Raw genomic sequence first — 115,343 nt, forward strand, 5'->3', positions numbered from 1 at the left:
CTCCTTAAAGAGTACAAATTCTGTACTAAATACAGTTTTAATTTCTAACTTCAGCAATTTTTCGCGATAACTTGTCTTATTGAAAAGTACAAAAATCGCATTTCATGTAAGCAACAACTTATAATAAACAACAATTACTTTTAATAAGTAACTTCTATAATCATTATACAATAGATTTTGCAAGAAATATACAGTAAATTTCCTGCTAGTTGAGAAAACTCTTCCGTGCATTTCACTGCTATGTAACATGATTACGCTCACTTCAGCTGTACTTTAACAATAACTTTCAATCCTTTTACTACTCACTTCTCATAGATTTTTCATATAATATATAGTTATTTATCTATAATCTTCCCTATGAAAAAGAGAACGTTTTCTTACTTTTTCTTGATAAATCAATTAAGAAATGTAAGACTATACAAATGAGAATAAAAAGGAACGTTTGTTCTCATTTTAACAAATATCCTCCCTCCTGTCTACACGATTTCTAAAGTAAATTAAATATTTTTCTGACATTTCTTTCTTTTTCATTTTTTATCTCATACAATAAACATACAGACAGGCAAAGGGGGAGTTTTCAAATGATTGCTTTTTTTATTGATTTTATTACGGTTGCTGCCCTCATCATCGGAATAACAGCATTGATTGGTGTCATTACAAATAGCATCGGCGAAAAGCTCTTTGGTGGAAAAGAAAAAATGAAGTTTGTTAACAAAAGTTTGGATGTACAATCTGGCTGGAACCAAGTTGGCGGAAAAGGCATTTATAAGAAACGAACGTATTAAAAAAAAAGCAGGCGATCACCTGCTTTTTTTTATTTCTCTACTGACGCCCATTTAAAGCTTAAATCGCCGCCATATTTATGGTTATACATATTTTTAATTGAATCTCTTTGTAAATATGCTCTACCACGTTGATATACTGGAACGATCGCAGCATCATCAAGTAACATTTTTTCTGCTTCTAATAAGTTCTTCCAACGAGCATTTACATCGCTTCCATCTTTTTTCGCCTTCATAATGATTTCATCGTATTTTGGATTAGAGTACTTCATCTTATTTTGTGACCCATCTGTTACAAACATATCAAGATATGTAATTGGATCTGGGAAGTCCGCACTCCATCCAGAGAATGACATGACATAATCGCCCGCATCTTCTAATTTTAGTTTTTGTGCGAATGGTTGTTGTTTAATTTTTACTGTTAAACCTGGTAAATTCTTTTCTAATTCACCTTTTAAATATTCACCAGTTTTCTTTGATAACTCTACATCTTCATTTAATAATTCTAATTCGATTTCATTTTTACCAAGTTCTTTTTTACCAGCTTCCCAATATTTCTTCGCTTCTTTCACGTTTGGTTTTACAATATCCCCGTTTACAGCACGGAAATCTTTTTTATCTGGTCCTTTAATGAAGTTATCAGGAATTAATCCTGTTGCTGGCTTAGAACCGTTATTTAATAATGTATCCACGAATGGCTTACGGTCAAAAGCAAGTGAAATTGCTTTACGAATATTTTTATTTGCTAAAGCTGGATCTTTTTGATTTAAACGAAGGAAGAATACAGATGTATCTTCTACTGTTTGGAAATCTGGTTTTCCTTTATATTTATCAATAAACTCCGCTAATAACGACGCTCGATCAATTGCATTTGTTTCATATAAGTTAATTGGCGTAGATGTATCTTTTACAATATTAAAGTTTACTTCTTCAATCTTCACTTCTTTATTGTCCCAATATGACGCGCTCTTTGTCATTTTAAAGCTACGTTCATGTTGCCAATCACTTAATGTAAATGGTCCGTTATAAAGCGTTGTATTCGCTTCCAAACCAAACTTCGTACCTTGCTCTTTCACAAACTTTTCATTCACAGGATAGAAGATTGGATATACCATTAAATCTACAAGGTATGGAATTGAATTATCTAATTCCACTTCTAATGTATAATCATCAATCGCCTTTACCCCTAATTGATCCGGACTCATCTCTTTTTTATTAATTTTCTCTGCATTTTTTATATCATACATAATGTACGCTGATTTCGCAGCTGTATCTGGGTTAATCGCTCTTTGCCATGCGTATACGAAATCTTTTGCCGTCACAGGATCACCATTTGACCATTTTGCGTCTTCACGTAATTTAAATGTATATTTTTTACCATCTTCTGATTTTTGGAATTCCTTCGCTACACCAGGAACTAGCTTATCATCTTTTCCTAAACTGTATAAGCCTTCCATCGTATTACCCATTACTCTTGAAGAAACTGCATCAGCTGATAACGCTGGATCCATCGTTGGAATTTCTTGCGTTTCAATTAAGTTAATAACTTGCTTCGCACCGCTTTTCCCGCTATCCCCTTTTGCGTTCGCTTGCGGTTCATCTTTTTGGTAGCTACATGCCCCTAACATCATGCTCATTGCTACTGTTGATACTACAAAAACTGGCATCTTTTTTTTCATACTTCCACCCTCCATAAAAATGTTAGCCCTTTCATTTTCAAACAGAAAGAAATATATATATGTTCTAATAATTCATATTATACACACAAATATATTTTTTGTATATTTATATTTCTATTTCATTAAAATTTCCTGTTAAAAAATAAATCTTTGTAAACGTTTCATATTGCTGATTATTCTTACTAAAGTGTTAAAAACAATATTTTTTATACTTTTCTAAATTATCAGAGAAAAATGAATTTTATATCTCATAATACTTTATGTATAATTATCCTTTTGTTTTTATCATAAAATAGCACTCTCTTCATAATAAAAATATGTAGGCTAAAATGAGTGCAAAGGTTAAGAAAGTATGTTACGATACATTTTGCTAAAAATAGATATCGGTAAAGAGGGGACGGACATGGCAGCAATTCAGGCAAAAAACGGGCCTACTGAGAAATTAAGTTTATTCTTATTAACATGGCCTATTTTTCTAGAAGTTTTTCTTTTTATGTTAATGGGGATCGCTGATACTTTCATGTTAAGTGCATTATCAGACGATGCTGTATCTGGGGTTGGTGCAGCGAATCAATACCTCCATATCGCTATTTTGGTACTAGAAGTCATCGGGAACGGCGCAGCTATCGTCGTATCTCAATACCTCGGTTCCAAACGCTTTATGGAAGCATCTAAAATATCAGCATTAGCCGTCACATTAAATTTAATAGTTGGGCTCGTTATAAGCACTGGTTTTCTTTTATTTTCGAAACATATGATGCTCGCAATGAACTTACAAGGCGATGTACTAACGTATGCGCAAAACTACTTATCTATCGTCGGAGGAGCCATCTTCCTACAAGCTATTATTAACTCATTAGCCGCAATTATCCGTGTACACGGTTTTACAAAGCAAGCGATGTTTATTTCACTCGGAATGAATATGATTCATATCGCTGGAAACTACGTACTCATTTTCGGGAAATTTGGTTTTCCTGAGCTCGGTGTACAAGGGGCTGCCATTTCTTCTGCTGTCAGCCGACTTATAGCGCTTATTGTTTTCTTCTGGTTACTATACCGCGTTATGGAATATCGTGTGAAATTACAATATTATTTCACCTTATCAAAAGAATATATCGGAAAAATTTTAAAAATCGGGATTCCATCTGCTTTTGAGCAAGTTATGTATCAAGCTTGTCAAATTGTCTTCTTATACTATGCAACATATTTAGGAACGGAATCGTTAGCGGCTAGACAATACGCTACGAACATTTCTATGTTCACTTATTTATTCGCTATTGCAATTGGTATGGGAACAGCCATTATTATTGGCCGCCTCGTTGGTGGTGGCGAAAAAGATGAAGCATACGAACGCTTGTGGAAAAGTGTAAAATGGGCGATTGGTGTAACTTTATGTATGGTCGCTCTCGTTATTACATTCCGTACACAATTAATGGGACTGTTTACAGATAATCCGTACATTATCGGGTTAGGCGCAAGTGTTCTTTTACTAAGTGTACTACTTGAAACGGGACGTACGATGAATATCGTCATCATTAATTCGCTTCGTGCAGCTGGTGATGCAAAATATCCTGTTTTAATCGGTGCATTCTCTATGGTGTTAATGAGTTTACCACTAGGTTACTTTTTCGCCTTTCATTTAGATATGGGGCTCGTTGGTATTTGGCTAGCAATCGCCATCGACGAATGGACACGTGCCATTATTATGTTCTTCCGCTGGAAAAGTAGAGCATGGGAGCGTTATGCACTTGTTAAACCTGAAGAACAAGAGGAGAATGTTTCTGTTCAAGTTCAGTAATTTTGCATATGGATATCACTAATGATACATGAGATTTATATCGGCGATTCTTTAAATATATCGACTGACCGACAAATGTATACAATTCTTTTATATAGTAGAAAAAGAGCCATCCTTCCATAACAGAAGAATGGCTCTTTTTCTTATTGATAAATCTCTTTATATTTCTTGTACTCCGCTTCCGAACATAGTACGAAATGTCCCGGGCGAATTTCACGCATTGTTGGTGCTTCACTACCATAATTATGCTGTGATGGATCATATACGATACGTTTACGATTGCGCTCATAATCTGGATCTGGAAGTGGAATCGCTGATAATAGTGATTTCGTATATGGATGAATTGGATTCGCATATAATTCATCACTTGTTGTTAACTCAACGATTTGGCCACGGTACATTACACCAATACGATCACTAATGTATTTTACCATTGATAAATCATGGGCGATGAATAAGTATGTTAAACCTTTTTCTTTTTGTAACTTTTTCAGTAAGTTTACAACTTGCGCCTGAATCGATACGTCAAGTGCTGAGATCGGCTCATCGGCAATGATAAATTCTGGGTCTACAGCAAGCGCTCGAGCGATACCGATACGCTGACGTTGTCCACCTGAGAATTCGTGTGGGAAACGGTTTGCGTGCTCTTTATTTAAACCAACTGTGTTTAATAGTTCATGAACACGGTCCATGCGCTCTTTTTTACTTTTCGCTAATCCGTGAATATCAATACCTTCTGCGATAATATCCCCTACTGTCATACGAGGATTTAATGATGCGTATGGATCTTGGAAAATCATTTGCATTTTACGGTTGAATTTCTTCAGTTCTGCGCGTGATTTCTTACCATGTACGTTTTCACCATCGAACAATACTTCACCAGCAGTTGCATCATATAAACGAATAATCGTTCTTCCAGTTGTCGATTTACCACAACCTGATTCTCCTACAAGACCAAATGTTTCTCCGCGGTAAATATCAAATGAAATATCATTAACCGCTTTGACAACACCACCACTCACGTCGAAGTGCTGCTTTACATTTTTTACTTCAATTAATTTCTCACGTTGTTTAGTCATGTTGTTCACCTGCTTTCATTTGAAGAATGCGTTTTTCAACGACTGCTGGCGGTTTTACTTCTGGAGCTTGCTCGTGAAGTAACCAAGTTGCCGCATAGTGCGTATCACTTACTTTAAATAAAGGTGGGTCCATTTCAAAATCAATTTTCAGTGCCTGTGGGTTACGTGGTGCAAAAGCATCTCCCTTTGGCGGCTTCAATAAATCTGGAGGCGTTCCAGGGATTGCATATAACTCTTCTTCTGAACCATCTAAACTTGGCATAGATGCGATTAAACCCCAAGTATATGGATGTTTCGGATTGTAGAAAATTTCATCTACAGTTCCAATTTCAACAACTTTACCAGCGTACATAACTGCCACTCGGTCCGCAACGTTTGCTACTACACCTAAGTCATGCGTAATGAAAATGATTGCTGCTTCTGTTTTTTGCTGAATGTCTTTCATAAGTTCTAAAATTTGCGCCTGAATCGTAACGTCTAGCGCTGTTGTCGGCTCATCGGCAATTAATAATTTCGGGTTACAAGCTAACGCCATCGCAATAACTACACGCTGTCTCATACCACCTGAGAATTGGTGAGGATATTGTTTTAAACGAGCTTCTGGATTTGGAATACCTACAAGGTCAATTAATTCTAAAGCAACTTTACGTGCATCTGCTTTACTCATCCCTTGGTGTTTAATTAGACCTTCCATAATTTGATTTCCAATTGTCATCGTTGGGTTTAATGATGTCATTGGATCTTGGAAAATCATCGCGATATCTTTACCGCGTACTTGCTGCATTTCTTTTTCTGTTAATTTCGTTAAGTCACGACCTTCAAATACGATTTCACCATTTTTAATGCGTCCAGGAGGATTCGGAATTAATCCCATTAACGCTTTAGAAGTAACTGATTTCCCTGAACCAGATTCTCCTACAATCGCCAATGTTTCTCCTTTTTTCAAATCAAAAGTAACGCCGCGTACAGCTTGTACTTCACCTGCATGTGTATCAAAGGAGACTTGTAAATCTTTTACCTCTAACAATGTTTTCATCTTTGCCTCTCCCCTCTTTTACTTACGCATTTTTGGATCTAACGCGTCGCGTAATCCGTCTGCCATTAAGTTAAACGCTAAAATTAATATACTGATGACAACCGCAGGGATGAACATCATATGCGGATACGTTTGAATAGATTTATAACCATCATTTACAAGAGAACCTAGTGACGCAAATGGCGGCTGAATTCCTAAACCGATGAAACTTAAGAACGCTTCACCAAACACCGCTGATGGAATTGTAAACATTGTCATTACGATAATAGGTCCCATTACGTTTGGAATTAAATGTTTCACAATTAATTGTGTATTTGTTGCACCTAATGTACGAGATGCTAATACATATTCTTGGTTTTTTAACTTTAAGATTTGTCCACGAACAATACGCGACATCCCTATCCAACCTGTAATCGCCATCGCGAGTGTAATTGACCAAATACCAGATCCCATAATGATTACCATTAAAATAACGATGATTAAGTATGGAATACCGTTAATAATCTCCATAATACGTTGCATAATGTTATCTACTCTACCGCCGTAGAATGCTGAAATACCTCCGTATGCAACCCCAATTACTAAGTCAATTGCTGCTGCTAAAAGAGCGATATATAATGATACGCGTGTACCTTCCCATGTTCTTGTCCATAAGTCACGGCCAAGATCATCTGTACCAAACCAGAAGTACTCTTTAATATCACGTTTTTCATATTGGTCAACACCATATTGATCTGTACCGTCAAATGGTAACCAATGAACATTTTCAATAACTGGAATTTTTGGTGGTAATTTCGCTCGACCTAAATCTTGCTCTTTATACGAGTGTTTACTTACCATCGGTCCAAAAATCGCTAATAGTGCAATGATAACTAATAATACAAGGCCAAGCATCGCACCTTTATGTTGGAATAAACGTCTTCTTACATCTTGCCAAAACGTTAGGCTTGGACGGGCAATGACTTCATTATCAACATTATTTTGATTGGCTTGTTGAAATAAATCTGGAGATAATTTTTGTACATCTTTCATCATTTTTTCCCTCCCGCTAAACGAATACGAGGATCAATAATTCCGTATAAAATATCGACAATGAAAATAACTAAAATGAAGATTGCACTATAGAAAATCGTAGTTCCCATAATAACTGTATAGTCATTTAAAGTAATCGATTTAACGAATTGTTCCCCAAGTCCTGGTACAGCATAAATTTGCTCGATAACAAGTGTTCCTGTAATTAATGCCGCAACCATTGGTCCTAAAATTGTTACAACTGGAATTAACGCATTACGAAGTGCATGTTTGACAATAATAACGCCTTGGCTAATTCCTTTCGCTTTCGCTGTTAAAATGTAATCGGCTTGCATAACTTCAATTAATTCTGCACGAGAGAAACGTGCGATTGTTGCGATAACTCCCATCGATAATGCAATTGTAGGCATTACAGTAAACTCTGGTCCTTTCCAGAATGCTACTGGGAACCAGCCAAGTTTTACCCCTACGAAATATTGCAGTAATGCGGCGAATACGAATGATGGTACCGACATTCCGAGTACCGAAATAACTGTTGCACTATAATCTACCCACGTATTATTACGAAGTGCGGCAACAATACCTAAAATTAAACCGATAAATGTTCCTAATATAATCGCTTGTAAACCTAATTGGGCTGATGGTCCAATACGATCCACAATCATGTCTGTTACTGGGCGGTTATCATATTGGAATGATACCCCTAAATCACCTTTTGCTAGGTTACCTAAGTAACGTGCGTATTGAACTGGTACCGGATCATTCAATCCGTATTTTTCAAGAATGATTTCTTTTTGTGCCGGTGATAGCTTCTCCTGGTTTTTAAGCGGAGAACCCGGAAGTAATTTCATCAAAAAGAAAGTCAGTGTAGTAATTAAAAATAATGTCAAAGCCATGTACACGAAACGTTTTAATACATAACGTCCCATATCAAGCACCTCCCCGTTTTTCTCAAAAGCAATAAGATAGTTTAAAATATTCTTACTTTTATTTTTTTAAAATAAGAGCATATGCCCATCATAGGCATATACCCTTGTAAACGATGGAAAAAAAGATTATTTTTGTTCAACAGATGCCCATTTGTAAGTTAATTTACCACCATAGTTAATTGGGATAATATCTTTTACGGCACCTTTTACTACATACGCTGAACCTTTTTGGAAGATTGGAGTGATAACTGCATCCTCTTTAATTAACATCTTCTCTACTTCTAGAAGGTTGTCCCAGCGAGCTTGTAAATCTTTTGTATCTGTTTTAGCTTTTAGGATTAACTCATCATATTTCTGATTAGAATACCCTGTTTTATTTTGAGAACCATTCGTAACAAACATATCTAAATATGAGATTGGATCTGGGAAATCTGGTCCCCAAATACCAAACGCAATATCATATTGCTGAGAATCTTCTAATTTATTTTTTTGTGCGAATGGTTGCTGTTTAATTTTAATTGATAAACCTGGTAAGTTCTTTTCCATCTCACCTTTTAAGAATTCCCCAACTTTTTTAGCATCTTCATTATCAAAGTTTAAGAATTCTAGTTCGATTTTATCAGTTCCAAGCTCTTTCTTCGCTGTTTCCCAAAGTTTTTTCGCTTCTTTTGGATTTGTTTCAACTAGCTTTCCATTTTCAGCTCGGAAATCTTTTTTATTCGGACCTTCAGCGAAATCTTTTCCAACAAATCCGTAAGCTCCAATTGCACCGTTATTTAAAATAACTTTTGCAATGTTATCACGGTCAAAGGACATTGAAATTGCTTTTCTTAAGTTTTTATTACTTAAGTACTGATTACTTTGGTTAAATCTTAAGTAAGCAACCCCTGCTTCTTTTCTTGTTTGGAACTCTGGGCTTTTTCTAAACTTATCAACAAATTCAGACGTTAAAGCCGCTCGATCAATCGCGTTTGTCTCATATAAATTTACATCAGTTGCTGTATTTTTTACAATATTAAAGTTGATTTCTTCGATTTTAACCGTTTTATTATCCCAATATGAAGGGTTCTTCTTGAATTGGAAACTTTGTTCATGTTTCCAATCACTCATAACGAATGGACCGTTATATAATGTTGTATTTGCCTCTAAACCAAATTTATCCCCTTGTGCTTTTACAAAGTTTTCATTTAGTGGGTAAAATACTGGATAAACTGTTAAATCGATAAAGTAAGGAACGGGATTGTCTAATTCTACTTCTAATGTATAATCATCAATCGCTTTTACACCTAATTGGTCAGCAGGTAATTCTTTTTTATGAATTTTCTCTGCATTTTTAATATCGAACATAATGTACGAATACGTTGCTTTTGTATCTGGATTTACTGCTCTTTTCCATGAATACACAAAATCTTTAGCTGTTACAGGTTCCCCATTCGACCATTTCGCATCTTTTCTTAATTTAAATATGTATTTCTTCCCATCATCTAGCTTTTCGACATCTTCTGCAACTCCAGGCATTCTCTTTTGATCTTTGCCAATACGATATAAACCTTCCATCGTATTATTTAATGCTGTAGAAGATGAAGAATCAGATGCCAATGATGCATCCATTGACGGAATTTCAGATAACTCTGTTAAATTAAGAATCTGTTTTCCGTTACTACTACTCGTAGCGTTCTCTTTCCCTTTTGCTTTTGCGTCATCTTTTTGGTAGCTACACGCGCTAAGCAACATACTTGCAGTTAAAGTTGATGCAAGTAATAACGGTATCTTTTTCTTCATGTTGTGTTGCCTCCCCTAATTGCACTTCCTGTACCCTCACTTGTTAAAAAGTAGAATTGAAAGAATAATCTCCAAGTTTCTACAATTTTCATTATACATATAATATAACAATTGTGAATATAGTTTTTTGTTTTTTTGTTAAAATTTTTAATAAAATATTTATATTTTTAATTTTTCGTAAAGGGATACATTAACATTGCTACCATCATCTTAAAATCAGACCTTTAATTGCGTATAATTTTCAAAAAATTAATCCTAGTACTTATTATAGCTTTTATAGTATAATAATTCTAGTAATATTTTGACGGAGGGGAATATTTTGAATAAAGTTTTTTTTCATACTTGTATACTAATTTTTATAGCGATGATTGCTTCTAGTATTGGTGCATTCCTCATTTCATCTCAATTTTTGTTGAACTTTGTCAACATTTTGTTTTATATTGCACTGTTTTTTATTCTTATCGGCGGTTTTTTATACATATTTCAAAATGGTTTTTTCAATGTAACCATTTACGCATTCCAAAGAGTATTTGGTACGAACAAAAAGATTGACTCTTTAATTGAAGAAGTCGAGGAACCTACAGATAAGAAAGAACGTATTTATAAAACATATTCATTCAAATGGACATATCCAATTTGTATTACAGGTATCTTCCTTGGGTTGTTCTCGACACTCATTAGCTTTACTATTTTGATGTAGTTTGCAAACACTATCCCATATGATATAATAATCAGCAAAACATTTTGTTATAAAACTTTAGTTCTTTCATATTAAAAGAGCTCAAGTAACAATAAATAAATTTATATGTATGCGATGATAAAGAAGAGTACATATTGAGGCAATTTCAGAGAGCTTGTGGTTGGTGTGAACAAGTAATTGTACAGTATGGAATGGGCTTTTGAGCACCAAACCGAACCGAAAGTAGTAGGCTTTGGCGTTATATCCAAACGTTATTATGGATTAGAGAGATTTCACAGTAGTGAAATAATTAGGGTGGTACCACGGTCCATTCGTCCCTATAGTTTTTGGGATGAATGGGCTTTTTTGTTTGCCTTCTCTTCCCCACATCACGCATTCTATTTTAGGAGGAATTACTTATGTCAGTTATCTTTTCTGGTATTCAACCAAGTGGAACGATTACACTTGGAAACTATTTAGGAGCAATGAAGCAGTTTACAGAGCTTCAAAATGAACACGACTGTTATTTCTGTATTGTAAACCAACATGCGATTACAGTACCTCAAGATCCCGTCGGGCTTCGTAAAAACATCCGCAGTCTTGCTGCACTTTATGTAGCATGCGGCATCGATCCTGAAAAAGCTACTTTATTTGTACAATCAGAAGTACCAGCACACGCTCAACTAGGATGGATCATGCAATCTGTTGCTTACGTTGGAGAATTAGAACGTATGACGCAATATAAAGATAAAGCTTCTGGTAGAGATTCAGTTCCAGCTGGATTACTTACGTATCCACCATTAATGGCTGCTGATATTTTACTTTACAACACTGAAATCGTGCCGGTTGGTGATGACCAAAAGCAACATATCGAATTAACACGTGACTTAGCAGAGCGTTTCAACAAACGTTACCGCGAAATCTTCACAATGCCTGAAATTCGCATTCCAAAAGTAGGAGCTCGCGTTATGTCATTAACAGAGCCTACGAAAAAAATGAGTAAATCTGATCCGAATCCAAAATCAATGATTAGTATGCTTGATGAGCCAAAAACAATTGAAAAGAAAATTAAGAGTGCTGTAACTGACTCTGAAGGTATTGTGAAATTTGATAAGGAAAACAAACCTGGTATCTCTAATTTATTAACAATCTACTCTTCATTCTCTGGAAAAACAGTTGAAGAAATCGAAGCAATGTACAAAGGAAAAGGATACGGCGACTTCAAAGGCGACCTAGCGCAAGTAGTCGTAGAAGCTATTCGTCCAATCCAAGACAAATATAACGAACTAATCAACTCACCAGAACTAGACGAAATCCTAGACAAAGGTGCAGAAAAAGCAAACCGCGTTGCATTCAAACAACTACGCAAAGTAGAAAACGCAATGGGACTAAGCAGAAAACGTAGGTAACATATAAAGCGGAGGCAGCTCGTTCAGCTCTGACTGGATAAGGTTCTTTCGCATAGAAGACGCTTTTTGTCTTCTTATGCGGAAGGTTCTTAGACACGAAGAGCTCGCTGCCGGAGCTGGATTTCTACAAAAAGCGGAGGCGGCTCGTTTAGAATGTGAAGGCGCGAAGCCACCGAACATTCTTGCCGCTGGAACTAGATTTCTACAAAATTAAAAAACCGCCAATTGGCGGTTTTTTAATTTACCTTTTGCTCATTTTCCATTTCCCATAACTTTTCAAAAAATGGCTGTCCTTTTACGAGACGCTCGCATAATTGTTCGTGCTTATCAGACCAGCCTGTTTTCGCTTCATCATACAGCTTAGCCCAAATATCTTCAAATTCCATATGTTGAACCATTCCATATGCTGATGGATCCCACTCTGTGAACCAATAGCGAATTTCTGCTGTGTTTTTCGTTGTATGTAATTGATCTAACGCCATAAATAATAATTGTTTTAGCTGTCTTTCTTTACGAGTCAAGCCATTCATAATGAAAGGCGATGGTGATAAAATATGATGTTCTTTTTCTGTTTCTTCTACTTGGAACTCATACTTTTCTGCTTGTACGTTTTCTACCATCTCATATACCATCTGCTCTTGGCGTGGTATAAGTCTACTTTTGCGAATTGGTACATTGTAACCAATTGTGTCAATGGCAATAATGCCTTTCCCATCTGTAACAACAAAGCAATACTCTTGCTGCAAACGTTCATGATTTTTACGAATATAAGCCTTATGATGTACGTCTTCCAGCATTTTTTGCGGAAGCTCTAACAATTCGTTCTCGATGTAATGATATAATGTGGCATCTACTTTTAATAATGGCACTTGATCTAATAGCTCAATCGTATCATCTTTCCGCCATTCGTAAAAATGACAAACGTTATACCCATTTTCTTCACCTTCAAACCAATTTACCCATACATCATGTAGATATAACATTCACTACCCCTCACTTCACTACTGTTTGTACCAATCATTATGTTCATTTTTGCTTAACTTTATTCCACTTGAGGAAATATATTCTAATTATTATTTTTTCTTCTATTAATACTAAAAAAACAGGAAATAGAATTCCTGTTTTTTTATATATGAAATGTATTTGCTTTATTCAATATTTCTTTTGCATCTATAGATAATAAAGAAAGTGTATCTTCTCCTTCCAAAGTTACACAATCTTTGACAATATGAAATCCAAGCGCATAGCCAAGCATCTTCGGATAAGAGTGAAAGCCATTTAATAAGATGTCATGTTCCCTTGTTCCTCGTTTTATACTTATTCTTTCATGTACAACATTTTTCCAATAATAAACAGCCTCTTCTTTTGAAAGATACGCCGTCCACGGTGCATTGTTTTTTTCTGTATACCTTTCTGTTACTGCTTGTTCCGCTAGCCCTTCCATAATCATCGTATCAAGTAATGTATATTCTGTTTCTTTCGTCTCAATTTGATGTAACCTGCATATGTGATGATATTCATGCGCCAATAACACTTTTAATTCTTCTACCGAATTCCGCCCACATACGAATAAGAAAATAACATGACGCATAGATAATCCAGCCCTACCGTTATACTCTTCTTGTACAGTTTGATTATAGGAATCTGATAATAAAATAAAGACAGGGACATCTGGACCTTTTAACCAATTTTTCAGTTTATCATACTCCAGGCTCAATTCTTTCCAAATTTCCTTTTCTTCTAATTCTTTAATTTCCTTTTCTCCGCGCATGATCGGGCGATACATCCCTTTTGAAATTAAAAAGCGATACAACCTTTCTTTTGGCAACGGAATATACTTCGTAAATTTCTCACAAAGTTTTTCTGGCCGTCCATAATATAAATGTAACCATTCAGCTGTTTCAACAATCCCCATCTTTATCCCTCCTTTTTCTTATGTATATGCTACAGGAGAAAAAGGCGTAAAAATAAATAAGGAGTTTTTTCGCAATCTATTGCGAAAAAACTCCTTATTTCATCGATTATTTATACGATTTAAATACTAACACTGCGTTATGACCACCAAATCCTAATGAGTTACTTAATACTGCATTTACTTCTTGGTGTCTCGCTTGATTTGGGACGTAATCTAAGTCACATTCTGGATCTGGTGTCTCATAGTTAATTGTTGGAGGAATTACTCCGTCTGTAATTGATTTAATAGAGAAAATCGCTTCAACAGCACCAGCTGCTCCTAATAAGTGACCTGTCATTGATTTCGTTGAGCTAATTGCTACTTTATACGCGTGCTCACCGAAAGTTTCTTTAATTGCCATCGTTTCATATTTTTCATTCGCATCAGTACTTGTACCGTGCGCATTAATGTAATCAATATCTTCTGGCTGTAGGCCTGCATCAGCTAAAGCTTGACGCATTGCACGCACTCCGCCTTCCCCACCAGGAGCAGGCATTGTAATATGGAATGCATCTCCAGTTGCACCATAACCCGCAATTTCCGCGTAAATGTGAGCACCGCGTGCTAATGCGTGCTCTAATTCTTCAAGAATTAGAATACCTGAGCCTTCACCCATTACGAAACCGCTACGGTTTTTATCAAATGGACGGCAAGCCGTTGCTGGGTCTTCATTAAATGTTAATGCTTTCGCTGAGCTAAATCCTGCGAATGCCATACTTGTTAGCGGCGCTTCTGCTCCGCCTGTAATCATTGCATCAGCATCACCACGCTGAATTGCTTTAAATGCATCACCAATTGAGTTTGCACCAGATGCACAAGCCGTTACAGAACAAGTGTTAATTCCTTTTGCTCCTGTTGCGATTGATACTTGACCTGCTGCCATATCTGGAATCATCATCGGCACGAAGAATGGGCTCACGCGGCGTGGGCCTTTCTCAGTAAAAATCTTAAATTGTTCTTCGTATGTTTCCATACCGCCAATACCAGATCCAATCCATACACCAATTCGAGGTCCGTTTTCTTCTGTAATTTCAAGTTTTGCATCTGCAACTGCCATTTTCGCTGCTGCTACTGCATATTGTGTAAAGCGATCCATACGGCGCGCTTCTTTTTTATCAATATATTTCTCGACTTCAAAGTCGTTAATTTCCGCTGCTACTTTTGCTGGAAATAGTTCTGGATCAATTCTTGTAAGTCGCCCGATTCCAGATACACCCTTTTTAATGTTTTCCCACGCTGTTTCAACATCTGTTCCGACCGGTGTAACAGCTCCTAGTCCTGTAATTACGACCCTCTTTTTTTCCATACAAAATACACTCCTTTTTTTCTCTCAGTCCTTATTTACCCCAACGAAGAGCGACTGCTCCCCATGTTAATCCGCCGCCAAAACCAACAAGTATAATTAAATCACCGTCTTGAATACGTCCGTTTTGCAATTCCTCTACCATTGCAATCGGAATTGAAGAAGCTGATGTATTACCGAACTTCTCAATCGTCATACTCATTTTTTCTTGTGGTAAATTTAACCTCTCTCTTGCAGATTCCATAATACGAATGTTTGCTTGATGCGGTACTAAGAAATCCACATCTTCTTTCGTAAGACCAGCTTTATCTAAAACGCGAAGACAAGAATCACCAAGTTGACGAACGGCAAATTTAAACACTTCTCTGCCATTCATCATAACATACTCGTCTTGATAAAGGTGCTTGCCGCCACTTCCGTCTGCTCCTAATTCAAAAGATAGAACGCCTTTACCTTCTGAAACAGCTCCCATTACGACAGCACCGGCTCCGTCTCCAAATAGTACTGCTGTATTTCGATCGTTCCAGTCTACAATTTTAGATAGTTTATCACTACCAACTACTAATACATTTTTATACGTTCCTGTTTGAATAAATTGCTGCGCTGTAATCATTCCGTACATAAAACCAGCACATGCTGCACTTAAATCCATTGCAGCTGCATGTTTCGCTCCTATTGCTTCTTGAATTACACAAGCAACTGCTGGAAAAGCACGATCTGGTGTTACTGTTGCTACTAAAATAAGATCGATATCCTCTCCGCTAATTCCTGCATCTTCAAGTGCTTTTTTAGAAGCCTCTACGGCCATATATGAAGTATCTATTGTATCATCGGCAATGCGTCTTTCTGCAATTCCCGTTCTCGTACGAATCCATTCATCGGATGTTTCCATTATTTTCTCTAAATCGTGATTTGTGACTACTTTTTCTGGCACATATCTTCCGATCCCTAAAATGCCCACGTTCACATCGCAGCCCTCCGTTTTATATCAATTATTATGACTTGGTACTAATTTTAAAACATAAATGTATTTTTGTCTAGAATATATTTCGCATAAAACAGAAAGCTAACGCATTATTCACGTTATTTTTCATTAAAAGAAACGGAAACATACCTCTCAAATATAAAAAGACTCAAACCGCTTCTATTTACAGTTCGATCCTCTCTTTCATCTAAAAAGATGCTTTTTTATTCTTTATCTGCTTTCCTTCTAAACTAGAGAGTTCTCCTCACTACTTTTCCTTTATCCTCTTCATATCTCTGGTTTTCCACCAGGCAAGAATAAAAAAGGCCCTGACCGCTTCTATCCACGGTTCGGGCCTCTCTTCCATCTTAAAAAGATGCTTTTTATTCTTTATCTGCTTTCCTTCTAAACTAGAGAGTTCTCCTCACTACTTTTCCTTTATCCTCTTCATATCTCTGGTTTTCCCCCAGGCGAGAATAAAAAAGGCCCTGACCGCTTCTATCCACGGTTCGGGCCTCTCTTCCATCTAAAAAGATGCTTTTTATTCTTCATCTGCTTTCCTTCTAAACTAGAGAGTTCTCCTCACTACTTTTCCTTTATCCTCTTCATATCTCTGGTTTTCCCCCAGGCGAGAATAAAAAAGGCCCTGACCGCTTCTATCCACGGTTCGGGCCTCTCTTCCATCTTAAAAAGATGCTTTTTATTCTTTTTATTCTTTTTATTCTTTTTATTCTTTTTATTCTTTATCTGCTTTCCCGAGCTCATAGGCCTCGTTCATAACTTTCATTAACAACTCTAACACCGGCTGTGCCTTCTCCATATCAAGTGCAATTCCATTATCATCTAAAATTGCCTTTGCTTCCGGTAAATGCTTCATTGCGATTTGTAAAAACTGCATGCTTTTTTCGTTCATATTATGCTCTTCCTCTCCATTAAAACTTTCACATACAATAGTGTAACACGCGTACTACCCTTCGTATAACTCTTTATATTTTTTCATGTGTGCCAGTTGCTTATTTAAACCGTATTCTAACGGAGTATTTCTTTTTATTGAAATTACCTCGATAGCCTCATCTCTTACTTCGTTATTATTTTTATTTACTTTATCATCCGCGCGTAAAAGATTCATACCTTTTTCCCATAATGACTGTTTACCACTAAGTAAATTGTATATACCAAGATGCGCCCCGTTCGTTCCATTTTCCCATAAGTATTCACATACATCTTCAACGTAAAGTAAATCATTCCCCTTTTCCTCAATCGTACAACGGCACTCTTTTTCACCTAATTCTGATAAAATAAGCTGATGAAACATCATAAAGGACGGTTGCCACGGTCCATATAATGTTGGAACTCGAAATACACTATATTGTAAATTCCCTTTTTTCAATCCTTCTTCTACTTTCAAAAATAGTCGCTTATTTTCGGATTCATCTGTACTGCCTACTTCAATAGAAGAAATTAAATTTAACTTCACTTTTTGTTCTTCACACATTCTTATAATTCGCTTTAAATATTGTAATATGACTCTTTCATTCCGAAATCCACTTTGCTGATTTGGCTCATATAAGCAAAAGTAAACAGTATCGAATCTCTCTTCCTCAACCGATCTCCATCCATCTTCATCTCTTATCGAATAATACGTAAATAATGCATTTCGCCCAATTAATAATAACTTCTCTTCATTAATTTTCGTCATACTATCGAATTCATCAAAATCAAGACCATATACTTCCACTTCTTCTGCAATCATTTTATTTACAAGGTGATAACCTACAAACGTAAGTGCACCTACAATTAGCACGCGTTCCATACCACCAACCCTTTCCCTCTGAAACAAATAGCTCCTCATTTATGTATATGGGAGCTTCATAATTCTTCTTCATATTTTTTAAAGAAATCGGTCGTTTGCCTAACCATTTTATATTTCACATCTTGCAGATGGAACAAGACAGAAGTATCACATTGATTTAGTTGCCTCATTTTCTCATATCTACGCAACTGCTGTTTTCTTCCTCTTTTTTCTTGTGTTGATACGAAAATTTTAACAGGTACACAAGATGGAAGAAGCGTAAATGATTTCTTATTTATTTTTGATTCTAATTCTTCTTCTTTGGCATCATACGCCAAACTTAATTCCTTCACGAGTCTCTTGTAAAAAAACTTATGCTCTTTCTCAAACTCCACATATTCTGGTAAATCTAAACACGGATTTAACATAATGACAGAGCGTATACACTCAGGGTATTTGTTCATCATTTCGAGTGCTACAAGTGCTCCCATACCATCTGCCATAATGTGCATTTTCGCATTCAATGTCTCTTTTCTCAACACAACGTCATATAAACGTTTCGCTAGACGAACAGATTGGTCGTTTCCCCAATGTCTTCCGTATAAATTAGAAGAAAAGACTGTGTAGCCTTGCTCAATAAGGCCATGTAAAAAATAAGATCTACCCGCATGCTGTGTCCATAAACTTGTACCATTCTCAATAAAGTAGTTATAATCACCGAGGAGCATAACAGAAAATCCATTTGGCTTCTCCGGTAAATAAATGACACATGGTTCTTTTTCTAAGTAAAAAAAACGTTCCGTAATACTCATTTTTCCCCCGCCTTATTTTCTAAACATATAAAACCACTCTTTTATAATGTATGAACGGAATGCAAATTTGCGTTGAAAAATCTACAAATATTTTTCTATATTCTTTTTTCAATTGTGTTACAATAAGGACAGATTGAACGAATAGAGGTGTAAAATATGCGTTTCATTTGGGCATTAATTTGGTCGTTCTTACTTGTACATATGATGAGCTATGTAATCGGCTCTATGACTGGCGGTACATACGACTTTAACCAAGCGTCTATTTTCTCAGTTGTTCTTGCTGTGTTAGTACTAGCAATTTCAGCTGCAATTCCAAACGAGCCAGTAGAACAACACTAAAAAAAGAGTCCGGATTTTATCCGAACTCTTTTTTATTTTTATTTCACATGAACGACTAACTCGTTATTTTCTACATCAACAACTACGTGACTATTATCAGTAATTGTTCCTGCAATTAATTCTCGTGCTAATTTCGTTTCCACTTGACGCTGTACGTATCGTTTTAATGGACGAGCTCCGTACATTGGGTCGAAACCTGCTTCCACAACAAATTCTTTTGCTGCATCTGTTAATTCTACTGTAATGTGACGGTCAGCTAGACGACCTTGTAGTTCTTTTACAATTTTATCAACAATGCCTTTAATTTCATTCGTTGTAAGAGGTTTGAATAAAATAATTTCATCCACACGGTTTAAAAATTCAGGGCGGAAATGTCCTCTTAATTGCCCCATTACAAGGTCTCTTGATTCCTCTTTAATGGAACCATCTTCTTCTAATCCATCTAGTAAATGAGCAGATCCAATATTTGAAGTCATAATAATAACTGTATTTTTAAAGTCCACTGTACGGCCCTGTGAATCTGTAATGCGTCCATCATCTAACATTTGTAATAAAATGTTGAATACTTCTGGATGTGCTTTTTCAATTTCATCTAATAAAACAACGGAATATGGTTTACGTCTTACCGCTTCTGTTAATTGACCGCCTTCTTCATATCCTACATATCCAGGAGGTGCACCAATTAAGCGAGACACGGCGTGTTTTTCCATATACTCAGACATGTCAATGCGAATCATTTGCTCTTCACTATCGAATAAAGACTGGGCTAACGTTTTTGCAAGTTCTGTTTTACCAACACCTGTTGGTCCTAAGAAGATGAAAGAACCAATCGGGCGGTTCGGATCTTTAATACCAGCGCGAGCACGAAGAACTGCGTCTGACACTAAGCTTACTGCTTCCTCTTGTCCGATGACACGCTCTGATAAGATTTGCTCTAAGCGTAATAATTTCTCGCGTTCACCTTCCACGAGTTTCGCAACAGGAATACCAGTCCAGCGTGAAACAATATCTGCAATTTCTTCTTCACTTACTTCCTCACGTAATAAACGATTTTCTTGTTTATTATGCGCGCCCATTTCTTCCGCTTCTTTTAACTCTTTTTCAATTGCGGGAATTTTCCCGTGACGAAGTTCCGCTGCTTTATTTAAATCGTAATTGCCTTCTGCTTCTTCTAATTCACGACGCAAACGTTCTAAATGTTCACGTAAGTCACGAACTTTGTGAATGTCTTCTTTTTCTTTCTCCCATTTCGCTCTCATGCCACTTGCAACTTCTTTTAAATCCGATAATTCACGTTGCAATGTTTTTAGACGCTCTTGGCTACCACGATCCGTTTCTTTCCCAAGAGCCGCTTCTTCAATTTCCAGCTGCATAATGCGGCGCGTTACTTCATCTAATTCTGTTGGCATAGAATCAATTTCTGTACGAATTGTTGCACACGCTTCATCAACAAGGTCAATTGCTTTATCAGGTAAGAAGCGATCTGAAATATATCGATCTGATAAAACTGACGCTGCTACAATCGCACGGTCATGAATATTTACACCGTGATAAATTTCAAAGCGTTCTTTTAATCCACGTAAAATTGAAATTGTATCTTCAACAGTTGGTTCTTCTGCTAATACTTGTTGGAAACGTCTTTCTAGCGCTGGATCTTTCTCAATATATTTGCGATATTCATCGAGCGTCGTCGCCCCGATACAATGCAGTTCACCGCGCGCAAGCATCGGTTTTAACATATTTCCTGCATCCATGGCTCCCTCTGTTTTACCAGCTCCAACTATTGTATGAAGTTCATCAATGAATAATAAAATGCGTCCTTCACTCTTTTTAATTTCATTTAATACAGCTTGCAGACGCTCTTCGAACTCACCACGGAATTTCGCACCAGCTACGAGTGCACTCATATCTAACGCAAAAATCGTTCTATCTTTCAATCCTTCAGGTACATCCTTTTTCACGATACGCTGTGCTAGCCCTTCAACGATTGCTGTTTTACCAACACCTGGCTCCCCAATTAAAACAGGATTGTTTTTCGTTTTACGTGAAAGAATACGAATTACACGTCGTATTTCACTATCACGGCCGATTACAGGATCAATTTTCCCTGCTCTCACTTCCGCCACTAAATCACGGCCATATTTTTCTAACGCTTCATAAGTTGCTTCTGGATTTTGACTCGTCACTCTTTGATTCCCCCGAACTGTCATTAAAGACTGTAATAAGTTATCTTTCGTAATATGCAATCTTGTAAATAATTGATTTATATCGCCTTTTTCTTCAGAAAAAGCAAGCAATACATGTTCTACTGAAATGTAATCATCCTGCAGTTTTTCTGCTTCTTTTCCTGCTCTTACAAGAAGTTGTTGCAGAGCGCTCGTTACATACAATTTTCCAACTTCTGCACCGCTCCCCGTTACAGAAGGTTTCTTTTTAATTAAACTTTCAGCACCTTGCTTTAATGCTTCTATATCAACATTCATTTTTTGAAATATACGTACTGCTAATCCATCTTGCTCTTCTAATAATGCAAGTAATAGATGAACAGTATCCACCTCTTGGTGATGATGAGATACCGCTAAAGATTGGGCACTCATAATCGCCTCTTGTGTTTTTGTTGTCATTTGATTTAAGTCCATCTTTACAGCCCTCCAAAAGTTTGACTTTCTTTGACCTTTGATTTGATTATACGCCAACTGACTTTTTTATACAATAATTTTGCCTATGTATTTTCAAACTTATTATTTGAAAAAGAAAAAGAGAGCATTCATTATACTGCTAAAAAATACGGTAAATGAAATTACAATGTGTAACGACAAAAAAGCCGCAATAATGATTGCGGCTTCTGTTACGGTTTTCTTTTATATGTCCACTGGCGGTTATGATTCGTGTTATCCGGAAACTTTTCACCGGCAGTTAATTTCACCATTTGCGGATCTTTCACCATACTTCCCGTTTCACCAATTTCTACGTAAATGCCATCATTCGGCGCTTTTTGTCCAGAACGAAACCTGCGATTTTGTCCCATCTTCATTCTCCTTCCATGACGTCTTGCCTCATTAGTATATCCATTTTAAAAGAAAGCTTTTCTGTCATGTTTAGGAAACAGTACTACATCTCATTCTTGTACATATATATGAATGACACAAGCGTAAGCAGGGATTTCTTTCCTACCTGTAGAAAAAAAAAGAAACCAACCTACTCTAGGCTAGTTTCAAAGGAGAGTCAAACATATACGAGAAGATTACATGTTCATTATATGCCTCATCACACGAGCAATGTAACCCTTTTCACAATTTGTACATAATGAAAGAAACATTGTTTGAACTTTCTAAAAAGATGTTGACTTTTCTTAATTTCCAACGATAAATAGTAGACACCACAGCACTTTGAGACGTAAGATGGATATATAGTGAAATTTCCATCTATGGTGATTTCACCGAGTCTAACCTCTTATTTCTGCATATTAAAAACGGAAATACAGATAGATACAAAAAAATTATTATAAGAGGTGAAATTATGAACAAACAACATTTAATCGCATTAGACTTAGACGGCACTTTATTAACAGACAACAAAATAATTTCCACTCGAACGAAACATACAATTGCAAAAGCAAAGGAACAGGGACATATTGTCGTTATTTCAACAGGACGTCCATTCCGTGCTAGTTATGATTACTATAAAGAACTTGATCTTAACACACCTATCGTAAACTTTAACGGCGCTTACGTACATCATCCTCTTGATTCAAACTGGGGAACACATCACTCTCCTCTTGAGCTAGCAACAGCGCAAGAAATTGTCCGAGCTTGCTTTGATTTTGGCGTAAAAAATATATACGCGGAAGTAATGGACGATGTGTATGTTCGTGAAATTGATGAAGATAAAAAACATATTTTCGAATTCGGCTCTCCTAAGATTTTTACGGGAGACTTATTAAATATTTTAAACGATCATCCAACTTGCTTATTAATTGACGCACATGACGAGCATTCTACTGCAATTCGTCAACATTTAACCGATATGCATGCGGAAGTAATCGACCATAGAAAATGGGGCGCACCTTGGCCGATTATTGAAATTGTGAAAAGCGGATTAAATAAAGCAGTTGGATTACAAAAAATTTCTAGTCATTACAACATTCCACAAGAGCGCATTATCGCTTTCGGTGATGAAGATAATGATTTTGAAATGATTGAATTTGCTGGTCACGGCATCGCAATGGGAAATGCCATCCCTGAATTAAAATCACTCGCAAACCATACGACGTTAACGAACGAAGAAGATGGTATTGCTTTATATTTAGAAGAGGTTCTTGGGTTGTAATCTAAAAATTCCCTACTTATAGTTTCCTGCCAAATGTCCATACTATAAGTAGACGCATGAGACATCGCGTCGATTGTTTTCAGCTAAATAAAGGGGGTTTTTCGAATGGGTAAAAAGAACAAATCAAAACGTTTTATCCAACAAGGAGCCGATGCTGTTATGAAGCATGATGCAAGATTCCCGTACAGAGGTACATTAGCTGAGGCAGAAAAAGCAAGAAGTAACTCTTCTTTTGGAGGGGTTTAAATGGGGAACTTACTATTCCAACAAGCTAGAGATGCTGTTGAAAATGCCGTATCTTGTTCAAGCGGTACTGAGCAACAAGATCTCGTGTATAGAGCAAAAAATGCTTTGCAATCCGCTTACGCAAACTCTTCAACTGCTGAAAAAGTTCAGCTCCGTGAAATGCAAGAGCAATTGCAAAACATTACGAATTTACATTAAAAAAGAGGACCAACTTTGGTCCTCTTTAATCTTTCCGAAACAATCCGAACACCCCAACTGTTTGCAGTATATTTGTAAATGCACCTGGGTCCACTTGTTTAATAATCCTCTCTAATTCGTATAACTCATAACGAGTAATAACCATCATTAACATTTCTTTATTTTCATTCGTATAAGCACCTGTTGCTGGTATCGTTGTAATCCCTCTTACTAATCGCGAGTGAATCGCCTTTCTTACATCTGCCCCATTCTTCGTAACAATTAATGCTGTAATCTTTACATGGCGAGTATGAATTGCATCAATAATTCTCGTTGATACATATAAAGTCACTAGCGTATACAACGCTTTTTCCCATCCATATACATAGCCAGCAGCGATAATGATAATTGCATTAAAAAAGAAAAAGTATGTACCGACAGGCTTATCTTTTATTTTTGATAAAATCATGGCGATAATATCTAATCCACCTGTAGAAGCACCCCACTTTAAAGCAATCCCTACTCCAATTGCCGAAATAATCCCGCCAAAAATCGCATTTAATATGATATCATTCGAAACCGCTCTAACAGGGATGATTTCTAAAAACAGAGTCATAAATATAACACAAAGAAAACTAAAAAAGGTGAAGGCCTTTCCAACCTTTTTCCACGCTAAAATAACGACAGGAATATTAAATAAGCTAAACAATACTCCCGTAGATATGTGAATCGATAAAAAATCACCTAATATTTGTGATAATAATTGAGACAATCCAGCAAAGCCGCTCGCATACACTTTTGCTGGCGTTAAAAATAAATTCATCCCAATCGCGTTTAATAAACCTGCGATGATTACAACGATTAACTTCTTTATAAGTTCAGTATAATTCAACTTCAAATCCATTTCGAATCCACCTTTACCCTTCATAAATGCACCGCTATACATAGTCTTTACGAAAAAGGAAATGATAAACGTACAACGTTTAGAAATGGAGTTGATACATATGCCACATACGAGTGATAACGACAAAAAAGCACGTGATAATAACGCAAAACGCACACAAAAAAATGAGCAAGAGCAAAAAAATATTCAGCAAGGTAAACGTGCATACTCTAAAAAGACCGATCACCTTTGATTCCATCGTACATCAACAATTATGTTGATGTACTTTTTTACATTTTAAAGGAAAAAACATTAAAAATTCACTTCATGTTCACTTCTATATTCTACAATAGCGATAACATATTCGGATGAGGTGTTGGCATGAGAGGGAAACATATTTTCATTATTACTGCACTAATAAGTATATTGATGCTATCTGCTTGCGGACAAAAGAATGGCTCAGCTACAGTCGCTACAGCAACAGACTCCACCATTACAAAGGATAACTTCGAAAAACAATTGAAAGATCGTTACGGAAAAGACATGCTATACGAAATGATGGCACAAGACATCATCACAAAAAAATATAAAGTACCTGATGAAGAGGTAAATAAAGAAGTAGAAAAAGTAAAAAAACAATATGGAGATCAATTCAAAAAAGTATTAGAAAATTATGGTTTAAAAGATGAAGAGGATTTCAAAAATCAAATTAAGTTCAAACTTGCTATGAATGAAGCGATTAAGAAAAGCATTACAGAAAAAGACGTAAAAGACCATTATAAGCCAGAAATTAAAGCGAGTCACATTTTAGTAAGTGACGAAAATGAAGCGAAAGAAATAAAGAGTAAACTAGATGCTGGTGCTTCATTTGAAGAATTAGCAAAACAAGAATCACAAGATCTGCTATCAAAAGATAAAGGTGGAGACCTTGGATACTTCAATTCAGGTACAATGGCCCCTGAATTCGAAACCGCTGCCTACAAACTAAATATTGGACAAATTAGCAATCCCGTAAAATCATCAAACGGTTATCACGTTATTAAATTAACTGATAAAAAAGCTTTAAAGCCTTATGATGAAGTGAAAGACTCTATTCGCAAAAACTTAGAGGAAGAACGTACTGCTGATCCTGTATTCAGCAAAAAATTGTTACAAGAGGAATTAAAAAAGGCAAATATTAAAATAAATGATAGTGATTTGAAAGATACGTTTACTCTTACGCGTGAGCAGGAGAATTAAAAGGAAGCACGACCTTATTTAAAAATAAGATCGTGCTTTTTAATCTTCCATCACTATTTCTAATTTTTTCTTTATTTTATAATGCTAATGAAAAAATGAATTATTTAAAATAAAAAATGCATCCCGAAACATTAACGATTTATTTCCAAACTTGACAAACTGGATTCCTTTGTTAAATATATGTCCTTTACAAATAGTACAGATTTATTTACATTCCCTTATTTTTCATTTCATCCTTTTAATCTAGTAAAATTATAACGCTTATTTAATATATCATTAATTATTTCTTGATCTTTTGTTACTAAAATTGTACAAAATTCATTACAAGTTATTAAGACAGTTTCCTCATCATTTTTTAATAATATACCTGTTCCACATTCGGAAGTATAGAGTACTTTCTTTGAAGATAAATCTGTATATTTTTCTTCTTCCACTAATAGTTCACACTGAACATTTCCCCTTATCCTCAAAAACTTTTCGAAAACTAGTATATTTTCAGGATTTCCATCGGTTATATTGGGAACATTTCTTTCCACTATTACCTGAAGGTGCTCTACTTCATCTTCAAATTTCATCTCTGACCTAGCAACAGAAACATTTAAATATAAATTATCTTTTAGTTGAATGGCTATTTCTGAACTGATTATAGTATTATCATCTTTTTGCATTATAGGTGTTAAACTTAATATCTTGATCTCCGCTTCTTTCATTAAAGCATCTATAGCTTTTGGATGAACTTGCACCGGAACTATATAATGTGGCATTCCTATCAATCTTCTTCACTCCTAATTAAAATTTCAGTATTATATACTTAAAAATGAATATCTTCGTATATTCTTTTTCTTTTAATATCTAAATTAACTTTCCACGTGCCATCTTTACGTTTTACCATTCTAATTTGAATTCGATTGTCTTTAGTATGTCTTCTAACTGAATTTCCTTTTCTATGATTTATCACCTTTTGCCCTTTTGTATAATGTCTAAAAATACTTTTTGCAACAGCTTTTCCACCTGGCAAATCCGTATTAATTCTTGATTTATGCGCTCTTGCATTTTTTCCTAATAACTTTGTAAAATAAACCGGTTTTGTAATTGTTTTTGTTAGTTTTAATTTTCCTCCGCCAATTGCGCCTATAGCTGCAGCTTTTGCTACCCCTTTCCAACCCTTTCCTGATTTATAAGCTTTATAGCTATCATAAGCTGCAAAACCAGCATTTACTGCAAACCACACCCAATGCCCATCTGGATCCACCATCATCACTGGATTATTATCACCATACGTATACCCATTCTGCGTCACAGGATCATCTTCATCACCCGGATCAGGATCCACCGATAAAAACACACCATGCTCCGGATTATAGTATCTCGCAATCAAGTAATACATGCCAATTTCTTTATCATACATGTATCCTGCATATCCAAACGGATTGTCTGCTGCGATACCTTTTGCGTCACTCTTTAATACATTACCCCACGAATCATATTCATACGTTGCTACAACTTCTCTATTTTGATCTGTCATCGCAATGACATCACCACGTGGGTTGTAGTGATAGTATAACGTTTGTCCTTTTGACTTCATTGCCAAACGTAAACCGTCTACAGAGTATACATATTGACGAAGTACATTTCCACTACCATCCGTTTCATACAACGGATTAATACTATCTCCATCATAGAAATAGCGTGTTACTGTCCCGCCTACACTCTTTTCAATACGACGATTATCCTCGTCATACTTATAAGTTGCGAATGCATTGCTCTCACCTTGTTTTGTGATAGCTACAAGTTGGTCATTTTCATTCCATGTATACTTGTACTTTCCATCAGATGTACGATTTCCATTCGCATCATATGTTAATGATTCGTTTCCGAATTTTACAAGTTGATTCCCTTCATTGAATGTTGCCGCTATAGATTTTGTTTCTTTTCCATTCTCTACAACTTTCACACTCGTACGGTTTCCAAATCCGTCATATGTGTATGATTTAGTTGTTCCGTTTGGTAATGCTTCATTTAATAATTGGTTAATCGGGTCATATACAAAGTTCGTTTCTGTTACTTTTCCGCCCGCACCTTCATGTTTAATCTTCGTACGGTTGCCTGCTTGGTCATATTCATATCGTTCAGAAAGTAGAATACTATTTGACGTACCTACTACTAAATCTTTAATTTTGTTCGCATGATCATAGTTGAAAGTAGAACCTGAACCATTGCCAGCTGTATACGTACGAACATTTCCTTGATCGTCATAATCAAATCGATACGTTTGAGAACCGTCTGTCACACGAATGTTTTGATCTAGCGTGTTGTAGTCATACGATACTTTATTTGTGTATCCGCCTTGCGTTACTGTTTGTTCTTTTAGTTTTTCTGTCTTACTGTTTGCTTTATCGTGATATGCCCAGTCAACTTTTCCGCCTCGGCTATCCGTTGCGCTTGTGACACGGTCAGCCTTGTCGTATGTTTTCGTGCGTTCTACGCCGTTGACAAGATCTTTCACTTTCGTAACTTGTCCATTTTGATCACGTTCAAATGTAAATGAATCTTTTCCGTTGCGCTTTTCGCCAACGACGCGATCTGCTGTATCATATACAGACTCTAAAATAGAACCGTTTGGCATTGTTGTTTTAATCTTGTTTGCATTTTCATCGTACGTGTTTTCAATACGACGGTTTAACGCATCGATATAGACTGTATTTTTATTATCTACATCATATTCATATTTGTGTGTTTGCGTTTTCCCACCAAACATGACAGATTTCTCTGTTGTATTCCCATTATGATCATACAGATAATTTACAGAAGTACCATTTTTTAATGTAACCTTCGTTAATAGATTATCTTTATTGTAATCATATAGTTTGGTATTTCCTTTTTCATCTGTCTCGCTCTTTTTATTTCCTGATGTATCATATGTGAAGGTGTTTTTCTGTCCTTCTTCATCATACGTCGCAACAACATTTCCATCGTTGTCGTACTCGTTTTTAATAAGAGCGTTTCCTTCTAGTAAACGAATATCATCAAACCATACTTTCCCTTTATTATTGTTTCTAAATAATAGGTACACCTGAATATGTTTAATTGGTTTCTTAGCTGGAATTACAACCGCACTACGATTCCAATCATTTGTACCGCTTGGGAATTTTACTTGATAATTTTCACCACTGCCATCTTGATAATGTACATCCGCCCAAATCGCATAGTCTCGAGAAAGTTTATCTGGCGCATCATTTTCTACATTTTCAGATTTAGACATTCCTGTTAGCGTTAATGTTTCTGCCTTTTTCTGATTCAATATAACTCTTTTACTATAGCCAACATCTGACCCTCCATATTGGCTACGCTCTAATACAATAGATGAATGTCCCGTAAAGCTCTCTTGCTGAGAAACATCTTTCGGATCACAGCTTGTTCCATCTCCTCGAATCCAACCTGGCATACAGCCATTTCCCGCCATATTTTCTAAACTACTATTTTCAATTGGGTTAAAGCTAGAAGAAACTTCACCTTTTTCTAGTTGAATCTTATCAAACCAGACAGAACCACTCGTAGCAGAACCGCCATTTTCTACTTGTAAATAGATTTGTACTTTTCTCGTTTGTTCTGTTGTTTTAAAAGTAACTTGACGGTTAACCCAATCCCTCGTTCCTTGAACTTTATTGTGACGAGTATCATGCCATCCACCATCTACACCAGCACCGTTTTCATTTAATAACTGTACATTGAAGAAACCAGCACCATTGGCTAAATCCGTTTTTATCATACCACTTAACGTATACGTTGTATTTGGTTCTAACGTTACTTCTTGAATTGCAGCAATATAGCCCCAATCATTATTCGTTGCTTTTGTTGAAATTTTAAGTGATGATTCTCCGCCCAGACCACCTGGTGCTGATGTTGCATCTTTTATAATAGATCCAGAATTATTCGCATTTACTGGTACCCATTTTTCCGTACCATTCATTTCAAAGCTTGGATTTTGAATCAGGTTTTCTCCTGTTCCCAGCTCTCTAGTTGTCGCAATTGGATTTCCAAACTGATCATACTGCATGAAAGATGATGTATTTGCTGCTTGGTCTGTTTCAGATACTTCTGTATTTGCAGCCTTATAAGCAACTGTTGTTTCACGATTCTCATTATCTGTCGCTTTTATAAGCCCGTTGTCTTTATTGTACTCAAACTTTTCTGTTCCCATTTCATCAGTAACAGAAGTTACATTCCCATTACCATCATAGGTCGCTGTTTCTGTTTGATTTTTAGGAGTTGTTGTTTTTACTAGGTTATTTGCATTATATTCATACGTTGTTGTTAAATTTAGACGTCCAGAATCTTCAACAGTTTTGACTGGGTTTCCAGCATCGTTATACGTATAAACAGTTTTACTTCCTTTAGGATTCGTTAACGTAACTTCTTTCGCATCTGTATTATATGCTAATGTCGTAGCTTTCCCTAATGGGTCCGTTACTTTTACTAATCTATTATTCTCGTATGCATACGATGTTTTATATGGTTTTGCATCGGTATGTTGCGGATCATAAATAGATGTTAGTAATCCATTATCATATCCGTATTTATATACTTTTCCTTCTGGTGTTGTAGAAGAAACGAGTAAATCTCCATCATATTTAAATGTAATCGTTTTGCTATCTGGGCCGATTACTTTTGCTGCTTTTTTATTATTTCCATCATATTGTACGACTAACTCTTTACCAGAAGCATTCTTTACTTTTGATAAACGTGATTCCCCATCATACTCATATGTCGTCGTATTTCCATATTTATCTTTTGTATACTCGATACGCCCTTGTGCATCTCCAGATTTATAGAAAGTAACCGTTTGGTCTTTATCTTTTATTTCATATCCGCCTGATACTTGTTTAATTTCTAAATATATACCTGTAGGAGCTTGATACGTATTATCTCCCGTTCTAGTAAAAGTAATATTTGCGCCATCGGCAGAAATTAATAGTAGGTTTCCATTTCCTTCAGCCAAAATTCTTTCTTCTAATCCACTAGACCACCCTGTACCAAATAGACCTACTTTTTTACTTTGGCTATTATACGTTCTTTCCACTGATACATCCGGTCCGCGCCCTGATAACGTAATATCTTTTTCACTCATGATAAAGTTACCATTTGTAGCATTCACTGTGCCATTTAGTACCGGAACTGATGCCCAGTAATCAAACATCCCTATAAACCCAAAGTCTTGAGCAAATTTAGGTACAAACTCATGCGAAATTTCGCTTTCAGCATGTCCGGCTTTACTATACGCTGTTACACGGAACCAATAATTTTTAAAGCCAGCATAAATTCCGCCAGAATTCTTATACACAGGTGATGGATCAACTGCTAATTCTGCACCTTTTTTATCATGATGAAGTAAATATTGGCCTTTTGCAATTTCATCTTTCGTTGGCCAAATTTTCTCATTTTGCGTTGTCCAATTTGTTTTATTTCCTACGTCGAACGCTTCGTAATCTTTTCCGTTATAAATCCAAACTTTATAGCCTGCAGCCGCTGGAACTGCATCCCACTTTAATGTGACATATCCTGTTTCCTTATCTGTAGCATTAATGTAGGCCGATCCGTCTGGCTTTTTCACTTGTTCTAATGGAATAAATGGAACTATTTCATCTGAAAGTGGACTATCGCCAAACGGATACTCTGCTACAATACGAATCCAGTAGCTACTTCTTCCGCTATAATCCCCGTACGGACCTCCTGACTCGTAAGCATTTTTATATATTTGTCCTGGGTTAGTAGGCGCTTCTGCACCTTTTCCATCATCATGTATCCAGTAACGCCCTTGTGCAATTTCTTCTGGCGTCGGGAATATCTTTTTATCTTTCGTCGTCCAGCTTGTCACATTCCCAACAGGAATATATTCATAGTCATATCCATTAAAAATGGCAACTTTATAACCTGTTGCTCCTGGAACTGCGTCCCATTGTACATTGAAGTGACCTGAACCACTCCCACTCCCATTTGAGTAAGCTTGTACTCTTGGCTTATTTGGTTTTGCGTAGGAATATTTCACTTCCAAGAATGGTGCATTCGTTCCATTTTCAGCTGCAATGAATTTCTTCCAATGGTTTTGACCATTACCATTTGCATGTAGCTTAAAGCCATTGTTTGGTCTCGCGCCTTCTACCCATGCTTTCACTGTATTCGTTACATTGAACTGGGCCCATTTTCCGCGGCCCACATCAGCGTGTGCAATGTTGTTAGAACCTGGTTTGTTATTCCAGTTTACACTTCCAACATTCCATCCACTTGTTACTTCATCTAACCAAACACCATTTGGTTGATTCGCATAATAATGCCAAACTGCATAGGCATGGAATGTTGCACTTTCAACCTTTGCACCCTTTAAGTTTGAAACATCTGGTTTAATAAATGAAAAGTTGGTGCCAATCGATGCGTCATAATACCCAACTTTTAACGTGTAAGCATTTTGGCCTGAATCCCAAAGTTTTCCTCCTGAATAATTAACATTAGCGAATACACTTGAAGCATAAGCATTTTCAAAATTATCCAATTCAATTGAAGGATCTACATATACCGGATATTTTCGCTCTGGTGCTTGTAACCACTGCGGATCTGCAGTAACAGTTAATGTATATGTTTTTTCATCTTTCTTCTCAATATTGTAGCGAACTGCATCTGACGTTACAGCCTCACCTGATTGTTGATCCACATTGGAATCATTCATATATGGTTTCGGCAATGTGAATACTTTTTCTTTTTTCTCATCTTGGAAGTCGATTGAACCATCTTCCTGTAAGCTAGGTGTTAAATCTGTTTCTAATGCAAATGTAAAAATGTGGTGTCCTGTATACTCACGTAATACAAAATCTTCTTTTACATTTTCATTGAATGTCGTACTCTTTAAATCAATATTTGGGAAGACCCCTTTATACCATACTGTATTATTTTCATGTGTTGCGGTTACTGGTGATGGCTTCATTTCACCTTTTTCACCATTTGCACTTATTAGTTTATACTGAATAGTATGATCTTTTACTTTAAATTGAACGTACTTTCCATCTTTTGTCGCTTTCTCAAACTCTGGTTCTAATGTTGTATTTTCCGTTACAATTTTTTCATTTGGTGCTTCTACTAATTTTGGTGAAACCTCTTCTAGCTTTCCATCTTTCTCTGCATGAATCGGTTCCGTATATACCCTCTTTGTAAAGGTACCATCATTGTTATCAAAAACCTTTTCGGTTTCCGTTCTTTCTTCTACAATCTCAGTCGGACTCGCCTGTGCTTTAGCCTTATCCTTCTTTAATTGATCTGGATGTGGAGCTGGTAATTCCTTTTCCTCTTTCTTTTCCACTTCTGGAGTTTGTTCTGAATTTGGAGATGGTGTAAACGGTGGTGCCGTTTCTGCCAACCCATTCAGTGGTATAGAAGTAACAATTAGTGCAACTACGATAAGTTGGATTAATTGCCTATACCATTTTTTCTTAACTGGCCTCTTTTCCATACATTCACCCCTAATTCGCATCGGTTTTATTCTTACAATTAACAATTCAAAGAATTTTCCGATGTTATTCAACATAAAAACGACAATATTGTGACATTTTTTCTAAAAATGTATATTTTCCAACAATTTACCATTTTATATTCCTTTTTCCTTATAAATACAGTAAAATATTTGTAGATTAAACGTTTTATTACACTTTATTTACTTTTTATCTACTTTATAATAAAAAAGAACTATCCCTTCTCTTAAAAATTCAGAGAAAGAATAGTTCTTTTTTCATTTACTTTATTTCTTAAAGTAAGTCCAACCTTCTTCTTGGTAAACCTTTTCTTCTTTCATCAACTTACCAAGTGCGCGCTTAAATGCAGCTTTACTCATGTTAAAGCGTTCTTTAATATCTTCTGGATGGCTCTTATCCCAAAACGGCATTGCTCCGCCTCGTTCTTCCATATATGCATAAATTACTGCAGCATCGTCTTCCATTCCTTCTTCTTTACGAGGAAGAAGTGAAATGTTAATTGTACCGTCATCTTTTACGTCAATAATACGTCCTGTTACACGCTGACCGATGCGAACTTGTTCTTTTCTTTCTGTATGGTGTAAGAAAGCACGGAAATGCTCATCAGTTAGTACGAATGAACCGACTTGAAGCGAACGATATACACGTCCATTTACGTTTTTATTACGCATAGATGGCGTTGCATCTACGATAATTTCTTGCATATCACTGTCTCTTGCCGGAAGAGCAATTAAACGATCACGATTCGTTAATTTTAACGTACAATATAATTCGTCGCCTACTTCTGGCCATACTGGCATATAAATCGGGAACTCATCAGCTGGAATTAGTATATCTTTTGACACACCAATATCAACAAACACACCTAAACTCGGAATAACTTCTACAACCTTTACCCAGTTCCAATCATAAGTTGTAATAATCGGTTCCTTCATTGTTGCTGAAATACGATTTTGGTGATCAAGGTATAAGAATACATCAATCGTATCGCCTTCTTCAATTTCTCCAGCTACTTCGTTTTTATGTAGGAAAATTTCTTCTTCTTCATTCCCAACCATATATCCAATTTCCGTTTCGCGTAAAACAGTTACCTGTTCAATCGATCCTATTTGCAAATACATATTTTTTAATTCCCTTCTATATATATAAAATTATCTTTTTTATCATTCCAAACAAAAGTTAATTATAACATGATTTTTCCTGTATTTGTCCAACTGCCCAAAATTCACTATAATAAAATGAGGTTACATGAATATAAGTACGAAAACACTTAAGTCTAGACTCGTTTTCAGCTATACTTTAGTATGTACAGTACATAACAAGATTAGAAATTTATTTGGAGGTGCTAACTATGGCAAAAGATAGTTCTTTTGACATCGTTTCGAAAGTAGAATTACCTGAAGTAACAAACGCAATTAATATCGCATTAAAAGAAATACAAAACCGATATGACTTTAAAGGAAGTAAAAGTGATATTAAATTAGAAAAAGAAGTACTTGTTTTAACTTCTGATGACGAGTTTAAATTAGAGCAAGTAAAAGACGTTCTTATCTCTAAACTTGTAAAACGTAACGTTCCAATTAAGAACTTAGATTACGGAAAAGTTGAAGCTGCAACTGGCAACACTGTTCGCCAACGCGCAACACTTCAACAAGGTATCGATAAAGATAACGCTAAAAAAATTAACAACATCATTAAAGAAATGAAATTAAAAGTAAAAACACAAGTACAAGATGATCAAGTACGTGTTACAGCGAAAAGCCGTGATGACTTACAAGCAGTAATCGCAGCTGTTCGTAGCGCTGATTTACCAATCGACGTACAGTTCATTAACTACCGCTAAAAAGAAAACTCCTCTTAATTAGAGGAGTTTTTTGTTTTGTAGAGACAATATTCCGAGAACAAACCATAGAAAAATGGTATATGCGGTGAAAATCACTAAGTGAACAGAGTCTAACCATACGAATACTTTACAAGTGAGCGCATGATTAAACTAGGCCTTATTGTAGAATTTGTTTTATACATGTATTTAGCAGACCTTATTGAAAATAAGAAAAATATACCTTAAGACGTTTCCCCTTCAATTTGAATTACTTTTCTTAATAACCACATCCTGGGCCAAAGTCATCTTAAAAATCGCTGTAACTCATAATTCCTCTCCCCGCCAAAACGTAACAATTTATGAGTATAAGAATATTTCCCAACCTTTAATGTAATGTAAAATTAGTAAGGATCTCAAAAATGTTAATTAAAAAAGAGTTAGAAGTGGTTTTTTGAAGAAATTAATATTATGGTTTTTATTAGCCACATTCTCCCTAAATACTGTAGGATGTTCTAATAATACGAATACACTAACGGATAAATCTAACTGTATCAACAAAGCTTGGTACAAAAAAAATATGTCATGTAATCATTTAAAAAACATTAAATAGTTAATGATAAAGATCTAAAGAAAAGACACCCCAAAGTACCTTCCTCCGACTTGAACCAATAATATTCGGATGGATTTAAAAAGAAGCATACATCTTTAATAAAGATGCATGCTTCAAAATAAAAAAGTACGCTAAAGCGCTAAGTAAACTCTTATTCAAAAATTTATATTAAGCACTAATATTTTAGAAGCAAGTTTATAAGTATAAAACCTACAGAGATTTCCCCTGTAGGTTTTATTATATTTCAAGTGATTTCCAAATGAATTATGAGTGACTTTTTTCAGTTTGGTTTTCAAAATATTTTTCTTTAACCATTTTTATCAGATTTTCTTTTTCTGTTAGTTCAAATATAAATAATGCTTTTTTCATGTTATTTGCAACATCTTCTTCATTAGGTTGTTTAATTTTCAATAAATTCCAAGCTTTTCCATAGTATAATTCACCTAGTAAATATAAAGTATTTAGATTAATAGCTAGTTTGATACCCATATCATTGTATTTTACTGCCTCTTCATGTTGATTTGCATGACCTAAAATTTTTGCTAAATTAAAAATAATTTTCAATTTAATTTCTTTATCTCTAGGAAAATCTAACTTATTAAAATTAGTTAAACACCTTCTTAATATATTAATACTTTTTTCATATTCTTTATTTTCCCCATGCAATATAGCAATTGTCTGCATAATATCTATTTCTCTTTCTGATAAAAAATCAGAATTAGTTACAGTTAATTTTAATGCATTATTTAAAAAATCTAAAGCAGTTTTTATTGATTTATCCACCATAAATATAGCAATCGCTTCATGCCATATTAAAAATTGTTTATCTTCTGTTGATTGGAAGTTATTTTCGTTTTTCTCTTTTTTCACTATTTCATAAAGTTCTTTGTATTGTTTTTGCTTTAAGCAATCTTTTATTACGCATTTTACATTTTCTACATATTTTAATTTTTTGTTTTGAGTTAATGCAAATATATTATTTGGGTCAATACCAAGTCTTTCTGATAATTGATATAACAATATACTAGATGGATAAATCACACCTTTTTCTATTTTGCTAATTTGACTTTGCGAACATATTCCATGACATAATTCGGATTGTGATATATTTTTTTTAATTCTAAGCTCTTTAATGGTAATACCCAAATCGTAAAACTCCATTTTCCCACCTACTATTTAGCACTGTATTAGTATAAGAGTATTCTCTAACTTTTAATGTAATGTAAAATTAATATAGTTGCAATTATTGATTGCTTCAAAGATTCTTCCCTATCGGTGCTAACACAAAAAACAGGTTAGGAAGAAAATCCTCTTCCTAACCTAGCCCTCCTCTCACTAGGGACGTTTTCATTCTCACGTCGTTTCTCTTAAGAAATTTCATATCAACAGAATAACACTATTGCCCCGCCGAACAAACTTACAAATACAATAAGAAGACATGAACATAGAGCGAGTAATTTCTCATCTCATCTACGCTTCCTTTTAACTGCAATTAGAAACGCAATAAATAATACATTCACACCAACGATTAAGGAGATAAATAACCAATTCACACCTGTTTCTCCGTTAACTTTATACACGTTTGATTCTTCACGTTTTAAAACGAGATAAAACTTTCCGTTTTCCTCTCTTATAATTTCATCCTGTAACAATCCTCTTAACTCTTGTTTTTCACCAATTGCACTTGCAGGTAAGGAGACTTTTTGTGTTTCTTTCGTATTATTAATTGCTACTAAAGTTACTTCATCTTTATATTTTCGTTTTAGTATGCTCATCCCGCTCTTATCATACAGAAGCTCAAACGTACCGCGTCGTAAAGACGGTCTCGCCTGCCTAAGTTCACCTAGTTTTGTTATGTGCTGCATAAATTTTTCGTCTGACTTAAAATCCATTAATCGTCTATTATCGGGTACACTTCCTCCATCTAATGCAATTTCCGTTCCGTAATAAAAATTCGGAATCCCAGGTGATGTTAACAAATAAGTAAGCGCCAGTTTTAAACGTGATGGCGGATAATACATATTTTCTTTTGCAATACGCGCATATCTTTTTGTTTCTTGATCATCTAAAAACGTAACAAATTCCCCTTCTTTTTTACTCACATCGTATAACGATTTCACCGATACATCCGCTTCGGAAAACGATTCTACGATTTTTTCGTTGTATTCGCTATCCTCCTTTGTCATAATACGAAAATCTTTCTTTATCACTTGCATATCTTTTTGCGCGTTATCCCAAAAGGAACGCGGCTTTTTTTCACTATGTATAACATAACTTCCGTCTAAATCAACTTCTTTTATCCACCATTTCATTGCGTCAATTACCTGTCGTTCGTTTTCTCCAAGCGGAAATTGAAATACAACTTTCATTCCTTTTGCATGAGCTTCTTTTACAAGTTCTTTCACATCATTGTCTGTCCCGAAATGTTCATTTACCTTTTTAAAATTTCGCACGTCTAATCCATCGTACTTTCCACTTTCAAAAAGCGGCGAAAGCATAACGGTAGTAAAACCCATTTCTTTTATGTAATCCAACCTTTTTATAATTCCTCTTATATCCCCGCCTTGATACCCTTCTAAATTACCAACTTCTAATTGTTTGTCATTTTTCGGTTCTCCATTATTGAAGCGATCAATCATAATGGAGTATATAACTTCATCTTTCCACTCTCTTTTTTCGTCTGCAAAAGTATGTATTGGTACAAACAAAACAAAAGCTAAGCAAAAACAAATGAATAGTTTCCTAGTCCGTATTTTTCCCACACGCATCCCCCAAGTTTTTAATTGTAAGAATATTATACCAATTATCCAAGAGAAACGCATATGTCGATTTCAATCCTCACAAAATAATCTATGTTATATTTTCTAACATCATGTATATATTTTTCTGAATTTTTAGTTGATTTTTAGTTCTTTTTCGAATATGATATGAAACATAACAAAAAGATGTTATTTTTTCTAACATCATAGGAGGAGAGCTCATGAATATGGGAGATACAGTTTTTATGTTTGTGACGGCAGTAATGGTCATGTTGATGACACCAGGATTGGCACTTTTTTATGGAGGTATGGTTCGCAGCAAAAATGTACTCAGTACAACGATGCATAGTTATAGTGCAATGGCTATCGTTTCGATTCAATGGATTGTTATCGGCTATTCTTTATCATTCGGACCAGATTGGCACGGGCTTATTGGTACACTTGATTGGTTCGGTCTAAACGGAGTTACCTACGCACCAAATCCAGACTACTCATCTACTATTCCTCACAATTTATTCATGATGTTTCAACTCATGTTCGCCATTTTAACTCCAGCTTTAATTTCAGGTGCATTTGCTGAAAGAATGCGATTTTCTGCCTTTCTTATTTTTATCCTTTTATGGACAACGATTGTTTACAATCCTGTCGCTCATTGGGTATGGGGCGTCGGCGGGTGGCTAAGGGAACTTGGTGCACTAGACTTCGCTGGCGGAAACGTCGTTCACATCACTTCCGGAGTTGCTGGTCTTGTATTAGCTATTTTCCTCGGAAAACGAAAAAACATAAATGGTTCTTCTCCTCACCATTTGCCATTTACAATGTTAGGCGCAGGCTTATTATGGTTTGGCTGGTTCGGTTTTAACGTCGGCAGCGCATTATCCTTAAACGACGTAGCTTTAACTGCATTTATTAATACAAATATAGCCGCTGCTGCCTCAGCATTAACTTGGATGCTTTCAGAGTGGTTCTTCCAATCAAAACCGACTGCGATGGGAGCTGCTTGTGGCGCCGTTTCCGGTCTAGTCGCTATTACACCAGCTTGCGGGTTCGTTACACCTTTCTCAGCTCTTCTTATCGGAGCAATTGGCGGCGTATTATGCTTCGGAGCGGTCTTTTTCTTAAAAACAAAATTCGGATACGACGATACACTCGATGCATTCGGATGTCACGGCATCGGTGGAACTTGGGGCGGTATTGCGACAGGATTATTTGCAACTACTGCCGTAAACGGCGATGGCGCTAACGGATTATTTTACGGAAACGCCTCGCTGCTGTTGAAACAACTTGTAGCGATCGGCGCAACATATGCGTTCACAATTATAATGACGTATGCCATTATTAAAGCAATCAACTTCTTCCTCCCTGTCCGGGTAGATGAGCACGAGGAACATATGGGACTTGATATTTCGATGCATGGGGAGAAAGCTTATGAGTATACTGAGCGAGTGAACTAAAAAAGAGATGCAATCTATTAGTAATAGATTGCATCTCTTTTTTGCGCACCGGGCAATATACCCCACCTAGTATAACTGGAAATATATTAACGGTTTTTTGGATATATCAACGATTTTTCAAATATATCGATTGTTCCTTTCAATATATCAACGTTTCGACACAAGATATCGATTTACCAACAAATTCCGACATAACGAAACTGAAGAATACCCGCGTGTAACTTTACACATAAAAAAGACGACCGAAACCCAGTCGTCTTTTCCGATTTATTTCGGAGCATTTCCTACATATTGCGTAATATCAACATTTAATGCCTGCGCTAAACGCATACCGTATTCTTGATCTGCACGGAAGAAGTTACAAACAGCTAGTAATTTCGTGCGTTCATTTACGTCTTTCAAGTCATTTGTTAAGTTTGCAATTAAGTTATCTTGCTCTTCTTTAGAGAATGAACGGTAACGCTCACCTGCTTGTTTAAAGTCATTTGGTTTCTCAATTTTTTCACGAGATACATAGCCTTCTACTTTCATAGTTGAATCGCGGTAAGCTGGGTCTTCAACTGGATTTTCAGCATGACGGCTCGGTTCGTAGTTGATTGTAGATGGGTTTTGATTCACTTGCATCGCACCATCACGTTGTTGATTATGAACAGCTGCGTATGGGCAGTTTACAGGAATTTGTAAGTAATTTGCACCAAGACGATAACGCTGTGTATCTGGGTAAGAGAATAAACGACCTTGTAATAATTTATCTTCCGATGGCTCAATACCATTTACAGTGGCACTTGGAGAGAACGCTACTTGTTCTACTTCTGCAAAGAAGTTTTTCGGATTACGATTTAACGTCATTGTCCCTACTTCAATTAACGGGAAGCGATCTTCTGGCCATACTTTCGTTGGATCTAGTGGATCAAAGTCTAAAGAATCCATTTCATCTAATTGCATAACTTGTACGTGTAAATCCCATTTCGGGTGATTTCCTTTTTCGATCGCGTCGAACAAGTCACGAGTAGCATGATTGAAGTCTTTCCCTTGTACCTCTTGCACTTCTTTCGCATTTAAGTTACGTACACCTTGCTGTGGTTTCCAGTGGTATTTAATATAAACAATTTTACCTTCTTCATTAATCCATTTAAATGAATGGACACCGAAACCTTCCATTTCACGATAACTTGCTGGTGTACCGTAATCAGAAAATACCCATGTCATCATATGTGTAGATTCTGGACTTAACGTCATGAAATCCCAGTAACGATCTGGCGTTTGAATATTCGTATCAGGTGCTGGTTTTAAAGAATGTACCATATCAGGGAATTTAATTGCATCACGAATGAAGAAAACTGGTAAATGATTACCTACGATATCGTAGTTTCCTTCTTCTGTATAAAATTTAACAGCGAACCCACGTGGGTCACGTGCTGTTTCAGGAGAACCTTGACCATGAATAACCGTTGAAAAACGAACAAATACAGGTGTTTCAGTTCCTTCATTTTGTAAAAATGCAGCTTTCGTATATTGCTTCATACTATTTTTCGTTACGAATACACCGTGAGCACCTGCACCACGTGCATGCACAACACGCTCCGGAATACGTTCACGATCAAAGTGTGCAAGTTTTTCTACTAAATGATAGTCTTCTAATAATACTGGTCCACGACGACCAGCTGTACGAGAATTTTGGTTGTCTCCAACTGGAGCACCTTGGTTTGTTGTTAAGCGATTATTTGGATTCATCTAGGGGGATCCTCCTCTTTATTTCATAGTAATTATTATTTGTTTAAAATTATTATAAATTAATTATTATTCAAAACTAGATCTTTGTCAACTATTTCCTTCACTTTTTTGGAAACAATTTCAGCCAAACAGTCAATAAATGCAGATTGCGCATTCGGCATATTTGGTCTAAAATATTTGGCATTTAATTCATCCGTTACAACTTTACATTCATAATCGTTGTCATATAAAACTTCTAAATGCTCCGCTACAAAACCAACTGGGCAATATATGAAAGATTCGTACCCATGCTCTTCATATAAATCTTTCGTTAAATCTTGCACATCTGGACCAATCCACGGATCTGGAGTATTCCCAGCACTTTGCCAACCGATTGTATAGTTTTGAATATTTGCAGCTTCTGCAATTAAATCTGCCGTATGCTTTAGTTGTTCTACATATGGGTCTCCTGCTGCAATAATTTTTTCTGGCAAACTATGCGCTGAAAAAATTACGACTGCTTTCTCTTTATCATCAATTTCTGTAAACGTTTCTTTTATTTGGTCTGCCCAATACGAAATAAACTTCGGTTCATCATACCATTGTTCAATTGATTCAATAACAGGACCACCGATTTCTTTTGAAAGACGAATAGCACGGTCATTATACGCTTTAATGCTAAATGTAGAATAATGCGGCGCTAATACGATACTAATCGTTTGCTCAATCCCATCACGCTTCATTTCTTCTACAGCATCTTCTATAAACGGAGCAGTATGTTTTAAACCTAAGTAACAAGTAAATTCATACTCTGTAAATATATTATTCATTGAATCTGTTAATTTATGCGCCTGTTCTTTCGTAATTTTTGCAAGCGGCGAAATTCCACCAATCGCTTTATAGCGCCCAATTAAATCTTCAAGCGCTTCTTCTGATGGCTTACGCCCGTGACGGATATGTGTATAATACGCCTCTACATCGTCTAATGATTCTGGTGTTCCATACGCCATTACGAGTAAACCTATTTTTTTCTTTTTCATCTATATAACACCTCAATTTTATAAATGAGAATCTTTTTCAAGAACATTTGTTTCCAATTATAACAACTAATAATAAATACGTAAAGATAATTATTCTAAATAAGGATTTTTTCTAATATGATTCTGAATTTTATATGACAATTTATTTAATAAAAAGCGACTTACTTATAAAGTAAGTCGCTTTTCTCCTATTCTTTAATATTTACCCCATATTCTTTAAACCAAACGTGAATTTGTGCTAAATGAGCTAAAAGCTGTGGCCCAGTCATCAATTGACCAAACCATGGTGTTTGAAATGCACTGCCGCCAGACTGAATTAATCCGCTCAACTGCTCTTTATCAAACAGTTCGTGTAAAATTGAACCTTTATCCGTTAATAGATTTTGAAGCCATACTGTTATTGCTTTTGTATAGTGTGGATTGTGTGTTTTCGGATAAGGACTCTTCTTTCTATATAAGATGTCATGTGGAAGTACACCTTCTAACGCTTTACGTAATAGACCTTTTTCGCGGTTTTTATACATTTTCATTTCCCAAGGAATATTCCACGCATATTCGACAAGACGATGATCTGCAAATGGAACACGTACTTCTAAGCTCGCTCCCATACTCATGCGGTCTTTTCTGTCTAATAATGTTGTCATAAACCATACCATATTTAAATAAAATAATTGGCGTCTTTTTGCTTCTAGCGGACTTTCCCCCTCTAAAATAGGAACTTCTTGAATCGACTCTTCATAGCGCCTTTGTACATATTGTTGTAAATTTAATTTATTTCTCCATTCTTTTTTTAGAAGTTGTTCACGTGCCTCTGTAGAACGCATCCACGGAAATGCACTCGATTGTAAATCATCTTCTCTATAAAACCACGGATATCCACCAAATATTTCATCTGCACATTCTCCAGATAAGCCAACAACAAAATCTTGTTTAATTTCTCGGCAAAACCATAATAATGACGAATCGATATCTGCCATACCAGGCAAATCACGAACGAGTACTGCTTCAGTTAAATACTCTGCTAATTTTTCATTCGAAATGACGCAGCGATGATGGGTTGTTTGAAATGTCTCAGTCATTAAATTAATAAACGGAGCATCTGAATTTGGCTGGAATGCATTCGCTTTAAAGTATTTGTCATTATCTTCGTAATCAATAGAATACGTGTGTAATTGCCCTTTTCCCGATCTCTCATATTCTTTCGCTGCAATAGCTGTAATAGCGCTCGAATCTACACCACCCGATAAAAAAGTACATAGTGGTACATCAGAAACAAGCTGTCTTGTAATAGCATCTTGTAATAAAAAGCGCGTTTTCTCTACTGTTTCTTCAAAAGAGTCTTCATGTTTTTTACTTTCTACATTCCAATATCTCCATATACACAAACCGTTCTTTGAAAATGTCATCGCATGACCTGGACGCAATTCTTTTATACCAGCATAAATACCGTGGCCAGGCGTTCTTGACGGTCCGAGCCCGAATATTTCTGATAATCCTTCTAACGTTACTTCCGCCTTCACATCTGGATGCGACAATATCGCTTTTAACTCCGAACCAAATAGTAAGCGTCCGCTATCATATTTATAAAAAAGTGGCTTTACACCTAATCGATCTCTCGCAATAAATACTTGTTCTTTCTGTTCGTCCCATACTGCAAACGCATATATACCGTTTAAATGATCGACACATTCTTCTTTCCATTCAATATAAGAAGCTAATAATACTTCTGTATCAGAATGACCTTTGAACGTATATCCTCTTCTTAATAATTCCTTTCGAATGTCTTCTGTGTTATAAAGTTCACCGTTATAGCAAATGGCGTAATTCGTTTCATCTTTTAAACAAGTCATCGGCTGTTTACCGCCCTCAGGATCCACAACGATTAACCGCTTATGCCCAAATGCGACATTTCCTTTAATCCAAACTTTATTATCATCCGGCCCCCGTTTCGCTAACGTCTCAGCCATCTTCGTAACGACATCTCTTTCTCCTTCTAATGAGCGTTTATAATCCACCCATCCTGTAATCCCGCACATATAAATCATCCTTCCATCTTATTTCTTTTCTTGAACGTGCAGTAATCCCCACCCTGTGAGTGCGGATCAAAAAAATGAAAAACTTGACGATAACCTACTATCCACATATGGAATAGCATTTTCACTCAGTAAAACGTGTTTTATTGTATGCCCACCTATGTCTATATGTGTCTAGTTATAAAGAATGCACGAACTGTCTATAACAGGAATAACTACTTTTCATAAAGGAGAAATCGTGTATGATACAACGTAAACATATTTTATATAATCAGCCCCGTGCTCATACAGTCGGTAATGTAGAATATATAAACAATGAGTGGGTATTCTTTGATGATGAAAATGATGAAGCGTTTTTATTAGAAGATATTGCCGAAGATGGGTTTGAAATTTTGTATAATAACAATTGGCTACCAGCCCGTTTCTATGAACAAGATGTATTACAAATCGCCAACGAGCAACACCATTTGCAAAATGGTGAAATGATACGTATTCGAAAAAAGTTACTTCTTAGCTATAATGAATGGCTGGAGGAATTACCTGACTCTGTCTTCACATTATTAACCGAATCATTGCAATCACTTCACTACTCTTTATATGATTGCATGTATTGTCATAATTATTTATCTTTCTTACCGCAAGAGGAGTCACGCGAAGGAGTAAATATTCTTTTGTTTGATAACGAAGAAATGATCTGTACACTGCAGCACCATTTCGTCCGTCACACTACGTCAAATAAAAATATGTTCCGTTTTACGAAAGTAAATGGAGAAGAGTTGCATATCGATGCGACATAAAGTGAAACTTTAATTAGCGGGGGAGCCCACTGATTATTAGCCTTCACCAATCTGATGTTTACGGGATAAAGTAAAAAACCACCTTATAATCTCCCAAGTCTTTGAGATTATAAGGTGGCTTTATTTTTTATTAGAATACTTTCCAGCCAATCGGTAATTTCAGCCCAAGGTAAAATACTGCTACTAGCGCAACAATAAATAAGCCCCAAACCGCCCCTGTTGGTTTGTTTTTGCTCATTTTCACAAGAACCATTTCCATTCCACCGATAACTAAAATACCAGCTAACATTTTTAAGCCATACCACATGTGCATGCTACCTGTTGCTGTCTTCACAATACTCATGTACAACATGAAGCCTGTCACAATAATAATGATATACATTAGGCGAAGCCCCATATGTACACCTTTCCCTTTTCTTCCTGCTGAATAAAGTGAATACGCAACGAAGAATAAAATTAAACCTAACGCCCATGCTGTAATATGCATATGTACCATCGTATCCCTTACCTCCTCTTTTCACACTTTTTCACTTTATATGATAACATGTTCATTTATTTTCAGGAAATGTTTCGCTTTTTTACATTTAAATGCTATAATATTTAGAGTATTTACAAACTTCTTGTAATAACAAAAGGGGGAACAATCATGATTCAAACTAAGGATATTATCGAACTTACAGACACATACGGAGCAAATAACTATCACCCACTTCCAATCGTTATTTCTAAAGCAGAAGGTGTTTGGGTAGAAGATCCTGAAGGAAACCGCTATATGGACTTATTAAGTGCATATTCTGCAGTAAACCAAGGTCATCGTCACCCGAAAATTATTAACGCTTTAATTGACCAAGCTAATCGTGTTACGTTAACTTCTCGTGCTTTCCATAGCGATCAATTAGGTCCTTGGTACGAAAAAGTTGCGAAACTAACTAATAAAGAAATGGTACTTCCAATGAATACAGGTGCTGAAGCTGTTGAAACTGCAATTAAAACAGTTCGTCGCTGGGCTTATGATGTGAAGAAAGTGGAAGCAAACCGTGCTGAAATCATCGTTTGTGAAGATAACTTCCACGGACGTACAATGGGTTCTGTTTCTATGTCTTCAAATGAAGAGTACAAGCGTGGATTCGGTCCAATGCTTCCTGGCATCGTTGTAATTCCTTACGGTGATTTAGAAGCATTAAAAGCCGCAATTACACCAAACACAGCAGCATTCATTTTAGAGCCAATTCAAGGTGAAGCAGGAATTAATATCCCACCAACTGGTTACTTAAAAGAAGCTTTTGAAGTATGTAAAAAAGAAAACGTTTTATTTGTAGCAGATGAAATCCAAACTGGCTTAGGCCGTACTGGTAAAGTATTTGCTTGTGACTGGGACAATGTAACTCCTGACATGTACATACTTGGTAAAGCACTTGGCGGCGGTGTGTTCCCAATCTCTTGCGTAGCAGCAAATCGCGACATTTTAGGTGTATTTGAGCCAGGTTCTCACGGTTCTACATTCGGTGGTAATCCACTTGCATGTGCTGTTTCTATCGCGGCTCTTGAAGTGTTAGAAGAAGAAAAATTAACAGAGCGTTCTCTTCAATTAGGTGAAAAATTAGTTGGGCAATTAAAAGAGATTGATAACCCAATGATCACTGAAGTTCGTGGTAAAGGTTTATTCATCGGTATCGAATTAAACGAGCCAGCTCGTCCTTACTGTGAACAACTAAAAGCAGCTGGTCTATTATGTAAAGAAACACACGAAAATGTAATTCGTATCGCACCACCTCTAGTAATCTCTGAAGAAGATTTAGAGTGGGCATTCCAAAAAATTAAAGCTGTATTATCGTAATGATAGAGAGGTTGTCCGACATGTTGGGACAACCTCTTTCTTTTTATATTCATTTATATTAAGATGAAATTGTAATTTTCTGTATTTTAAAATCGTAAAGGAGGTGCGACATGCTATTAAGATATGGTAAACATATTAACTATTTAGCTACAGCTTTTATTTTAGTTACATTCTTTGGTTTCCTACTTTCCACAACATGGCTTCATTACTCAACTCCTACTACACTCACACTACTGAAAGCATCATTTTGGACTGCTGTTATTCTTACTATCATTGGTTTTGGACGAGAAAAAAGCGCACTTACGGTTATACTATTTGGCATTTGTACACTTGCATTCATTGGTCTTTACACTTTTGCCGTTATCGATTACCTCTATAACCCAAGGCCATAAAAAAAGAGCTATCTTTTAACAAGATAGCTCTTTTCTTTATTTCACTACATTTCGTAAAGTACCAATTCCTTCTACTGTAATGACCACTTCATCACCAGCATGTAAAAACTTCGGTGGTGTAAAACCTTTTCCGACACCAGCCGGCGTTCCTGTTGCGATAATATCACCTGGTTCTAAAGTCATTCCTTTACTTATCGTTGAAATAATTTCTTCTATTGAAAAAATCATTTTATTTGTGTTAGAAGTTTGCCTTACTTCTCCATTTACTACCGTTTCAATGTGTAATGCATTCGGCGCATTAACCACCGATTTATGAATTAAATACGGTCCCATCGGACAAAATGTATCGAAGCTTTTCCCAAGGAAAAACTGTTTATGTTTTCTTTGAATGTCTCGAGCTGTTACATCATTGATAATCGTATAACCAAAAACATGCTCAAGCGCTTTTTCTTTTTTTATTTGCTTCCCTCGCTTACCAATAATGATAGCTAATTCTCCTTCATAATCTAGTTCGTCCGTTGCATGAGGGTGACCATTAATTTGCTCATTTATGCCAATAACTGTTGTTGGTGCTTTCGTAAAGATCATTATATTTTCTGGAATAGACTCTACTCCGCCCATTTCTACCGCATGCTCACGATAGTTTTTTCCAACGCACAAAATATTCTTTCTTGGCCTTGGAATCGGCGCTAATATTTTCACCTCTGTTAACGGATAATACGCCGCTTCCCCGTTCTCTTTTGCCCAATTTACAATTTCACATACTTTCTCAAAGCATTCAGTCCCTCTTTCAATACACTCTAACATTGTAATAGGGATTGTAACCTTTTCCCCTTTTTGTCTTTGCGCTTCTCTTAAGTGTAATACCTTTTCTTCTTCTTCATCTACAATACCTACAAATACCTTTTCTTCTTTCTTCGCCGTTACAAAACGCAATATTTCCACTCTCCATCCTAAAACTCATACCCTTTAATTGTATTCGCATCCGCAAGAAAAAAACCTTCTCATGCACGCTAATTTTTACAATATTCTTCTCATCCCTTATTCGTTACCCCTTTATCATTTGGCATAAAATGTAGAAATTTTACTTTTTTTAGCGAATGCATTTCTTTTTTATGAAGTTTTTGTATAATATGTACTACATATATACTAAAAATTTCATTTAGAGATGGAGCCGATTTCAATGTTTGAGCAAGCGATTGAAAAAAAACGTGAAAAAATGATTTATTTTGCTGAACGCTATGGAATGACTTCTCAAAAAACAGTGGATTGTAGCCAAGAACTGGACAGGCTCTTAAATGTAATTTGTCATGTACATACGGATTTACACCCTAATCAAACGTTCAAAACACACACGCAATAATGCGTGTGTTTCTTTTATTTCAAAAAAATACACATTTTATTGGAAACGCCCATACAATAGTAGAAAAGAAAATTTTAAAAACGAAGGGTGTTTTGTATGCCAGCTATGGTCGGACATATTCGTATCGTCAATATTGGATCAAGTGGTATTTTTCATATTGGAGATGTATTTGCGATTAGGCCTATTAGTTACTCACGTGCTTTCGCCGGGGCCGGCTCTTTCAACGTTGGAGATAATGTTTCTGTCTACAATTATCAAAGTGCAACGACTGTCAACGATTCAGATGTAATCGATCAAGCGATAATTGGCTCAACTTAAAGGAGGCAATTGCATTGAATTTTTATGTAAACCAAAGTATCATCATCAACAGTATTAAAATTGATAGCATTACAACCTCTTCTGTGTTCCAAATTGGTACTGCCGGAAGTATTAAAGCCCTATCTAAATTTTCAAATACGGGCGGATTTACGGAACCGCTTCGCCCATTACAGGCAAAAGGACAAATTATTTCTATCAAACCATCAACTAGTTCTTCTTAAGACATCCTTGTCATAAATATATAGCAGGAATATTTTTACCCTCCCTATTGAAAAGGAGGTTTCACAAATGAATCAAGATATATATACTTACTTACACCAACTTCAACAAGCTCTTCAAACACAACAAGCAGCCATCCTAAATTTAGAAGATCAAGTGCGCCAACTCCAAGAAGAGCTTAACGAATTAAAAAATCGCCCCTCCTCTTCTGTAGGAAAAGTGGAATACAAATTCGATCAATTAAAAGTCGAAAATTTAAATGGTACTTTAAATATTGGTTTAAACCCATTTTCAGCAAAAGGACAACAAATTGAAGATTTTCAAGTGGATACAGAAACATTGAAGGTAAACCCTGAAACCGAAACAAACCCAGACTTTTATCAAGGTATCCTCCAAGAAATGCATCGATACTTAGATGAAGAAGCATATAATCGTATTCTCCATTTTGAACAAGAAGAGAGAACACCGCTTGATGAAATGTATCGACAAATGATGGTGGATGACATAAAAAAACAGATGGAGCATCGACTCCCTTATTATTTATCACAAGCGCAATCATATGAAGGTATTTCAACAGATCCAGATTATTTACGAGATATCATTATTCAGGCAATGAAACAAGATATTGACAAAGCCTTTCTCTCCTTTATTCAGCACATACCGGGAAATTTCCGAAAGGAGTAAGTATGTATGAACCTTAACGTTGTAAACCGTGAGTTAAAAGTCGGACAGATTAAAATGAACGGTGTATCGTCGTCCGCACTCTTTTTAATTGGAGATGCAAATCTCCTCATTCTATCTTCTATTCTCGATACACCATTTGAAACAGTTACAGAGGGTCCATTTGTACCATTAGTAACAGATGTCCCTCCTACTCCAGGTTAAGGAGACTGAAAAATTATGTTGCATCATGTGTCTATTGTCCAAAATGTTTCTATTGTTTCGTTAGGGATTGCTGCCGTATTTCAAGTTGGAGATGCCAATCAAATGGAATTAAAAAGTAGAGCTATTGCCGTCCACCGTGAAATTCCTTGTTATATACGGGGAGAAGGTAGCTTTGATGCTTTTGAAATCTTTACAGATGAACACATTACAATTCCAAAACGAACGACAGATGTAAAATTAAATATTGTAAATGAATGCCCTTTTATTGAAGTGAATAACGTTGAATTGCGCACACTTTTAAACTCTGGTGGATTTCAAATTGGAAATGTTGATTATATTTTTAATAACTCTCGTATTATGCAAATCCGCCAATATATTACAGATGAACCTTCCGCACAATAATTCATATAGTAATTACAAAGTTTAGTAAAGTAGGTGGATGGATATGCCTTCTGTTGTTGGAAATCTCGTCGTTCAAAACAGTAACGGTTCTTTCAATTTAGGAGATTTTTATAACGTTTCTCCGAAAGAAAACACGAAAGCTTATAATGGGTCCGGAGCTTCCAATGTTGGATTTGTCGTGAATACGTTTAACGGTGTTAGTGCAACGAATACATTTGATTCTGATGTGGCAGATCAAGATCAGATTGGAACAGCGTAAAAAAAGTAGGAGATATTCTCCTACTTTTTTCTTTTATGTAATTCAAAATTATTAAAATGAAATTTTAATAAGCAAGAGCTTGACTGTCCACAAATAGTGGTATAAACAAGTAAGTAGTGAAGAGGCACTATTTTATTTAAATGATAACCCACTCTCCTCCAAAACCTTCCTAAGCTTCGGCAAAGACGCAGGTCCCATACCATGCAGTTTTAAAATTTCTTTTTCACTATATTTTGAGAGTTCTTCTACAGTTTGAATTCCACGGTGCTCTAATGCCCTTCTTGCTGGCGCTGAAAGAAGAGAGAGAAAACCTTCTTTTGGTTTTCTCTCTTTCTCACAGACTGGGCAAGTTGGACAATCGCTACTTTTATAGTACTCGTGTCCCTGTTCACAAGTTCTTAACGTTTTTTCCGTTACCATTTACAAGCCCCTCTATTCTTCAATATTTACAACGTGATTCCCATCAAAGAAGTATAAACATTTCTCTTTTACAGGATGTTGTAAGCTTTTCTCCAGTGCTTTTGCATATAACGAAAGCTGCACTTTATATCGATCTTCTAAAATTGGTTTCGCTTGTTCGAATCCGCCTGGGAATTTCCCTTCAATCGTATCTGTTTTAAAGTCGATTAACGTAATGCCATCTTCCTCTTCAATCATGCAGTCGATAACCCCTTGGACAAGAATCGTTTCTTCACTCTTCCCTTGCCAATCTTGATATGCTTCTTCTGCTGCAAGCATCATCGTAAATGGTACTTCACGCTCAACACTTTTCGCCGCTAATACCCTTTTACCTAAGTCACTGTCAAAGAATGAAATTACTTTTTCAATCGCTATTTCTTCCGCCTGCTCGAATGTTAATAATTCCTTATTTACCATTCCAGCAATTTGCTCTTGAAGAACTTCAACCGTAATCGGCTTCTTCAAATCAACATGCTGCATAACGGCATGGACTGCTGTTCCGCGCTCTGCGTACGTTAACCCTTTTTTCTCCATAAAGCGCGGGCGTGTTTTAATTGGTGCACGTAGTTTTTTAATAAAGGCGTTATCGCTACCTTCTTCAGATTGATAATTTCTCTTTATTTCTGTAACAGATTGCTTCGCACGATGAGATGTCGCATCCTCATATCCGTACTTCCACATTAATCTGTCGTACACTTCTTCTTTCCGTTCACTTTGCAGGGGAACAGCCTTTTTCTCACGAAGCGCTTCTAACAATTCTTGTTTCTCTTCTTGAACTGGCTCTGGTGCAAGTAGTGTGTTACCGTCCACAACTTCTACTTTCCAGCTAGTGTCATATCCGTAAATTTCATCCGGAATGCTTCCTTGTCCTAATTCAAGAAGCATTTCACTATCACGGTGTCTATATAATGAAGGTGCAATCCAGTCTAAATAACAAGACGCTCCGGCACGTATGTGATCTGGTAATAACCATTCACTATGTTCCCTCGCATCAAGCCATTTTTCCATTTCCTTATTTGCATCCTTAACTGTTCCGATTAAAATTAACTTCTCTTTCGCACGCGTCAATGCTACGTATAGTACGCGCATTTCTTCCGCAATTAATTCCATTTTCATTTTACGCTTAATCGCAAGCTGTGATAATGTTGTATATTTAATTCGTTTACGCGGATCGATAAATTGCGAACCGAAACCGAAATCTTTATGCAATAAGAAACGTTTCATTAAGTCTTGTGTATTAAAACGACGACCAAGTCCAGCTACAAATACGACCGGGAACTCTAGCCCTTTACTTTTATGAATCGTCATAATGCGAACAACGTCTTCTTGTTCACCGAGGGCCCTCGCCGTACCCATATCATCACCGCGTTCTAAAATACGTTCAATAAAACGTAAGAAGCGGAATAATCCTCTAAATGATGTTGCTTCATATTGTCTTGCGCGGTCATATAGTACGCGTAAGTTTGCCTGCCTTTGCTTTCCAGCTGGTAAACCGCCAACGAAGTCGTAATAACCTGTCTCACCGTACACTTTCCAAATTAAATCAGAAAGTGATTGTTGACGGGCGAATTCACGCCATCCTTGCAGTAAGTTATAAAACCACTCTAATTTATCATGAAGTTCTTGCTCCTCTTCAAGCGGTGCCCCTTTTAAGAATGAGCTCATTACTTCATAAAACGAGCCTTTCTTTCCATGAGCACGAAGCGTTGCAAGTTCTTCATCGCTCAATCCAACGATTGGGGAACGAAGTACAGCGGCAAGCGGAATATCTTGCATCGGATTATCAATAACGCGGAATACGTTCATCATAATATTTACTTCCGTCGCTTCAAAATAACCAGTCGCGAGGTCAGCGTATACTGGAATTCCTTGTAATTTTAACTCTTCCATAATTTGCGGGGCCCACGGCATGGAGCGAAGTAAAATAACGAAATCGCGATATTGCACCGGACGCATACTATCATTTTTACGGTCATACACTTCATAACCGGAATCAACCATCGCTTTAATGCGCTGCGCCATAAGGCGAGCTTCAAGCTGTGCTTTTTCGACTTCTGCACCTTCTTCACCGTCTATTACTTCTTCTTCCGTTTGCTGAATACATAATAATTCTGCTGCTACATCTTCACCTTCTGGATAGGTAGCACCTAGCTTTAGTTCAGCGTCAGCATCGTAGTCAATTTCCCCAACTTCTTCGCCCATAATTTGTTTAAAAATAAAGTTCGTACCTGCTAGTACTTCATGACGACTACGGAAGTTTTTCGCTAAGTCAATCTTCATTCCGCCGCCCAATCCTTCTTGTGTGAAGCGTTTATATTTTCCTAGGAATAGTCCTGGCTCGGCTAGTCGGAAACGATAAATCGACTGCTTTACGTCACCAACCATGAACAAGTTTCCTTCACTCTCAGAATCTTTCGTTACGAATTTAATAATGGATTCCTGTACAAAGTTCGTGTCTTGATATTCATCGACTAATACTTCAGCAAATTTATTACGATATTGGAGTGCCACTGCTGACGGATTCATTTCACCATTTTCACTTTGTTCACTTAAAATTTGTAAACAGAAATGCTCTAAATCTGTGAAATCGACCATTCCTTTATCTCGCTTCATCGCTTGGAAACGCTCTGTAAATACTTTTACAAGTTGAACAAGCTTTTCTAATACTGGGTGCATATCTTGAAAATCTCGTAAGAAACTTTCAGGTTTGCGGCTAAATAACTCTTCTTGTAATTTCTTCACTTCATCTTTCGCTTTATTACGAAGAGAGTCTACTTGTTTTACAACATCTTCATTGTAATCACTTTTCTTAATACGCTTTAACGTTTGCCACGATACGTTTTGCATCGCTTCATACACACTTGTCCACGACTCACGAGCAGCTGATGATAGCGTTCCAAGTAATGCTACATCTGCTTGCAGGGTTTCAATGCGAGGCGCTGGACCGTCAGGAAGCATTGCGAGTTCAGTTGCCTTACGAATATGCTGTTCCGCTGTTTCAAGCTGGAATTTCACATCTTCTAATAAATAAGAAGCATATACTAAATCTTCAATTGTCTTTCCTTCTACGTCATATGCTTCTACTAATTTATCAAGCCATTTTTCCGGATTTGGATGCGCTCTTGACTCTGTATGAAGCGCTAAAATCATACGTTGCAAGTCATCATCACTACGGTCACTCGTATAACGATCAACAAGTTCAAAGAAGATTGTATTATCTTCGATTCCGTACTCTTCTTCTAATATGTCATCTAGCACTTCTTCTTTTAACAATTCATTTTCTGTTTGATTCGCAATACGGAAACGAGGATCAACATCAAGCATGTAGTAATATCCTCTAATTACTTGTAAACAGAATGAGTGAATTGTTGAAATGGAAGCTTTATTTAATAGGCTCAGCTGCTTTCTTACGTGTTGAGAGCCTGGTTCATCAATTAATACCTTTTCTAACGCTTCTCCGATTCGGTTTTTCATCTCTTGTGCTGCTGCATTCGTAAATGTTACAACGAGCAGGCGGTCGACATCGACTGGGTTCTCTTCATTAATAATCTTTTTAATAATACGTTCAACTAATACTGCTGTTTTACCTGATCCAGCTGCAGCAGCAACTAAAATATCACGTCCGTTAGCTACAACAGCTTTCCACTGGTCATCTGTCCATTGACTACCTTCTGGTTTTTTAGGCCAATTTTCTATCATTCTCCGCCAACCTCCTCTCTTATTTTCTCCATCGCTTCGCTATCTTTCATATCTTTTAACGATCGGAACTGATTATCTTCCAGTGACTCATCAAATTGACAAACAGATTTGAAGTTACAGAACGTACATGCTGCTTTATTCCCCATTTTATAAGGAGCAATATCGATAACACCTTCTGTAATATCTTTTCCGATATTTTTAAACGTATGGTGTACATATTTTTGCAGTACGTTAAACTCTTGCTCACTTGCAATACTTGAACGCGCACTAAAGCTACCGTCTTTTTTCAGGCCAGCAGAAATAATATCTGAGCTTCCTGTTGAAAGTTTGTTATCCATTAAACGAACAACGTCAGCATCTCCTAATACGAGACCTTTCATTTTGAATTTCTTTAAAATTTCCTTTTCAATTTCTGCTTCAGATGCGTCACCTTTTACCTCCACAATTGGGTTATGAATGTGGAAATACAGGACACCAGCTGGTGATGCCGTGCCGCCTTTTTTCATCCACGTATGCGCATTTGAAGTAACAACATCTAAATACGTTAACATTTGAAGTGCTAATCCGTAATACACTTCCGTTAAGTCTAACGCTTTTGAGCTTGATTTATAGTCAATAATACGTAGGAATGTTCCGTTTTCATCTTCTGCCTTATCAACACGGTCAATACGGCCGACTACTTCCATCTTTACACCATTTGGTAATGAGAATTCCATCGGCGGAAGTGACCCTGTACCTCCCATACCGAACGGCACCTCTAAATCAACTGGTACGAATCCGCTTGACTTCGCATGTTCACGAAGAATGATTGACGTACGGAAAATGATTTGTTGTAGTTTTTGTTTTAAATAGAAATGACGGTTTGAACTTAATAAAATTTGTCGTTGTAATAACGGCGCAATTTCTTCTATTACTAAAACAGAAAGATGCTCACACTCTTTTATGGATAAATCCGCCCAAGTGCGGTTTTCACGCAATAACTTGTCCGCAATTTTCTTTAATGCCGCATGGAATAATTCGCCGATGTCTGGCGCATCAAGCTTGAAAATATCACGCTCTCTAAGCGATAAACCGTGCTGCGCAAAATGAGCGTATGCACAACGATTAAATAGTTCCATACGAGAGACGCTTCCTTTAATTATATCTCCGTATAAATCTCTACTTACTGCTGTACTTAGTTTCTTCGCACGATTTCGATAGAATAAACTTGATAAGACGCGGCTACTTTTTTGTTTCCATTCATCTGAAGTTACGTAGAAATTATATACGTCCCACCAAAAGTCTAAATTCCCTTCAAATCCGTATCGCTTCCACGTTTGTAGTTGCTGCATAACGTAAGATAACGTTACTTCTGGCGTTGCTACATATGAAATTTGTTCTGAACGTGATAAATCATTTACGTCATTCGTAATAAATGAATCTTTCACATTAGGGAACATTCTTTTTATTTTCTTAATAAAGCTAGACGCAAGTAACGTCTTTCCTTCTTCATCTGCAAGCGGGCATGAAATGTATAACTTCTCAGATGCTCTCGTTACCATTTGATACATAACGAACTGTTCTTCTAACAAAGTTTGTCTCGTCGTTGGCGCTAATTCAATCCCTGCCGCACCAAGAACTTCTCTTTCCTCATCAGAAAGCATACCTTCATCCATAGGTGCTGCTGGAATGACACCCTCATTTACACCTATAATAAACGTTGCTCTCACATCAGATAATCTGGAGTGATCAATATTAGCAATTAACACTTGGTCTAATGACGGCGGAATGTTAGCAAATTGAAGTGCCTCAAGACCAGTCGACATAACGTCAGTAAACATAGAAAGAGACATTTTTTCTTCCCCAAGCATCTCTACAAATGTATCAAGAAGGCTCATTACTTCTTCCCATACTTGTTCATGATCTGTCGCAAATAAGAAATCTCCACTTTCTTCTGCACGTATACGTAATTCTTCTAGTTTTTTCGGAACATCCAGTTCTTCTAAAAACAAGTAAACTGCTTCACACATTTGCATAACTGTTCCTGCACGCTTTAACCTTTTTTGCATGCGAATAACAGGTGTTCTTACAACGTCACGTAGCCTATTTATTTTCTCTTCCATTTCACGTTCACTGTCTGTAATCATCCCGTTCGTATCATCAAGAGAACGATAACGGCGATACATCCATGGATCTTCAGCAGTCCATCTCTTTCCTTGTACACCGTACGCTAAACAGTAATTTTCAAATTCATCCATTTCTTCACGCATCGCTTCTTTTCTTACGTCTAATGGATATAAAAGCTCTGTTTTCACGCAGCGGAACACCGCATCATAACGCCAATTCCCACTAATAATCTCGAGTGCAGAACGAATACATTCTACCAATGGGTGGTTTGACATTGGGCGCTTTTCATCGATGAAGTGCGGGATATTGTAATCTGTAAATAACGTTCGCATCACATCGTAATAACTTTCCCCATTACGAAGAAGCACTGCAATATATCGGTAACGATATTTTTCATCCGCAACAAGTTTACGAATTTCACGAGCAACACCTTCTACCTCCGCTCGTAAATTCGCAGCTGTACTAATCGTTACACTCGCTTCACCGTTAAATTTTTCATTCGGACGCGCTTCATAATGAGCTTCTAAATGCGCTAATGCCGGAGAATGAAAACGCGGCTGTTCCATAAGTGGAATTGTTTTTTCAATTTCTATTTTCTCTTCACGCGCTACTTGTTTTATTTTTTCATACGTTAACGTCGTTTCATAAAATAAATCGAGTTCATTTACTGGCTGCGCTAACGTTTTTTCATCTATCGTTAACGTGATCGTAACTCTCGCTCCGCAAATCATAAGCTGTCTTACAATCTCTAACTCTTGCGGGGAGAATGAATGAAATCCGTCTATATAAATTTCCGCACCATTTACATATTCAGACTGCGGAAGCTTTTCCACTAGCAATTGCAGGTAGTCTTCTGAATCTAAATATTTTCCAATTAAAGCACGTTCAAAATCATCGTATAACAGCTGTAAATCATACACTTTATTCGCTAGTAACTTTTGTTCGGCACTGCTACTATGCGCATCTAATTGTTGCCACATTTCATATACGTTAGATGGCGTTACATTGTAACGTTTAAACTCTGCAATCATACTACCAAGATGTTCAAAGAAACCGTTTTGCTCCGCTGCTTTTTGGAACACCGATAATCCATCTTTACGAGACTCTACAATTTTACGGAGTAACATATGTACACCAGCTTCATCAATATGAAGACGACTCGCTCCGCCAACTTCTTGCAGTACCTTCCACGCTAATCGTGAAAAACTAAAAACTTGTGCCCGAATAGAACCTCTTACATCCTCACTTCCAATTAACGCCTGCTGCGTCTGGAATGTCATCTGTTCTGGCACAAGATATAATATTGTTTTCCCTCTCGGGCGTTGTTTTAACTCTTCTTGCACTTCGCGTAAACAAAGTGTACTTTTTCCACTTCCCGCTCTACCAATCACAAATCGAAGTGACATGTAACCCCACCTTTCACTTACATAACGAACGTTAGTTTGCTACTATAATTGTATTATAGGACACGAAAAAAGACAAACTGAGTTGTTTGCCTTTTTCTATACTTCTATCTATTATATCAACCTTTTGAAAAATTCGTTTGCACCTCTTGAATTGGCCAATATCGCAAATCAACTTTACCGACGACTGTATCAGCTTTTACAAAGCCAAAGTGTCTACTATCCCAGCTCCCGAGCCGGTTATCACCTACTACAAAAATAAACCCAGGTGGCACCAGTTTTTCTTTCGTTAACTCTTCTAATGTAAAGTCGCCTGTTAGTTGCCTTCCGTTTATCTCTTTCTTATACTTCTCTAAATACGGCTCATCAATAAATTGACCGTTTATATATAACTTATCCTGCTTATATTCAATATGATCTCCAGGTAAACCGATAATCCGCTTTACATAGTCCTCTTTTTTATTCGCATGAAATACCACAACGTCAAATCTGTTCAAGTCCCCAACTTGATAACTCACCTTATTTACAACTAGCATATTGCCATCTTGCAATGTCGGCATCATTGACTTCCCCTCTACAACATACGTTGAAAAGAAAAACGTTCGAAAAAATACAGCTAATAATACACCAATTAAAATTGTTCGTATCCACTCCATGCCTTCTTTTTTCAAAGTTTTCTTCATCTGCTTCTCCCCTTATCCTTTAATACTGAAGCTTTCCTTTACAAAGAAGACTATTCTTAATGTAGTTCTAACTTTACTTCGATTTTCTTACCGACATACCATAAAATAAAAATACCAATCGCTACAATAACTGATTTCACCGGATTATGAATAAATGACATTAAATCATGACCGATATACGTTAAAATAAAAATCATCACAAGTTTTCCGAATGCTAACGCTAGACCAAACTGTTTTACACTAATTCGGGATAAACCAGCGACAACATTTATGAGCGCTGACGGTGTAAACGGAAAACAAAATATAACAAAAATCGGTGCGAATCCTTTCCTTTCAATCCACCCCATTGCTTTTCGTACTCTCTCATGCTTATTTACAAACGAAAAGAAACGACTGCGACCAAAATGGCGGATGATGAAAAAGACAAGTAATGCACCCATTACTGATCCAAGCCATGAATAAAGAAAACCGAGCCAAAAGCCAAATGCAACAGCATTCGCCAGTACAAATACGATAAGCGGTAATGCTGGAATCAACGCCTCTATCATCGGTAAACCAATACCAAGAAGTGGTCCGAACGCTTTATAACTCTCAACAATATGATCCATATTTTCTGGTGAAAAATACTCTTTGATTGTCTGAAAATCCATTCTACACTTTACCCCTTTACTCTAAATACTATCCCTACTGTATCATTGCTTATATGAAAGAGGAAATGGTAGATACGACATATGGAGATGTATTTATTAAAGTTTCCATATCTTTCATAAGAATTCCTTCATTATTTAGCTATGATAATCTATCAATATTCGACAGGACGTGTCATTCGTTTTGTTATTTAGATTGTTTTTTTGATTTTTTCGGTAAATGAAATTACAATGGTGATTTTCTAAATATAACAATTACAACTCGGTTTTTCTAATATATCGCCTTACCTACAAAGACTGATAAAGTGAAACTTTAATCAGTGGGGATTTTGTTGATCCCCCGCTTAACTTCTTTGCTTTCGCTGAATTTTGAGGCGGGGGTCTTACTGCCCACAAATAACAGGATAAACAAAAAAGAATGGGGATTCCCCCATCCTTTCACACTTCGCCTTCCTTCACAAAATACACACTCTCATAAGCGGGTCTTAATGTTGATTCCTCTTTTTTATCAACCTCTTTAAAACAAGGATTCCCTTGTTTTTTCCTACGATCTTCATATTCAGTACGTAATTTCGCTGTACGATTTTGTTGATTTTCAAAACTAGTTTTTGATATCTCTAATTTCACAGCAAAGCCATTTATAAATCTAATAATAAGATTTCCATCTTTTAATTCTTTATTACTTTCAATATAAAAATGAGACAACCAAGCACACTCTTTTCTAGAGTAAGAATAGGTAGGGAAAAAATAAAGTTGATCTGCTGGACTAATCGCAATCGGTGCTTTATGTGTAATATGAGTTAACTCTTTCGTTCCTTCTTTTCTGCCTAAGAAACTAGAGCCATGCTTGCGGCAACTTCTTTCTATAATATCTAGAGGTTTTTGAAATACGAAAAAAGAATCATTCATTTCAACGACTCGCGTAACAATTTTCTTTTCACTTAGAATAACAGGAAGTAAGGCCATCGTATTTTTCGTTACAACATAATTTTCGACATAGCGTTCCACTTTACTTTCCATACTCCATTATCTCCTTTTTTCCATTTATATTAGCAGCTGCATATATAATTTTAGCATCTATGAAAAGGAAATAGCTTACAAGTTCCGCTTTTTTACAATTTTTTATCATTTATCAAACATTTGTTAAATAATAAAATCACTATATAGTGATTATTTAATTTTAAAGTTATAAAAACAGCATTTATACTACCTATAAATATTTATTATCCCTTCCTATTTTCACATCATGAAAACAATTAACTTTGCTATAATTAAAATGTAAATCCAATATATGGAGGGCCACTATGGAGGAAAAAGAGATCCAACCATCGATTCAAATGAAAAATAGTAGCGTCATTATCGTGAAAAACTCAGCTAGTATTATATTCGGTTTATTTTTCATTCTGCTATTCTTTGCTAAACCGTTTCGTAAATCAAAATGTCCAGAATGTAAAAAACGTGAGAAGAAAAAATCAGGACAAGAACAATAAAAGGCCTTCCTTTATGGAATGCCTTTTTACATTTGTAGCATCATTTTATTTATTCTTCTCCCTAAAAAACAACTATATTTTCTCCCAAGGTTCCCTACATCTTTTTTGATTTGTAATATGGTCCTTATATAAAACATGAGAAAGAGTATTGGTACTTGTTACCCGCTTTTAATTTTTATTAAACACTTCAAATTTGTACATCTTTATCCATCACTAACAATTCGTTAATTAGTTAACTTTGTAATATAAGTTTTGTATATAATGTCATTCAAAAACACAATATATATAAGTAACTATTTATAATTACATTGCTTTTTATCGAATTCCAAAAAGGAGCTGTATACTATGGACAAAGAAAATCTCTTAAGCCAGCAGGTTAATAGCATCCCCTCAGATGCTCTGAATACCCCTAGTAAGGAACAAGAACAACTGTTAGAAACATCGTCTCAAAACGTACAAAATTCCAACAACAACACTAACAAAAAAGATGTTACTCAAGGTCTATCTGGAAAAGATTCCCCTATTTCAATAGAGAATACAAATTTATAGTTATTTACTATCATACGCAGCAAATACTCTTGCTGAACTAATTCTTCTACAGAAACTAATACGCATTCCAGATAATTTTTCACCCGTTGTAACATAGAAAAAGAGATTTAGATATAAAAACAGGCTCTGAAAAAACTTTCCCCACAACAAAAAAAAGGATGGCATTAGCCATCCTTTTTTCCATCATCAACTATAAAATTATAGTTTGATTACGTTTTTAGCTTGAGGTCCACGGTTACCTTCTTCGATTTCGAAGCTAACTTTTTGGCCTTCTTCTAGAGATTTGAAACCTTCAGTTTCGATTGCAGAGAAGTGTACGAATACGTCGTTTTCGCCTGGAACTTCGATGAAACCGAAGCCTTTTTCGTTGTTAAACCATTTTACTTGTCCTGTTACTGCCATGATTATTTCCTCCTAAGAAAATACAAATTTAATTTTTTTAGTCTTCCTGTCTAAAAAAAGAATCCACACATTATCAAATACGAAACATAAACTAGTTCTCACATACTTTTTCTCGTTCGTTTTCAGCACTTGATAACATATGGATTGCTTAATTTAACTATTCAACTGACATCATCATAGCACATTAAAATAAAATGTACAATCTTTTTCGAAAATAGAATTTCTAATTTTTAGTATTTCTTATAAAATATAATTATCTCTATTCCAAATAAGGAGGAGTTTATGACCAATAAAATTCCTAGAAAAACATTAAAAAGAATTGAAGAGGATATTGAAAATAATAATCTTGGAAAAGCAAGAGATAGATTGCATGGCCTCATCTTTACATACCCAAATGAATTACATCTTCGAAAGCAACTCGGAGATATTTATTATAAATTACAATATCCGGAAATGGCTGGACGTTACTGGTATCTAGAGGAGCATAAAACAGACATTATGCATGAATCATGTTTATTATTTGAAAAATCAATGGGAAATAGTCCTCATCATATTGCACGTGCTTTAAAGTTTAAAGGCGATTCTAACCATATAAAAGGTTTGTATAAAGATCAATCTTTATCTTCAGTACAGAAGAAAGTAGCAGAGGAGTTAATTTATGAGTATAAAGAAACATGGCAAGATAAGCTAGTTCCTTTTGGCTGTCTAGCATTGCTTGCTTTCCTTCTCTTTTCTGCCGTTATTGGTCTATTCACTATTTGGAATTGGATTTTTTAATTACAGGGGGAATTTTCACATGTCAAACTACGCTAAAGAAGAAAGACTAACAGGGGGAAACGTCTCAAGCGTATATCGTTCTGAAAATACTGTTCGGCGAGAGTTAAAGCCAGGCAGTGAAAAGATTCATAAGTTATTGCAACATTTAGAAAACAAAGGATTTCATTATGCTCCAAAGTTTTTAGGTGTAGATGAAAAGGATAGAGAGATTTTATCCTTTATTGAAGGAGAAGCTGGCAATTATCCTTTAAAAGAATATATGCGATCTAATGATGTATTAAAAGAAATAGCAAAGATGCTCCGCCTTTACCATGATGCTGTAAGTGATTTTCCGTTATTAGATGATTGGAAACCGATGGATCATACTCCAAATAACATTGAGGTTTTATGTCACAATGATTTTGCCATATATAACATTATTTTTAATAATGAGAAGCCAGTAGGGATTATTGATTTCGATGTTGCTGCTCCTGGTCCAAGACTATGGGATATCGCTTATACACTCTATACTTGTGTGCCTTTAAGTAGAGTGTATTATACAGAATCCGGTAAAGCCGTTCATTATGACTCATCGCAACATGCAGATCGCATTAAAGAGAGGATGAATTTGTTCGTTCAGTCCTATGATAAAAATATGGATGAAGATTACTTAAGAATGGTGTCGCTTCGATTAGAAGGGTTATGTACATATATGAAACGAAAAGCGCAAGAAGGCGACTTGAATTTCCAAAGAATGATTGATGAAGGACATTTAGAGCATTATGAAAAAGATATGAAGTTTATTCGTGATCATGGAGCTGAGTGGATTTGATCATATTGTCTTTTTTGTCGGTAAGTCGATATCCTTTGTCGAATCGTCGATATATTTGAAAAATCGTTGATATATTTTAAGTTATGATAGATATATCGAAAAAATCGTCGATATATTTTTATTTACTCTCGAATCGTGCGAAAAATAATAAGGGGCACCTTTCAAAAAGGTGCCCCTTCCTTTTATTTCGTAAACTGTGCTTCTTCCGTAGATCCTTTTAACGCTGTCGTTGATGAAGTTCCGCCTGTAATCACTTGTGCTACTTCATCAAAGTAACCTGTTCCTACTTCGCGTTGATGACGTGTTGCAGAGTAGCCATGTTTTTCAGCTGCGAATTCTGCTTGTTGTAGTTCAGAGTATGCTGCCATGCCGCGCTCTTTATAGCCACGTGCTAGTTCAAACATACCGTAATTTAATGAATGGAATCCAGCAAGTGTTACGAATTGGAACTTGTAACCGTAAGATGCGATTTCCTTTTGGAAGCTTGCAATTGTTTTTTCATCTAGTTTTTGTTTCCAGTTGAATGAAGGTGAGCAGTTATATGCAAGTAGCTTCCCTGGATGCTCCTTATGAATTGCGTCCGCAAATCGTTTTGCATCTTCTAAATTTGGTTCTGACGTTTCACACCAAACGAGGTCTGCGTACGGTGCATACGCTAAACCGCGCGCAATTGCTTGATCAAGACCTGCATTCGTACGGTAAAATCCTTCTGGTGTTCTTTCTCCTGTAATAAATGCTTTATCAACAGGATCGATATCGCTCGTAATTAAATCAGCTGCATCCGCATCTGTTCTTGCAACGATAATTGTCGGCACTCCCATTACATCTGCTGCAAGGCGTGCAGAAATTAAATTGCGTACTGCTGTTTGCGTTGGTAGTAGTACTTTTCCACCTAAATGGCCACATTTTTTCTCTGAAGATAATTGATCTTCAAAATGCACACCTGATGCACCTGCTTCAATCATACCTTTCATCAGTTCGAATACATTTAATTGCCCACCAAATCCAGCTTCTGCATCTGCTACAATCGGTACGAAATAGTCTGTATCATCGCTTCCTTCCATATGCTGAATTTGGTCCGCACGTTGAAGCGTTTGATTAATTCGTTTTACTACAGCAGGTACGCTGTTCGCTGGATATAAACTTTGGTCTGGATACATATGTCCAGAAAGGTTTGCATCAGCTGCTACTTGCCAACCACTTAAGTAAATCGCTTTTAACCCAGCTTTTACTTGTTGCATCGCTTGGTTTCCTGTTAATGCGCCAAGTGCGTTAATATAGTCTTCTGTATGAAGCGATGTCCAAAGCTTCTCAGCACCGCGACGCGCTAACGTATGTTCAATATCAATTGACCCGCGCAGGCGAATTACATCTTCTGCCGAATATGGACGTGTGATCCCTTTCCAACGCTCATCTAATTCCCAGCTTTCTTGTAACTTCTCGATTCTTTCGTTTTTCATTTGTTCCATCCCCTTTTCATTTTTTATAAAATTTCATAACCCAGTAATGTTAAAAATGGTACGAATTCATCATTTCGAACGAGATCTGTAAACAACGTTGTCGCCTCTTGGAATCTCCCTTTCTTAAAGGCTTCCTTACCAATCTCTCTTTCTATTTTTGCTAATTCTTCTTCTTTTAGCTCTTCCATTAATTCAAGCGTAATATTACGACCATCATTTAGTTTTCCACCTTCATGACGAATCCATTGCCATACTTGTGCTCTTGAAATTTCAGCTGTTGCCGCATCTTCCATTAAGTTATAAATGGGTGCTGCTCCCCGTCCGCTTAACCAAGATGCAATATATTGAATACCTACGCTAATATTCATGCGAAGGCCCTCTTCTGTAATCGTTCCCACCGGTACCTCTAGTAAATCGTTTTCTGTTACACATATTTCTTCACGTTTTCTAAAAATTTGATTTGGTGTTTTCATAATGTGATTAAACACTTCCATTGCAACCGGTACAAGTCCAGGGTGGGCAACCCAAGTCCCGTCATGACCGTCTAAAGCTTCGCGTTCCTTATCAGCACGCACTTTTTCAAAAGCTGCTTCATTTGCTTCTGGATTATTTTTAATCGGAATTTGTGCCGCCATTCCTCCAATTGCTGGTGCATTACGGCGGTGACATGTTTGAATTACTTTCAAAGAATACGAACGCATAAATGGCGCCGTCATCGTGACTTGTGCTCTATCTGGTAGTAAGAATTTATTATGATTACGGAAACTCTTTAAAAAGCTAAAAATATAATCCCATCTTCCGCAATTTAAGCCAGCAGAATGATCTTTTAGCTCATATAAAATTTCATCCATTTCAAACGAAGCGTGAATCGTTTCTAGTAACACAGTTGCTTTAATCGTTCCGTTTGGAATGCCGATATATTTTTGAGCAAATACGAATACATCATTCCATAATCTCGCTTCTAAATAACTTTCCATTTTCGGTAAGTAAAAGTATGGGCCGCTCCCTTTTGCTAAAAGAGCTTTCGCATTATGGAAAAAATACAAGCCGAAATCTACTAAACTACCCGACATATTTTTCCCATCAACTTGCATATGCTTTTCCTCTAAATGCCATCCTCTTGGACGTACAATGAGTACAGCTGTTTTCTCATTTAATCTATATTCTTTCCCTTTATCATTTTCATGTGAAATCGTTCCCTTTACTGCATCTCGTAAATTGATTTGCCCTTCAACTGCGTTTTCCCAAGTTGGTGCATTCGAATCTTCAAAATCCGCCATAAAAAGATGCGCTCCTGAATTTAAAGCATTAATGACCATCTTTCTATCTACCGGTCCAGTAATCTCTACGCGGCGATCCTCTAAGTCTTTTGGCAGCTTGGCAATTGTCCAATCCGCTTCACGTATGTGTTTTGTTTCTTCTAGAAACTTCGGAAACTCCCCTGCATCAATTCTCTTTTGTTTTTCTACACGTTTTTGTAAAAGTTCTATGCGGCGCTCATTAAAATTCTCATGTAGTTCCTTCAAAAAACTAAGCACCTCAGGTGTCAATATTTCGTTGTACGCTGGTAACATTTCTCCAACGAGTGTAACCCGTGAAGTTTGCGTCGACATATTAGCATCCCCTTCTTAAACTGTTTTATAACAGATTTGATTTCATGTTTTATATTATATAACAAATCTTCAGAAAAGGAAGTTTTTTTTGAAAATTCATTTCATTTTTTTTCAAAACGCCATTCTTTCGCGCTTTATTTCATACAAAAAAGGCCGCTGTTATACAACAACGACCTTTTTGTATTATTTTTAAATTTCACTTTGACTAGTTAAACTTTATTACTGCCCTTGTTCCATATCATGCAATATTGCTCTATGTAAAAACTGTGCGTATTGTTCTCTCGTTACCTTCATAGACGGACCGAATTTACCTTCTCCGATTCCCATTGTAATACCATTTGTTTGTACTGCACTAATTGCATTCGTTGCCCATGAATTTGTTGAAACATCATTAAAGTTATGAGATCCCTTTGCCTGTAAGTCAAAAGCATTCGTAAGAACTTGTGCCATTTCCGCACGCGTTAACGTCGCCTTCGGTCTAAAGTTTCCATTCTCGTCTCCCTGGAAAATTCCCATTTCCGTTAAAGCCAATATCTCCTCGATAAAGCTTGTTGAATTTTCATCAATATCTCCATATGGGTTTTCATATTCATCTTGTTCTTCCATATCAAACACACGGTAAATTAAAGCTGCAACTTGCTCACGTGTTACATTATCCCCAAAACCGAATATTCCATCGCCATATCCTAAAATAATTTCTTGTTCCGCTAATTCATGAATTGCCTCATATGCCCAATGCCCTTGTGGTACATCTTTAAATACAATTGTATTTGTTTTTTGCAACGGTGCACTTTCCGCTTTTACACTGTTACTCTCTGCTGAGAATAACACCCCACCCATAATTGTTAATGCTGTAGCTGTTTTTAATAATTTTTTGCTCATCAAATTATCTCCCCAATATGTATATGTTTTTTTAAAAATATACAGAATAAATGGTATAGTGACAATATATTTTTCGACACATTTCGTGACGGTTTTGTGAATCATATTAAACATCATGTCTTTTTCATCGGGTTGATTATAAAGCTTGTGTATAACCATAAAAATACATAAATACGAATAATAATTCTTTTTTAAACAAACAAAAAAGCACAAATATTTCTATTTGTGCTTTCATATTTCACTCTACTTCCAATCCTCTTTCAAATGATAATTAATAATCGCATTATTAATAAACTGAGCATATTGTTCTCTAGGTACAGGGCGATTTAATTCATACATGTCATTCCCAGTTCCTCTCACAACATTATTAGATTGTAACGCACTAATTGCATCTTCTGCCCAGTGGCCTTTTGGAATATCTTTAAATGTATGTTTTTGTTTCGTTTCAAAATGAAATGCTCGTTTTAAAATGACAGCCATTTCCGCTCTAGAGATTGGTGCTTTCGGCCTAAAATTCCCTTGGCCATCCCCTGAAAAAACACCACGTTTTGTTAACGCCAAAATTTCCTTTTTAAAAGTTGTTGTACTATCAGAAACATCTTTATATGGATTCGCTACTGGCCCTTCTTCTTTTATCTCAAGTGTTCTGTAAATAGTCCCAGCTACTTGTTCACGTGTTATAAGATCGCCAACACCATACTTCCCGTTTCCATACCCTAATATAATTTTATGATATGCTAAGTCCATAATAGCATCATATGCCCAAAATCCGTATGGAACATCTTCAAACACAATCATTTGTGGATACTCTTCCGCTTTTACAGGCGTCACATTCGTCCCTGCAAATATGCCTCCTGCCATTGTCGCAATCATCATTACACCCAATATTTTTTTCTTCATTGTCCTCTCTCCCTATTTCATTCAAATAAAATGAACTTCATTGTTTCAGGAGTATTATTTTTTGGTGAATGTAAGATAAAATGTAAATCTTCTAGAAGAAATATTTCCACTACCTTTCTGCTTTATACTCCCTTCTTTCTTTTTCAAAAAGGAAGTTGTCACATCTAAGGTGTTATATACTAAAACATTCTACAATCTCTTTATAAACTCCTTTTCACTTTATAACTTCCCTTTATTGGCACCTAAAGGAGATACCTAGTGGAGGCTACTATATTCATGGTTTATATTTCAGGGGTAGCATTTTTCGCTGAATTTTGAGGTGGGGGTCTTACTGCCCAGCAAATAACGAGATAAAAAAATCATCCTTTTTTCTTAAAAGAGGATGATTTTTTATCTTTATTAACACTCAAATATGCTACTACTTTTGAAGAGTAAATTGGGCAACTATTTGTTTTAGTTTTCCTGCTGCGTTATGCATATGTTCAATTGAAATCGAAATCTCTTGAACAGATTTTTCTTGCTGTTGAATAGACTCTTTTACCCTATCAGTTCGGTCAGATGATCTTTGAGAAATTTGAGCCATGTCTTCTGCAGAAGCCGAGATTTCCTCACTACTCGCTGCAATTTCATCTGTAGACATAGATACCGTTTGAATTTGCTCAGATACTTGCTGTACCTTTTCTGTAATTGTTCCAAATACTTTTTCTGTATGCATTACTACTTGTGTACCTGCCTGTACCTCATTATCTACTTTCCCCATCATATGTACCGTATGGTTCGTTGTTCCCATAACTTGAGTAATAAGATTCTCAATTTGTTTTGCAGAATCACTAGATTGTTCTGCTAATTTCCGCACTTCATCTGCCACAATTGCAAATCCTCTACCACTTTCACCAGCACGTGCAGCCTCAATTGCGGCGTTTAATGCTAATAAGTTAATCTGGGAGGTAATACCTTGCATTACATCAATGATTTTAACAATTTCTTCTGATTGTTCTTTCATAGTCTCTACTTGTTTCACACCGCTATGTACCGAATTTTGAATTGTATCCATCTGTTGAATCATTTGTTTCATTAATTTGTTACCATTCTCTGCATCTAATGCTGATTGAGCAGATAATTCATTTACAGAGGATGATGTATTGACTATACTCTGCATTCCTTGTGTCAACTCTTCCATCGCACCCGCAGTTTGTTCCATTGCTTGCATTTGACTTTCTGCACCATTTGCAACTTCTTCAATATCCATAGTGATTTTCTTCGCTGCACTACTAGATACTTCTGATGCAGATACTACTCCGTCTGCATGTTGAAATAAAAGCTGAATATTATTCTCTACTTCTTGCATATTTGTTCTTAGCCCTGCAATCATCTCGTTAAAATTACTTACTAATACACCTAATTCATCTTTAGCAGTATAATCACCATGTACGGTTAAATCTCCTTCTTTCGCTCTTTCCATCATACGACTAACCGTTTGTAAAGGAGCAACTATAAGCTTGCTAATAATATAACTTACTATACATATAACGATTGTAGTAACTACTACAAGAATGATAAAGGTAATAACGGAACGATCAATCATTTTTTGAGAATCTTTAAATACTTGGTCAGCTAAATTTGAAACATACGATTCTAGATCCACTGCATAACCAGCTAACTCTATTCCCTTCGGTTTTAATTCCTTCTGAAATTCATTTACCATTTGTGGCTCGTTTGTTGCCTTCGCCTTTTCAAATAATTTCTTATATGTATCTTTATAACTTGGCAAAGATTTCTTCATCTTCTGAAACAGTTCATCCTCTTGCTTACTTAAATTAAAACCATCATCATATTCTTTTAATAAAGAATCATATTTTTTAAGATCCTTTTCAATATTATCAATTATTCCCTCTTTATTTGCCACTTCATTTTGTGATGCCGTAATTAACTCTAATAAGTTATATTCTAGTGAATTTTGTGTGCGAAGCATTCCTTCTAATAAAATTGCAGAATATTGATAATCATCTACTACAACCTCTGTATCGTGCTTAATCTTATTAATAGAATGAATTGCTACACTGCTTATAATTACCATACCTAAAACTGCTAATGAAATAAGCGCTAATAATTTATATTTCACTTTTAAATTTTGTAAAAAATACATTTTTTCACCTTTATTCCTTTATATATAGATTTTTAGAATTTTATAGCTTATTATTTACAAAATCGCAATAAAAAGCAATGATAAATATTCCCAATATGAAACTTATATTTCTATAAAAAAAAGTAGCATAATAGCTACTCCTTTTTTCTTTGTTTCTCATATTGTTCAAACGCATGAATTCTTTCAAAAATTGGTGGATGCGTGTATAAGAAAAACTTCACTAACGCAGGCGGATTTACTTGGCTTAAACTTGTTTTTGATAAATATTGAAAAGTTTTCACACCAGATTTTCCGTCCTTCGTCATATTTAAAGCATATTGATCTGCCGCTCTTTCTTCTATACGTGAAACATAGTTTGTTGCTGGTTGTACTGCAAATGAGAGTATAGAAGAAATTAAGAAAAATAAAGGTAAAATGGAGAAACATGCCACTTTTGAAATTTGCAATGTATCTCCCCATTTGCGAATACACATATTTATAATACGACTAATTAAAAACATACCTATAAACGATAGCAATACATAACTTGCAACGCCAAAATATATATGCTTCATAACATAATGCCCCATTTCATGGGCCATGATAAATAAAATCTCTTTATCTTTTAACTGCTTAAGCGTTGTATCCCACATTACAATACGGGCGTTAGGGCCAATTCCTGTTACGTAAGCATTTAATGCATTCGTTTTTTCTGACATATTTACTTCATATACGTGTTTAGCAGGAATGTCCGCTTTGTCTGCTATCGCTAAAATTTTCGTTTCTAATTCTTTATTTTTCAGCGTCGAGAAGTCGTTATAAAGCGGATCAATAACGACAGGCTGTATGAATGTTAAAAAGATTGTAAATGGAACAGAGAGTGCCCATCCTGCGAGCCACCATCTCTTCGGAAATTTACGGATAAGCCATAATAGAACGGTAACTACAATTAACATAGTCGCATAACTTTCCCAAAAACCGATAACATGATCTTTTATCCAGCTTTGTGTACTTTGCGTTGAAATGCCGTAATCAACGGACACTTTCCGGCCAATCCATTGCATCGGTAAGGCAAGCACTGTTGTCAGTAATGATAAATAAAAGAAATAAATCGCAACTTGCAAAACACTTATTTTAGTCGTTTCCTTCGACCATTTCTCAAACTTTCTTGAAATACCTAGCACAAGTACAAATAATAAAATAATCCATTCAAGAGGCGTCGCTAAAAAGTATAGTAAATTTTTCACGCGCGAATAATCTTGGCTTAGCGTAAGCTCTCTAGCACTCATAAACGTTTCTGGATCTGCACTCGTTCCCTTATACATGTCCGGAATAAGTTCATGATTCCATCCAAATAAATACCAATATATAAGTAACGCAAATCCAACGTACAAAAAAAGCGACCAACCGATAACCTTCCTCACGCTATTCCCTCCTCTATGCTGCCTGTCTATTATTATTGTAAGTTCATACACGCTAAATTAGAACAAGCTTATTATGTGAATTGCTCGAAATCCTTTTATTTACAAAAAAACTCTTCTACATAAGAAGAGTTTTGCCTATCTTTAAACACTTTCTTCGGTTCACAATCCGGAATAAGGATCGCACTTGCAAACCAACACGTACCCTACTTGCTTTTTAGATAACATAAAGAGCCTCTTTAAGGAAGTACATCTATTAATAAACTAAAATCTTGTAAAGAGAAAGAACTATATTTCATAATCCCCTGTACAGCTAAAAGTAAAACAAGACCGATCACACACATATAATTAACGCTTTCTTCATTCTTTTTTTCAGTAACGACTCCACCACTTATACATAAAATCCCTAGCAAATGAAGCGCTAAATACATGAAAAAATAAGCTTCCTCCCAGCGCAAAATAACATTCACTGTCGTTATTAACACTAGACTAAGTAAAATCAAATAAAAAAACTTATTTGATGATATCGTTTCATTCATATAATTTTATACATCCCTTTCAAATTTCGAATTAATGATGTTTCAAAGCTATAAAGTAAATGATTGTTTTTATACCATAAAACAAAAGGAAAGCCACCATTACTTTCTCGAATACTTTATGAATCCACATATACTTCTCTTCATTCTTTCTGAAGATGCGCTTCATCATTTCTTCTACAATTAGACCAAATATTAGTAAAACCCCGAACACAATAAGAAGAGAAATAATATTTTCTTTTAAATGAGTACTAGAAAATAAGTACTACTCTGGAAACACAATCGTATCTACTACAGGTTGAAGCCGATTACAAAATGTTTTATCACACATATCTGTAATAGACGTAGAATCTATAATGTCTTTTAATATTTTTTCAACCGTCTTCTTCATCTCATTTACTCCCGACTACATCTGAAAAGCTCTTTTCCTGCTCTGCATATATAACTGGCACTTCTTTACTCCAATATTTGCGATTAACAAATAAAAAGATAAGTACTAAGTTTAATCCTGTTATAAAAATAATAAGTCCAGGAAAGAATGTCGTATAATTTGAGAAATCGGCAAAACTCATAATTTTTTCTCTACTTATTAGAAAAGACGCACCTATTACAAATGCATTGTTTAACATATGTATTGCAATTGGCATGAGTAAACTTTTCGTACGAATATATACGATTGACAATACGATGCTGAATATGGCTGCACCGAGGAAATCAACATGTAACAACGCAAACAATATTGCTACAACGATGGTCGCTATGCTCGTTCCCCATTTTGTTGCAAAACGTTGAAGTAAAAATCCGCGAAAAACAAATTCCCCAATAATTGGTGCGATGAATACGACCCTAATGACTTGAGATACATATCCCCCAGTACTATCTACAATTGGTTCATGCAGGGCGTTCATAATAAAGTCCGGTGTAATCCATGCAAAACTATACATATACAAAATAAGATACCCGTAACTAAACATGCATAACATAACCGTAATGTATAAAACTTGTACCAAGTTAAATGTTTCATTTTTATTAACAAATAATGAAAATGAAATGTGGTGCTTTCTATACTCATAAGAAATCCATACCATCGGAAGGATATAGAATATAAGGATATTTATAAAAGAAGAATTTTGTATATGAAATATACTTGTTAGCAAATCGCCACTACTTCTCGCTATTAAAATTAATAGTGCAAATACAATTAAAAAATATCTAGCTCGCATCACTTGAAACGGGTTCACACTCATCTCCTCCCCTATGTTACTTTTATCATATCATTTGATTCTTAATTTTTTGCGAAAGAAAACCTTAAAATTTCCTTAAAAATTCCATAAGTTACAAAATGATGATATGATATTCGAGAAAATTAGGAGGGATGTTTATGTACCAAGCAAATATTTTACTCGTTGATGATGAAACAGCAATTTTACAATTACTAACTACCATTCTTGAAAAAGAAGGCTTTTCTCATATTACAACTGCAACATCAGCTGAAATGGCTTTATCTCTAACTAAGCAAAACAATTACGATTTAATTATTTTAGATGTAATGCTTCCTGGACAATCTGGTTTTGATATTTGTCCAATCATTCGCCAACAAACAGATTGTCCAATTTTCTTCCTATCAGCAAAAGCATCTGATTTAGATAAAATATCCGGATTTTCATACGGTGCAGATGATTATATTACGAAACCATTTAATCCATTAGAAGTAGTAGCACGCATGAAAGCACAGCTTCGGAGACATATGAAACAAACCGTACCACACGAACAAAAATCACACTCGATTTCATTTGGAAGATTTGAAATTGATCAGCACTCTGCAGAACTAACAGTAGATGGGCACATTGTCGAATGCTCCGCTCAACTCTTTCAACTACTACTCTTCTTTTGCGAGAATCCGAACTACGTATTTTCGAAAGAGGAAATATACGAAAAAGTTTGGGGAGCACCTGCCTATAATGGCGATGACAACACTGTTATGGTCCACATTCGAAAACTACGTGAAAAAATTGAACATGATCCAAGTAAACCAGAATATATAAAAACCGTTCGCGGGCTTGGTTATAAGTTCGTTACAAAGTAGGGTGACGATATGAATTTTAATAAACGACTTATTATTCAATTTATCATGCAACACGTTTTTGTTTTAGTTACATTACTTATCGCTGTAGTTGCTGCTTTTACTTATTTAATTTTTCTTCTTACTAGTACTTTATACGAACCTAACATTCCAGATTCTGATAGTTTTACAATTTCAAGATACATCTCTTCAGAAGATGGGCATATTTCGTTACAATCTGAAGTGCAAGATTTAATAAAGGAGAAAAATGATTGGCTCCAAGTTGTAGATGAAAACGGAAAAATCCTCTACCACTTTAATACACCAAATGATGTTCCGAATGCTTATACGAAGACATCTTTAGTCGCATATATACAACATCATATCGAAAGTAATTATAAATTTACATATTGGGAAATTGAATTAGAAGAAAAGAAAGTACTTGTTATTTATGGTGGTATGTTAAAAAGCAATGCGTTACTGACAGCAATTCAAAAGGATCACTCCTCTTTAACGATGGATTCGTTCACATTAACAGATCAAGAAAAACAGTTACTGTCTAAAGAAAAAGCAGCACTTCAAATATTTAATCAAAATGGCGAAGAGGTTTTTGCCTATCCAGCTGGAAAGAAAAAAACATTTTCAGCAATACAAATCGCCCTTAATGAAAAAGAACCGTGGAATCATAAAGAAAATACGTCTAGCTTTTACGATGCAAATAGTGGCAACCTTCTCGTTGTAACTGCAAAAAATGAGCACTACTATCCAGGTGACGAAATTGAAGATGTATTTACTAAGAAGTTTCTCATCGGATGTGGATTAATCCTTCTTATCGTATTTGTTTATTTAGTCATTCTTTCTATTTGGTACGGTAATAAATTCGGGAAACCGTTATTACATGCGATGCGCTGGCTTAAAAATATCGCTGGTGGAAAGTATGAAGAACCTATTAGTAAAAAAGGAAAACCCGTCAGGTTCCGGCGATCTGGTAAAGAAAAATGGTCATTCCGTTTGTTTAGAGATGTAACAAGTTCACTAGAACACCTTTCTATTACACTCAAAAAAAATGATGCGATGAGGCAAGTCCTCCAGCAAACACGAGAAGAATGGATTACCGGTCTAACACACGACTTAAAAACACCACTTAGCTCTATATATGGCTACGCATTATTACTCGAATCGAATCAATATAACTGGACTGATCGTGATATTCAGCAATTTGGTAGTGTTATGAAAGAGAAATCTCAATATATGACAACATTAATTGATGATTTAAGCTTAACGTATCAATTAAAAAATAACAGCCTTCCTGCCCAACACGTAAACGTTGAAATCAATCAGTTCGTTCAAAAAGTGTTATTGCAATTTATTAACAATCCAACACTCCAAAATCAAAATATTGAATTCGTACCGAGCTCAAATAAAATTCAATATTTCATTGAAGAAAAATGGTTCCAGCGTATTATCGAAAACTTACTAGTAAATGCTGTAAAACATAATAACGAAACAACTACTGTCATCGTAAAATTATCACAAAACGCTAATTCCTTTACACTCTCCATTTCAGATGACGGAAAAGGAATGGATGAAAAAACGAAAGAACTTCTATTTGAACGATATTACCGCGGAACAAACACAGAAGAAAGCAACATCGGAACTGGACTTGGCCTAGCCATTACAAAACAGCTCGTTCATGCTCATAACGGGACAATTTCCGTTGATAGTGCACTCGGAAAAGGAACGACGATTATTCTTGTATTTCCGTTTCGTTCGTAGGAAAGACGCTATGTGGCGTCTTTTTTCTTTTCTGGGTTGATTTTACAGTAATTGAAATTATGTGGATCGTTTTTTTGAGGTGTTTTATCGGTATATGAAATTATATCGGCGCAACTCGAATTATATCAGCGATTTTCTAGATATATCGACTTACCGACAAAAACCGACAATACTAACCTACTTCCTCTACTACTATACAAAGTAAAAATAACCCTTCATAACTCACTATGAAAGGTCACTCCATATTTCAGCTATTTCCCTACTAACACAAACACATTCTCATCAGGTGCTTCCATTACTGCAACATGTCCTGATTCTGTTGGAAATGGTTCGCGAATCCACTTTACATCTTTATTATCTTTTAAACTTTCATACGTTTGTTGTACATCTTCTACTAATACTTCGACTTCCGTAAAATTAATATCCGGATGATTGCTTATTACTAACTCTGAACTTTTCTCATCTGGAAACTTCAATCCTATTAACGTCCAAATACCCCCTTCTTCTAGTTCTCTTTCTATCATCCAGTTTTGCTTCATTCCCATTTCTTTATAGAAAGAAACTGATTTTTCTATATCTTTCGTATGTATAGATACACATTCTAGTTTTTTGAACATTTTCCCATTTCCCCTTTTATGAAAAAGCGAACCATCTCCCAATGATTCGCTCTTACCCTATTATTTTTTCTTCACCGGTATCCAAAGCTCTACTTGTGCAAACTCACTCTTATCTTCGTGGCAACGCTCATCGTATAATTCAAACTCTGTAACGCCGCAATGTTCATAGCCTGAATGCGGAAACCATTCTGAGAATACTGCATTCCAAGTTTGGTGGATAGACGATACCATTTCTTCATGAGGAACTTTCGGCGTTGTAAATACTGCATATGTTGCTGCCGGGAAAGTACGCTTCGCAATTTCATTTGGTACATTTTCAAAGTCTATAACTTCCATTCCGATAATGTAAGTGAAGTCCCCTGTTTCTAAATTAAAATCAGTACATAATCCAAGCTCTACCCATTGGCTCGTATCTTTACGATTCGGAATTGTTGTCCCAAGATCTTTTTGTAAATATTCTTGCCAAAATGCTGGAATGTCTTGATGGTTTTTCCCTTCTTTACTTGTCGTCTTCAGTTCATAACCCGCCACTAAAAATTCTGGTTTATTTACAATACGATATTCCATTTGTATGCCCCCTAAATACGGATTTAATTTTCTTTGCTTTACATTCACTCTGTAATACATCGGTGTTTCGATTTCTTGTTTTCGATATTCACTCGGTGTCATTTGAAATAATTTTTTAAAGGCTCTCGTGAACGTTTCGTGAGATTGAAAGCCATGTTCAAACGCGATATCAATAACTTTTTCAGCCGTATGAGAAAGTTGATAAGCTGCCCGGGCTAACCTCCTCTTTCGAACATACTCCATTACTGTATCACCTACTAATGCCTGAAATACACGATGAAAATGCGACTCAGAAAAACCTGCAATGCGAGCTAAATTACGCAGCGTTTGTTTTTCCATTACATCTTCCTCAATATAATCAATTGACCTTTGAATTTGTGTTTCATAGCTTTCCATCTCTGTTCACCCGCCTTATATGTATTATGATAAAAGAGAACGCAATCCAATTCTTGACGTTTTTTACTATAATTCCATAAAAAATTGTAACTTTTTTATATGTATTTCGTTGTTATGTATGAAGGGAGGGAAATTAGTGAAACGCAAACAATCATTAGAAGACATTTATTCAGATCATATGCATGATTTATTTCGCTATCTTCTCTCCCTAACCGGAGATTCTCACTGTGCGGAAGATCTCATGCAGGAAACATTTTACCGCATGCTCGTCCATATTGATTATTACAAAGGCGAAGAAATTAGGCCGTGGTTATTTACAATTGCCTACAACGCCTTTATCGATTGGTATCGAAAAGAGAAAAAATATAAAACAACAAAAGTGGAAGAATTCCATTTACCAAACGTGCCCAGTACAGAACATGAATATTTCGTAAAACATGAGATTGCTAGTTGGTTAGACAGTTTATCTTCTCTTCCGCTCGAAAGACGAAATGTCCTACTACTACGAGATTACTATGGATTCTCCTATAAGGAAATAGCAGAAATGACTGGTCTCTCATTAGCGAAAGTGAAAATTGAATTACACAGGGGACGGAAAGACACGAAAAGCATAAAGGAGTGATACGGATGGGTTGTACAGAATTTAAAAAACTATGGAAGAAGTATGAAAATGGAACGCTCACGCATGATGAACAAGAACTGTTAGAAAGTCATATTGAGTCATGTGAAGAGTGTGAAGCTTACTTAGATGAGCTGTTAACAAAAACAGAACCAATTAAGAAAAAGTTACCTCCAAAAAATCTTAAAATTCCTTTTTGGAGAATTAAGTGGAAACATCGTTTACAAACGTTTGGTTTTATATTATCAATTTGCATCGTTATCTATATAATCGGCGGGGTATTATCAGCCTTTTATTTTCAAGCTAATAATGATAAAAGGCTAGAAGAAATTAGAGAGGTTCCTTCGCTTGCACTTGAAGCAACGATCCCAAATAGCCGTGTTATGGGAGGCGGAACAAGTGTAGAAGCTTTTTTCCGTACGAATAGCCAATTTGATTTAGTACGAACCGTCGGTAAAAAAGAAATGCCCCTCGGTACAATAGAAACAAAAAGCTTCTTATCATCTGTAGATGTTACGAAGCGAACTTGGATGAATCCGTTCTATCAACCAAAACTCTTCTTTGTTCATCCAAAAACAGAGCAGGGTGATTATTTAAAGGATTCATCAAAAAAAGTATGGGATACACTTGCAAAAGTACATGATGGAACCGTTGCAGAAGTAGCAATTTCTTTTGATAAAGCTTACACTTTAAAAGAATTAGAACCGCTTTTATATAGCACATTCGAGGCACAAGAACTCCCTCCAACTCCTGTATGGTACGCTTTAGATACAGGACAAGAAAGAAAAAATGTAGATGACTATATCCTACATGGCGGAGAAGCTATAGGGTTTCCAGAACATGTAAGATTCCTCGATAATGAAACTGACGGGCAGAAAACGCAAGAAGACAAAGTAACCGAAATGATGCGCATCCTTTCTATCCATAAAAAAACGGTAAGCAAAATATCAGCGCTTTCTGAGAAAGAACTAAACTTAGATAAACGTTATCAATATGTAAAGGACAACGGTGTAAAAGTATACGGAATTGTTATTACTGGCCCATCGAAAGAGTTATTAAAATTACAAAACTCCCCGCACGTACGTTATGCGACTCTTGGAGATATTGAGATTTGGAATTGGTTTGATCATTAATAAAAAAGAAGTAGCGCTCTAAAAACGATGCGCTACTTCTTTTTTAATTCGAAATCACTTTCACATACATCCCTCTCACCGCTTTTTCATAAGCAATATCACTCATCTGTCTTATGTTTTCTGACACAACAGATGCTGGAATAACTTCACCTTCACGAAGTAACGGAGGATCAATAAGACGGACTTTATTTTTCTGATACAAATCGTAATCGTCTCTATCTTCTTTTACTTTTACATTGGGATGAACTTTTCTTAATAAAGCATGGACTTCTGAATCATTACATTGCTGCAATTTCGAAATAAGCTCAGCATCTTCAAGAAGGAAATCATCTGCATGAATAACCTTTTTATGAAGAGCTAACTTTAACGTTTTCACTAACATATCATTTCCGTAAATATTCATTGGTTTCATAAAGAAATCGATTACTTCTTTGTAATACGTTTCTGTAAACCACTCTGCCATTTCGATACTTTGAAGGACCATTTTCCCCTCTACTGCGATAATATCCTCTAAAAATCTATGAACCTCTTCTAAAGAAATATATCCGTATGTATACATATCTCGTAACGTATAATCCACTCGATCTGCACATAATTCGGGCGCTGACCTTTCCAGTAATGTCCACTTCGAATCATCTAATAAAATATCTTCATAGTTATAACCATGCTTCGCAAGGATCGCTGGAATTTCTGAGTTTTTCACAACAGAACTAAATATCTCTTCATGATAACTTTCATCTTCATTATCAAAAACGTAATCAATCACGTGGGAAAAGGCAGTATGCGATACGTCATGCAGTAAACTAGCGATCTGTTCTTCTACTGAACCACCTAGTTTTTTAACTAATAACATAACACCAACTGAATGATCAAAGCGCGTTACATTCCATTTCTCGTTCACTAAGTAACTTGCGCCATTTTGATGAATTCCCTTTAGTCTTTGCATAGACTTACTTGAAATTAATTCTTCTACTACTTGATCCACTTCAAATTCTCCGTATAGTACATCTGATATGATCACTTACAATCCCCCCCCCTTTATTTTAATCGAGTCTTATAATCGTATCTCTTTTATGAAATTAGCACCAACATAAATATTTATTGTTATTTGTTTTTATTGAAAAAAATAGAGAGCAATCAGCTCTCTATTTCATAACCCCTATTCAAACGTAACTTCTACCTGCACAATCTCCGACCTACTACCAAGTCTAAGCGGGGGTCCCCAAAATCCAAATCCAGAAGAAACAATTGCGTGGAACGCGCCTTTTTGTGCGTATCCCCAGTCTAGCTCGTACATTCTTCTCGTTACAATATAATTGGGCGCCATTTGTCCGCGGTGCGTATGACCGGATAATAATAAATCTACACCTGCCGCTGCTGCTTGTTTCAACTCAAATGGCTGGTGATCCATTGCGATAACAGGCATCGATTTATCTACCGTACTCATTAATTGTTTAAAGCTTTGACGATCTCGCTCTGTTTTATCTCTTCTTCCAACGAGATAAAAGTCATCTTCAATTGTAATTACTTCATCTAAAAGAATACGAATATCAATCTTATCCATCTCTTGTAAAAACTCTGGAACTGCTCTGCCGTAGTATTCATGGTTTCCTAAAACGCCATATACGCCTAATGGAGCTTTCATTTGTTTCATGATCGATCCCATATTCTTTTGAATGAACACACCTGGATGATCATCGATAATATCACCTGGCAGTAAAATAATATCAGGTTCCATCTCATTTACATGACGAACAAGTCTTTTTAAATGTGAAACGCCAGACAGTTTACCGAAATGCATATCAGAAGCCATCGCAATGCGTAAACTTTTACGCCCCTCTACCTTTTTCGGTATGTGCACCTCGTACTTTCTTACTACCGGACTATACGCATTAAATACTCCGTACGCAAAGATAAAGATAAATGCAGCTATCACAGCCGCTCCTGTCCAAATAATTGCCTCTTCTTTCTCTACTGAAAACTGTAAAAGAAAGACCATAATATTAGCTAATGGCAACAACATAAGTGCATATTGTATGACCGCAAACCAAATCGAACCTATCGTTCGCAGAAATGGCAGAAACTTAAACACTTGCACGAGAATGTACGCATATGAAATAAATGCGACTATGAAAGCATAATATCCCCAAGATTCCCAGCCAAATACCGCATGAAGCCAAACCCATCCGTTCCAGCCGATGTAAAACATAAGTAGTGTGTATATAATTAATATCGTAAATATATTGAGATAACGAAGATTCTTCACAGCCAGCCTCCTTATTGATTTCTTTTATTATAACTTGTTATGCACTTATAACGTAAATATTAAGCGCTTCAATCTTCAGAATAAGAACATTGATAAACATATTGTCTTAAAATTTTTAAGAACGGCTGTAATGGACATTTTCGAGTCTTAAGTGTTGGATGAAATTCTATTATCTTTATCCTTCAAAACTCATCTATGCAATTATGCATAACCATCCATTCCGTTTTATTTTCATGTTACGATATAAATGTAATACGACATATATCGACAAAGATAAAAGGAAGTGATTGTATGAAACGTTCTAAAACCTACTTAAAATGTTTAGCATTATCCGCTGTTTTTGCTAGTAGTGCTGTAACTCTTTCAACACCTGCTACTTACGCTCAAACGACGTCACAAGTTGTAACAGATATCGGGCAAAATGCAAAAACACATACGAGCTATAATACATTTAATAATGATCAAGCTGATAATATGACAATGTCTTTAAAGGTAACTTTTATCGATGATCCAAGCGCTGATAAACAGATTGCCGTTATTAATACAACTGGTAGTTTTCTAAAAGCAAATCCTACTATAAGTGATGCACCTATTGATAACTACCCAATCCCTGGCGCTAGTGCAACATTACGTTATCCTTCACAATATGATGTTGCATTTAACCTTCAAGATAACAGCGCTCGTTTCTTTAACGTAGCGCCTACAAATGCTGTAGAAGAAACGACTGTAACATCTAGCGTATCTTATCAACTTGGTGGCTCTGTTAAAGCTTCTGTAACGCCTAATGGCCCTAGCGGTGAAGCTGGTGCAACTGGTCAAGTCACTTGGTCTGACTCTGTAAGCTATAAACAAACTAGTTATAAAACAAATTTAATTGACCAAACGAACAAAAACGTAAAATGGAACGTATTCTTTAACGGATATAACAATCAAAACTGGGGTATTTACACACGTGACTCCTATCATTCTTTATATGGAAACCAACTTTTCATGTACTCTCGCACATACCTATATGAATCTGATGCAAAAGGTAATTTAATACCGATGGATCAACTTCCAGCATTAACAAATAGCGGTTTCTCTCCTGGTATGATTGCTGTTGTTATCTCTGAAAAAAATACAGATCAATCTAACTTACAAGTCGCTTATACAAAACACGCCGATGACTACCAACTTCGTCCAGGCTTCACATTCGGAACTGCAAACTGGGTTGGAAACAACGTAAAAGACGTTGATCAAAAAACATTTAATAAATTGTTCACACTAGATTGGAAGAATAAGAAATTAGTAGAGAAAAAATAAAGTAAAAAAACGAAGGGACTATTTAGACTCTTCGTTTTTTACTTATTCATAATAAGATCCCGCGAGTAATATCGTCGCTATGAAATTCTATGATATATTTTTAGGCATCTCTTCACCTTTATTTTGAAAAGCATCCATTAAAATATCAATGCTTTCATCACTTATAATCAATTTATCCCCTTTTATTTCCTCTTTATAAAAAGACATATTTTCTCTCCTTTACTCTCTTATACATATCCCTTGAAGACTCTCTTTTTCTTTCTATCACACTAAACCACGCACCACTTCTTCTAATAATAAATTCAACCATTCATCCAATTTGTTTCAAAACACTCTAATACATTCAGCCTTCTTTCCATAGTACTATCTCGACATTATACTCATTTTTTTAAATTGATAGGCTTCAACAATAGACTTAAGACTTATTAATTCTTTACATACAATATCTTTCATATATATCAAAAACCTCTCGTTTATTCTAAACATAAAAAATAAGCATCAAACTTCCTTAATATTAATAAGTTTGATGCTTACTCACAATTATTATTTAAAATATTTTTATCAAACCGTAGATAAACGATGTGGATCACAGAAAGTTTCTGTATCAATCTCTTTTTCCAGCCAAAGGTCAAAGAGCGCACTAATATCTCCATCTCCTTGTTCCATCATATACTCTTTTTCTGCTTGATGAATAGGTAATAACCAAAATAAATCAAGCTCCTTTTCTTCAAAAAACTCCATTAGCTCTGGAGACTCTCCTGCCTCAATAACTGCCGGGCTTACTAAAAGCACATTCATTGAAAAATCAGATTCAGCATCCGCATTAGAAATTGTATCCCCATAATCAAACGAGGTCTCATCTATAAATGGATAATGTGCTAATCCAGCAAGCAAATCAATCATTTCCTCATTTTGATTTGCATTTAACCAAATTAATTCTCCTTTAGCACCATTGGTCATATATTCAGCTGACATCCCTAATGTCACATATGTCCATACTGGCCTATCTTCATTTTTCGGGAATTCTAAAACGTATAGCATTCCTTTTTTTAGAGCGGTATTATCTAATTCTACTCTTTTAGCTCCTCTTTCACCCCAGGTATATTCAAGAATCTGACTAGGCTCTCCAAAATGTTCATAGTATTTTTTCTGAATGTCACTTAATTTATTTTTTCGAAAAAAATTCATTTATGCTCTACAATCCTCCTTCTACTATACAACCTTGTTATTAAAGATAGATTTCTTCTTTCCAACTACTGGATTTAGATTGAACTACTATTAGATTTTCACTTTCCCATTTTAATGTACCCAAAAATCTTGCATACACCATTTCATTCCCTACCTCTTCCACCAATAATTGATCTCGAATCTTTAATCCCTTTTCATCATACACTTCACATCGTAGCTGGAAACCTTTAACACGATGAATTCCTTTTAATATGGCTATCTTCTTACGGCTTGGGCTTTTCTTAGGTGTCTTCCCAACTAAAAATATCCCTTCATAGTTTTGCTTCACAATCTCTTCTAAAGTCTCCTCTATATACCCTTTAACAATAGATGATGAAAGAGTAGAGTTTTCTTCAAGTCCAGGGACAACATATTGGCGTACTAATTTGCAAAACTCTTTGTATTTCTCTTCAACTGATTCCAGTGTTAAGAAATTCATAAAATCATAAGGAACCAGTATACTAATTTCACCCGATGCCCTATTCACTTTATATGAAACATCAGTGTGCTCCTTAGCTAAACAATAAACAGTAACTTTCTCAATTTCTTTTAATCCCATCTCAAACTCGCTAACTTTCTTTGCGAAAATCAACTCAAAAATCCTAATTTCATGTACAAGCAAATAATGTTTTTTAGGACGTTTTTTTTTCCAATCGTAAAACTTTACTTCAAGCAATATAATTCACTCCTTTAAATTTATCACCATGGCATCAGGGACCTATGATACCTTTTATTAATTTATTAAACTGTACTCCTTTTTCATTCTACCTTATCTATATTTTTAATATGCTTACTCACAACGCACGCGGTGACATAACAGCCATAAATACATCACTTCTCTCACCTGGTGCCATATACATTCCTTCTGCATCTAAATATTCAATGGAAAAGGCTGCTAGCTCATACGCCATTTCTTGATCGCATTCAAAAAGTGGATTTATAAAAACCTCACTTCCTGTAATCTTTTGTAAATCTTTCAAACAGTTAGACTTACTTCTTGTATAATCAGCCACATTCTCATTAGCCCAAGACCACATCCAACTGTTACTCTTTCCAGACCAGGACCCTATAAAAACAACACTAAATTCAAGTAACACTTGACCATTTTTTTTAAACTGTAATATACATTGATCTTGATCATACCAATACTCATCAAAGTTATCGATATTATAATCCGAAATGAATTTTTGCTGTTTACTTTCTAATTTGTCATAACACATAACAAGATAATTCTCGAATTGTTCATCCGTCATTGCCAATTATCACACGCTTCCTTCCTTCAAGATCCTGCTACAAACAATATATCTTACTCTCTCAAAACCTATATAAAGTGAAACTTTAATCAGCCCTTACCAATTGGGCTTTTACAGGCAGCCCGCCCCCCACATATCATATACGTTTTTACCACTAAGCTATCTTAATATATACAACGAAACAAGAGCTTATATAAGCTCTTGTTTCCATAAATAGTTTCTTTACTCAGTCTAATTTATTTTATCACGATAAATAAATTCAATATTACACAAATGCACCCCAACCATCTGTATATCCACCAAACTCTTCACCCAGTTTATTCAATTCCTTTTGCATCTCTACGATATCCTCATAAATTAAGAACATTTCTTTAGAACAAGTACATGTCCAATCTTCAAATTCTTCATTATAATCTAACTCACAATTTAAGCCCAGCGCTTGTACTCTGCCAATTATTTTTTCTCCATTACCTTGATCAGGAATTGCAATAAAGAAATCTACTATATGTTTTTTATTAAAATCTATACCTTGCTTGTATAACATATTTAATACTTGTCCATCTTCATCTTTTGGGAATTTCATTATTTCTCCCCTTTTCTATAGCATATAATAAACCTTCATTTGGAACAAAAAATATTCCATTACTTAAAGTCCTCTTTACCCGTTATTTTTAAGTTTTTTCCATTCTGTATACCTAATATCGATCACTTCTTTTAATTTAAAGTAATTTTCCCAAGTATCTTGCACTTGATATAATGTATCACACTCTAAAAATACATCATCATAATCATCTAAATATAAACCTTTTTCAAAATCAAAATAATCTATTGCAAATTGATTCCCTTCATCATTTAACATGTCATCGCTTAAAACCCCATCCCAGAACATATAAACTTGAGTCCCAGTCATTTTTCTAAGCTTAAATTTATTAATTTCCTCTTCGGTCTCTTCTAAAAATTCATCACTAAATAAATTATTATCAATAATCCAACCTAAGAACATTCCAGTATGTACAAATGCTTGCTCCATCGGTAATTCTTGTGGGAAATCTCCTTCATAATGATATTTAGCTTTATCGTAAATTATTGTTTGGAACAAGATTCTCACTCCTATTTCACATAATATAATTGAGCTCAAATAAATAATTCTTTGATACACTTTTTAAAAAGGTAAGTTGACTAGACTCTGTGGGGTTTTTGCTTCCAAAGGCTAAGTCTATCGCTACTGCTCAAGGTTACAGTGCACCATCATCACTCGCAGGCACTATCTCAAACCGGCTAAAATTTGATATGGGCTTTCCAGTATTATAAAACCTGTAAATAAAAACCCCTATAAGTTACATTCGAAGTTTGTATCTAATCATAAAAACGTCAAATGTTTCCTTCTAGGGGCTACTAATATTTATGATTAATAGAAAATCTAGAGTTTAATGTTTTTCCAACCAGAAAAACCAGATATAAACAATTAACCCCACTATAATCACGAAAATGAATAACTAACCTTGTTTATCCTAGATTCATATTAGAAAGAAAGTTTTCAAATAACTCCAATTCAAATTTATCCCTCGTCTTTAAATACTCTTTCTTTTTCTCAATGATTTGTTCTAGCATCTCTTCTTTATTTAATAACAAAGCTAATCCAATAGCATTTTGTGCTCGAGTCCCATCAAATATTGTCCCTATTAATCCAGCCTCATCATCATCTCTTACACATAAATCAAATACATTTTCCATATCTACATACTTATCAATATATGGAATGAAATACTGTTTAACCTCTTTTAATATATCTATGGTAACAGGCAAAATATCGGTTTCCTTTTCAACACACCATCTTTTTTGCTCCCTATGGACTAAATTCCCTAACTCAACCCCAATCGTATAGGTTTCCTTTTTCTCTTTACTTGTTAAACCTTCATCCCATTGATTTTTCATATTTTCTAATTCGTCAAACCGAATTCCCACATCCACCGTCACATGAAAATCTTCTGGGTGATTGATAAAGGCTAAATGTATACCGATTTTTCCTTTATCAAATTTTTTCACCAGGTCTTGTTGTGTAATCCTAATCTTATAACCGTCTTCTTTTAACTCTTCACCTAGACCTTGCAGTAGCTTTAATTTTAATTCTTTTTTGTTCATATAATTCCTTCCGTTCTCTATTTTGATTTATCCCACGAGGATTAGATACATGTCCTATCCTATATATAAAGAAAAAAGAGCCTATATTCGCTCTTCCTTCATACAAACATTTAATAAATGCATCTTTCTAACCACTAACTTTTCTGATGATATATTAATAGCCTCTAAAAGCAAACTGAATATACATGTATGTACCAACACCATAAATAACAAAAGCAACTATAGTGATTAGCCAATTTTCACGAGTTTTTTGTACATACTTCGAGCATGCCCAAAAAAGAAGTAAAATAATTAATTGAATTGCAGTCACTTTTGAGACAGCAATTATAGTAGTTTCTGTAACAAATACTACCCATGTCCCGAACAACATCCGAATACAAAAAATAATCGCCCCAATACGTGTTTCAGTATATTGTTTATTTATATTTATAAAAAATATATCTTGCAACATAACAGTTAATGTTAATACAACTACTAAAGCCAAGATAGAAATGAATTCTAAAAATTCTATAAGCACTTTTAGTCTCCCTTTTGACATCATTTTATTATAATTTTTATTAAAGATTCTTACTATCATGTAACTAGGTCTACAAATACCCTCTCATTATCTATACAGTTTTCGCATACATAATATGAAAATAACAGCTAAGACCATAAATAATAAGTGCAATCATTGTAATATACCACTTTCCTCCGTACTTCTTTACACACTGCATAAGCCCCCAAAGGAAAAGTAATATAATTGATTGAATCACTAAAATATTTAGCGTCCCTAACAGAGTAGCTGTCATAGGGTAAATGATCCATATACTCACCAATGAACGTATAGCCATGACCGTAGCAAAGATTCTCCTATAATGAGACAGTCTTATACTACCTATGCAGTACTCTTGTAAAAATACGATAGATGCTACTAGCATATTTAAAACCAAAATTAATAAATATTCAAAAAAACTCTACCAACTCTAAATTCTCCTTCATAAATTTATTTGCGATTTCCTATCGCATCAAAAGTTAACAATTCACTCCGAAATTTTACAAGCTACTTTTTCAAAAATACTAGCTAATATTCCAATAATCATCAAAGAGATTATTATTCATACATTCATTTTATTACTCAAGGACGACCTATTTAAAAATCCAATTTTTTAACAGACTTGAAATAGTCTTGAAATTTATCATCGATGTCCTCATCTTTACTTAAAAAAAGCGTTACATACGAATCCCAACAAACAATCTCAAGTGTTGCTTGGGGATGCTGAATATTTGGACTTGGTACCCAGAGTTCTTCGTTTCCATTTGCATAGGGCTCTACAAGCAAATTATGAATATCAATGTTTATAGACTTATCAAACGCAGATAGTACGCCCCAAATAAATTGAGGATTATATTTCTTTACGAGATTTGAAAGATCTTCACCTGCTATCCAAACTATTGGATACGACATTTTAGGATAATCTCGGATAAGTTTCTCTTCCTGATGTGCGACAATCTCCATGTCTGTTATAAGCCAATTAAACTCTTTTTCCCTACCTTGAAATGAGTCAAAAACGGAAGCCAAAACTGTATGTTTAGATCCATGTAAAATGAAGTTCATCCAATCCCTCCAATTAGTAACAATCGATAAGTTAGCCTTCTTGAACTTATTATGTGTAGATAATTAAACAAATACCAATGAATACTGTTACTATACACAATATAATAGTTGTTGCAGTATCTAGCAAAATGCTTACGGCTAGGAAAATTATTGATTTAAGGGCAAAAGAAGGTCCTTTTTCTTTCCATTGCCGATAGATTTGTATCATTGCATAAATTAATGGAATCATACCACCTATAATCAGAATAATCCCTATTATTTTCTCCATGTTTCCTCTCCTTTTAAAGATTCGAATCAATAAATATACTATATAATCATACGCCCTCAGAATATATCCTTATATTTTTGGAGTTATTCTACACATGCAAAACTCTCTAATCATAGTTACGCTCGTATTAAGCGCATTGTTAAAAATTATATAATCTTTCATTCTGTAATTAACGGAACTTTCCATCTGCTAAAAACGTTGCCATACAGCTTAACATTTTCTAAGGTATTAAATTTCCTAAGATATCAATTAGCTCTTCTAATGCTCTTCCCAAATCGTTTATATTGTCTCGTTCATCAAAACCTTTCTTCATTAATTCATGTACTATAATATCTCTCAATTTATTTATTTTTTCAGTTTCTATCATACTTAAGTCTTCATAAACATTTAACCATAGTAAATGTTTATTTTGTGATTCTAATGTCTGTTTCAATAAAATCTGCATCTCTTTATTTAATTTAAACAACCTTATCTTCTCCTTTCCCAGTTTTTTTTGAACCCTTAGCAAAAGTTGTAATTACTTTACCTTTTTTATTTAAAACTACTACAGCCTGTTTACTAGTAGATTTAGTTCTACCGCCACTTTGTATAACTTTTTCGCCAGTTTTAACGGCATTTAAAATGGCCTTAGATGATACTCCTACACCATTACGACTAATTGCCTATACCATTTCTTTTCTTTCATAAACTCACCTCGCTGAAATATTTTTTAACACAATAATGTTACATATCCAAATCTAAATAAAATAAAGAGTAAAGTAAATACAGTTTAAAAATAAATACATCTATCATAAAAAAGAAAAGACGATTTCTTTTCTCATTTATGCTTGTAGTATCCCAATCCGATTTAACGATTGATAAAATAAGACAAGGGCCTTTTTGGAATCATCGGTTAAACTTGCAATTTAGTTGAAGAAGGAACAAACTGATGATGCGGAAAAACGTAGTATATAGAAGACTATGTAAGGAGTTTGTCATATGATTGATAACAGAATTTCGAAAGATTATGATCATGAAATAGATGATTCTTTAAAAGAAATTACAGATACAACCATCTTACTTAATTTTCAAAAAGCGATTGTAAGTTTATATCCTCATCTAATACCAATTCATGCTTTTGCCTATGACGCATGGGATGATATTGTAATGCCATTGTTTTATGAAATGGTATATAAAACCTTTGCTTTTAAATACGGGATAGATATTAACTTTAAAGAAACTCATACCTATATGTTTTCGCTTAATAGTTATAAAGGGATACATCACATCGAGTGTGTTCCAAAGTGCACAACATTTAAGATTTATATTAACGAAGAATGGATTGAAATGGATAATAAAATTTTGAAAGAAAATGTATTTGTATTTAAGTCATTTGGGGATGGATTGCATTTTCTAACTGGTGGAATTGAAATTGAAGATGCTTATCGTGTAGGATTTGACCTTGTTGAGGTTGATATTGTTTCTACCATAACAGGTCTTCCATCTAAAACAAGTATTTTTATTGATAAAGAGCGTGTAGACTTTGTGTTTGTCGCAGAAACATATGATACAAATATCCAAAATTAAAAATTTTATGTAAGAAAGTAAGAAGAATCTCTTCATTACTACTCGTACCAAATAGTTGTGTGAACACGCTCCGCTATTATATATGCAAACTTCCGACTACATTTCATATGAGAAAAGTTATTACGATAAACAAAGAAAAGGTCTCCTAAAATATCTTTTAGGAGACCTTTTCTTATTAATAGATTTTGTAATTTAAGAGTGAACACTCTTAAATTACAAAATCCTCCGGAATAAACACTTTCACTTCTTTCGGCTGTACGTATACGAAATCACCCGCTTGAATGTTCAGCTGCTTGAACTGTTCTTTCGTAATTTCTGCTTCTAAATATTCATCTGTTCCGTCTCGTTTTAATTCTACATATACGATATTTCCGACTGCGTGAGAATAAGATACTTTTGCCGGGATTGCATCTATGCTTTGTTTCGTACGAGAGATTGATAAGTCATGCGGCCTTACGTAGGCTATTCCGTCTACATTGGAAACGTGCTTATGCTCTGGTGCTTCTAGTTCGACCGATCCTACATTTAGCTTTCCTTTATGAACGCGGCCGTGAAATAAATTTACATTTCCTAAAAAATCGTAAACGAACGGGCTTGCTGGGTTTTCATATACTTCTTCCGGTGTTCCCATTTGTTCAATGCGACCTTCATTCATTACAACGATACGGTCTGCAACGTCTAACGCTTCTTCTTGATCATGCGTTACGAATACGCTCGTAATTTGAAATTCGTCATGTAATTTTCGGAGCCATCTTCGTAATTCTTTTCTCACCTTTGCATCGAGTGCACCGAACGGTTCATCAAGTAATAAAATTTTCGGTTCGACTGCAAGTGCCCGGGCTAGTGCAATACGTTGACGTTGTCCACCAGATAATTGCGCTGGATAACGTTTAGCAAAGCCATCCATTTTTACGAGCTTTAATAATTCTGTTACCTTTTCTTCTATCGCTTCTGCTGACGGTCTTAAGCTTTTCTTTCTTACTTTTAAACCGAAAGCGACATTCTCAAATACATTCATATGTTTAAAGAGCGCATAGTGCTGAAAGACGAAACCGACTTGCCTGTTTTTCACGTGAATGTCTGTTAGATCTTCCCCATCAAATGAAACAGAGCCTCCATCCGCTTCTTCTAATCCTGCAATAATGCGTAATAACGTCGTTTTCCCAGAACCTGACGGGCCTAATAAGGCAACAAGTTCACCTTTTGGAATATCCAAATGAATGTCTGTTAGTGCTTGAAATGTACCATATTGCTTTGATACACCTTGAATTTGAATACTCACCGTAATCCCCCTCTTATTGTCGTTTTTCCATTCGCCATTCAATCCAGTTTTTTATAACGAGTGTAAACACTGCAATTAATGACATTAACGTCGCTACTGCAAATGCTGCTGAAAATTGATATTCATTGTACAAAATTTCAATATGGAGCGGCATCGTATTCGTAATACCGCGCACGTGACCTGATACGACAGAAACGGCTCCAAACTCACCGATAGCACGGGCATTACATAGAATCATGCCGTACAAAAGACCCCATTTTATATTTGGAAGCGTAACGCGCCAAAACATTTTCCAGCCACTTGCGCCAAGTGATAAAGCTGCCTCTTCTTCACTTTTCCCTTGCGCCTGCATAATGGGAATTAATTCACGTGCAACGAACGGGAAGGTTACAAAGATTGTTGCGATAATAATGCCTGGTACAGAGAAAATGAGTTTCACTCCATGTTCAAGTAACCATTCGCCAAGAGCACCCCTCGGTGTGAAAAGTAAAACGAATACTAATCCTGCGATAACTGGTGACACAGCAAACGGCAGTTCAATAAGAGAGAGTAATACTTGTTTTCCTTTAAACTGAAACTTTGTAATAAGCCATGCGGCCGCTACCCCAAATATCGTATTAAGCGGCACAACGATTAACGCAACGAGAAGCGTTAATCTAATTGCTGAAAATGCTTCTTGATCTGTAATAGCGGCAATGTATACATCCATCCCTCTTTCAAAGGCTTTTAGAAAAATAGTTATGAGTGGCAGTAATAGAAAGAGAGATAAAAATAAAACTGTAATCGTAATTAATATGCCTGGTACAAGCTTAGATTCTTTTTTAGCTGATACGCTTTTTACTATTTTCTTTTCTAATAATGTTGGTTCCATTTTCTCTCCTCCTATTCACTTTTTAGTTCATGCCTTCTACTCCAGCTTTGAATCATATTAATAAGAAGAAGGAAAAGGAGAGAAATAATAAGCATCACGGTCGCTACAGCTGTTGCCCCCGCATAATCATATTGTTCTAGTTTCGTCATAATCATCAGTGGCGCAATTTCTGTTTTCATCGGCATATTACCTGCGATGAAAACGACAGATCCGTATTCTCCTAATGCTCTTGCAAATGCGAGTGAAAAACCTGCAAGAAGAGCGGGAAAGATTTCTGGTAAAATGATTTTCACAAATATTTGCAAGCGGGATGCACCTAAGCTCGAAGCTGCCTCTTCTACTTCTTTATCAATATTTTGCAGCACTGGTTGCACCATTCGAACGACAAATGGTAAACCGATAAAAGTAAGCGCAACGATAATTCCGATTGGTGTAAAAGCTACTTTTATATGAAACAGACTAAATATTTTCCCAATCCATCCATTTTCCGCATAAAGCGTTGTAAGTGTAATACCAGCTACAGCTGTCGGAAGTGCAAACGGTAAATCAATGAGTCCATCTAATAGTCGTTTCCCTGGAAACTTGTAGCGTACGAGCACCCAAGCTATTAATAAACCGAAAATGGCATTTACAATAGCAGCTGCAAATGAAGTTGTAAAACTAACTTGATAGGAATGCAACACACGCTCGTTCGTTATAACCCCAGCGAACTTCTTCCAACCTAACTGTGAAGTTTGAATAAATACGATAGAAAGTGGTATAAGTACGAATAAGCTCATGTACAACATTGTAAATCCAAGCGATAATCCAAACCCTGGTAAAACACGCTTCTTCCTCATCCTCTTTCACCTCATCCCCCTTTAGCAGTACGCATTATTTTTGATAAATTTTATCGAATACGCCGCCGTCATTAAAGTGTTTTTCTTGTGCTTTTTTCCAGCCACCAAATAGTTCATCTACTGTAAATAATTGAACTTTCGGAAATTGAGATGCATATTTTTCTGCTACTTTTTCATTACGCGGACGATAAAAGTTTTTCGCCGCAATTTCCTGTCCTTTTTCTGAGTACAAATATTCAAGATACCCTTCTGCTACTTTTTTCGTTCCTTTTTTATCAACGACTTTATCTACAACCGCTACTGGTGGTTCTGCAAGTACACTAATAGAAGGGGTTACAATTTCAAATTTATCTTTTCCAAGCTCTTTTTGAGATAATAACGCTTCATTTTCCCATGCGATTAATACGTCACCAATTCCTTTTTCAACAAATGTTGTCGTTGCTCCGCGCGCTCCTGAATCTAATACTTCTACGTTTTTATAAATTTGGCTAACAAACTCTTTCGCCTTATCTTCACTATTATTATATTTTTTCAATGCGTATCCCCACGCCGCTAAATAGTTCCAACGTGCTCCGCCTGATGTTTTTGGATTTGGTGTAATGACAGACACACCTTTTTTCGTTAAATCATCCCAGTCTTTAATTCCTTTCGGGTTTCCTTTTCGAACAAGAAATACAATTGTTGACGTGTATGGAGTGGAATTATTCGCAAGTCGCTTCTGCCAATCTTCTGCTAGTTGTTTTTTCTTACTAATGGCATCAATATCATAAGCAAGTGCTAGTGTAACAACGTCTGCTTCTAAGCCATCAATAACAGAACGCGCCTGACTTCCAGATCCCCCGTGTGATTGTTTTACATTTACTGTTTGCCCGTGCTTCTCTTTCCAATACTTCGCAAAATCTTTATTAAAATCTTGATATAACTCCCTAGTTGGATCATAAGAAACATTTAAAAGCTCAACTGTTTTTTTATCCCCACTTCCTTCAGAATTACTAGTGGATGTTGCCGAACCACACCCTGATAAAAGTACAACTGCTGATAATAAAACACCTGTACTTTTCATAAACGCTGCCTTACCCCACTTTTTCATCGTTAAGCCCCCTTAGTTTATACAATAGAAAAAGGCACACAATATATTCACAAATGTGAACATTGTGCGCCTTCAGTTTATCTGATTAGCTTCTAATGTATTGTATTCGATTTCTTTTCATTTTAATTCTGTAATTCATATGTGTCAACTTGGATTTTAAATTTTCTTGCTAAACTAAAATATTGGCATACTTCGAGCCCAATGATTTTTCAAATCAGCAAATTCTTTTGGTAACTTACTATTTTCATTCCATTCTAATTTATATGCATTTACTAACACCGTAGCCATTGATTCACGGTTCATTACTCCATTTTGATTAAAATTACCGTTCTTATCATTTTCAGAGTTCATCCATAATTTCACAAATAAGATATTGCACTCGCCGTAAGCGTTAATCCCTTCTGTTCTATGTATATCTCCTCCTTGTTGGTCATATGAAGCTTTAAATATATGGCACCACAGCTTAATCAATGCACAAAAAAATGAGGCAACCACCTTCAAAGATGGTTGCCTCATTTTTACACTTGCATCGCTTTCTCTCTCAATGCTCTTCTTAACAACTTACCCGTCGTATTCTTCGGTAATTCTATTAAAAACTCAATGCTTTTCGGCACTTTATATTTCGCTAAATGTAACGTACAGTAATGCATTAGTTCTTCTTCTGTTACGTTCGTTTGTTTCAGAACGACGTAAGCTCGCACTGCTTCTCCTAAGTTTTCATCAGGAACACCGATTACAACAACTTCCGCTACTGATTCGTGCGTATATAATACTTCTTCTACTTCACGAGGGTATACGTTATAACCGCCAACTAAGACGATATCTTTTTTACGATCAACGATATAGAAGTAACCTTCTTCATCCATTTTCGCCAAGTCACCTGTATATAGCCAGCCGTCTTTCAATGTCGCAGCTGTATCTTCTGGTGCATTATAGTATCCTTTCATAACGTTAGGTCCGCGAACGATTAATTCGCCGACTGCGCCGACAGGTACTTCTTCCCCAAGTTCATTTACAATTTTATTTTCTACATGCCAAATATTTGTGCCAATCGACCCTGGTTTACGAGGACGATCTAGCGGATTGAAACAAGTAACTGGTGATGCTTCTGATAAACCGTATCCTTCTGAAACAATAACGTTAAAACGTTTTTCAAAGTTTTGTAGAAGAGCAACAGGCATCGATGCGCCACCGGAAATACAAAGACGAAGCGTCTTCACATCTTCTGCACTTGCTTCTTCAAATAAATATAAATAATTGTACATCGTCGGTACGCCAGCAAAGATCGTTGGTTCGTACGTGCGACAAATACGGAATACTTCTTTCGGACTAAATTTCGGTAACATTAAAATCGTTGCCCCGTTCACAATCGGTGCATTTACCGCAACTGTTAAACAGAATACATGGAACATAGGCAGTGCCGCAACAACACGGTCATCAGCCGTATATTGTAAATACGAAGCCACATCGCTCGCATTACTATATAAATTTTTATGTGTTAACATAGCGCCTTTCGGTTTTCCAGTTGTGCCCGAAGTGTATAGGATAACCGCTACATCTTCTTCATCTAGTTCAGGACCTTCGTAAGTTGTATCTCCAGCCCCCACAAAACTAGTAAACGTTTTCATTTTTTCGGTTTCTGTATGGTTAAAATCTGATGAGGTTTCGCATATGATGATGTTTTCTAATGAAGGAAGTCTTGTTGTAAGAGATTGTATAACAGGTAGAAGGACGTCGAGTACGATGATTGTTTTTACATCTCCATTTTGTAAAATATAATGCATTTCGTCTGCTGTATAAATTGGATTAACTGGAATAACAGTTGCTCCGGCTTTCATTGTTCCGTATAAACCGACCAAAAAATGTGGTGAGTTCCCAACAACTAATGCGACATTGTCCCCTTTTCCAATGCCCATTTCTGCTAAATTTCCAGAAAACCTTGTGACCATTTTGTTTAATTGGTCATATGAGACCGACTGATCCATAAATATATAAGCCGGTTTATCCCCCTTCTTTTTTGCCGTTTCAGCCAAAGATTGAACGAGATTCACAAAAACCCCACCTTTATAAAATTTAGAATATTTAAAAATTCTAAATTAATTATATTAAAAGAAAATTAAAGTGGCAAGTGATATTCTATTAACTGCATATAGACAGACCACCTACTCTTAGTTTACTTTGGAAGAATAAGGGGATTTTATTTGTAAGTAATTTATGAAACTAGACCAGAAATCATTTTAGGATAATATGCATTCATCTTTTCTCTAAGTTTATTAAGTTCCTCTTTATTTAACGTCGTATGCTCGCCGTGCAAGTTAAGAGCGTCCGCTCCATCTTCATGAAAATACACCGTAACATATAACGTCGGTAACCCTTTGTTGTTTTCATCTATTGATAAGACGACATCTGGCGTTTTATTAACAGTGCTGAATGTTTCATTTCTTTTCCACTTCTTATTTTGAAACATGTCTTGTATATCATGTATCTTTCGTTTGTTATCTGTATGCGTAAAATATATAACATTATCCTCAGCCGGTTTTCCGATAGACAAAATTGTACGACTTGAGGGCAATCCACTGTTACACGCTGTCATTCCGATGACGAAGCTGAGCAATAATATAACGTACATTACTCTTTTCATTTCGATTCGCCTCCTTTTCATATATATATTCCTTTATAAGAGGCAGATGTCCTGTAAGTATACATTTTGTGGTAAATGGAATTATATCGACAAAACTACAAAAAGAAAGAGGCTGCCTTTATGGCAGCCTCCCTCATTTTTAGAAGAATAAATGTAAGAAATCTTCTGTTGTAATGTTACCGAAGTAGCGTGCGATATCTACGCCTTCTAAAGCTGCAGTGAATGCATCTTTATCGAACTGAACGCCTGTTAGACGCTCTTCGATATCATGAACATCTAGTGAACCGAAGAAGTCGCCGTAAATTTTACATTCTGTTACTGTTCCTTTTTTCACTTCAAGGCGAACATCAACTTGTCCAACTGGGAAGCGGTGTGAATGTTGTAAGTTGAACTTCGGTGATTTTCCATAGTTCCAATCCCAATTTTGGTAACGTTCTTCAGAAAGTTTATGGATCTCTTTCCAATCATTTTCTGTTAATTCGTACGTTGGGATTTCTGTTTCTCCTTCGAAAATTGTTTCTAGAAGAAGTTGTCTAAACTCTTCTGTCGTCATTTCTTCGTTTAGGAACTCTGTAATGTTCGCAACGCGGCTACGGATTGACTTTATTCCTTTTGATTGAATCTTATCCATTTTTACTTTTAACGCTGATACGACGTGATCGATTTCAGAGTCAAATAGTAACGTACCGTGGCTGAACATACGACCTTTCGTTGCGAACTGTGCGTTACCTGAAATTTTTCTACCTTCAGCTAAAATGTCGTTACGACCACTTAGTTCTGCATTTACGCCTAATTTACTAAGCGCTTTCGTTACAGGCTCTGTAAATTTTTTGAAGTTGCTGAAACTGTCTCCATCATCTTTCGTAATAAAACTGAAGTTTAAGTTTCCTAAATCATGATATACTGCGCCTCCGCCTGATAGACGACGAACGACATGAATACCTTTTTCTTTTACGTAATCTGCATTAATTTCTTCTACTGTGTTTTGGTTTTTACCAATGATAATCGAAGGCTCATTAATGTAAAACAGTAAATATGTTTCGTTAATATCTAAATTTTTCACACAATATTCTTCAATTGCTAAGTTTATTCTAGGATCAGTAATTCCTTTATTATCAATAAATAACATCGTATCACCTCATGAGTTCCATACGTAGCCACTATGCGCTAGCGTAATGTGACCACTGAAAATTTGTTTTGCTTCTGTTACTAAATCAGATGGGTTGCCTGTATGCGGTAAGTGCGTTAATAAAAGTTCTTTTACATTCGCATCTTTTGCAATACTTGCTACTTCTGTACTATTCATATGTCCTGCTTTTGCAGCCTCTTGATGTGCATACATATTACACTCACAAATGAAAAGATCAGCATCTTTCGTGAATGGAATGAATTCAGGAATATAACTTGAATCAGCGCTGTACACTACGATATCATTACCTGCTGTAATGCGCATCGCAAAGCATGTAACAGGATGAACAGTTTTTAAGAATGAAATCGAGAACGTTCCAATTTGAAGTGTTTCTTCTGGATTGTACGGGATTCCTTTCGTATGCGGTTCATGCGTTAAAGAATGGAATCCATTCTCATCAAATGTATGACCGTATATTGGTAGTTCTGGTAGTTGCCTTGTTGTCGCACTCGTAATTAGTCTCGCATATTGCAATACCCCAATGTCTGCAACATGATCGTGATGATAGTGCGACAGTACAACTGCATCTATATCAGATGGTGTTATATATTTTTGAAGCTGTGCTAGTACACCACTACCACAGTCTACAAGTAAACGAAAACCATCGTGTTCAAACAAATACCCCGACGTTGCTTCTCCCGCTTCTGGAAAGCCGCCCCAAAAGCCGACAACAGTCATTTTCATATGTATCCATCCTTTCTAAAACCGAGTAGGAATGCATGTTTTACTTACATCCTACATTGTTAACTATAATCCATTTCCTAAACTTTTTCATTAATTTTCAATTTTGTTATAAAACAGTTGTTGACTTTTATTTTTTGTACTAATACAATGATAGTAAGAAATGGAAATGGAGGGATTGACATGATCGATCAACCAATGGAGTTTTTCAGAAATTTACCGACGAAAACTTGTGCGCACTGTGGGAAAGAAATTGATGAGCAACACGAAGCATACCATAACAAATGTGACGATTGCGTTCACGAAGAATAGTAGTTTGTGAACATAAAAAAACCTAGCAGACATAGTCTACTAGGCTAATAACATCTTATCCTTCATCGTTGAACCTTTCACCAAGAGCTCCAGTTCAAACTCATACAATTCTTTTTTTCGATAATTTTTCGTATGGATTTTATCCATCATTAGGTCGACAACTTTTCGGGCCATTTCATCAATTGGCTGTTCAATTGTCGTAATACCTGGTTCTGTAATCTGCGATAATATTTGATTATCAAAACCGATAACAGCGAGATCATCTGGAATGCTCCAGTTATGGCGTTTCGCCTCTGAGATAATTCCAGCTGCTACCTCATCGCCTCCTGCCAAAATCGCGGTAGGATTTTTTTTGTCCTTTAATACTTCATGGAATATTCGTTTTCCATCCTCCCAAGAGAAAGCGTTTTCAAGAAAGTCAATCGCTTCTACTTGGCGGCTCTTCTCAGTTATTGCACGTAAAAAGCCCATTTTTCGCTGCTGGCTAACGACTTTGGTTTCGTTACCACGGCAAAAAATAAGATTACGATATCCTTGATCTAACACATGCTTCGCAGCTATGTATGCTCCTTGCGCATGATCAAACTTCACTGTTGGAATATTTGCTTCCTCAATATATTCATTACACAACACGATTGGACCATGCTGTAAGTATGGCTCTACATCTTCCCACGGATTTTCTAGTGAACATAGAATAATCCCATCTACTTGCTTCGTAGATAATAATTGTAAATACTCCATCTCTTTTTCCGGTAAATATCTTGTTTGACAAATAATCAGTTTATATTTATGTTCAGAAGCAGCAATCTCGATTGCTTCGATAAATCTACTGAAGAAAGGATTTGTAATCCTTGGAACGAGCACCGCAATTGTTTCTGTTTTTTGTTTACGAAGCCTTCTCGCCGCAGAATTAGGAACGAAGCCTAAATGCTTCATTGCTAATTGAACCCTTTTTTTCTTCTCATCTGAAACATATGGATGATTATTAATCACCCTAGAAACCGTTGTCCTTGATAACCCCGCTAATTTCGCCACGTCCTCTATAGTCGACACGAAATTCTCCCCCTTTGCATGAAAACGTTTTCTTAAATTGATTATATAGTATATTATTGGAAACTGCAATATCGGTTGTTATGATTTTACTATATTAATATTATACATAGGTAAAAGTCTGTTAATGCATGGGCAATATACTGCTTTTAGAAATTTACGTTATGTACATTCCTTTTCTTAATACCATATATCCTTTATTCAATATAAAACCCCATCAATACGTCATCTCCATATGATCCATCTTCATACTTTATTTGCTTTCGTTGTCTGCCTTCTTCTACAAAGCCCATACGTTTGTACACTTTAATTGCCCGATCATTAACAGAAACTACACCTAAACAAATTTTCTCTAAACCTTTCTGCCCTTTCGCCCAACTAATAAGAAATTCAATTAATTTCGTGCCGATGCCTTGATTACAATACGCCTCTTTAATCCCCATTCCCATTGTGCCTGCGTGTTGTAACCGTTCTAGTTCATATCGGTTGAAAATTAAAAAGCCAACTACCTTCCCATCTACTTCATACACGATATAAAGATTACCTTTCTCATTACTTTTCCGTATCTTTTCTCTTTCTGCATTCATATCATTCGGTAACTTCTTTGGGGATACTATGAAAAATTTTGTAGTAGTTTCCGATAATATAATTTCTTTTCTAATATTCATAATTGCTTCTGCATCAGTCTCTTTTACTAACCGTATCATTGAATCACCTCGTACTTTTTCTTTTTAAAAATAATATTACAACTATAAAACGGCCAATATGCAATATTACATATTGAGAATCTTTTTACTCTTGATACAATATTCATATATCAAAATAAAAGGAATGTATACAATGAATCCAATCTTAACAGCTGCAAAACAACTATTACATAAAGAAGAAAAAATTTTATCTACTTTAAAATGTTCACTTACTGGCTATATGATTACGCATAAAGTCCCGTATCCTGGCATGTTACTTGCTACTAATCAAAGACTTCTCTTTTTTAGCCAATATAAAAACACATTCATTGCCGAATTTGATTATGAAAAAATTCTATCCATAGAAACGAAGAGAAGAATCTTTGACAAAAAAATAATATTTTACTATGAAGATGAACATATAACGCTTGGATACATTACAAGTTCGAATGTTGAAGCGTTCATAGACTTACTACAAAGAAACAGCAAGACTAGCACAGGCTTATAATCAGCGGGGATCCCCTCGCTGATTCATTATTTTAACTCCTCCCACTTCGTCCAAACTTCTCTCCCGTTTATACAGTACATATTATCCTCTCTATTCATAAACCCCTGTACAATAAATTCACGTCTAATTGTACAAAAATCATCATGATATTGTTTTATAAATGTATTAATTTCTTTTTCTGTATATTGATTTTCAGCATTTAACTTGCTAATTAAATGCTCTAACAATACTAGTTTTTTCTTCTTTTGACCTGGAATCGATTTTAAACGATCCTCTTTATCGAAAAAGTTACGAATGGTCGTATCCCGGAATTTCATTTCACTTTCAGTCATTTTGTTATCCTCCATCACTTTTTTTCTTTATCTTTTCACTTAAAATATCAATAAAGTAATATCCACCCATTAACACATAATAGAACGTAAGTATTCCAAATGCATCTTTCATACTTGTATATACTTCTTTATCAAACAATATAGGTGAAAGGGCATAAACAAGAAAGATTATTAGCGGATTTACGATAAAATAATAAGTAAGATTGCCTTTCATCATATCAACTCCTCTACCCTATGTTTCTCTGTAAATTGTTGTAATTCCTTTTCTTTCGTTTCTATAGCTTTTAGAAAGATTTATAGATGAACTAAGGAAAAGATGCCCTCTATTAAAATAAAAAAGCACCAAAAAGGTGCTTTTTTCTAAGCTTCAATCGATTGATTTTCCGCAATATTTCTAAATTGTCGTTTGTGCATCCAAGTTAAGGATGCAATTGTTCCAAGTGATAATACAACAATGAAAATCATGAGCACCCCTACGTTTTGCCACATGAAGTCAAAGTCTCCGCTTGATACGACTGCTTTCAGTCCTGATACAGAATATGTCATCGGTAACCAAGCATTGAATGGTTGTAAAAACTTCGGAATCAACTCTAACGGGAATGTTCCAGCACTTGTTGTAAGCTGCATAATTAATGTGATGATGGCGATAAAACGGCCTGCATCACCGAATGCTGTTACTAAACATTGAATTAATGCGATAAATGCTAAACTTGTAATGATACTAAAGAGTATGAAGTATGGAATGCTTTGTACTTCTACACCCAATCCGAACAGTAATATAACATCTGCTACTATCGCTTGAATAATACCAACTGATAGTAGTACGCCGAACTTACTAATAAACCAACTAAACCCTGATTTCGGAACGCCGACTGTATCACGTAATGGATATACGATTGATAATAGTAATGCCCCAACGAATAAACCGAGTGATAAGAAGTACGGCGTAAATCCAGTTCCGTAGTTTGGAACTTCCGCCATTTTCTCCGTCTTCACTTTTACAGGACTTGCAAACATATCATACGTTTTATCCGTCCCTTTTACTTCACCAGTTTTTTCTGCTCCTTCGCCAAGTTTCTCTGCAAGTTCACCTGAACCATCGTTTACTTTCACTAGTCCATCAGTTACTTTTCCTGATCCGTCTGCTAGTTTATTTACTCCGTCGATTAGCTGGGTTGAGCCGGTTGACATTTTATTTAGGCCACCATTTAGAGTACCTAAGCCAGTTGTTACTTGATTAGATCCATCTGCTAATTGATTTACGCCACCTGCCATTTGGTTTGCTCCTACAGATAATGTTCCTAAACCATCTGTTACTTGGCTTGAACCATCTGCTAATTGATTTACGCCACCTGCCATTTGGTTTGCTCCTGCAGATAATGTTCCTAAACCACCTGTTACTTGGCTTGAGCCATCTGCTAATTTCGTTACACCTACAGATAATGTCCCTAAACCGCCTGTTACTTGACCAGACCCATCTGCTAATTTGGATACTCCTACAGATAATGTTCCTAAACCGCCTGTTACTTGACCAGACCCATCTGCTAATTGATTTACTCCTGCAGATAATTGACCTAATCCTGCTGTCACTTTTCCAGAGCCACTTTGTAATTGCGTTACTCCATCAATTAATTGAACTGATCCATCTTTTAATTTATCGGCACCTATTTTTGCATTATCTAATCCCTCACCAAATCCATGAAACTTACTAACAAATTCATTTTGTGCGCTCGTTAGTTTCTCAATACCACCTGCTAGAGTTTTTATCCCTGCTGGATTTGGTAAGTTTTTTTGCAACCCATTTGTTGTTTGATGTATTTCGCCCTTTAATTGTTTTACTTCTTCATTTAGTTTATTTGTTCCACCTGCTACTCCGGCAGCCTTTTGCTGAACTGTCGCTGTACTTTTTACAGCACTTGTTATGAACGGTTGTAACTGCTCTTGATATTCTTTTGGTAAACTTTCAATTTGCTTTTGTAAATTCGCTACCTCTTGTGCTGCATTTTTTGCATCTCCTGCTGTTGATTGTGTAAGTTCATTTAACTGATTTACATTCGCCCCAGCTCCATCTATTTTTTCATTTACTGTATTCAATATAGAAGGAACTTTCGACTGCATTTCCTCTAAGCCTGCAGCAGACTTTTGTACGTTACTATTTAACTCTTGCAATCCCTTTTGGATCGCTTGAGAACCTTCCTCTAATTGGCTTTGCCCTTCAACGAGTTTTCCCATACCATTTGATAGGTCCGTTGTTCCTGTTTTTAATTCACCGGATTTACTTACTAATTTGTTCAAGCCACCGGTCACTTTCTCAGATCCATCACGCAACTCACCCGTTTTACTATTTAACGTATTTAAACCGTCTGTTACTTTGCCCGATCCGTCTACTAATTTCCCTATACCTGCATTGCTATTTAATGCATGTAAACCATCTGTTACTTTACCTGATCCATCTACTAGTTTCCCAATACCTGCATTGCTATTTAATGCATGTAAACCATCTGTTACTTTGCCTGACCCATCTACTAATTTCCCTATACCTATCTGCATTTCACCTGTTTTGCTATTTAGTGTATTTAAACCATTTGTTACTTTGCCTGACCCATCTACTAATTTCCCTATACCTACCTGCATTTCACCTGTTTTACTATTTAGCACATTTAAACCGTTTGTTACTTTGCCTGACCCATCTACTAATTTATTAGATCCATCCGCTAATTTCTGAACTCCATCCTTCATCTCCCCAGACTTCCCTTGAAGTGTATGAAGGCCATCCGTCACTTTACTTGAACCATCATGCAATTCACTTGATCCGTCGTGTAGTTTACTTGCCCCTTCTGATCCATCTGCTAATCCTTTTGAGACGTCTTTAATAGAATCGAACATTTTCTCTGCATATGTTTTCGTTAACGTACTTGATACTTCAGTTTTAATCTTTTCAATGGCTGTTCCTCCAATTTGTGAAGATAAGAAGTTTAAACTTTCATTTGGAATGTACTCTAAGTTTAATGGCTTTGGATTGTCTTTTAGTAACGTTGTAGCGTTACTTGAGAAGTCATCTGGAATGCGCACTAACATGTAATACTTTCTACCTTCCATTCCTTTCTTCGCTTCTTTTTCACTTACGAACTCCCATTTAAAACTTTTATTATCTTTTAAATTATCAACGAGCCCTTTTCCGACCTCAATTGGTTTCCCATCAAATACTGCGCCTTTATCTAAATTGACTACTGCAACTGGTAGGTCATCTAACTGTTTATACGGATCCCAAAAGGCCCACAAAAACATCCCTGCATATAAAATCGGTACGAATAAGACCGCAATAATTGGAATTAATATTTTTTTACTTTTTATAATTTCCGTAAACTCTTTCCGAAGTAACTGATTCCCTTTCATAATTTCTCCCCCTTTTTATAAAATGACCAAAATGTTCATATAGTCATTTTTACCCAAACAAAAAGGCTATACTTGTTCATACATATGCCTTATCCCTGAATTTATTACTATGCAACTTTTTCTTATTATGATTATAATTTTTCTATATCCCCCCTTAACTTAAATATATGACCGCATTGTTCATTTGGTCATTTTTTATAAAATTAAAAGGATTATCTTAGTTTGACAATCCTTTTAATAAATAAAGTTCAAATAACTCTGCAATTTTTTCTTTTTCTAGCGGTTCGTGATTTTTTTCCCAATCAAAAATAAGCGATACATATAGACGCAGCATAATAAATGCTGTAATTTCTGGATCACATTTGCTAATTTCACCTTTTTCAATCGCAATCTTTAAATACGATTGAATAACAGAAACGATTTCCACATCAACTTGTTGCATAACTTCTTGTACTTCTTTCGTTCCCATATCGCGCTCTTCTTGAATTAATTTAATCATGAGCTGATGTTCTTTTCTAAATTCCAAGATGCTGTATAATGCTCTATGTACATTTTCAAAAAATGAAACATCTGAACGAATTGCACTTTCTGCAACTTGCTTCATTTCTGTAATTAAATTAGAAATAATTTCACCAAATAGCTCTTCTTTATTTTTGAAAAAAGTATAAATCGTTCCTTTTCCTACATTCGCTAACTTCGCTACTTGATCCATCGTTGTTGCTTTATAACCGAACGCTGAAAAAGACTTTGTTGCAGCTTCAATAATAGAACGTTTTCGATCTATCGCCACATTGTCACCTCCAAAAATGACCAATTGGATAATATAGTCAATCAGTACATCTTTGATATTACCACACGCTTACATTCTATACAAGTTCTCTTTTTATTATTTCCAGTATAAAAAAATTCCAGTCAGTGTATATCATACTGTCCATAGTTTATCAGAAGAAAAGAGAAAAGGAAAAGATGTTCTAGAGATATACATCTTAAGAACACCTTTTTGCTATTTCAACATAGAAAGCATAATTTTCTCTAATTCTTCTTTATTTACATTCTTATCGAATACTGCTTCTCCTTGGTTCTCTAAACTATGATTAATAATAACGATTTGGTATGCACTATTTTTCCCTTTTGCTGGAACAATCATCTTCATACCTTGTAAATTACTATCCGAGTGATGAGTAGCGTAGAATATTTGATTCCCTTCTAGTTCGTACTGTTCTATATTTTCAGGCACTACAAACTGGTGGCTAAATGGGTCTTTGCTTTCCCCAAAAACTTGCGATTGAGAAATTGTATAATTTCCTTTTCCGTTCGTATATTCTAATTCAATAGTGAATTCCGGCTTTATCTTAAGATAATAATTCACCCTTTCGTCTTTTTGGGTATATCCTTTAATTGTATAAGTTGGCCTCTTAATTTGGAAATCAACATGTTGCTGCACTTCTTCAACTGTATATGTTAAATACTTCCCTACCTTATCCTCATAAGGAGTTGTTTTATTACGAATTTCTTTTAATTTTTCACGATTTTCTGTACTTAAGCGCTCTTCTTTCACCTCTTTTATATCCCCTTGGAAATTTTCAGGTAAGTTTAATCTAACTAATCCTTTTTTCTCGATCTGTAATACCTCTTTATATAACTGCACATAATTCTCAAACTCTTCCTTTGTTAAAGCTTTTTCAGCATGATATAAAAAGGCTGTTCGGTTTTCATATTGCCAGTTTGACATTCCCCACTCTTTTCTCGCCTTTTCCTCTGTACCAAATAATGTATCTACAGCATTTTGGAAAGCATCCTTTGACTGCTCTACTTTATCCTCTTGCTTTTCTTTTCCTTCCGTTGTACGTGCGTTGAATAAAGAAAGGGATGCTATAGCAACTATAGCAATAATCCCAAGTAAAGAAAGACGATACGATTTCTTTTGAAACTTTTTAATCATAACGATTCTCCTTTTTAGCGTTCGTTTATTTCTACTTAAATTTGCTAGGCTTGGTACTTGATAGGAATAGTGTTGTAGAAGGGTAATAATTGTATGACCGTATGCAATTTGTTCCTCTTTATCTATAAAAGTAAGTGCATATGCATCACAGGCTAATTCTTGATCTTCTCGCATACAAAAATAGGCGTACCAAAGAATCGGATTGAACCAATTTAATAGGATTAAACTGTACATAATCCAATTTACAGCTACATCGTTTCTCTTAATATGAGCTAACTCATGGTAAAAGACATATTGTAATTGTTGTTCATTTAATACTTTCATATGTTTTTTTGATAGTAATACTTTCGGGCGAAAGAAACTAAAAACCGTTGGACTTGCAATCTTTCCTGCAAGACGTAATGAAACTGCCTTCTTCATTTTCATAGACTGCTTACAGCGATTAAACACTGTAGTGACCTGTTCGTCCGTAATATCCGGTTGTTTCTTTATGTAAGAATATAAACGTCTATTTGTAAGAAACGTGATGGCTGCTACTATGATTACCCCAGCTAGCCACACATACAAAGCAAGTTTGTATAAAGAAAATGTAGTCTGTTTTTCCGAACTGACTTTTACTTCCGGTTCGCTAGTTTTTGTCACCATTTTAGAATTTGATTCCAATTCCACTTTTCGGTCGCTTTCTATGTTCACTATATTCTCAGTAGCCGGCATATTTTTTGGAATAACTTCCGATACGCTAGAACTATAAGAAAGTAATGAGTAAATGCTATAAGAGCTATCTGGCGACCACGGTAAAAGGAGTCTTATCATTAATACGATCCACAGCATATATTGCCACCGGGGGGTTAATTTATTTCTAAATAGAACTTTTATACATAAAATAAATCCGACTAATATGCTAGCCATAAGTGACGTTTCTATAAGCCAATCAAAAAAATGAGGAAGGTATACATTTATAAGCGTGTTTATCATTTTTATCGATCCTTCCTCTTATTCTCCTCTGTCTTCTCATCTAAAATGCGTTTTAATTCATTAATATCTTCTGAAGATAATTTCTCCTCTTTTAAGAAATTAACAAGTAATGGCTTAAACGCTGCACCGCAAAAACGTTTTAGTAAAGATTTCGTTTCCACTTGCAAATAATTATGTTGTGATACTAACGGATAATAAGCATACATTCGCCCTTTATCTTGATGGTAAGAAACGGCTTCCTTTTGTACTAATCGATTAATTAATGTGCGGATTGTTTTTGGTTTCCAGTCCATTGCATCTTCCAGTTCTTCTATAATTTCATTCGCTGTTTGTGGAGAATTCGACCAAAGTACTTTCATAATTTCTAATTCCGCTTCAGATATTTTAGGTAATTGATTTGTCATCGTATGTTTCACTCCTAAGTATTACATTTGTAATCTATAATTAAGATTACAAATGTAATACTTAATTGTCAACCATATTTTAGAAAAATTAATTTCAGCTAAACCTTACTTCACAACAACAAAATTCCTCTTTTTCAAATAATCAAATAAAAAAACAAGAAAATCTTTACAATTAATAGTAATATAGAAAATAGACAAGTTTATCAAAATAGTGGAGGCTTTTTCAGTCATGATGCATGCGCTTCGTTTAAATATAAAGCAAGCTTTTTGTAATCGTGTTTCTTTAATTATTATGTTTAGTGGATTTGTTCTTATTTGTATTTATCATTATTATTATGTAATTCGTTATTTAGGAGACGCTGCGAATGGACCTATATCGACGGATATTAAATGGATTGGATTTCGTGGAAATGAAATGGATGTTTATTTATTATTAATGCCAGTTATTGCAAGTCTTCCCTTTAGTACAAGTTATAACTCGGATAAGTCCGATGGTTTTAAACCGTTTGTCAGTAAAGAAATTTCTTTATTTTCTTATTCAGTAACGAAATATATCGTTACATTTTTTTGCGGCGGACTTCTTTATACATTTCCATTCATCTTATCGTTATTATTTTGCAAATTAACCATTCCAGACGGAGTACCAACGGCTGGTTCAGGCATTATAAATGATAACGGGATGTTCGCAAACTTATATGAAACTTCTCCCATCACTTACATTGCTGTATATATCGGAATTAATTTTTTATTTGCAGGTTTGATGGCTCTTTTAGGACTTGCTGCATCTGCATGGTCCCAAAAGGACTATATGGCGCTTCTATTTCCATTTGCAACTACCTCTATTCCTTACGTCCTGCTAAATACGGTACTCCCTACAATAGGCGGAGCACCTATTCATTTATATGATCCAAGGCAGCCGCTGCATGGCATGTCACCATATATTTTGACAATACAATGTGCCTTCTTCCTCCTCGTTAGCTTAATCATGTATATACAAGGAGTAAAACGTGATAGAAAAAAATATAGAAGAAGGTTGCAAAAAAGAGAGCGGTGCAGAAAAGCGTTTCAAGTATAATAAAACCCTAATTTCCTTACTATATTGGAAATTAGGGTTTTATTTACTATTCACTTACGGTGTACCTGCCAATCCCCATAAAATAACAACCGCTACAAAATAAATCGCTTTAATCGCTATTACTAAACATAATGAAACAATTGCATATTTACTTAATTCTCTTCTTGCACCTATTAAAGTGAAAATAACCGCCAAACTAAATGTTATATAAGAAGTTGCTGTATGTATTAAGTTATACGTAATATCTAGATTGCTTGTAAGTCCTGTTATATCAGCTACAAACTGAAGCATGACGATCGTACTAAAAAAGATTGCAAACTGATTCATTACCTTTCCATTTATTTGTAACTGCATTGTTGTCCTCCTTATTAAAAAACTAAATATTCAATCAATTTTATCATTAGATTACAAAAAAAGGAATCATCTCTTTATACTATTCTATAACGATGCAAAAAAAGAACGCTTAGTCACCTAAGCGTTCCTTTCTTTAAGAAGCTTTCTTCAAATCAATTTGAGCAAGTACTGGGTCATGGTCGCTTACACGTCCGTGCTCTTTCATTATATTTGAGTTTAAGTGCACTGAATCTACAATTGTGTGTGGTGCGATATTATTTGTTACTAAAATATGATCTAACACTTGTGCATTTCCTTCGTGAATGTACGTGTAACGATTCTCTTTTGGCACTGTGTTTAACATATCTTTTAAGATTGTTCCCTCTAGTGTTTTTAGTGGTTTAGAGAATTCGAAATCGTTCATATCACCTAACACGACAACTGGTGCATTCGTATTCTTTTTCTGAATTCCTTGCACGAAATGATTTACTTCTTGTGCTAACTGAATTCGTTTGTCTTCACTTTTTAATACGAGCGGCTGCACTTTTCCAAATGGCGTTGCATCTCCTAGTTTTGAGTTTAAGTGATTTGCAACGACAACAATGTTTTGTCCTTGGAACGTAAATTCTGCCGCTAACGGTTTACGTGTACTTTCAAATAATGGATTTTCGTCTCCAATACGAACAACATTTTTATCAAGTAACTTTGGTACCGGCGCTAATTTCACGCGTGATGGATTATAGAAGAAGCCGACGCGAATATTCGCTCCTGGTGCTCCTCCGTCTTGATTATTGTTTGGAGCGATTTCTACATACTCATACTTCGGTCCACGAATTTCTAGCACTGCATCAATGATACGTTTTGCGCTTAATGACGCATCTGTTGTACCGTCATTAATTGATCCGTTATTATCTTGCATTTCCTCTACACCGATAATATCTGGCATTTTTAAGTTGTATTTAATAGAATACGCTAACGCTTTTACCTTTTCATCTGTTGTTTCTTTTTTATTCGCTGAGAAGTTTTCAATGTTATATGTAGCAACCGTTAACTTATCAAGACGTGGCTGAATATTTGCGCCTACTTGCTTAAATCCACCATCCACTACAGCTGGCAGTTCTGTTATTGGCGAAATACGGAAAGAACCGTAATCATATCCTACTACCCCTGTTATATCTCCAGTGAAAGTATCTCCTACTTTTGCTACATAATCGCGAGGTACTTTTACAGAAAGGCGCTCTGGGTTTAATTGGTTTTCATCTAATAGAGGTGTGCCATATTGTGTTACTATTTTATCTCCACCATTTTTTACTGTTACATATAAATTTCCGTTTTTCTGAGGTGCAATAACTTTTGGTGTTGGCATCGTAACACGCATGCCTTCTATACTTTCATAAAAGTCGATTGCATCTTCATTTGGATCAAATAAACCGAATGCATCATTATCAATAATCTGGTCTGGGATTTTCACACCGTTTTCCCCAAGTACAATCGGTGCTGGCAAAGATTGATCTTTTGCGATTACAACAACGCGACTCGCCTTAATTTCTGTCGTCGTTAAGTCTGTTTCAAATCGCTCTGCATATCCTGGTCCAACATATTCTTCTACTACTCCATCAACTTGAATAAGATCTCCTACTGCTACATTCGCATCTTTTTTATATACGTACATACCTTCTGAAGTAGCTGGATCATTATCCGGCTGATTATCTTCTATATAAAAGCCGTTTTTATCAAGCGCTGTGACAACGCCTTCCACATTGTTTACTTTCTTCCCGTTGTAAGGAGACATATGTGATTTTCCTTGAATGTCATGAATACGAACTGGTTCATTATTTACGATAATAAATGAAAATGTCGAAATTGCTGAAGAAGTAAGTCCTTCTTTTTCTGCGATTGCTTTCACTACACTATTTTCATTCACTATAATTTGTCCATTATAAAGAACACTTTTATTAGTAGGATTAGAGCCATCTAACGTATAGTAAATCGTTGCACCTTCTGTATTCGTCGTTAATGTTACCGCTGTTCCTTTAGCAACTTCTCCGCCGTTCGGTGAAGCTACTACATCGCTAACACGGTTTTGTCCTTCACCTTGAAACTTATAAGCTGTTACTGATTTTAAACCTGGGTTACTAAAATATAATTCAAGAGTCCCAGTCAAACTAACTTTCTTCCCGATATTTTCAGGGTGATCTTTTACATTCACTGCCGTTCTCACATCACCTTTTGGCAACTGAACGGGCATGATTTTGTCTGGATTCGTTTCGTTTGGCGAATCTGCAATTGCTACGTTTGTATCATCAAACTTAGCTGGATCCTTCGTATATTTAGAAGAACTTTGCGTATATCCGACAATATATCCTTCCACAATCCCCTTCGTTTTCCCTTGCTGCTTAAATACTTGAATTGCTTTTTCTACTGACATAGAAGCAGTTTCTTCTGCTTGCGCTAAAGTTCCAGTAAATGAAAGCAATAGCAAGAATGATAAAAAGACGCTTAACAATTTCTTCACAGCCATTTTCCTCTCCCTATTTCATATTTTCTCAGCATTTCTATCATAACAAATGATTCGTTATATAGAACTATTTTTCGACAAATTTTACAAAAGATTTATTTAATTTACAAGCTTTCAAACTATAATACAAAATAATAATTTTACACCTTCTACAAATGCACTCTATAATGTTAGAGAGAGAAAACAGAAAATATCGACATTTGATTGGTATGTAAAATGGATTCATTTGAATAGGAGTGATTGCATGGAAGTGCAAACAGAAACATACCGCGCAGCTATGAATGGAACATTAGAACGTCATTTTTCAGATATGATTGCTGTTATACCAACTAGAATTACAATTGAGCAGTTAAAACAACGGCTAGAAAATATCGCTACTAAAGTTGATGAGTTAAAAATTGTTTATAGTGATGAGACAAGCCTTATTGTTGAGTTACATATGGATGAAACAATCATACCGTATGAACTGCATATTGATGAGGCGAATGACCCAGAAGAATATAAAATGTACAATAGACAAGATTCTACAATTGTAGATCGTAATTTTGAATATGCGGCTTTCGGTACTGAAATTTTCACTCGTACGCTATTTGTAGGCGATGTACTCGACTGCTTTTTCCAGCAAATACAATTTTTATGGAACCTCGCCCCAGATTTGTTATTTGTAATCGATTCAAGTGCAGCAATGAAAGTGATATCTAGAAACTATATTGAATATCACGTTGAAAATGAATTATTACCTGACATTCCTGACTTATACGTTATTCATTCCGTTTATGAAGACGATAAAGAAGGCGAGCCT

At 35.6% G+C, this 115,343-nt stretch carries 112 protein-coding genes, 2 pseudogenes and 1 other annotated feature (1 of these 115 only partly in view); of the genes and pseudogenes, 38 read left to right on the forward strand and 76 right to left on the reverse strand.

Annotated elements, in window-relative coordinates:
• Positions 1-581: 581 nt before the first annotated feature.
• Positions 582-785 (forward strand): hypothetical protein, encoded by a 204-nt coding sequence (locus BLT20_RS01875; RefSeq protein ID WP_000559971.1) that lies wholly within the window; start codon positions 582-584, stop codon positions 783-785.
• Between the two features lie 29 nt (positions 786-814).
• Here the strand turns inward: BLT20_RS01875 and BLT20_RS01880 are convergent, their stop codons facing one another.
• On the reverse strand, positions 815-2,461 hold the full coding sequence (locus BLT20_RS01880; protein ID WP_000728609.1) for a peptide ABC transporter substrate-binding protein: 1,647 nt from the start codon (positions 2,459-2,461) through the stop codon (positions 815-817).
• A gap of 352 nt (positions 2,462-2,813) precedes the next feature.
• Between BLT20_RS01880 and BLT20_RS01885 the strand changes: the two genes are divergently transcribed.
• Positions 2,814-4,259 carry an MATE family efflux transporter gene (locus BLT20_RS01885; RefSeq protein ID WP_002182545.1) on the forward strand — a complete coding sequence of 482 codons (1,446 nt, stop codon included), beginning with the start codon at positions 2,814-2,816 and terminating at the stop codon, positions 4,257-4,259.
• A gap of 143 nt (positions 4,260-4,402) precedes the next feature.
• Here the strand turns inward: BLT20_RS01885 and BLT20_RS01890 are convergent, their stop codons facing one another.
• The 5 genes from BLT20_RS01890 to BLT20_RS01910 all read right to left on the reverse strand — a co-directional run bounded on the left by BLT20_RS01890 (position 4,403) and on the right by BLT20_RS01910 (position 10,117).
• Positions 4,403-5,338, reverse strand: coding sequence for an ABC transporter ATP-binding protein (locus tag BLT20_RS01890; protein WP_000166348.1), 936 nt, complete (start codon positions 5,336-5,338; stop codon positions 4,403-4,405).
• Complete coding sequence (locus BLT20_RS01895; protein WP_000854346.1) at positions 5,331-6,374, reverse strand: ABC transporter ATP-binding protein; 1,044 nt, start codon at positions 6,372-6,374, stop codon at positions 5,331-5,333. The genes BLT20_RS01890 and BLT20_RS01895 overlap by 8 nt, the downstream gene beginning before the upstream one ends.
• An 18-nt stretch (positions 6,375-6,392) precedes the next feature.
• On the reverse strand, positions 6,393-7,409 hold the full coding sequence (gene opp3C / locus BLT20_RS01900) for an oligopeptide ABC transporter permease (RefSeq protein ID WP_000974106.1): 1,017 nt from the start codon (positions 7,407-7,409) through the stop codon (positions 6,393-6,395).
• Entirely contained in the window at positions 7,406-8,335 is a 930-nt protein-coding gene (opp3b, locus tag BLT20_RS01905) for an oligopeptide ABC transporter permease (protein WP_000534167.1), read from the reverse strand. The genes opp3C and opp3b overlap by 4 nt, the downstream gene beginning before the upstream one ends.
• Positions 8,336-8,461: 126 nt before the next feature.
• Complete coding sequence (locus BLT20_RS01910) at positions 8,462-10,117, reverse strand: peptide ABC transporter substrate-binding protein (protein ID WP_000727217.1); 1,656 nt, start codon at positions 10,115-10,117, stop codon at positions 8,462-8,464.
• 319 nt (positions 10,118-10,436) lie between these two features.
• Here BLT20_RS01910 and BLT20_RS01920 point away from each other — a divergent pair, with 319 nt between their 5' ends.
• The 3 genes from BLT20_RS01920 to BLT20_RS30725 all read left to right on the forward strand — a co-directional run bounded on the left by BLT20_RS01920 (position 10,437) and on the right by BLT20_RS30725 (position 12,419).
• A complete protein-coding gene (locus BLT20_RS01920) occupies positions 10,437-10,817 on the forward strand; it encodes a DUF3899 domain-containing protein (protein ID WP_001044997.1) in 381 nt (126 codons plus the stop codon).
• 105 nt (positions 10,818-10,922) lie between these two features.
• Positions 10,923-11,139, forward strand: a binding site (T-box leader).
• Between the two features lie 76 nt (positions 11,140-11,215).
• A complete protein-coding gene (trpS, locus tag BLT20_RS01925; RefSeq protein ID WP_000110983.1) occupies positions 11,216-12,205 on the forward strand; it encodes a tryptophan--tRNA ligase in 990 nt (329 codons plus the stop codon).
• A gap of 76 nt (positions 12,206-12,281) precedes the next feature.
• Positions 12,282-12,419 carry a hypothetical protein gene (locus BLT20_RS30725; RefSeq protein WP_001233403.1) on the forward strand — a complete coding sequence of 46 codons (138 nt, stop codon included), beginning with the start codon at positions 12,282-12,284 and terminating at the stop codon, positions 12,417-12,419.
• Positions 12,420-12,441: 22 nt separating this feature from the next.
• Here BLT20_RS30725 and BLT20_RS01930 read toward each other — a convergent pair whose 3' ends face one another.
• The 7 genes from BLT20_RS01930 to BLT20_RS01965 all read right to left on the reverse strand — a co-directional run bounded on the left by BLT20_RS01930 (position 12,442) and on the right by BLT20_RS01965 (position 19,030).
• Positions 12,442-13,188, reverse strand: coding sequence for a YjbA family protein (locus tag BLT20_RS01930; RefSeq protein WP_000966127.1), 747 nt, complete (start codon positions 13,186-13,188; stop codon positions 12,442-12,444).
• Positions 13,189-13,331: 143 nt separating this feature from the next.
• Entirely contained in the window at positions 13,332-14,120 is a 789-nt protein-coding gene (locus tag BLT20_RS01935; RefSeq protein ID WP_000513272.1) for a DUF2268 domain-containing putative Zn-dependent protease, read from the reverse strand.
• A gap of 106 nt (positions 14,121-14,226) precedes the next feature.
• The gene (fabF, locus tag BLT20_RS01940) at positions 14,227-15,465 is read right to left on the reverse strand and encodes a beta-ketoacyl-ACP synthase II (protein WP_000412656.1); all 1,239 of its coding nucleotides are present in this window, start codon (positions 15,463-15,465) and stop codon (positions 14,227-14,229) included.
• Between the two features lie 31 nt (positions 15,466-15,496).
• The gene (fabH, locus tag BLT20_RS01945) at positions 15,497-16,429 is read right to left on the reverse strand and encodes a beta-ketoacyl-ACP synthase III (RefSeq protein WP_001100547.1); all 933 of its coding nucleotides are present in this window, start codon (positions 16,427-16,429) and stop codon (positions 15,497-15,499) included.
• A 733-nt stretch (positions 16,430-17,162) separates the two neighbouring features.
• Positions 17,163-17,339 (reverse strand): ComZ family protein, encoded by a 177-nt coding sequence (locus tag BLT20_RS01955; RefSeq protein WP_001986215.1) that lies wholly within the window; start codon positions 17,337-17,339, stop codon positions 17,163-17,165.
• Positions 17,340-17,393: 54 nt separating this feature from the next.
• Complete coding sequence (locus BLT20_RS01960; RefSeq protein ID WP_002164601.1) at positions 17,394-18,266, reverse strand: NAD-dependent epimerase/dehydratase family protein; 873 nt, start codon at positions 18,264-18,266, stop codon at positions 17,394-17,396.
• Positions 18,267-18,295: 29 nt separating this feature from the next.
• On the reverse strand, positions 18,296-19,030 hold the full coding sequence (locus BLT20_RS01965) for a lipase family protein (protein WP_000028712.1): 735 nt from the start codon (positions 19,028-19,030) through the stop codon (positions 18,296-18,298).
• A 156-nt stretch (positions 19,031-19,186) separates the two neighbouring features.
• Here BLT20_RS01965 and BLT20_RS01970 point away from each other — a divergent pair, with 156 nt between their 5' ends.
• Positions 19,187-19,369, forward strand: coding sequence for a YjzD family protein (locus tag BLT20_RS01970; protein ID WP_001211116.1), 183 nt, complete (start codon positions 19,187-19,189; stop codon positions 19,367-19,369).
• A gap of 38 nt (positions 19,370-19,407) precedes the next feature.
• Here BLT20_RS01970 and clpB read toward each other — a convergent pair whose 3' ends face one another.
• Together clpB and BLT20_RS01980 are read right to left on the reverse strand one after the other, a co-directional pair.
• On the reverse strand, positions 19,408-22,008 hold the full coding sequence (gene clpB / locus BLT20_RS01975) for an ATP-dependent chaperone ClpB (RefSeq protein WP_000365401.1): 2,601 nt from the start codon (positions 22,006-22,008) through the stop codon (positions 19,408-19,410).
• 209 nt (positions 22,009-22,217) lie between these two features.
• Positions 22,218-22,397 (reverse strand): YjzC family protein, encoded by a 180-nt coding sequence (locus BLT20_RS01980; RefSeq protein ID WP_000531421.1) that lies wholly within the window; start codon positions 22,395-22,397, stop codon positions 22,218-22,220.
• A 491-nt stretch (positions 22,398-22,888) separates the two neighbouring features.
• On the opposite strand from BLT20_RS01980, the gene BLT20_RS01990 reads away from it, so the two are divergent.
• The 3 genes from BLT20_RS01990 to BLT20_RS02000 all read left to right on the forward strand — a co-directional run bounded on the left by BLT20_RS01990 (position 22,889) and on the right by BLT20_RS02000 (position 24,142).
• Complete coding sequence (locus tag BLT20_RS01990) at positions 22,889-23,698, forward strand: Cof-type HAD-IIB family hydrolase (protein WP_001041232.1); 810 nt, start codon at positions 22,889-22,891, stop codon at positions 23,696-23,698.
• A 105-nt stretch (positions 23,699-23,803) separates the two neighbouring features.
• Positions 23,804-23,944 carry a hypothetical protein gene (locus BLT20_RS01995; RefSeq protein WP_000516816.1) on the forward strand — a complete coding sequence of 47 codons (141 nt, stop codon included), beginning with the start codon at positions 23,804-23,806 and terminating at the stop codon, positions 23,942-23,944.
• Positions 23,945-24,142: a DUF3813 domain-containing protein gene (locus BLT20_RS02000; RefSeq protein ID WP_000527407.1), complete on the forward strand. Its 198-nt coding sequence runs from the start codon at positions 23,945-23,947 to the stop codon at positions 24,140-24,142. It begins immediately after the preceding gene.
• 25 nt (positions 24,143-24,167) lie between these two features.
• On the opposite strand, the gene BLT20_RS02005 is transcribed toward BLT20_RS02000, so the two are convergent.
• Positions 24,168-25,025: a YitT family protein gene (locus BLT20_RS02005; protein ID WP_000364431.1), complete on the reverse strand. Its 858-nt coding sequence runs from the start codon at positions 25,023-25,025 to the stop codon at positions 24,168-24,170.
• A 100-nt stretch (positions 25,026-25,125) separates the two neighbouring features.
• On the opposite strand from BLT20_RS02005, the gene BLT20_RS02010 reads away from it, so the two are divergent.
• Positions 25,126-25,257: a DUF3941 domain-containing protein gene (locus tag BLT20_RS02010; protein WP_001120851.1), complete on the forward strand. Its 132-nt coding sequence runs from the start codon at positions 25,126-25,128 to the stop codon at positions 25,255-25,257.
• Positions 25,258-25,385: 128 nt separating this feature from the next.
• Positions 25,386-26,243 carry a peptidylprolyl isomerase PrsA gene (prsA, locus tag BLT20_RS02015; protein ID WP_001214207.1) on the forward strand — a complete coding sequence of 286 codons (858 nt, stop codon included), beginning with the start codon at positions 25,386-25,388 and terminating at the stop codon, positions 26,241-26,243.
• A 230-nt stretch (positions 26,244-26,473) separates the two neighbouring features.
• Here the strand turns inward: prsA and BLT20_RS02020 are convergent, their stop codons facing one another.
• From BLT20_RS02020 to BLT20_RS02030, 3 genes are all read right to left on the reverse strand, one after another.
• Entirely contained in the window at positions 26,474-27,007 is a 534-nt protein-coding gene (locus tag BLT20_RS02020) for a hypothetical protein (RefSeq protein ID WP_002025448.1), read from the reverse strand.
• 47 nt (positions 27,008-27,054) lie between these two features.
• Complete coding sequence (locus BLT20_RS02025) at positions 27,055-33,741, reverse strand: DNRLRE domain-containing protein (RefSeq protein WP_000415538.1); 6,687 nt, start codon at positions 33,739-33,741, stop codon at positions 27,055-27,057.
• 285 nt (positions 33,742-34,026) lie between these two features.
• Positions 34,027-34,881, reverse strand: a complete 855-nt coding sequence (locus BLT20_RS02030; RefSeq protein WP_000281262.1) for a CvfB family protein — start codon at positions 34,879-34,881, stop codon at positions 34,027-34,029.
• 230 nt (positions 34,882-35,111) lie between these two features.
• On the opposite strand from BLT20_RS02030, the gene BLT20_RS02035 reads away from it, so the two are divergent.
• Positions 35,112-35,603 (forward strand): YajQ family cyclic di-GMP-binding protein, encoded by a 492-nt coding sequence (locus BLT20_RS02035; protein ID WP_001040149.1) that lies wholly within the window; start codon positions 35,112-35,114, stop codon positions 35,601-35,603.
• Between the two features lie 853 nt (positions 35,604-36,456).
• Here the strand turns inward: BLT20_RS02035 and BLT20_RS02045 are convergent.
• Both BLT20_RS02045 and BLT20_RS02050 read right to left on the reverse strand, forming a co-directional pair.
• The gene (locus BLT20_RS02045) at positions 36,457-37,353 is read right to left on the reverse strand and encodes a helix-turn-helix domain-containing protein (RefSeq protein ID WP_000397892.1); all 897 of its coding nucleotides are present in this window, start codon (positions 37,351-37,353) and stop codon (positions 36,457-36,459) included.
• Positions 37,354-37,658: 305 nt separating this feature from the next.
• Complete coding sequence (locus BLT20_RS02050) at positions 37,659-39,014, reverse strand: alpha-amylase family glycosyl hydrolase (RefSeq protein WP_002204826.1); 1,356 nt, start codon at positions 39,012-39,014, stop codon at positions 37,659-37,661.
• Positions 39,015-39,172: 158 nt separating this feature from the next.
• On the opposite strand from BLT20_RS02050, the gene BLT20_RS02055 reads away from it, so the two are divergent.
• Positions 39,173-40,405 carry an ammonium transporter gene (locus tag BLT20_RS02055; protein ID WP_001055847.1) on the forward strand — a complete coding sequence of 411 codons (1,233 nt, stop codon included), beginning with the start codon at positions 39,173-39,175 and terminating at the stop codon, positions 40,403-40,405.
• Positions 40,406-40,672: 267 nt separating this feature from the next.
• Here BLT20_RS02055 and katB read toward each other — a convergent pair whose 3' ends face one another.
• From katB to asnB, 3 genes are all read right to left on the reverse strand, one after another.
• A complete protein-coding gene (gene katB, locus BLT20_RS02060) occupies positions 40,673-42,139 on the reverse strand; it encodes a catalase KatB (RefSeq protein ID WP_001069177.1) in 1,467 nt (488 codons plus the stop codon).
• Positions 42,140-42,198: 59 nt separating this feature from the next.
• A complete protein-coding gene (hemH, locus tag BLT20_RS02065) occupies positions 42,199-43,158 on the reverse strand; it encodes a ferrochelatase (RefSeq protein WP_000727377.1) in 960 nt (319 codons plus the stop codon).
• A gap of 188 nt (positions 43,159-43,346) precedes the next feature.
• Positions 43,347-45,194 (reverse strand): asparagine synthase (glutamine-hydrolyzing), encoded by a 1,848-nt coding sequence (gene asnB / locus BLT20_RS02070; protein WP_000334005.1) that lies wholly within the window; start codon positions 45,192-45,194, stop codon positions 43,347-43,349.
• Between the two features lie 239 nt (positions 45,195-45,433).
• On the opposite strand from asnB, the gene BLT20_RS02075 reads away from it, so the two are divergent.
• Positions 45,434-45,988 (forward strand): DUF2777 domain-containing protein, encoded by a 555-nt coding sequence (locus tag BLT20_RS02075; protein ID WP_000616046.1) that lies wholly within the window; start codon positions 45,434-45,436, stop codon positions 45,986-45,988.
• Between the two features lie 130 nt (positions 45,989-46,118).
• Here BLT20_RS02075 and BLT20_RS02080 read toward each other — a convergent pair whose 3' ends face one another.
• Positions 46,119-46,484 carry a YisL family protein gene (locus BLT20_RS02080; RefSeq protein WP_000233494.1) on the reverse strand — a complete coding sequence of 122 codons (366 nt, stop codon included), beginning with the start codon at positions 46,482-46,484 and terminating at the stop codon, positions 46,119-46,121.
• A gap of 150 nt (positions 46,485-46,634) precedes the next feature.
• Between BLT20_RS02080 and rocD the strand changes: the two genes are divergently transcribed.
• Both rocD and BLT20_RS02090 read left to right on the forward strand, forming a co-directional pair.
• Positions 46,635-47,825 carry an ornithine aminotransferase gene (gene rocD / locus BLT20_RS02085; protein ID WP_000616662.1) on the forward strand — a complete coding sequence of 397 codons (1,191 nt, stop codon included), beginning with the start codon at positions 46,635-46,637 and terminating at the stop codon, positions 47,823-47,825.
• Positions 47,826-47,935: 110 nt separating this feature from the next.
• On the forward strand, positions 47,936-48,217 hold the full coding sequence (locus BLT20_RS02090) for a hypothetical protein (RefSeq protein WP_000926857.1): 282 nt from the start codon (positions 47,936-47,938) through the stop codon (positions 48,215-48,217).
• A 36-nt stretch (positions 48,218-48,253) separates the two neighbouring features.
• On the opposite strand, the gene BLT20_RS02095 is transcribed toward BLT20_RS02090, so the two are convergent.
• Positions 48,254-49,153 carry a fumarylacetoacetate hydrolase family protein gene (locus BLT20_RS02095; protein WP_001213071.1) on the reverse strand — a complete coding sequence of 300 codons (900 nt, stop codon included), beginning with the start codon at positions 49,151-49,153 and terminating at the stop codon, positions 48,254-48,256.
• Positions 49,154-49,400: 247 nt separating this feature from the next.
• Between BLT20_RS02095 and BLT20_RS02100 the strand changes: the two genes are divergently transcribed.
• The 7 genes from BLT20_RS02100 to gerPF all read left to right on the forward strand — a co-directional run bounded on the left by BLT20_RS02100 (position 49,401) and on the right by gerPF (position 51,663).
• Positions 49,401-49,580, forward strand: coding sequence for an aspartyl-phosphate phosphatase Spo0E family protein (locus BLT20_RS02100; protein WP_000462841.1), 180 nt, complete (start codon positions 49,401-49,403; stop codon positions 49,578-49,580).
• Positions 49,581-49,676: 96 nt separating this feature from the next.
• Positions 49,677-49,898, forward strand: a complete 222-nt coding sequence (gene gerPA / locus BLT20_RS02105; RefSeq protein ID WP_001111187.1) for a spore germination protein GerPA — start codon at positions 49,677-49,679, stop codon at positions 49,896-49,898.
• 14 nt (positions 49,899-49,912) lie between these two features.
• Positions 49,913-50,119: a spore germination protein GerPB gene (gene gerPB, locus BLT20_RS02110; RefSeq protein WP_001012508.1), complete on the forward strand. Its 207-nt coding sequence runs from the start codon at positions 49,913-49,915 to the stop codon at positions 50,117-50,119.
• Positions 50,120-50,186: 67 nt separating this feature from the next.
• Positions 50,187-50,801, forward strand: coding sequence for a spore germination protein GerPC (gene gerPC / locus BLT20_RS02115; RefSeq protein ID WP_001070760.1), 615 nt, complete (start codon positions 50,187-50,189; stop codon positions 50,799-50,801).
• A gap of 6 nt (positions 50,802-50,807) precedes the next feature.
• Positions 50,808-51,002: a spore germination protein GerPD gene (gerPD, locus tag BLT20_RS02120; protein WP_001052807.1), complete on the forward strand. Its 195-nt coding sequence runs from the start codon at positions 50,808-50,810 to the stop codon at positions 51,000-51,002.
• A 15-nt stretch (positions 51,003-51,017) separates the two neighbouring features.
• A complete protein-coding gene (locus BLT20_RS02125) occupies positions 51,018-51,404 on the forward strand; it encodes a spore germination protein GerPE (protein WP_000902332.1) in 387 nt (128 codons plus the stop codon).
• 43 nt (positions 51,405-51,447) lie between these two features.
• Positions 51,448-51,663, forward strand: coding sequence for a spore germination protein GerPF (gene gerPF / locus BLT20_RS02130; RefSeq protein WP_001141566.1), 216 nt, complete (start codon positions 51,448-51,450; stop codon positions 51,661-51,663).
• Between the two features lie 132 nt (positions 51,664-51,795).
• On the opposite strand, the gene BLT20_RS02135 is transcribed toward gerPF, so the two are convergent.
• The 6 genes from BLT20_RS02135 to BLT20_RS02160 all read right to left on the reverse strand — a co-directional run bounded on the left by BLT20_RS02135 (position 51,796) and on the right by BLT20_RS02160 (position 61,680).
• Positions 51,796-52,083 (reverse strand): RNA polymerase alpha subunit C-terminal domain-containing protein, encoded by a 288-nt coding sequence (locus BLT20_RS02135; protein WP_000255729.1) that lies wholly within the window; start codon positions 52,081-52,083, stop codon positions 51,796-51,798.
• 12 nt (positions 52,084-52,095) lie between these two features.
• On the reverse strand, positions 52,096-55,821 hold the full coding sequence (gene addA, locus BLT20_RS02140) for a helicase-exonuclease AddAB subunit AddA (protein ID WP_000572298.1): 3,726 nt from the start codon (positions 55,819-55,821) through the stop codon (positions 52,096-52,098).
• Positions 55,818-59,333, reverse strand: coding sequence for a helicase-exonuclease AddAB subunit AddB (gene addB / locus BLT20_RS02145; protein ID WP_073339319.1), 3,516 nt, complete (start codon positions 59,331-59,333; stop codon positions 55,818-55,820). The genes addA and addB overlap by 4 nt, the downstream gene beginning before the upstream one ends.
• A gap of 116 nt (positions 59,334-59,449) precedes the next feature.
• The gene (gene lepB / locus BLT20_RS02150; protein WP_000751919.1) at positions 59,450-60,013 is read right to left on the reverse strand and encodes a signal peptidase I; all 564 of its coding nucleotides are present in this window, start codon (positions 60,011-60,013) and stop codon (positions 59,450-59,452) included.
• Positions 60,014-60,069: 56 nt separating this feature from the next.
• Positions 60,070-60,663: a TVP38/TMEM64 family protein gene (locus tag BLT20_RS02155; RefSeq protein WP_000347517.1), complete on the reverse strand. Its 594-nt coding sequence runs from the start codon at positions 60,661-60,663 to the stop codon at positions 60,070-60,072.
• Positions 60,664-61,098: 435 nt separating this feature from the next.
• Entirely contained in the window at positions 61,099-61,680 is a 582-nt protein-coding gene (locus tag BLT20_RS02160) for a competence protein ComK (protein WP_000444443.1), read from the reverse strand.
• Positions 61,681-61,964: 284 nt separating this feature from the next.
• Between BLT20_RS02160 and BLT20_RS02165 the strand changes: the two genes are divergently transcribed.
• Both BLT20_RS02165 and BLT20_RS02170 read left to right on the forward strand, forming a co-directional pair.
• Entirely contained in the window at positions 61,965-62,150 is a 186-nt protein-coding gene (locus tag BLT20_RS02165; RefSeq protein ID WP_000391373.1) for a hypothetical protein, read from the forward strand.
• A gap of 345 nt (positions 62,151-62,495) precedes the next feature.
• Entirely contained in the window at positions 62,496-62,699 is a 204-nt protein-coding gene (locus BLT20_RS02170) for a hypothetical protein (protein WP_000356917.1), read from the forward strand.
• 198 nt (positions 62,700-62,897) lie between these two features.
• Here BLT20_RS02170 and cspA read toward each other — a convergent pair whose 3' ends face one another.
• Entirely contained in the window at positions 62,898-63,101 is a 204-nt protein-coding gene (gene cspA / locus BLT20_RS02175) for an RNA chaperone/antiterminator CspA (protein WP_000301522.1), read from the reverse strand.
• A gap of 282 nt (positions 63,102-63,383) precedes the next feature.
• Between cspA and BLT20_RS02180 the strand changes: the two genes are divergently transcribed.
• A complete protein-coding gene (locus tag BLT20_RS02180; RefSeq protein WP_000182393.1) occupies positions 63,384-63,878 on the forward strand; it encodes a DUF6584 family protein in 495 nt (164 codons plus the stop codon).
• A gap of 19 nt (positions 63,879-63,897) precedes the next feature.
• Positions 63,898-64,689, forward strand: a complete 792-nt coding sequence (locus BLT20_RS02185; RefSeq protein ID WP_000073795.1) for a phosphotransferase — start codon at positions 63,898-63,900, stop codon at positions 64,687-64,689.
• Between the two features lie 182 nt (positions 64,690-64,871).
• Here the strand turns inward: BLT20_RS02185 and aceA are convergent, their stop codons facing one another.
• The 9 genes and pseudogenes from aceA to BLT20_RS02225 form a co-directional block, all read right to left on the reverse strand.
• Positions 64,872-66,149, reverse strand: a complete 1,278-nt coding sequence (gene aceA, locus BLT20_RS02190; protein ID WP_000787346.1) for an isocitrate lyase — start codon at positions 66,147-66,149, stop codon at positions 64,872-64,874.
• 23 nt (positions 66,150-66,172) lie between these two features.
• Positions 66,173-67,762 (reverse strand): malate synthase A, encoded by a 1,590-nt coding sequence (aceB, locus tag BLT20_RS02195; protein ID WP_000107335.1) that lies wholly within the window; start codon positions 67,760-67,762, stop codon positions 66,173-66,175.
• A gap of 219 nt (positions 67,763-67,981) precedes the next feature.
• A complete protein-coding gene (locus BLT20_RS02200; protein WP_127063856.1) occupies positions 67,982-68,749 on the reverse strand; it encodes an S-layer homology domain-containing protein in 768 nt (255 codons plus the stop codon).
• A gap of 138 nt (positions 68,750-68,887) precedes the next feature.
• Positions 68,888-69,544, reverse strand: coding sequence for an S-layer homology domain-containing protein (locus BLT20_RS02205; protein ID WP_000727102.1), 657 nt, complete (start codon positions 69,542-69,544; stop codon positions 68,888-68,890).
• Positions 69,545-69,962: 418 nt separating this feature from the next.
• Complete coding sequence (locus BLT20_RS02210; protein WP_000273762.1) at positions 69,963-71,690, reverse strand: methyl-accepting chemotaxis protein; 1,728 nt, start codon at positions 71,688-71,690, stop codon at positions 69,963-69,965.
• Positions 71,691-71,824: 134 nt separating this feature from the next.
• Complete coding sequence (locus BLT20_RS02215) at positions 71,825-73,093, reverse strand: M48 family metallopeptidase (protein ID WP_001233315.1); 1,269 nt, start codon at positions 73,091-73,093, stop codon at positions 71,825-71,827.
• A 236-nt stretch (positions 73,094-73,329) separates the two neighbouring features.
• Positions 73,330-73,629 carry a DUF2101 family protein gene (locus BLT20_RS02220; protein ID WP_001006050.1) on the reverse strand — a complete coding sequence of 100 codons (300 nt, stop codon included), beginning with the start codon at positions 73,627-73,629 and terminating at the stop codon, positions 73,330-73,332.
• 31 nt (positions 73,630-73,660) lie between these two features.
• Positions 73,661-74,017 (reverse strand): annotated as a pseudogene (locus BLT20_RS30730) (hypothetical protein).
• 1 nt (position 74,018) lies between these two features.
• The gene (locus tag BLT20_RS02225; protein ID WP_001067985.1) at positions 74,019-74,867 is read right to left on the reverse strand and encodes a CPBP family intramembrane glutamic endopeptidase; all 849 of its coding nucleotides are present in this window, start codon (positions 74,865-74,867) and stop codon (positions 74,019-74,021) included.
• A 140-nt stretch (positions 74,868-75,007) separates the two neighbouring features.
• Between BLT20_RS02225 and BLT20_RS02230 the strand changes: the two genes are divergently transcribed.
• On the forward strand, positions 75,008-75,712 hold the full coding sequence (locus BLT20_RS02230; protein WP_000283871.1) for a response regulator transcription factor: 705 nt from the start codon (positions 75,008-75,010) through the stop codon (positions 75,710-75,712).
• A 9-nt stretch (positions 75,713-75,721) separates the two neighbouring features.
• Positions 75,722-77,464 (forward strand): sensor histidine kinase, encoded by a 1,743-nt coding sequence (locus BLT20_RS02235; protein ID WP_001010450.1) that lies wholly within the window; start codon positions 75,722-75,724, stop codon positions 77,462-77,464.
• Positions 77,465-77,715: 251 nt separating this feature from the next.
• Here BLT20_RS02235 and BLT20_RS02240 read toward each other — a convergent pair whose 3' ends face one another.
• Positions 77,716-78,081 (reverse strand): VOC family protein, encoded by a 366-nt coding sequence (locus BLT20_RS02240; protein ID WP_000473638.1) that lies wholly within the window; start codon positions 78,079-78,081, stop codon positions 77,716-77,718.
• A 60-nt stretch (positions 78,082-78,141) separates the two neighbouring features.
• Positions 78,142-79,044 carry an AraC family transcriptional regulator gene (locus tag BLT20_RS02245; RefSeq protein WP_000446826.1) on the reverse strand — a complete coding sequence of 301 codons (903 nt, stop codon included), beginning with the start codon at positions 79,042-79,044 and terminating at the stop codon, positions 78,142-78,144.
• A gap of 118 nt (positions 79,045-79,162) precedes the next feature.
• Here BLT20_RS02245 and BLT20_RS02250 point away from each other — a divergent pair, with 118 nt between their 5' ends.
• On the forward strand, positions 79,163-79,666 hold the full coding sequence (locus tag BLT20_RS02250) for an RNA polymerase sigma factor (protein WP_139372005.1): 504 nt from the start codon (positions 79,163-79,165) through the stop codon (positions 79,664-79,666).
• Between the two features lie 5 nt (positions 79,667-79,671).
• On the forward strand, positions 79,672-80,796 hold the full coding sequence (locus tag BLT20_RS02255; RefSeq protein ID WP_000501945.1) for an anti-sigma factor: 1,125 nt from the start codon (positions 79,672-79,674) through the stop codon (positions 80,794-80,796).
• A gap of 43 nt (positions 80,797-80,839) precedes the next feature.
• Here BLT20_RS02255 and BLT20_RS02260 read toward each other — a convergent pair whose 3' ends face one another.
• Both BLT20_RS02260 and BLT20_RS02265 read right to left on the reverse strand, forming a co-directional pair.
• Positions 80,840-81,817 (reverse strand): HD domain-containing protein, encoded by a 978-nt coding sequence (locus tag BLT20_RS02260; protein WP_000587075.1) that lies wholly within the window; start codon positions 81,815-81,817, stop codon positions 80,840-80,842.
• Between the two features lie 138 nt (positions 81,818-81,955).
• Entirely contained in the window at positions 81,956-83,062 is a 1,107-nt protein-coding gene (locus BLT20_RS02265) for a metallophosphoesterase (protein WP_033684632.1), read from the reverse strand.
• Positions 83,063-83,096: 34 nt separating this feature from the next.
• Between BLT20_RS02265 and BLT20_RS31270 the strand changes: the two are divergent.
• Together BLT20_RS31270 and cytK2 are read left to right on the forward strand one after the other, a co-directional pair.
• Positions 83,097-83,210: pseudogene (locus BLT20_RS31270) on the forward strand (TetR family transcriptional regulator); the annotation flags it as partial.
• A 143-nt stretch (positions 83,211-83,353) separates the two neighbouring features.
• Positions 83,354-84,364 carry a beta-channel forming cytolysin CytK2 gene (gene cytK2 / locus BLT20_RS02275; RefSeq protein ID WP_000830632.1) on the forward strand — a complete coding sequence of 337 codons (1,011 nt, stop codon included), beginning with the start codon at positions 83,354-83,356 and terminating at the stop codon, positions 84,362-84,364.
• A gap of 561 nt (positions 84,365-84,925) precedes the next feature.
• Here the strand turns inward: cytK2 and BLT20_RS02280 are convergent.
• The 11 genes from BLT20_RS02280 to BLT20_RS02330 all read right to left on the reverse strand — a co-directional run bounded on the left by BLT20_RS02280 (position 84,926) and on the right by BLT20_RS02330 (position 91,317).
• On the reverse strand, positions 84,926-85,552 hold the full coding sequence (locus BLT20_RS02280) for a suppressor of fused domain protein (RefSeq protein ID WP_001008993.1): 627 nt from the start codon (positions 85,550-85,552) through the stop codon (positions 84,926-84,928).
• 40 nt (positions 85,553-85,592) lie between these two features.
• On the reverse strand, positions 85,593-86,267 hold the full coding sequence (locus tag BLT20_RS02285) for a hypothetical protein (RefSeq protein ID WP_000895165.1): 675 nt from the start codon (positions 86,265-86,267) through the stop codon (positions 85,593-85,595).
• Between the two features lie 118 nt (positions 86,268-86,385).
• Entirely contained in the window at positions 86,386-86,850 is a 465-nt protein-coding gene (locus BLT20_RS02290; RefSeq protein ID WP_001251757.1) for a DUF6882 domain-containing protein, read from the reverse strand.
• A 259-nt stretch (positions 86,851-87,109) separates the two neighbouring features.
• On the reverse strand, positions 87,110-87,427 hold the full coding sequence (locus tag BLT20_RS02295; protein ID WP_000671653.1) for a ribonuclease E inhibitor RraB: 318 nt from the start codon (positions 87,425-87,427) through the stop codon (positions 87,110-87,112).
• A 75-nt stretch (positions 87,428-87,502) separates the two neighbouring features.
• The gene (locus BLT20_RS02300; protein WP_000487868.1) at positions 87,503-87,943 is read right to left on the reverse strand and encodes a DUF7832 domain-containing protein; all 441 of its coding nucleotides are present in this window, start codon (positions 87,941-87,943) and stop codon (positions 87,503-87,505) included.
• 407 nt (positions 87,944-88,350) lie between these two features.
• On the reverse strand, positions 88,351-88,986 hold the full coding sequence (locus BLT20_RS02305; protein WP_001034375.1) for a hypothetical protein: 636 nt from the start codon (positions 88,984-88,986) through the stop codon (positions 88,351-88,353).
• A 154-nt stretch (positions 88,987-89,140) separates the two neighbouring features.
• The gene (locus BLT20_RS02310; RefSeq protein WP_000904359.1) at positions 89,141-89,503 is read right to left on the reverse strand and encodes a hypothetical protein; all 363 of its coding nucleotides are present in this window, start codon (positions 89,501-89,503) and stop codon (positions 89,141-89,143) included.
• 91 nt (positions 89,504-89,594) lie between these two features.
• The gene (locus BLT20_RS30735; protein WP_277561633.1) at positions 89,595-89,906 is read right to left on the reverse strand and encodes a hypothetical protein; all 312 of its coding nucleotides are present in this window, start codon (positions 89,904-89,906) and stop codon (positions 89,595-89,597) included.
• Between the two features lie 212 nt (positions 89,907-90,118).
• Positions 90,119-90,583, reverse strand: a complete 465-nt coding sequence (locus BLT20_RS02320) for a hypothetical protein (RefSeq protein ID WP_001009367.1) — start codon at positions 90,581-90,583, stop codon at positions 90,119-90,121.
• 49 nt (positions 90,584-90,632) lie between these two features.
• Positions 90,633-90,851, reverse strand: coding sequence for a hypothetical protein (locus BLT20_RS02325; protein ID WP_000411162.1), 219 nt, complete (start codon positions 90,849-90,851; stop codon positions 90,633-90,635).
• A 220-nt stretch (positions 90,852-91,071) separates the two neighbouring features.
• Positions 91,072-91,317 carry a hypothetical protein gene (locus BLT20_RS02330; protein WP_073339315.1) on the reverse strand — a complete coding sequence of 82 codons (246 nt, stop codon included), beginning with the start codon at positions 91,315-91,317 and terminating at the stop codon, positions 91,072-91,074.
• A gap of 512 nt (positions 91,318-91,829) precedes the next feature.
• Here BLT20_RS02330 and BLT20_RS02335 point away from each other — a divergent pair.
• Positions 91,830-92,417, forward strand: a complete 588-nt coding sequence (locus tag BLT20_RS02335) for a hypothetical protein (RefSeq protein WP_000566761.1) — start codon at positions 91,830-91,832, stop codon at positions 92,415-92,417.
• Between the two features lie 208 nt (positions 92,418-92,625).
• Here BLT20_RS02335 and BLT20_RS02340 read toward each other — a convergent pair whose 3' ends face one another.
• The 9 genes from BLT20_RS02340 to BLT20_RS02380 form a co-directional block, all read right to left on the reverse strand.
• On the reverse strand, positions 92,626-93,699 hold the full coding sequence (locus tag BLT20_RS02340; RefSeq protein ID WP_000027105.1) for a sulfate/molybdate ABC transporter ATP-binding protein: 1,074 nt from the start codon (positions 93,697-93,699) through the stop codon (positions 92,626-92,628).
• Positions 93,700-93,712: 13 nt separating this feature from the next.
• On the reverse strand, positions 93,713-94,570 hold the full coding sequence (cysW, locus tag BLT20_RS02345) for a sulfate ABC transporter permease subunit CysW (RefSeq protein ID WP_000433826.1): 858 nt from the start codon (positions 94,568-94,570) through the stop codon (positions 93,713-93,715).
• Between the two features lie 11 nt (positions 94,571-94,581).
• Complete coding sequence (gene cysT / locus BLT20_RS02350) at positions 94,582-95,409, reverse strand: sulfate ABC transporter permease subunit CysT (protein WP_001227877.1); 828 nt, start codon at positions 95,407-95,409, stop codon at positions 94,582-94,584.
• 34 nt (positions 95,410-95,443) lie between these two features.
• Entirely contained in the window at positions 95,444-96,499 is a 1,056-nt protein-coding gene (locus tag BLT20_RS02355) for a sulfate ABC transporter substrate-binding protein (protein ID WP_000758695.1), read from the reverse strand.
• Between the two features lie 174 nt (positions 96,500-96,673).
• Positions 96,674-96,850 carry a hypothetical protein gene (locus BLT20_RS31275; RefSeq protein ID WP_001986183.1) on the reverse strand — a complete coding sequence of 59 codons (177 nt, stop codon included), beginning with the start codon at positions 96,848-96,850 and terminating at the stop codon, positions 96,674-96,676.
• Between the two features lie 167 nt (positions 96,851-97,017).
• A complete protein-coding gene (locus BLT20_RS02365) occupies positions 97,018-98,550 on the reverse strand; it encodes a fatty acid--CoA ligase family protein (RefSeq protein WP_001055146.1) in 1,533 nt (510 codons plus the stop codon).
• Positions 98,551-98,711: 161 nt separating this feature from the next.
• Positions 98,712-99,140 carry a hypothetical protein gene (locus BLT20_RS02370; protein ID WP_000832612.1) on the reverse strand — a complete coding sequence of 143 codons (429 nt, stop codon included), beginning with the start codon at positions 99,138-99,140 and terminating at the stop codon, positions 98,712-98,714.
• Between the two features lie 139 nt (positions 99,141-99,279).
• Positions 99,280-100,269 carry a lipoate--protein ligase gene (locus BLT20_RS02375; protein WP_000897277.1) on the reverse strand — a complete coding sequence of 330 codons (990 nt, stop codon included), beginning with the start codon at positions 100,267-100,269 and terminating at the stop codon, positions 99,280-99,282.
• 9 nt (positions 100,270-100,278) lie between these two features.
• A complete protein-coding gene (locus BLT20_RS02380; RefSeq protein ID WP_000784676.1) occupies positions 100,279-101,013 on the reverse strand; it encodes an MBL fold metallo-hydrolase in 735 nt (244 codons plus the stop codon).
• 180 nt (positions 101,014-101,193) lie between these two features.
• Between BLT20_RS02380 and yhfH the strand changes: the two genes are divergently transcribed.
• Positions 101,194-101,322, forward strand: a complete 129-nt coding sequence (gene yhfH / locus BLT20_RS02385) for a protein YhfH (protein WP_000567010.1) — start codon at positions 101,194-101,196, stop codon at positions 101,320-101,322.
• Between the two features lie 39 nt (positions 101,323-101,361).
• Here yhfH and BLT20_RS02390 read toward each other — a convergent pair whose 3' ends face one another.
• Positions 101,362-102,375 carry a LacI family DNA-binding transcriptional regulator gene (locus BLT20_RS02390; protein WP_000103715.1) on the reverse strand — a complete coding sequence of 338 codons (1,014 nt, stop codon included), beginning with the start codon at positions 102,373-102,375 and terminating at the stop codon, positions 101,362-101,364.
• A gap of 194 nt (positions 102,376-102,569) precedes the next feature.
• Complete coding sequence (locus tag BLT20_RS02395) at positions 102,570-103,079, reverse strand: GNAT family N-acetyltransferase (RefSeq protein ID WP_000620467.1); 510 nt, start codon at positions 103,077-103,079, stop codon at positions 102,570-102,572.
• A gap of 133 nt (positions 103,080-103,212) precedes the next feature.
• Here BLT20_RS02395 and BLT20_RS02400 point away from each other — a divergent pair, with 133 nt between their 5' ends.
• Positions 103,213-103,566, forward strand: coding sequence for a PH domain-containing protein (locus BLT20_RS02400; RefSeq protein WP_001068218.1), 354 nt, complete (start codon positions 103,213-103,215; stop codon positions 103,564-103,566).
• Between the two features lie 26 nt (positions 103,567-103,592).
• Here the strand turns inward: BLT20_RS02400 and BLT20_RS02405 are convergent, their stop codons facing one another.
• The 6 genes from BLT20_RS02405 to BLT20_RS02430 all read right to left on the reverse strand — a co-directional run bounded on the left by BLT20_RS02405 (position 103,593) and on the right by BLT20_RS02430 (position 110,615).
• Positions 103,593-103,898 carry a DUF2087 domain-containing protein gene (locus BLT20_RS02405; protein ID WP_000140291.1) on the reverse strand — a complete coding sequence of 102 codons (306 nt, stop codon included), beginning with the start codon at positions 103,896-103,898 and terminating at the stop codon, positions 103,593-103,595.
• A gap of 4 nt (positions 103,899-103,902) precedes the next feature.
• Positions 103,903-104,115 carry a hypothetical protein gene (locus BLT20_RS02410; RefSeq protein WP_001986098.1) on the reverse strand — a complete coding sequence of 71 codons (213 nt, stop codon included), beginning with the start codon at positions 104,113-104,115 and terminating at the stop codon, positions 103,903-103,905.
• A 143-nt stretch (positions 104,116-104,258) separates the two neighbouring features.
• A complete protein-coding gene (locus tag BLT20_RS02415; protein ID WP_000678080.1) occupies positions 104,259-107,294 on the reverse strand; it encodes a YhgE/Pip domain-containing protein in 3,036 nt (1,011 codons plus the stop codon).
• Between the two features lie 217 nt (positions 107,295-107,511).
• Complete coding sequence (locus BLT20_RS02420) at positions 107,512-108,084, reverse strand: TetR/AcrR family transcriptional regulator (protein ID WP_000963381.1); 573 nt, start codon at positions 108,082-108,084, stop codon at positions 107,512-107,514.
• A 213-nt stretch (positions 108,085-108,297) separates the two neighbouring features.
• On the reverse strand, positions 108,298-110,211 hold the full coding sequence (locus BLT20_RS02425; protein WP_033684311.1) for a M56 family metallopeptidase: 1,914 nt from the start codon (positions 110,209-110,211) through the stop codon (positions 108,298-108,300).
• Positions 110,212-110,213: 2 nt separating this feature from the next.
• Entirely contained in the window at positions 110,214-110,615 is a 402-nt protein-coding gene (locus BLT20_RS02430; RefSeq protein WP_000184504.1) for a BlaI/MecI/CopY family transcriptional regulator, read from the reverse strand.
• Positions 110,616-110,844: 229 nt separating this feature from the next.
• On the opposite strand from BLT20_RS02430, the gene BLT20_RS02435 reads away from it, so the two are divergent.
• Positions 110,845-111,690: a hypothetical protein gene (locus tag BLT20_RS02435; RefSeq protein ID WP_000972006.1), complete on the forward strand. Its 846-nt coding sequence runs from the start codon at positions 110,845-110,847 to the stop codon at positions 111,688-111,690.
• Between the two features lie 54 nt (positions 111,691-111,744).
• Here BLT20_RS02435 and BLT20_RS02440 read toward each other — a convergent pair whose 3' ends face one another.
• Together BLT20_RS02440 and BLT20_RS02445 are read right to left on the reverse strand one after the other, a co-directional pair.
• Entirely contained in the window at positions 111,745-112,044 is a 300-nt protein-coding gene (locus tag BLT20_RS02440) for a hypothetical protein (RefSeq protein ID WP_001176850.1), read from the reverse strand.
• Between the two features lie 133 nt (positions 112,045-112,177).
• A complete protein-coding gene (locus BLT20_RS02445; protein ID WP_000279275.1) occupies positions 112,178-114,544 on the reverse strand; it encodes a DUF6359 domain-containing protein in 2,367 nt (788 codons plus the stop codon).
• 241 nt (positions 114,545-114,785) lie between these two features.
• Between BLT20_RS02445 and BLT20_RS02450 the strand changes: the two genes are divergently transcribed.
• Positions 114,786-115,343, forward strand: the 5' end (the start) of a protein-coding gene (locus BLT20_RS02450) for a DUF4026 domain-containing protein (RefSeq protein WP_073339313.1). The gene runs 795 nt beyond the window's last position; the window shows 558 of its 1,353 coding nt (coding positions 1-558); the start codon lies at positions 114,786-114,788; the stop codon falls past the right edge of the window.

It is taken from the genome of Bacillus sp. cl96 (assembly GCF_900100505.1).
Lineage (GTDB): Bacteria > Bacillota > Bacilli > Bacillales > Bacillaceae_G > Bacillus_A > Bacillus_A cereus.

Coding starts and splice junctions, on each gene's coding strand:
- BLT20_RS01875 (WP_000559971.1), top strand. CDS start 582: ATGATTGCTTTTTTTATTGATTTTATTACGGTTGCTGCCCTCATCATC.
- BLT20_RS01880 (WP_000728609.1), bottom strand. CDS start 2,461: ATGAAAAAAAAGATGCCAGTTTTTGTAGTATCAACAGTAGCAATGAGC.
- BLT20_RS01885 (WP_002182545.1), top strand. CDS start 2,814: ATGTTACGATACATTTTGCTAAAAATAGATATCGGTAAAGAGGGGACG.
- BLT20_RS01890 (WP_000166348.1), bottom strand. CDS start 5,338: ATGACTAAACAACGTGAGAAATTAATTGAAGTAAAAAATGTAAAGCAG.
- BLT20_RS01895 (WP_000854346.1), bottom strand. CDS start 6,374: ATGAAAACATTGTTAGAGGTAAAAGATTTACAAGTCTCCTTTGATACA.
- opp3C (WP_000974106.1), bottom strand. CDS start 7,409: ATGATGAAAGATGTACAAAAATTATCTCCAGATTTATTTCAACAAGCC.
- opp3b (WP_000534167.1), bottom strand. CDS start 8,335: ATGGGACGTTATGTATTAAAACGTTTCGTGTACATGGCTTTGACATTA.
- BLT20_RS01910 (WP_000727217.1), bottom strand. CDS start 10,117: ATGAAGAAAAAGATACCGTTATTACTTGCATCAACTTTAACTGCAAGT.
- trpS (WP_000110983.1), top strand. CDS start 11,216: ATGTCAGTTATCTTTTCTGGTATTCAACCAAGTGGAACGATTACACTT.
- BLT20_RS30725 (WP_001233403.1), top strand. CDS start 12,282: ATGCGGAAGGTTCTTAGACACGAAGAGCTCGCTGCCGGAGCTGGATTT.
- BLT20_RS01930 (WP_000966127.1), bottom strand. CDS start 13,188: ATGTTATATCTACATGATGTATGGGTAAATTGGTTTGAAGGTGAAGAA.
- BLT20_RS01935 (WP_000513272.1), bottom strand. CDS start 14,120: ATGGGGATTGTTGAAACAGCTGAATGGTTACATTTATATTATGGACGG.
- fabF (WP_000412656.1), bottom strand. CDS start 15,465: ATGGAAAAAAAGAGGGTCGTAATTACAGGACTAGGAGCTGTTACACCG.
- BLT20_RS01955 (WP_001986215.1), bottom strand. CDS start 17,339: ATGAACGAAAAAAGCATGCAGTTTTTACAAATCGCAATGAAGCATTTA.
- BLT20_RS01965 (WP_000028712.1), bottom strand. CDS start 19,030: ATGAGTATTACGGAACGTTTTTTTTACTTAGAAAAAGAACCATGTGTC.
- BLT20_RS01970 (WP_001211116.1), top strand. CDS start 19,187: ATGCGTTTCATTTGGGCATTAATTTGGTCGTTCTTACTTGTACATATG.
- clpB (WP_000365401.1), bottom strand. CDS start 22,008: ATGGACTTAAATCAAATGACAACAAAAACACAAGAGGCGATTATGAGT.
- BLT20_RS01980 (WP_000531421.1), bottom strand. CDS start 22,397: ATGGGACAAAATCGCAGGTTTCGTTCTGGACAAAAAGCGCCGAATGAT.
- BLT20_RS01990 (WP_001041232.1), top strand. CDS start 22,889: ATGAACAAACAACATTTAATCGCATTAGACTTAGACGGCACTTTATTA.
- BLT20_RS01995 (WP_000516816.1), top strand. CDS start 23,804: ATGGGTAAAAAGAACAAATCAAAACGTTTTATCCAACAAGGAGCCGAT.
- BLT20_RS02000 (WP_000527407.1), top strand. CDS start 23,945: ATGGGGAACTTACTATTCCAACAAGCTAGAGATGCTGTTGAAAATGCC.
- BLT20_RS02005 (WP_000364431.1), bottom strand. CDS start 25,025: ATGGATTTGAAGTTGAATTATACTGAACTTATAAAGAAGTTAATCGTT.
- BLT20_RS02010 (WP_001120851.1), top strand. CDS start 25,126: ATGCCACATACGAGTGATAACGACAAAAAAGCACGTGATAATAACGCA.
- prsA (WP_001214207.1), top strand. CDS start 25,386: ATGAGAGGGAAACATATTTTCATTATTACTGCACTAATAAGTATATTG.
- BLT20_RS02020 (WP_002025448.1), bottom strand. CDS start 27,007: ATGCCACATTATATAGTTCCGGTGCAAGTTCATCCAAAAGCTATAGAT.
- BLT20_RS02025 (WP_000415538.1), bottom strand. CDS start 33,741: ATGGAAAAGAGGCCAGTTAAGAAAAAATGGTATAGGCAATTAATCCAA.
- BLT20_RS02030 (WP_000281262.1), bottom strand. CDS start 34,881: ATGTATTTGCAAATAGGATCGATTGAACAGGTAACTGTTTTACGCGAA.
- BLT20_RS02035 (WP_001040149.1), top strand. CDS start 35,112: ATGGCAAAAGATAGTTCTTTTGACATCGTTTCGAAAGTAGAATTACCT.
- BLT20_RS02045 (WP_000397892.1), bottom strand. CDS start 37,353: ATGGAGTTTTACGATTTGGGTATTACCATTAAAGAGCTTAGAATTAAA.
- BLT20_RS02050 (WP_002204826.1), bottom strand. CDS start 39,014: ATGCGTTTCTCTTGGATAATTGGTATAATATTCTTACAATTAAAAACT.
- BLT20_RS02055 (WP_001055847.1), top strand. CDS start 39,173: ATGAATATGGGAGATACAGTTTTTATGTTTGTGACGGCAGTAATGGTC.
- katB (WP_001069177.1), bottom strand. CDS start 42,139: ATGAATCCAAATAATCGCTTAACAACAAACCAAGGTGCTCCAGTTGGA.
- hemH (WP_000727377.1), bottom strand. CDS start 43,158: ATGAAAAAGAAAAAAATAGGTTTACTCGTAATGGCGTATGGAACACCA.
- asnB (WP_000334005.1), bottom strand. CDS start 45,194: ATGTGCGGGATTACAGGATGGGTGGATTATAAACGCTCATTAGAAGGA.
- BLT20_RS02075 (WP_000616046.1), top strand. CDS start 45,434: ATGATACAACGTAAACATATTTTATATAATCAGCCCCGTGCTCATACA.
- BLT20_RS02080 (WP_000233494.1), bottom strand. CDS start 46,484: ATGGTACATATGCATATTACAGCATGGGCGTTAGGTTTAATTTTATTC.
- rocD (WP_000616662.1), top strand. CDS start 46,635: ATGATTCAAACTAAGGATATTATCGAACTTACAGACACATACGGAGCA.
- BLT20_RS02090 (WP_000926857.1), top strand. CDS start 47,936: ATGCTATTAAGATATGGTAAACATATTAACTATTTAGCTACAGCTTTT.
- BLT20_RS02100 (WP_000462841.1), top strand. CDS start 49,401: ATGTTTGAGCAAGCGATTGAAAAAAAACGTGAAAAAATGATTTATTTT.
- gerPA (WP_001111187.1), top strand. CDS start 49,677: ATGCCAGCTATGGTCGGACATATTCGTATCGTCAATATTGGATCAAGT.
- gerPC (WP_001070760.1), top strand. CDS start 50,187: ATGAATCAAGATATATATACTTACTTACACCAACTTCAACAAGCTCTT.
- gerPD (WP_001052807.1), top strand. CDS start 50,808: ATGAACCTTAACGTTGTAAACCGTGAGTTAAAAGTCGGACAGATTAAA.
- BLT20_RS02125 (WP_000902332.1), top strand. CDS start 51,018: ATGTTGCATCATGTGTCTATTGTCCAAAATGTTTCTATTGTTTCGTTA.
- gerPF (WP_001141566.1), top strand. CDS start 51,448: ATGCCTTCTGTTGTTGGAAATCTCGTCGTTCAAAACAGTAACGGTTCT.
- BLT20_RS02135 (WP_000255729.1), bottom strand. CDS start 52,083: ATGGTAACGGAAAAAACGTTAAGAACTTGTGAACAGGGACACGAGTAC.
- addA (WP_000572298.1), bottom strand. CDS start 55,821: ATGATAGAAAATTGGCCTAAAAAACCAGAAGGTAGTCAATGGACAGAT.
- addB (WP_073339319.1), bottom strand. CDS start 59,333: ATGTCACTTCGATTTGTGATTGGTAGAGCGGGAAGTGGAAAAAGTACA.
- lepB (WP_000751919.1), bottom strand. CDS start 60,013: ATGAAGAAAACTTTGAAAAAAGAAGGCATGGAGTGGATACGAACAATT.
- BLT20_RS02155 (WP_000347517.1), bottom strand. CDS start 60,663: ATGGATTTTCAGACAATCAAAGAGTATTTTTCACCAGAAAATATGGAT.
- BLT20_RS02160 (WP_000444443.1), bottom strand. CDS start 61,680: ATGGAAAGTAAAGTGGAACGCTATGTCGAAAATTATGTTGTAACGAAA.
- BLT20_RS02165 (WP_000391373.1), top strand. CDS start 61,965: ATGGAGGAAAAAGAGATCCAACCATCGATTCAAATGAAAAATAGTAGC.
- BLT20_RS02170 (WP_000356917.1), top strand. CDS start 62,496: ATGGACAAAGAAAATCTCTTAAGCCAGCAGGTTAATAGCATCCCCTCA.
- cspA (WP_000301522.1), bottom strand. CDS start 63,101: ATGGCAGTAACAGGACAAGTAAAATGGTTTAACAACGAAAAAGGCTTC.
- BLT20_RS02180 (WP_000182393.1), top strand. CDS start 63,384: ATGACCAATAAAATTCCTAGAAAAACATTAAAAAGAATTGAAGAGGAT.
- BLT20_RS02185 (WP_000073795.1), top strand. CDS start 63,898: ATGTCAAACTACGCTAAAGAAGAAAGACTAACAGGGGGAAACGTCTCA.
- aceA (WP_000787346.1), bottom strand. CDS start 66,149: ATGAAAAACGAAAGAATCGAGAAGTTACAAGAAAGCTGGGAATTAGAT.
- aceB (WP_000107335.1), bottom strand. CDS start 67,762: ATGTCGACGCAAACTTCACGGGTTACACTCGTTGGAGAAATGTTACCA.
- BLT20_RS02200 (WP_127063856.1), bottom strand. CDS start 68,749: ATGATTCACAAAACCGTCACGAAATGTGTCGAAAAATATATTGTCACT.
- BLT20_RS02205 (WP_000727102.1), bottom strand. CDS start 69,544: ATGAAGAAAAAAATATTGGGTGTAATGATGATTGCGACAATGGCAGGA.
- BLT20_RS02210 (WP_000273762.1), bottom strand. CDS start 71,690: ATGTATTTTTTACAAAATTTAAAAGTGAAATATAAATTATTAGCGCTT.
- BLT20_RS02220 (WP_001006050.1), bottom strand. CDS start 73,629: ATGAATGAAACGATATCATCAAATAAGTTTTTTTATTTGATTTTACTT.
- BLT20_RS02230 (WP_000283871.1), top strand. CDS start 75,008: ATGTACCAAGCAAATATTTTACTCGTTGATGATGAAACAGCAATTTTA.
- BLT20_RS02235 (WP_001010450.1), top strand. CDS start 75,722: ATGAATTTTAATAAACGACTTATTATTCAATTTATCATGCAACACGTT.
- BLT20_RS02240 (WP_000473638.1), bottom strand. CDS start 78,081: ATGTTCAAAAAACTAGAATGTGTATCTATACATACGAAAGATATAGAA.
- BLT20_RS02245 (WP_000446826.1), bottom strand. CDS start 79,044: ATGGAAAGCTATGAAACACAAATTCAAAGGTCAATTGATTATATTGAG.
- BLT20_RS02250 (WP_139372005.1), top strand. CDS start 79,163: ATGAAGGGAGGGAAATTAGTGAAACGCAAACAATCATTAGAAGACATT.
- BLT20_RS02255 (WP_000501945.1), top strand. CDS start 79,672: ATGGGTTGTACAGAATTTAAAAAACTATGGAAGAAGTATGAAAATGGA.
- cytK2 (WP_000830632.1), top strand. CDS start 83,354: ATGAAACGTTCTAAAACCTACTTAAAATGTTTAGCATTATCCGCTGTT.
- BLT20_RS02280 (WP_001008993.1), bottom strand. CDS start 85,552: ATGAATTTTTTTCGAAAAAATAAATTAAGTGACATTCAGAAAAAATAC.
- BLT20_RS02295 (WP_000671653.1), bottom strand. CDS start 87,427: ATGAAATTCCCAAAAGATGAAGATGGACAAGTATTAAATATGTTATAC.
- BLT20_RS02305 (WP_001034375.1), bottom strand. CDS start 88,986: ATGAACAAAAAAGAATTAAAATTAAAGCTACTGCAAGGTCTAGGTGAA.
- BLT20_RS30735 (WP_277561633.1), bottom strand. CDS start 89,906: ATGCTAGTAGCATCTATCGTATTTTTACAAGAGTACTGCATAGGTAGT.
- BLT20_RS02320 (WP_001009367.1), bottom strand. CDS start 90,583: ATGAACTTCATTTTACATGGATCTAAACATACAGTTTTGGCTTCCGTT.
- BLT20_RS02325 (WP_000411162.1), bottom strand. CDS start 90,851: ATGGAGAAAATAATAGGGATTATTCTGATTATAGGTGGTATGATTCCA.
- BLT20_RS02335 (WP_000566761.1), top strand. CDS start 91,830: ATGATTGATAACAGAATTTCGAAAGATTATGATCATGAAATAGATGAT.
- cysW (WP_000433826.1), bottom strand. CDS start 94,570: ATGGAACCAACATTATTAGAAAAGAAAATAGTAAAAAGCGTATCAGCT.
- cysT (WP_001227877.1), bottom strand. CDS start 95,409: ATGAGGAAGAAGCGTGTTTTACCAGGGTTTGGATTATCGCTTGGATTT.
- BLT20_RS02355 (WP_000758695.1), bottom strand. CDS start 96,499: ATGAAAAAGTGGGGTAAGGCAGCGTTTATGAAAAGTACAGGTGTTTTA.
- BLT20_RS31275 (WP_001986183.1), bottom strand. CDS start 96,850: ATGAACTCTGAAAATGATAAGAACGGTAATTTTAATCAAAATGGAGTA.
- BLT20_RS02370 (WP_000832612.1), bottom strand. CDS start 99,140: ATGAAAAGAGTAATGTACGTTATATTATTGCTCAGCTTCGTCATCGGA.
- BLT20_RS02375 (WP_000897277.1), bottom strand. CDS start 100,269: ATGTTATTTATTGATAATAAAGGAATTACTGATCCTAGAATAAACTTA.
- BLT20_RS02380 (WP_000784676.1), bottom strand. CDS start 101,013: ATGAAAATGACTGTTGTCGGCTTTTGGGGCGGCTTTCCAGAAGCGGGA.
- yhfH (WP_000567010.1), top strand. CDS start 101,194: ATGATCGATCAACCAATGGAGTTTTTCAGAAATTTACCGACGAAAACT.
- BLT20_RS02395 (WP_000620467.1), bottom strand. CDS start 103,079: ATGATACGGTTAGTAAAAGAGACTGATGCAGAAGCAATTATGAATATT.
- BLT20_RS02400 (WP_001068218.1), top strand. CDS start 103,213: ATGAATCCAATCTTAACAGCTGCAAAACAACTATTACATAAAGAAGAA.
- BLT20_RS02405 (WP_000140291.1), bottom strand. CDS start 103,898: ATGACTGAAAGTGAAATGAAATTCCGGGATACGACCATTCGTAACTTT.
- BLT20_RS02410 (WP_001986098.1), bottom strand. CDS start 104,115: ATGATGAAAGGCAATCTTACTTATTATTTTATCGTAAATCCGCTAATA.
- BLT20_RS02415 (WP_000678080.1), bottom strand. CDS start 107,294: ATGAAAGGGAATCAGTTACTTCGGAAAGAGTTTACGGAAATTATAAAA.
- BLT20_RS02425 (WP_033684311.1), bottom strand. CDS start 110,211: ATGATAAACACGCTTATAAATGTATACCTTCCTCATTTTTTTGATTGG.
- BLT20_RS02430 (WP_000184504.1), bottom strand. CDS start 110,615: ATGACAAATCAATTACCTAAAATATCTGAAGCGGAATTAGAAATTATG.
- BLT20_RS02435 (WP_000972006.1), top strand. CDS start 110,845: ATGATGCATGCGCTTCGTTTAAATATAAAGCAAGCTTTTTGTAATCGT.
- BLT20_RS02440 (WP_001176850.1), bottom strand. CDS start 112,044: ATGCAGTTACAAATAAATGGAAAGGTAATGAATCAGTTTGCAATCTTT.
- BLT20_RS02445 (WP_000279275.1), bottom strand. CDS start 114,544: ATGGCTGTGAAGAAATTGTTAAGCGTCTTTTTATCATTCTTGCTATTG.